Source organism: Clostridioides sp. LIBA-2809 (assembly GCF_056688965.1).
Window position 1 is genome coordinate 2,444,359 of record NZ_CP197004.1, and the last position, 115,343, is coordinate 2,559,701.

Sequence of the window (115,343 nt, forward strand, 5' to 3'; positions counted from 1 at the left end):
CTATAAGCCTTGGTAGCATATATTTTAAACTAGCAACTTCTACTTGAAGTTTAGCTTCTCTAGTTTTTGCTCTCTGTGCAAATATATCAAGTATTAATGCTGTTCTATCTATAATTTCGCAATTAAGCTTTTCTTCAAGGTTTTTGAGTTGTGATGTAGAAAGTTCATTATAAAATACAACTATATCTGTATTTTCTTTCTTTATTAAGTTTAATAATTCATCTACTTTACCTGCCCCAATATAATATGCTCTATTGACTTGCTTTGCATTTTGAGTTACACTTCCCACAACATCAATATCACATGCTGAACATAAGTTTTCAAGTTCAATCATCAGTTCATTAAAATCCTCAGATTTATTATTTATATTTAGTCCTACTATTATTCCTTTTTTTGCCATATCCATATTCTCCTTATCTGCTATTTTTATTTAATATATAGCACGAGATTATGGCTCTATAATTAAATTCATCAAGAATTCTATTTTTATCTTATCCTTAAATGACACTTCTAATTTAACATTATAATAACCATAATCGTGCATTATTTTCTCAATCTTATAGAAAAAATCACTTTCATACACCCCCTCTCAATTATATTATGTAGTTTTTTCAATAAAAAAACTCCTTACAAATCTAAGTAATACAAACAAGCTACTTATATCATAAGAAGGATTAAAATTCTAAATATATATTAAAAATATGTCAATTTAATTGACTCATATGCAATTACCATATTATATTTAATCCAATTCTTAAATTTAAGTAGTTTTTTACATGATTAATAAAAGCAATAGAAATATACACTTTTATACAATCATTAACTATTAAAATTAAATTTCATTTACAATAAAATTTAAAGAATATGATTAAATATACATTTTGATAACCACCTCCAACATTTTCCTTATTACATAGTATAATAAAATACATACTTTGTAAAGACATAAAATAATAGATAAGACTATACTTATAAAATATAATCTTATCTATTTAGTTTATCTTAATGAATTATACATCTATTCTAAATCAATTTTTTGTTACATTGCTTCATCTTCTTCAAATTGAGAATTGTAAAGATTGGCATAGAATCCGCCTTTCTTTAGAAGTTCCTCATGATTTCCTTGTTCAACTATATCGCCTTCATTCATAACAAGAATCATATCAGCATCACGTATAGTTGATAATCTATGAGCTATAACAAAGCTTGTTCTACCTTCCATAAGATTATCCATAGCTTTTTGAATCAATACTTCTGTTCTAGTATCAACAGAACTTGTAGCTTCATCTAGTATTAGGATTTTAGGGTCAGCTAAAATAGCACGAGCTATAGTCAATAATTGTTTTTGACCTTGAGAAACATTACTTGCTTCTTCATTTAGTTTCATCTTATATCCATCTGGCAATGTCTTGATAAATCTATGAACATGTGCAGATTTAGCAGCCTCTATAACTTCTTCATCTGTAGCATTTAACTTACCATATCTTATATTTTCCATAATAGAACCACTAAATAACCATGTATCTTGAAGAACCATACCAAACATTTCTCTAAGTTCACTACGATTGAAATCTTTAATATTATGACCATCAATCAATATTGCACCACTATTAACATCATAAAATCTCATTAAAAGTTTAACTATTGTAGTTTTACCTGCTCCTGTAGGACCAACAATGGCAACTTTTTGACCTGGTTTAACATTTACTGAAAAATCATTTATTATAGTCTTGTTTGGATTATATCCAAAGTTGACATTTTCAAAATCAATTTTTCCTTCTAAACCATCTATTGAAACTGCATTTTCAACAATTTGGTCTTCTTCTTCCTCTTCTAAAAACTCAAATACTCTTTCTGAAGCTGCTGCTGTTGATTGTAGTAAGTTAGCAACCTGTGCAATTTGAGTCATAGGTTGTGTAAAGTTTCTTACATATTGTATAAATGATTGTATGTCTCCAACCTCAATTGTTTTCTTAATTGCAAGCCAACCTCCTAAGATTGATACCATTACATATCCTAAATTTCCAATAAACATCATAAGTGGTTGCATTATACCTGATAAAAATTGAGATTTCCATGCTGAATTATACAAGTTATCATTTAATTTATCAAACTCTTCAATTACTTCTTCTTCACGGTTAAATGCTTTTACTATTGTTTGACCACTGTAAGTTTCCTCAACCTGACCATTTACATTTCCTAAATATTCTTGTTGAGACCTAAAGTATTTTTGTGATTTCTTTACTATTCTTGAAATTACAAACATTGATATTGGTAATATTAAAATTGCTACCAATGTCATAATACCACTTATAGATAACATCATTATCAAAACACCTATCATAGTTGTCACTGATGTTATAAGTTGTGTCATACTTTGATTTAAACTTTGGCTTAAAGTATCTATATCATTCGTAATTCTTGATAATATTTCACCATGTGTCTTAGTATCAAAATATTTCATTGGCAATCTATCCAATTTTACTGAAATCTCTTTTCTTAAATTATAGGATACTTTTTGAGAAATTCCACTCATTATGAATCCTTGTATAAAAGAGAATAATGCACTTATCAAGTAAAGGCAAAGTAAAAATGCTAAGATTTTTCCAATTGCATCAAAATCTATACCTACATTACCTCCAGAAACTTTGCTCACTAATCCTTCAAATATCTTTGTAGTTGCTTTACCTAAGATTTTTGGACCTACTATAGAAAATGATGCACTTCCAATAGCAAATACAATTACCAAAATTATTGATATTTTAAATTTAGATAAATATGCAATTAGTTTTCGCATAGTTCCTTTAAAATCATTTGCTTTTTGCCCTGCTCCCATAGATTTTCCCATAGGACCTTTTCCCATTCTACTCATTACCTAGCTCCTCCTTTGAAAGTTGTGATAAAGCTATTTGCTCATAAACTTCGCAATTTTTTAGAAGCTCTTTATGTGTTCCTATTCCAACTATTTTTCCTTCATTTAAAACAATAATTTGTTCTGCATGTAGGATGGTGCTAATTCTTTGTGCAACTATCAGTACTGTACTTTCAGCAGTTTGTGATTTTAAAGCCTTACGAAGAGCTGCATCCGTTTTTAAGTCAAGAGCGGAAAAACTATCATCAAATATATATACTTCTGGATTTTTTGCTATTGCTCTTGCAATAGAAAGTCTTTGTTTTTGACCTCCAGATACATTTGTTCCACCTTGAGAAATTTCAGTTTTAAAAGCTTCTGGTTTAGAATCAATAAATTCTGTAGCTTGAGCTATTTCAGCTGCAGTTCTCATTTCTTCATCTGTTGCGTCTTTTCTACCATATTTTAAGTTGGATTCTATAGTACCAGAGAATAATACTCCTTTTTGAGGTACATATCCAATTTTTTCTCTTAAGTCATGTTGAGAAACATTTTTTATATTAACTCCATCAAGTAATATTTCTCCCTCTGTAACATCAAAGAAACGAGGAATTAAATTTATAAGAGTTGACTTACCACTACCAGTACTTCCTATAAATGCAGTTGTTTCTCCTGGTTTTGCTGTAAAGGATATGTCTGTCAATATAGGTTCTTCTGCATCTGGATACATAAATGAAACATTTTTAAATTCAACAAGACCTTTTTTATCTTCTTTAAATTCTTGCACTTCTGTTTTTTGAGGGTCTTTAATACTTATATCTGATACTATTACTTCATCTATACGTGTAGCTGAAACAGATGCTCTTGGAAGCATAATAGATACCATTGATATCATCAAGAATGACATTATTATCTGCATTGTATATTGTATAAATGCCATCATATCTCCAACTTGCATTGCCCCAGAATCAACACTATATGCACCTCTCCAAACTATAAGAACTGTGATAAGGTTCATTATAAGCATCATAGCAGGCATCATACACGTCATAACTCTATTTACAAAAAGATTTGTTTTAGTTAAGTTTTTATTTGCTTCATCAAATCTTTCTTCTTCATGTTTTTCAGTACTAAAAGCTCTAATGACTGGTATACCAGTTATTATTTCACGACTGACTAAGTTTAACTTATCAACAAGCTTTTGAACTAGTTTGAACTTAGGCATAACCACTGAGAATAACACTACTATTAATGATAAAATAGCAACTACTGCTACTGCTATAATCCATGCCATTGAAGTATTTGTATTTAAAACTTTTATTACTCCACCTATAGCCATTATAGGTGCATAGAATACTATTCTAAGTAACATAACCATCAACATTTGTATTTGTTGAATATCATTTGTACTACGAGTAATTAATGAGGCTGTAGAAAACTCATTCATCTCAGTATTTGAGAATGACATAACTTTTCTAAAAACTCCACTTCTTAGATTTCTACCTACACTTGCTGCTACTCTTGCTGCTAAGAATCCTACTGTTATTGTAGCTACCATACTAATCATAGCTATACCAAGCATTTTTGCACCAGTAAGTAATATATAGTTATTTTGAGTTTTTTCTGTATCAATTCCTATTTTCTCATACTCTGCCTTTACATATGATACAGAACTTTGTGTTATCATACTTTCTGGCATATCTTCAAAACCTTTACTCATCTCTTTAGTTAATGTATCTAATTGCTCTTTTGGCATTGCTGATAACAACTTAAACACATCAATATCTCCACCTTGAGTAGCTTGTGGTGGAAGTTGACTCATTAGCTGTTCTTTCATCGCTTTTACTTCTTTACTATCACCTTCAAGTCCCACTACTATTAAAATAGCTTTACCAAAGATAGAATTTAAATCATCTATAGTATCTTTATCTTTAGTATTTAACTCATAAAGAGATTCTTCTTTTAGACCTGGATACTCATCTTTATACTTACTATAATCTTCTTTATTCAATAAAGTATAATTATCTAATACTTTATCCTTACTACTTTTATCCATGAATAAAGTAATTTTATCCAATTCTCCCTTTCTAATCACAGATGGAACAGAGTTTTCTACTCCACCTTGTTGTATACCTATATTTACTATATTGGATGTGTATTCTGGTAAAGAAAGGTCACATACTGCTTGAACTACCAATAGACATACTATTACCACTATTGGTAATGCTGACTTCTTTAAATATTTAATTAATTTAAACATACATTTCTTCCCTTCTGTAATATTAATTAGTCTAATGACATTAAATTGAAAAATATTATTTCAAAATTTAAAAATATTTTTCATCCTCATGTTTATGACATCCTGCTTTCAAATTATCTCTTACTTGCATTAAGAGTCTTCTAAGTACTATCTTTTCTTCTTCACTAAATCCTAAAAAGAATTCTCTTTCTAGCTCCTGATTGAATTCCTCGACTTTATTACATGTTTCTAATCCTTTATCTGTCAAAAAAATCCTAGATACTCTTTGGTCCTTTTCATCTTGTTTTCTCTCTACAAGTCCAGCTTTTTCCATTCTTTTTATCATAACTGTAGTAGTGGATGCTTTCACTTTTCTTTTATCTGCTAATTCTTTTTGACTTTGGCCATTCTTCATTTTTAGTGAAAAAAGTATTTGTGGCTGACCATGATATAAGCCTAATTTATCAAAATAAAAATGAGTTCTTATAAAATATATTCGCATTAATTGCAAGAAAACATCATTCAATCTTTCTTCAGAATTACTATTCATACTTCCCCTCCTTATTTTTATATTACTTAGTCGGCTAAGTGTTATTCTACTATATCGTATACTTTTTTTCAATATATTTATAAAAAATTCATATAAATTTCATTTATTAAATATTTTTGTACTATTTAGTTATAATTTTAATAAATAATAGTAAGTTTTTTAATTAGCTAGCTACTTATATTTTCTTTATTGAAAAGCTTAAAATAAACCTTTTCATATATTTTCAAATAAAAAAGTTGTTCCAAAATAAATTTGAAACAACGTTTTATACAACACTATATTGCTTATATACTACTATAATATTCTATTTATTCTCATAACCATTTACAACGATATCTAATTTTCCAGTTTCTGGTGAAATTATTAAGCCATGTACAATAGTTCCTTTTGGAATCAAAGGATGTTCTTTTATTAAATTAATGCTATCTTTTACAGATTCTTCTGCAGAATCAAATCCATGTAGCCATTGTTTTGTATCAATTCCAGCACTACGAAGTGTAAGTATCACATCATTAGATACCCCTCTATCTAAAATTTTACTAAGCAATTTATCTGTATCAACATTACACATACCACATCCATGATGCCCTACAACTATAACCTCATCTACATCAAATTCGTAAATTGCAACTAGAATACTTCTCATAATACTACCAAAAGGATGCATTATAGTAGCTCCTGCATTTTTTATTAGCTTTACATCTCCATTTTTTAAATTCATAGCTTTAGGTAAAAGTTCAGTTAATCTTGTGTCCATACAAGATAAAACTACGATTTTTTTATTTGGATGTTTTGATGTAGCATATTTTTCATATTCTTTGTTCTCTACAAATGATTTATTATACTCTAATATCTCTTCAAGTTTTTTCATATGTAATCTCTCTCTCTTTAAAAATTTTTTTTATTATTATATCACTATTGAACTACAATATATACAAATATAACTTAATTTATATTTATTAAATATTTTTATGAAATTATTACTCTACCATAATATTACATATAACCTATGTTTATAAAGATTTGTATATTTATTTTTTTATTATCGAAACTAATATCACACATTTTATTATTTATTTAATTATATTTTTTTTGAAATATTCTTGTATAAATTATCTTCTATTTTAATCACTTTTCTATTTTACTTCTATTTATTATATTTAAAAATATCAGTTTTACTAGCATAATAATCAGATTCTAGGTACTTATCAAAAAGTTTTCTAGATACTTCAATCTTCTAATATTATCAAATACAAAATTATTTAAATTTTCAAAATATATTCTACATATATAATATGTAATTGCAATAAAAAATGCTATAATTAACATATTATTAATTCGTTTTATTATTGTAGTACGGGTATGAAATTATAAAAAATATTTGTCTAATTAGGAATGTGATTTATCCATATTTGTTTATTGTAGATACAGACTATGCAAAATAAATAGCACATATTTCAGTTTAAAAACATATATAGTCTATATTCAGACTAAAAAAGTATAAATAGTCTATATAAAACAACTTAAACTATGAATATAATCTAAGGTGGAGGGATAATAATTGGCAAATATAGGAAAAATAATAGGAGATAGAATAAAAGTCTATAGAACAAAACTGGGATATAGTCAAGAGTTTCTAGCAGAAAAAGCAGGTTTACATACAACATATATTGGTCAGATTGAAAGAGCTGAAACAAATACATCCATCAATATTATAATGAAAATCGCTACTGCTCTGAATATACCACTTGAATTGTTATTTGCAAATATTATTACAGCAGAAGGCGTTGATAACTCTATACCTTTGGAATGTTATGAAATAATTAATAAATTAACTGAAAAAGAACAAGCAGCAATGTTAGAGTTAATAAAATGCATTATTAAATACAAGGAAATATAAGTGAGGAAAGTAATGACAGTAATGAATTATATAGGTAAAAGACTTAAAGAAGAACGTAAAAAAGCGAATTTAACTTCAAAAGAGTTTGCAAATATGGTTGGAGTATCACCTTGGTATATAAATCAAATAGAAAGTGGTAAGAAGAATCCAAGTCTTAAAACATTCATAAAATTTGTAAGTGTATTGAATATCTCTGCAGATACTCTTATAAAAGACGTTACTCCCATTGGAAAGACATATTTAGAAAATGATATAAATGAAGAATTAAAAGACTTAAATTCGAGAGAGTTAAATCTGATATCACAGATTATAGATATAATAAAAAAGAATAGAATATGATTCTTTATATTCTGTATAAACAAAAAGGTTATTTGAAATAAATAACCTTTTTTTGTCTTTTTGTGTTAACATGGTCTTATAGTGCTAATTAGCACTATTAGACCATGTTCTATGGCCTTATTTTAATATAAAACGATTGGGGATAGGCTATGATTGTGATTGAAGGTAGCGATAAATTTAAGATTGCAAAAGAATATATCGATGTAGAATATACTCTTTTTAGCAAAATAACTTTTAGGTATGAAAAGTTAAAATTTAAAGATAACTCTGAATTAGAAAAAATCAAGATGTTTAAATATAAAAATGACTACATACTTAATAAATTAAACCTTATTTTGGGAAATGAGCTCTGCTCTTATAAGAAACAGATAATTAGAGAAACTGTAGATACTCTAAGATTGACAGAACTTTTTTCAAGTGACAATATAGAAGATATTAAATTTATAAAAGACAATAAAGAAAAACTAGAAATTAGTATAGAAAAGATTGTAAAATTTAAACGTCGAAAAAACAGGAGTTATGTTTGTTGTTATTGTCCTGATATGTACAGGGATGTAAAACTAGATAAAGAATCTATCAATAAAATATATAGTAGAAAAATAAAAATTGAAAGAGAAGTTAATATTTTTGAAGATGAAGACATTATAATAAACAAAAAAGTATTTAAATTCCCAAAATCCTGGACAAAGAATATGCAAAAATATTGGTTAAACGAAAATAAGTATCCTATACATTCTAGTGTAATTGATGATGATAGATACAAGTGTTGTAATGTACAATACTCAAAAAACAGAGTAATACTTTTGTATTACATATATAATTTATAGTGTTTTAATGGCATATTTCAAATATGCCATAGTTGATTTATAAGATATTACTTTTCTTTTTTTAAATCATTTAATACTCTTATGTAATAAACTAAGTACTGAACTTAACTCTTTAAATGATATTTGTCCTGGAGCTGAACTTTTCTTAGAAGCTCCAAAAGTCAATGCAGAACCAAATATTTCTCCACACAATCTACTTATAACTCCCATTCCTGACATGGACATTGTTATTATTGGTCTATCTGCATAAACTCTAGACATTTCATTTGTAGCTTCAAGTAACACTAACACATCATTTTCATTTTGTGGCATAACAGCTATTTTGGGCAAATCTGCTCCTAATTCCTGCATTCTACATAATCGTGATATTATCTCTTCTTTTTTTGGTGTTTTATAAAAGTCATGATTAGAAATGATTACTTTAATTTCTTTTTTATGAGCAAAATCAACTATTTCATTTACAACTTCATCTCCTATAAATAATTCTACATCTATTAAATCTACCAATCCTGTATTAGAAATCTCTTTATTTAATGTAATATAATAATCTTTTGATATTAGTTTTTCTCCCCCTTCCACTACACTTCTAAATGTAAATAATAAAGGCACATCAGATATGTAACTTCTCAATTCATAAAGTATCTCCTTAACTTCTTGAATATTTTCTACATTTTCAAAAAAATCAACACGCCACTCTATAATATCCAAACAAGTTTCTTTTAATATTTTAACCTCTTTCATAATATCTTCTTTATTTTTCCCTATAATTGGAACACAAATCTTAGGTATACCTTCTCCTATATTAATATTTTTTACTTGAACTATCTTATTCATAGTTTCCTCCATACATAAAAATCCTATGGGATTTTAGATTCTTTTTTATCTATAATTCTATTATACAGTAAAAATAAGATACATTATAACAATACTAGATTAAAAATAATATTTATTCTACTTTTTATAACAATCTGTTATAGAAAAATATTCACTACTGAATATTCTCATTTCCTACATATAATAAGTCTCATATATTAAATGTATTTACAATTAAATTTGCTATAGTATCTTATAATTTTCATAATATTCTTTAAATTGAATTTAATATAATGCATATTATTCTCGATGTTAATAGAATTAATCTATAAATTATGGTATAATTATGTAGAAATAGCTCGAATTTCACTACTTATGAAGGGATTGAATATCAATGAACCTAAATCATTTGCATTACTTCAGAGTTTTAGCTAAAGTTGAACACTATACAAAAGCAGCTACTCAATTATCTATAACTCAACCAAGCTTAAGTCATGCTATATCAGCTCTTGAAAAAGAATTGGGTACTTTTTTATTTGAAAAGCAAGGCAGAAATGTTCGTCTTACTAAATACGGTAAATTTTTTCTAACATATGTTGATAAAGCATTAGGTGAATTAGAAAGAGGAGAAAAAAAACTTAGAGAATATACTAGTATATCAAAAGGTGTTGTAGACCTGGGATTTATTTACACATTAGGGGCTCACTTCATTCCAAATATGCTTGGTAGTTTTTTAGAGCAAGAACCAAATAAAAATATCTCTTTTTCCTTTGGTCAAGGTACTACAAAAAAGATTATACAGGGTTTAAAAGACGAGAAATTTGACTTAGCATTTTGTTCTTTTGTTCCAAATGAACCCAATATAGATTTTACAGCTATACTTCAAGAAGAACTGGTTGTAATAGTACCATATAGCCATCCTTTAGCATCAAATGATAGCGTAGATTTAAAAGATACAGAAGATTATCCTTTTATATTCTTCAGCGAGGATAGTGGGATTAGACCAATTATTGATAAGTTATTTGAAAAAGTCAATGTAAAGCCTCAAATTGTATGTGAGACAGAAGAAGATACTGCCGTTGCAGGATTAGTCTCTATTAACTATGGAATAGCTGTTGTTCCAAATATCTTTGCACTTAAATACTTCAATGTAAAAATTTTGTCAATAAAAAACCCAATACACGAAAGATACATATATTTAGCTACAATAAAAAATAAATATTTAACTCCTGCTGTTAGTAGATTTAAGAATTTTGTTATTAATTATAGCAAGACCAATAATTTGATAGATAAAAACTAAAAACGAATTAGAAAAGGGATTGTATCATATAATATGATACAATCCCAGGTAAATTTTAAAATTTATTAAAAATAGTCTGAAAAATATGGATTTTCACGCTCAATAAGATTTTCTAGTAAATCTACTATATCTTTATCACAAATGATTCTCTTTATTTTATGAAGATACGTTGGTCTTTTGTAGCTAAGTAACATGGTTGTAAGTGTCTGTATATCAACCGCCAAATCAGCCTTATCACCACCAACAGTTAAGATACCTTTCCCATCTTTAGAAACATTTAATGTAAATACTCCTGTATTCCAATCTAGTAAAGGGTCTTTCAACTGAAAAACTAATTTTATATCACTTTCTTGTCTTCTAAATGGATACTGACTTATAAATTGTTCTATATCAACAATTCTTCCCATAAAATATGGTTTTATATTTTCTTCAATATCCCCATCTTCAAGTAAAAATGCCAATGGTTCATCTGTATAGGTATTGCCAACTACTTTATTTATCATAGAAAAATGGGCACTTATAAAATTCCATAATCCTGTACGCGCTTCTTCTTCTACAAATACCATCTCTTTAATATAGAATATCTCTTCAGAAATCCAATACAACACATAACCTTGTGCATTACGATTTTTATCATAATAAATAGCACAAGTGAGTTCTTCTAAATCCCAACGCCAATATTCTTCCCAAGCTAATTCACTTCTAATCATACAAGCATGGTTCATTTTAGAAAAACGTTCATATACATTTCGTATATCTTTATGTTCTATGCTTACACGTTCAACTTCTCCTAAAACAGCTTTTGTCTTTGGTAACTGGGTATCTTTAATTTCAAAAGATATTTTATCAGATATTATTTCCCATCCCTTACGGCGATAGTATGGAATTGAGTATGGAAATAAGTAAGATATAGATTGTTTTCTTTCTCTCATATCTGCTAATGCTTGTCTCATTAGTTTATCCATAAGACCTAGATTAGAATATTCTGGATATGTTCCAACACCAGTAAGACCGCCCATATCATATTCTTTACCAAATATATTGATTTTGAATGGATAAACAGCTATTTGAGATACTAGTTTATCTTCATCAAACCAACCAAGTACATCAGCTTGTCTTAATACAGGTAGTTTAGCAAGAGTTATTTCTCTTTCCTCCCAGCCTACTTGTTGTAAATCTTGATTTGTCACTTGAAATACGTAACGTAATAATTGATTGAATTGTTGTAAATGCTTAGTTTCTACATTCTTCATTTCGAGTCTCTCTAGTCGACTCATAATAAAACCTCCTAAAAATAAGTACATATAAATACTGTCCATTTACATAACATGGATAATAAGTTTATACAAATACTAAATAAATATTTATATAAGCATAATTCTACCATATACAAGATATTATAGTCAAATCACTATAAAAATTAGTTCCCTCTCAAATACTCATGCTATTCAAATTAAAAATTATTTTTTATTTAATATATTAAGTAGTTGCAAGTTTTAGTATCTTGATATATAATCAACTAAATGTATAATTGTTATAATATGCTACATAGTCAAAAGTCTGTTTTAAATATAAAATATATGGATTATAAAGTTAAATATAAATACTATTTAAGGAGTGATTCTGTGAAGAGATGTATTGTAATAATGGAATAGTCAAAACATCATATTATAAAGGAGAGATTCAAACATGACTATTCCAAATTCAAATAAAATATACCCAAGAAGTAATGATTATCAAACTGTATACCTTAGAAATGTAATCACAAGAGAAAATATAGAAGTTGGAGATTATACAATATATAATGACTTTTATAATGACCCAAGAGATTTTGAGAAAAACAATGTATTATATCATTACCCTATAAATAACGATAAATTAATAATTGGTAAGTTTTGCTCAATAGCATGTAATTCAAAATTTTTAATGACTAGTGGAAATCATACAATGAAATCACAGTCTACTTATACATTTCCTATCTTTTATGAAGAATGGGGATTAGATGTCAGCCATATAACAGATGCGTGGGATAATAAAGGCGATATTGTAATTGGAAATGATGTATGGATAGGATATGATTCTATAATTATGTCAGGAGTACATATTGGTGATGGTGCAATTATTGGAACAAGAGCCGTAGTTACTAATGATGTTCCACCATATTCTATTGTTGGAGGCATACCTGCAAAAGTTATAAAAAAAAGATTTAGTGATGATACAATTTCAAAGTTATTAGAAATTAAATGGTGGAATTGGCCATACAAAAAAATTCAATCAAACATTCAGTATATTCAATCAGGAAATATTGATAAATTAGTTTAATATTTTATTAATATTTATTCTTAAGCTTCATTTTATTGATTTTTTGTAAGAGATTATTTAGAACTACTGTATTGTTTTTAATATATCAGAAATTAAAATAGTATTAAAGTCAAAACTAAAAAGTAAAGTAACTTTGTAGAGAGTTACTTTACTTTTTACTATCTATAAAAGATTTAATTTTTCTAATGTTGTTATTATATTTCTTCCTTCTCTAACTCCGTCTATTATTCTTCTAGCTATTTTACTATCACCTATATTTAGAATTTCCACATTTCTTGGTTCAAAGTATTCCTTTAAATCATTTAAAATTGGTTTATTAGAACTCATGCCTAGGCATATAAATCCATAATCAAAATCTAGTAAAAATTCTTCTTCACCTTTCTTTACTTTGAAAGTATCTTTTCCAACTTCTAATAATCGTGTATTTGTGTATACATCAACATTATAATCTTTTAACATTTTATTCATTGTCACCTTCGTTATAGGGTCTAAATCTTTTCCTACTACTGGTAGCATCTCAACTATACAAGTTTTAGCTTTGTTTTCTGAAAAGAATTCTACAACATCTAGCCCAACAGCACCGCCTCCAACAACTACTACTTTTTTACCTTTCAAATCTCTCGTTCTAAAAGATTCTATATCATCAAACAGTTTGAATATTGAACTTATATTTTCTCCATCTTTGTCTATCCTATCCAGTAATCCAGTTATTGGAGGAAGTAATGGTCTTGAACCAGTAGCGTTTACAATTATATCTGGTTTTAAATTTTCCACAAATCTAATATCTGCTTTTTTATTTTTAAATATAATTAAATTTTTTAATTCATTAACTCTTTTAATCAAGTAATCTGGAAAATCATATATTCTCCTTTTGTCTGGAAAAGTTGATATTAATTTAGCAAGTCCACCTATCTCGTCCTTTTCTTCTACTAAAAATACATTACACCCTACTTCTGCTGCTGTAGCTGCTGCTTCAAGACCAGCTGTGCCTCCTCCTATAACAACTACATTTGTTTTTTTGTTTACCTTCCTTTGCTTATATTCCTGTCCATTTATCAAATCAGGATTTACTGTACATCTAATAGGTCTATTTGCCCCAATCCTATTACCTGCACATCCTATATTACATGAAATACAATTTCTTATTGAACCTTCTTCACCACTTTGTACTTTTTTAACCCAATTAGAATCAGCTATGAGACCTCTACCAATACCTATAAAATCTGCTTCAGCATTTTCAAGTATTTTTGATGCTATTTCTGGATTTCTTATATTTCCTGTTACTATTGTTGGTCTGCCAAATTTTTCTTTAATTGCTTTAGATATGTATGAACGCCATCCATCTTCCAATGTCATCTTATCTATCTGAAATTGTATAGAGTCATTTAATGCTACTGATACATTGTATATATCTACTTCTTCATCTAAATATTCTAGAAGTTTTAGAGTATCATCCAAAGTATTTCCTCCATCCATAAATTCATCAGCACTTATCCTTAAAGATATTGGAAATAATGGACCTACTTCTTCTCTGACTTTATCAATCACTAGTTTTGCAAATTTGGTTCTATTTTCAATATTTCCACCAAAATCGTCAGTACGTTTATTATAAATTGGAGATAAAAATTGACTTATTAAGTATGAATGCCCTGCATGTATCTCAACTGCATCAAAACCTGCTATTTGAGCTCTTTTAGCTGCCTCTCCATATTTTTTTGCAATATTAAAAATTTCTTCTACATCTAATTCTCTAGGAATTGCTCCTCCCTTTTTTGAAGGTATATTTGAAGAAGATACAGGAACTAAGCCTTCTATTCTCTCTGGTACAGCAGAAGCTCCTGAATGATTAATTTGTATTGCTACACATGTATCATACTTATGTAAGGTCTCTGTTAACTTATATAAAGCAGGTATATATTTATCATGGTCTATTCTTATCTGTGTTGTTCCATTAGAGCCTAAAGGAAAATCTACACAAGCATTTTCTACTATTATAAGTCCTGTCCCTCCTTTTGCTCTTTGTTCATAATACTTTATATGCTCATCTTTAAACTCTCCACTTTCACCACCAAAATTTGTCCCCATTGGTGGCATAACTATTCTATTTTTTACATTCATCCTTTTTATAGTTAATGGTTCAAAGATATTTTGATATTTATTCATTTCTATTCCTCCACACATTTTATATTTATAGTTTTTGTAAATTAAATTTATGTCTTTATTATAATGCGTGGAAACCTATTAAACTAGTGCATATTTTAATCATTATTAATAGATTTTTTCTATGAATAATTTCTCTATATTTTTAAAAAAACATGCTACATTAATAGCAATCAGCTATTAATGTAGCATGTTTTTTTCAGTCTAAACAATTTTAATATTTTACTTACCAATTAATATATATTGATAGGCAAAAACTACAATCTTCTATATTCTTCTCTTTTTAGTTTTTGATTACTTAGATAGTAATCAATCTCATCAATTAAACGTTGCTTATCATCAGGTAATATACCTTTTAAGTTAACATAATTTGAGGCGTGATTACTTCTAAATACAATCTTTTCACTGGCATCTATGTTTTTTATCATCTCTTTAATTTCTTGTAATACAGATTTATCTTCTAATATTGTAAACTCTCCTGCTTGAAGTAAATCGTAAAGTTCAGTATTAGGCTCTACCATTAAGCTAAGTACACCCACATAATCTGGTGAAATTGCACCTAGCATTTTTCCAGTATCAACTGCATGCTGATGTGTTTTTTTAGTTCCTCCAATACCTGCTATTACTGTAGATGATAATTTGATACCACTTTTTTTAACTTTTCTACCAACTTTTATTAATTGTTCACTGTTGAATCCTTTTTTAATATCTTCTAATACATCATCATTTCCACTTTCAAGCCCTAGGTAAATCATCTTAACGCCAAGTTTTCTTAACTCTTTAAGTTCATCATCAGATTTTTTCTCTATAGATTTAGGAGAACCATATAAAGTAATTCTTTCACATTCTGGAAAAACTTCTTTTATATATAATATTATATCTCTTAGTTTCTCCATTGGTATTATCAATGCATCACCATCTGCTAAGAATATTCTTTCTACATGTTTATAATGTCTTCTAAATATATCAATTTCATTTTTTATTACTTCTAATGGCTTTATTTTAAATTTTTTCGATTTGTACATACTACAAAATGTACATTTGTTATGAGAACATCCTAGCGTGACTTGTATTATAAGACTATAAGCCTCACTTGGTGGTCTATAAAGTGGCATATCATATTCCATATTAAAATCCCCCTTGTAATCAAATCTTCATTCTATTATATTATTAATATTTAATTAAAATAATACTTTATATAATTATAGACTTTAAATTTTAGTTTAAGATATATTCTTTAAAAATTTAATAATACTATCAGCAGTGATGTTAAGTTGTTTTTCTTGACTTATAATAGCATCATTATCTCCTTTTTGTTTTCCATAATCTCCAAATTGTGCATGATTTCCACCTTCAATCTCAACATAAGTTGTATCATCAGGAAGTTTTTGTTTTGATTCTACAAGACTTTTAAAATTGACTACACCATCTTTACTTCCCCATATAGATATAACTTTTTTGCCTAGCTGTTTCAAATCATCACCCATTGGATAAGAAGATAAAAATACAACTCCATCAATTAATTTATTATCACGTGCAAAATTTGATGCTGCAACTCCTCCTAATGAATGACCTCCTATTACCCAATGCTCTATATTGTTGTAAGAATCCATAACTTTCTGAGCTTTGTTGGTTCCAAGTAGGGCTATATTAAGTGGCATCTTTACAATTACTACCTCATATCCACTTTCTGCTATTTTTCTAGCAAGTGGTGCATAAGATTCTATCTCTACTTTAGCTCCTGGATAGAAAATAAAACCCTTAGAAACTTTTTTTCCTTTTGGTGTAAATGAAATATTTCCATTTACAGTTACCTCGACTTTGCTATTACTAACCAAAGCTTCTTTTGCTAGTTTTTGAGGTTCATATGTTTTGTTTATCCATATGAAAAAACCAAGCAAAATCAATACAAATAGTATACCTATTCCCTTAAATATCTTTTTCTTTATATTAAATTTTTTATTATTATTATTTTTATCATCTTTGTTTTCAACCTCATCATAAAGTAAAGGTCTCTCAAGTTCCATAGTTATACTAAATGTATCATATTTCTTATTACGTTTTACCTTTACATCTTTACTCATAAATCTAACCCCCATAATATTTGAATACTATTATAGTTTATCCTAAGTAAATTGTTTTTTCAACCAATGAAAAAAATCAATATTTTAACTATTTTCATATAAAATTCATAAATATATGTTTTTTGTTTTTTATATACTATTTTTTTAATCTTCTATAAAAGAAATAGTCATATACTTTTTTTAATATATGACTATTTCTTGGTTTAATTAAATCAAATATCTATGCTGTTTGTTCCATTGAAACTCTAGTGATATCACTTATTCTATACATTTCTTTGACACCATTTAAAGTCTGTAGTAAATTTAGATAAATTATCTTGTCACCTATATTTTTAGAATTTTTAATACTTTCTAAAAGTGTCATTCTACCTTCATCATACTTATTTGCATTGTAATTTGAAATATAATTAGTATCTCTTAATATTTTTTCTACATCCTCATCTTTAATTTTATTTTTATTAATATTTATATACAGATTATACATATTGCTTATTAGTAATTTCTGATTTTCCAAAAAATCTTCTTGATGTTTATCTTTATATATAGCATTTATTAACATAATTCTGTCTTCAATAAGTGATGGTACCAATAATAAATTTTTTATATAATAAGCATTATTAACATTTTCTATAGAATTATTAACTTCATCAATTATATTTTTAACTATTCCTTTATACATGTCTATAACATGCTGATAACCAGTCTTAGCATCATATGGCAATATAAACTTATTTACTATTAATGCAATAATAGCTCCTAATGCCACATATGAAATCCTACTTATAGTTAAAACATTTGGGTCTCCCATAACTACTGCTGAGCCAAGAGCTGAAACAGTTACACACATCATTAATTTTCTATAATCAACTACATATGAGTTTATATATCCTGCTAAAAGAACTATTAATGACCTTAATGTACTATCTTTTATTATTGAAAATAATACAATAAATATTATAGCTCCCACAAGTGTACCTTCTATTCTTTTTCTAGACCTTTGGATACAATTTTCTGCATAAGGTTGTGTTAATGAGAATACAGTTAACATTATCCATCTTCCATCTCTTAAGTGGAAATAATCCATAATAAATCCAGCTATAGCTGTAGCTAAAGCAATCTTTATTGCATAAGAAAATCTTATAGAGTTTAAATTAAAATTTTTCTTGTATACTGATAGTCGTTTAAATTCCTTAGGTATCTTTGATTTTTTTTCAGCCTTTTTTTCATCTCTTGTTTTTACTTTTTTATAATCTACCAAAAATTCATATAAATTTTCTAATACACTATAAATTTCTTTTAAATTTATATTTTTAGTATCTTGGGCAATAACATAATCTCTAAATCCTAAAATCTCTTTATCTGTTATTGTATCCTTATTTTCTAAGCACATCTTAATATAGTTTACTTCTTTAAGCCCTACAGCTAATACATCTGCTTTACTATTTTTATTACTTTCTTCTAAAATATTTTTTATGTCTTCATCCTCAAATTCTTTACTATCTTTTTTATATCTATCCAGTATTAAATTTATTCTTTCTAATGAAAATAAAATATTTATTATGTCTATACCTTTAATACTAATATAAAAGTCATCTTTTCTGTTATCAAAAATAACCATTTTAAGACTTTTGGATATAGAGTTTACTCTATAATTACAACTATCTATTTTTCTAATATTAGATTTATCTATAGAATTATCATCATTAATGATATTTTTTAAAAAACTAATTTTTTCTAACAGTTCATTGCATATAGATATTAGCTCTTTATCACCAACATTTTTCATTCTATTTCTGTTCATAACAAACTGGGCAATCATTATTGTAACTGCTCCAATAGCTAAGGCTAATAATCTCATAGGAAATTCACTTATTCCTACAGGTATACTTACCATAAATATATACATTAGACCAAAAGGCACATACACTGCTCTTTTTAAGTCATAACTAAATACATACCCTATTATGAATAATGCTATAAAATTTAATAAAATTCCTAAATACATATTTTGTACTGCAAAAAATGATAATACTCCTAAAATTATATTTATTGATAAATATTTTAGTAAATTTTTAATTGGAGAAATAGTTAAGTCTCTTTCTAAAAGAGTCAACATAGCTGTTACTATACCTACACCTATTAGTGTATTTTTACTTCCAAATAGATATATAAATATAGAAATAAATGCTATTATAAAAATAAATAATTTTGTTTTTGATATTACCAGTTTCTTTGTCATCATATCCCCCCCTAAAAATTTCAACAAAACCCATTTTATCACATTTATCCCCTTATTCAAAATCGCCTTTTTTCCGGAAGGATTCTAATATTTATAGATTAAATACTATATATAATTCATTTTATTACACACTTTATTATATACATATACTATATATATTCACATGCTCCCATATATTTTCTCTTTCAAATATTTTTTCAAAAAATAAAAATAACTCTCCTAATAATAGTAAAATTATAATTTATTAAGAGAGTTATATTGTTTATACAATAAATTTATTTAAGTTTTTCTTTCCCTAATATATAGGTACCAAGCCCCATAAATAAAGCTCCTCCAACAATATTTCCAAGTGTCACAGCTACTAAATTATAAATAGCTCCTCCAATACTAACAGTGTTTATTGCTGGTGAAAATAATGAAACACTATAAATTGTCATATTTGCTACACTATGCTCAAAACCTGATGTTATAAAAGCAAATAAACATAAGAATATCATAATTATCTTTGCACTATCACTATTAGTTCTAAATGAACATAACACTGACACGCATACTAGAATATTACATAAAATTCCCCTAAAGAAAAGAGCCATAAATGGCATAGAAGCTTTACTAGCTGCTGTATTTGCAAAAAATTCAGCCACAGGTCCTTTATCTACTAAACCAGTTCCTACAAATATAAGACCTAAAATCAAGGCTCCTATTAAATTTCCTATCCAACTGTATATCCATATCTTAGAAGTATCTCTTATACTAACACCTTTATTTAACATACCAGCAGACATGACCATATTATTACCAGTAAATAATTCTGTCCCTGTCATTACAACCAAACTAAGTGCTATTGCAAATGATAATCCCATTACTATCTTAGTCATAGGTGAACCTGCATCAGTCAAAAGTCCTCCAATGGTAAATATTAAAAGTATACCTATACCTACATAAAGGCCTGCAAACGCAGAAGATACTAAATATTTTACTTTACTCGTATTTAATAAATTTATCTTATTTATAGCTGCATTAGTTAATTTATCCAAAGTCTCTTTATGCATAATTCCCTCTTCTTTCTATTTGATTTTTAATTCACTCAAATATATACATTACTTGATTTATAGATATTTAACACCACTCCAATATATATTTTCATGCATCTTAGTTATTTCTGGAAGTTTCACACCTTCAAGTGCCCATTTTTTAAACTCCATAAAACCTGTTCTATCAATTATATATCCTATATGCTCTTTTCCTCCTGGTGCATCTTTATCTATATACTTTTCTACATATTTATAGGTATTAAGTATTATCTTTATTATGCTATCTTCATCTGCCCATAAAAGAAAATCTTCTGCTAATCTAGGATTTTTCTTTCCTGTTCTACCCATTATGGCTAATCGATAGTATTTTTTCTCATCTCTAGTCCATGCATTTGTTGGACAATTCAGCACACATTCTCCACAACCTATGCACTTATCTCCATCTCTTACAACTTTATTATTTTCTGTTTTTAACGCTCCAACAGATATTTTAGAACATTTTTTTACACATGCTCCACAATTTACACATCTATCTTTTTCATATACTGGTAAAGCCATACCAATAATTCCAAAGTCATTCATTCTAGCTTTTATACAATCATTTGGACATCCAGTTAAAGCTACTTTAAAATGTAAATCATTTGGGAATATTGCTTTTTCTATTCTTTTAGCAAATTCAGTTGTATTATACTGAGCTTTTGGACAGACCTTATTTCCTATACATGCTGCTATATTTCTTGTACCTGCTGCTGGATATCCTGCATTTTTCTCATCTTGATTTATATTCATTTTTTCAATGACAGGTTGTATAATTTTATTTATTTCTTCCATATCTTCCATATCTATCCCTAATATTTCAAATCCCTGTCTAGTAGTTATGTGTATCTGGCCATTACCATATTCGCTTGCAATTTTAGAAACTATAGTTAAACTTTCAGGGTCAATAAGACCTCCTGGTACTCTAACTCTTAAAGAAGTTTTATATTTTGTTTTTGTAATTCTATAAGCATTTTTCATTACCTTTTTAGTATTTAAATCTCTTATCACAAATTTCGCCCCCTAATCAATAAGATTTTTAGCATATGAATAATCAAATACTGGTCCATCTAAACATATATAAGTATCATCCATCTTACAGTGTCCACATTTACCTATTCCACAACACATTTTTCTTTCATAAGAAACCCAAATATTCTTTTCATCTAAATCTCTTTTTAGAAATTCTCCTACTGTAAATTTCATCATCATTGGAGGTCCAACTACAATTGCAGAAGTATTATTTATATCTTTTATATCCAATTCTGGTATGTATTTTGTTACTAATCCTACGTTTCCGCTATATCCTTCATCTGCTCCATCTACAGTAACTAAAACATCAAGTTTTTCGCTCCATCTTTTTAAATCATCTGCAAATAAAACATCTTTTGGTGATTTAAATCCTACTATTAACTTAAAATTCTCACATTTTTCTTTATTGTTATAAAAATGTTCAACTATTCCTCTTACAGGTGCTAAGGCACTTCCTCCTGCTACTACTACAACTTCTCTTCCTTCATAAAGAGATACATCAAACCCATTTCCATAAGGTCCTCTTATAAAAAAAGAATCTCCTTCTTTATAATTAAATAACTCACTAGTAACTTTCCCTACGTTTCTTATTGTAAAGTCAATATAGTCTTCTCCATACCCTGATACTGATATTGGACTTTCACCATATTTAGGTATAGATATTTCATAGAATTTTCCAGGCAATACCCCTTTTGTATTGCAATTTACTCTAAAAGTCCATTCTTTATCAGTATGTTTAATTATATTTAGTATTTTTGCACTTACTGGTATATATGAATTCATTTATATTTCCTCCTTACTAGTTACTAAATCATTTATTTTTTCTATACATTTTGAAAATGATATATATTGTGGACAGGCATCGTCACATCTTCCACATCCAACACACATATGATATCCAAATCTTTTTTTGAAATCATTTATTTTATGCATAGCTTTAAATCTCATTCTTTCACCTTGTTTTTTTCTAAAAGAATTTCCACCTGCTATATCTGTATAACCATCTACTTGACATGAAGCCCAAACTCTTCTTCTTTCACCTACATTTTCATTTTCCTTATAAAAAATATCCTGCATTGTAAAACATGAACAAGTTGGACATACAAAATTACATCTTCCACATCCAATACATCTTGTATCATATTCATCCCATATTGAATTTCCTATCATTTCATTTGAATCAATATTCTCTGGTACATCTACAGAAATTAAATTTTCAGTTACATAGTTAATATTAAATTCAGTTGGTTCTCCATTAAATACCTCAAATTCACTATCTTTTATATCTAAATATAGAGCATCTCCTTCTATATTTAGTCCAATTGAATAATTATCAGTTTTATTAGAATCCATACTTACACAAAAACAGTTTCTAAAACTTTCTTTACATCCTACAAGTGCAAATTTTACTTTATCCCTAATATTCTTATAAAAATAATCTTTTTCTTCTCCATTATTTAGATATATTTCATCAAGTCTCTTTATTCCATTTATGTCACAAGCTCTCAAGAAAATTAAAATTTTCTTATCGTCTAAATCGCTTTCCTTAAACTCTTTTTCAGTAAAATAAAATAGGACTTGATTTATAGGAAGCACCACTTCTTTTGGTGAAAAATTTGCCTTCTGAGCAAACTCCATTTCTTCGAAATCGTTTACCTCTTTGTATCTTACAGTGTCAGTATCTGAAAAAGTACCTTTAAATGGTATTAAAACTGGTGCAAATATCTTGTAATCTTTTTTTAGATGCTTCAGACCTTCATTGAATTTAGATGAATCTAATTTTAATTTCATTTTTATCACCTTTCTTATATTTTAGTTTTACTTACTTATTATCTTGTTTAAATCTTAACACTTTATGCTCTATACTTCTGTGATAATTATCACAGTTTCAAAAATAATAAAAAAAAATATTAATAGAGTTTAATAAGCTCTATTAATATTTTTATAATATTTATATTATTCAATTAAAAATCTAATCACTTAAATACAAGTTTTTCAAAAGATTCTATATCCATAGGCTTTGCAAAGTAATATCCTTGTCCAATATCACAACCTGCATTTTTTAATAAATTTAATTGACTTTCAGTTTCTATTCCTTCAGCAACAATTATCATATCTAAATCTTTACCTAATTTAATTATATTCTTTATAACTTTTTCTCCACGTATAGATGTAATAGTCTCATTTAAAAATTCTCTATCAATTTTCAATACATCAATTGATAATTTTTTTAAAAGGCTAAGAGAAGAATATCCACTTCCGAAATCATCCATAGATACAATAAATCCAATATCATGTAAATCATTTAGTATATCTAAAAGAACACTTATATTCGATAAAAATAAACTTTCAGTCAGTTCAAGTTCAATAAGGTATGTGGGTACATTATACTTCTTTATTAAAGAAGTTAAACTGGCTACTATATTTCTATTACTTAGATGAATTCTTGAAACGTTCATAGAAATTGGTGACACTTCTAATCCATTTTCTAACCATCTTGCCATTACATTAAATACCTTATCCCAGACATATAGGTCAAGTTTTTCTATAAAACCATTTTTTTCAAATAAAGGAATAAAATCACTAGGAGGAATAATCCCTTTAGTTGGATGCATCCAACGAACAAGAGCTTCTGAACCTATAATTTCACCTGTTTTTAGATTAAATTTAGGCTGTAAGTAAATTACAAACTCTTCATTCAAAAGTGCATTGTCCATATTATTTTCAATCTCTTTTTCACGCAATATAGAAAGCCTTATTTTATCATCATAAAATGCTATTTTACTTTTATAGTTAGTTTCTATTGTTTGACAAGCTATCTTAGCCCTGTCAATCATTACATCAATATTAACATCATCTTTATTAATTAAATATGCTCCACATTTAAGTATTATATCTATTTTGAATGTACTTTCTTTATCATTATTAACAGTTTCAAAGAAATCTATTGCTCTTCTTCTTAGCTTTTCTATGGTATTTTTCTTTACCATTACAATAAATCTATCATCTGATAGTCTTGCATATATCTCATCTTTAAAAAGGCTCTTTCCTATTTTTGTTGCTATGTACTTTAGAATATTATCTCCAAACTCAAAACCAAACATGTCATTTATATATTTAAATTTATCTATATTAATATAATATATAGCAAAGTTATCTACTCCATATTTTTCAAAAAGCTTATTAGCATCAATTTTAAACTTCAATAAACTTCTTATACCTGTTACTTCATCGACATAAGCTACATTTTCTAATCTTTCTACCTGTATCTTATAATTTAAAATAAATATTACAGAAATGATAAATACAATAAATGCTATCATTAAAATAAATACTATCATATTATGTTGTATAAAATCTAACATTGTAACTTCATGTTCTAAATATTTTGTGCTACCTGTAACTGCAATTGCCACTTCCTCTTCTGTAACTTTACTAATAGATTTATTAAGTATTGACAATAATGTAGAGTTTGTTTTTCCAGAAACACCTATACCAATATCTACAACTTGATTTTTAATAGGCATAAACATAAGACCATCAAATTCTTCAGTATTAATTATATTATTTAATATATAATTACTTCCAATAAATATATCACATTCTCCTTTTTTTATGGCTTCTATACATTTCTTAGCACTTGGATAAAAAATAACTTCTTGATTTGGATAATACTCTTTTACAAATGACTCTATTCCTGTCCATTTTATCATTGCAACCTTAGTTTTTTCATCCATTCTAACATCGCTTTTTGCTATACCTAACATAGTAGTTTCAAGATATCCATCAGTAAATACAATGTTGTGCTCTAACTCAGTGCTCCGCGACATAAACATATTTGCACATATATCTGCCTCGCCATTTTCAACCATTTTTAGTCCTTCTGAAAAATTTTCTACTTTTACATATTCAAATTTTAGACCAGAGTTTTTAGAAATTGATTTTAATATCTCTATTGATATTCCTTTATAAGAATTTGTATTTTTATCATAAAAAGATAATGGCAATGTATCTGTGCCAGATACAACTTTTATTGTAGGATGTTTCTTTATGTACTCTTTCTCTTCTGAAGTGAATCCTTCTGAAGCTATTGAAGTATCTTTGTAATGTTTATTAAATAAATTACCATCATAATATATATCTTCTCTCTTTATCTCACCTAATGCATAATTTAAGCCATCTAGTATCCTCTTATTACCTTTAGTCGTTGCATAGTATATAGGTTCTGATGAAAAGCGTAAAACTACCTTTGTATTTGGCATATCTCTTATACTGCCGGTAAGTAACATATCAATAGTTCCTTTTTCAAGTTCTTTTTCAAGTTCTTCTGAGCCTTCTATGTATTTATATTTTACAGATATTTTATTTTTTTTACAGTATTCATCAAATATACTCTTAAAATGATTATCCGATACGGTGCCCACTATTTTTCCATCAATTTCTTTTAAATTATTATATGATATACTATCGTTTTTATCATTTACATATAATGCTCCATATTCATATCCAAAATTTAAATCCGTATAGTCATAATATTTTTCACGCTCTTCACTTTTTTGCAATGCTCCAAATATATCAATTTTTCCCTCTTTGAGCATTTCTAGTCCTTGTCCCCATCCACAAGGTATATATTCTAATTCCCAGTTATTTATCTTAGCTATTGCATTAAGATAATCATAGGTATATCCATACAAGTTGCCATCTTTTGTAACGGAAATACCATAACTAGGCCAATATCCAACTCTCACTTTTTCTTTATTAGAATCGCCTAAAACCAATGATGTATTTAACAAAAGTAAAAAAACAACCAAAGTAATAACAAATCTATATTTTTTCTTCATAGTACCACTCCTTTTATGACTAAATCATATGAAGACAATTAATTTATTTTTATTTAATTTTATGCAATGTTTAACTAAAGTGTACAAACAATTGTTTTATATTTGAGAATTTAAATAGAATCATTAAATATAATAAATCTGTCCTTTCCTTGATTTTTTGAATAATAAAGAGCCTTATCTGCTTTTTTATACAACTCAATAAAAGTTGTTCCATGATGTGGCATGACAGATATTCCTATACTACAAGAAACTTTATATGACTTATTTTCTCCAGTATAATAATTTCTAAATGCATTACATAGCTCAATTGCCTTATTTTCAATGGATTTTATATCTTTCATGTTTTTCATAAAAACTACAAACTCGTCTCCACCAACACGCCCAATTATATCATCTTCTCTAAAAATGGAATTTAATTTTTTTGAAACTTCAACCAAAACTTTATCACCAAAAACATGACCTAAACTGTCATTGATAGATTTAAAATCATCTAAATCAATAATAAAAAATGCATGGCTATTTTTTTTTGTATTTTCTAGGTTAAGAAGTCGCTTTATTAAAATTTCTGTTGTACCTTTATTATAAATTCCTGTTAGCATATCGCGTTCAGCTTTAAATTTAAGTTCTATCTCATCTTTCTTCTGCTTGTCTATATCTTTAATATATGCAAAGCCTTTAAGTTGATTGCATTGAGAGTCTTTAAATAAATGCATTGTGCAAAGTTCCCAAAAAACCTGCTCACTATTGTCGCACCTACGATATTCTAATTTCAACTCATTTACTCCTTTACTGTATGAATCCAAAACATTTTCAGGATAAAACATATTTTTAAAATTTTCTTTATCTAAAATAAATATTATATCATCAACAATACTCTTTATTACTTCAGAATAATTACCATCAACTCTTAAATTTAGATTCCTCTTAGAATCTATATTACTTGATATAATTTTATCTTGAGAAAAATTAACTTCATATATTGCAATTGCTTCAGATAACATAGCTTTTCTATACTGTTCTTCTTGATTGTATTGCATTTCAACTTTTTTCTGCTCATTTATATCTTCTAATAATCCTATTGCTTTAACTGGCATATCCGTTTCATTAAATATATTAGTTAAAGTCATTCTATTCCATATGTATTCGCCATTAACTTGCTTTATCTTTATTACAGATACTACACTTTCTTCACCTTTTTCTATCTTATTAAAAGATTCCTTAAAAACATCAACAAAATCATTGTGTATTATCTCTGAATTTACAAAATAGTCTATTGAATTCCTAACATTTTTTGTTAATCCATATATTGAAGAAACATCACTAGAATTATGTATAAACTTTGTTTTAACATCATAGTCAAACACTATATTAGAAGTCTTAGATAGCGCAATCCTAAGCCTTTCTTCATTAATCTTCAACTCTTCTTCTGTTCTTTTCAAATCTGTTATATCAACTATCACACAATATAAGTACTCTTTTCCATCAGAATCTTTTATAAGTTCACACTTATTTACAACCCATACAAAATTTCCATTCTTAGTAATCATTCTATATTTTACCTCAACTACCTTTGACTCCAATAATTGAAACTCAAACTCCTTCTTTACTCTATCTATATCACCTTTGTAAATTACATCATAAAAATTATTGTTAAATATAGATTTTATCTCTTCTTTAGTATATTCAAAAAGGTCTATAAATCCATCACTTAAAAATACAAATTCATATTTTGTCCCTACTGTACACTTAAAAACCCCTCCAGGTATATTATTGGTAAGTGAAGATATTTCTAAGTTAGCTTTTACAAGTCTATCTTTTGATTTCTTTTCCTTATAAAATACAATTAAAATCAAAACTAAAAGTGCTATGAAGTTTTTAAGTGTTAGTATAATTGCAAGTTTGTTTATTTCTGAAATATCTTTCAGTACTAAAGATTTTGGAATAAAAGATAAAGTATACCAATCATTTACGCCAACCTGAGTATATGTAGCATATTTATCTTTTCCATTAAATTTATATTCTATGAATCCACTTTTCTTCTTTGATATATCTTCATTAAACTTCTTATAATTATAATCTTCTTCAATAGAAATTGAGTTAAAAAAATCACTAATATTATCTATGTCATCATTAGTTTTTATTTGAGTAGATTTTAAGATAAGCTTTCCTGATTTTTCAAAAACATATGTACTACCTTCTCCATTAAAACTATTTCCATCTATAAATTCACTTAATATACTTGTACTATAAGAACCATACAATACCCCTATTACTTCATCATTTTTATATATAGGAGATGCTACAATAAAACTAGTTTCATTGTTTATAGGTGAGCTTATAATTTCAGAAATATTACTTTCACCTTTCATTGCTTTCTTAAAATAACTTTGTTGTGATATATTATCTATTTTTTTATTATCTTTATAAACTGTGCCATCTGGATATGCAATATAAATTCTTTCAAAATTAGATTCTTTTGATACATCATTTAATACTTTTATTACTTCTTCCTTCTTCATACTTTCTGAATCTGAAATAGTTTTAGAAATACCATTCATAAATCGTATTAATGAATTAAGCTTGACATTTATAGTATTTGAACTTTGAGATGATAACTCTTCTAAGTGCATTTTTTTATTTTTTTCCACCAATAAATTGACATTACAAGTAAAATCCCAAAGTGAAATCATCACAAACATACATATAAAAATAAAACCTAAAGCATAGCTTACGAATTTTTTATTTTTCATTTTGACACATCCTTTTCTGCATATAGACACTGTATTAACATTTGCATATTCACTTTTTATTGTTAAACTAATTATACTATCAGAATTCAGCTGTTTCAATAAAGTTAATACAAATATTGATAAATTACACAATAAAAAAGAACCTATAAATAGATTCTCTTAATAATACCTTTATTTAGTTATAATTAATTGTTTTTAAAGTATTTTGACAGTTCCATTTTCTTAACATAAAAACCTTTATTATCAATTTTTATAAGCTCTTCTTTTTGCAATACTTTTATCATTCTAGAAACAGTCTCTCTTTTACAGCCAAGCATATCAGCTAAATATGTAACTGTAATATTTACATTTATTAAAGTCCATTCACCACAGCAAACTCCAAACTCTTTACTTAATCTATATAATTTTGCTGCAAGCTTTTTGTCTACTTTTATAGATATTGAATTTTTTAATTGTCTGTATAGACGTCTTATTCGTCTTTCCATATATGAAATAATATCTTTTGTAAGTTGAAAATCACTTTGCATAATTTCTAAGAATTCTTCCATGCTGTAATAAGCTACTATTGAATTTTCAAATGCCTCACATCCAACAGTAGAATTTTTAGTATAGTCAAATGTAATATCATTTATAATTTCGCCACTATTCAATATAAAAATTACTTTTCTCTCACCATTTTCACTTATCTTAAAAATAGACACTTTTCCATCTAAAAGTACATAAACACTGTCCAAGCTATCTTTTTCATAAAATAAAATTTCTTTTTTTTGTAATCTTTTTAGTTTAGCTTTTTCCTTAAGTTGATTCTTTGTTTCAGTGCATAAATTATTAAAAATCATTACTTTATCAATATTATAATCTTTTAATTTAGACATGTAATATCTCTCCATTCCTAAATTTTTAAGAAAGCTCTATAAAACATTACAAATTTCTTATTTTATTCATTTTTAAACAATTTTATAGCATTTGTAGTTTTAATCTTCCTTTCAATAGCTTCATTAGAAAGTTCTTTTACTACCTGTGTATATACTAAATCAATAATGAAAAATTGTGCTAATTTGGAAGATATTGAACCAGTTTCAAGTACAGTTTCCCCTGATACGTAAGATAAATGCACATCTGAAATATCCTTTAATTCAGAGTTTTTATTTTCAGTAATTGATATAATTTTAGCATTATTAGCTCTTGCAAGCTTTACAGTTTTTATAATTTCCTCAGTCTCACCAGAATGTGAAATTGCTACTATTAAATCTCCTTCTTCCATTATGGAAGACATCATTATCATTGTATGGCTACTATCAAAGCTCACACAATTAAGCCCTATTCTCATAAATTTATAGTTTGAATCCTGTGCTATTATACCAGAATATCCAATACCTATAAAATAAACTTTCTTAGCATTTATTATAAGTCTTGCACAATTGTGTACATCATTACTATTAATTATCTCTACTGTATTCTCTAAAGTAGTTATATTTGAATTTAAAAGTTTCTTTGCTGTATCCAACGCTGGCTCATCATTTTGTATATTTTTATTTATAATATTCTTTTTGTTAATGGTTGATATCTCTTGTGCTAAAGTAACCTTGAAATCCTGTAATCCATTAAAATTCATCTTTTTTACAAATCTAGTTATAGTTGCTTCACCAATATTACTCTCTTTTGCTATTTGTGATATAGGCTTATAAAATACATCCTCTATATTCTCTTTTATATAAGCTATCAATAATTTATCTGACTTTGTAACTTTAAAAGTTGGTGATTCCAATTGTTCTAAAATACTCATTAAAAACCCTTCTATTCTTTATATTTTATTTAAAAAATTATATAATGCCCCAAGCATTCCTGCGTCATTTTGTCTCTTTGCAAATTCTACATTAGTATTTTTATAAACTCTATCTATAAGAACCTCCTTTAATGCTTTGTCTATTTTAGGTTTTAGAAATTCCTCTTGCGCCATAATTCCACCACCTAAAATTACTACTTCTGGATTTATTACATAACAAATATTTGCGATTCCAACTGCTAATGATTTTATCATACTATTGAGTTCTTTTAAACAATCTTCGTCATTATTCCTTGCTAAATCGAAAATTATTTTTCCATTTAGGTCATTTTCATTCAAATTCTTTATTTTTGCTACTTTTTTAATTAGACTACTAGTAGATGCTAATTCTTGAAAAGAACTTCCATTTATATTCATATATCCTACTTCACCAGCACTATTACTAAATCCATTTATTAGTTTATTGTTTATTATAACACAACCACCAATTCCAGTACCTATTGTCAAGCATATAGAAGATGTTGCACCCTTTCCTGCTCCAATCCACATTTCGCCAAGCCCAGCACAATTAACATCATTTTCAACTTCACATTTTATATTAAATTCTTTTTCTATCTCTTTTTTTAATTCCATACCTTTATAGTTTGGAATTAGCTCTTCTAATGCAAATAATATCTTACCTTCAACTGGGTCAACCATACCTGCAGTTGATATACATATACCACTTATATCATTTTCTTCTATATATTTTTTTACTATCTGTTTTATTTTAGATAGTATTCCTTCTCCACCTTTTTCTTTTGCTTCAGTATCCATACTTGATTTATCAATTATAAATCCATCTTCTCTAATAAACCCATATTTTATTGAAGTACCTCCAACATCTATACAAACGTAATTTTTCATAACATATCTCCATACAAATTATTTTTATAAATTAACATTACTACTTAAACTCTTATATTACACAAATTTTTTATTTATCTTTTCCAATTCACAGATATATTTTCTTGATTCTGATAAATCTATTGTATCACTTAATATATTTTTTTCCTTAGTTGTATGATATTTATAAATATTCTTACATAAGTCTTCTCCTAACATATTAAGACCTTCTTGAGTATAATGAACATCATCAATAGTTAGACCTTTATCATGAAATTGCATAGCAATTTTACTTCCTACACACAGTATATCACATTCATTACAAGCAGATTCTTGTGCTGCTGCAATTCGTCTTGTTCTAATAAAATATTCCTCTTCTCCAAGCCAGTAACCAGTTAAGCTCACAAACATTTTATCAATCATACATTCTTCTTTAAGTCTATATGCAATCTTTTTTAGGCTTTCTTTATAGTATAAAGTATCACTACCATATTTTGCATCACTTTCACCTTGAATCCAAATAACATACTTATTTTCTATATTATAATGTTTGCTTAAACTACTACATCCTGCATTAAATTTTTCTATAGTATCATTTAGAAACCAGTTATTATCATGATTCCAATTTTTTATTCTTGACCCATCTTTTGCATTGTGAATAAAACAAACTTTATTCCCAGTAAGCTTATTCCATTCATTTGAAAATGCAGGTGCTATAGTACCATCACCTTCTGAAGTTTCTAGCTCGCATCTCATATTTATAATTTCATCAGTACTCAAATATTCAAAACAATTTTCATTTGGAATGACACTCTCTTTTTGGTTTCCTAAGCCTCTAGCATTGCTTTGTCCTATTAATAAAAATACATCTATATTATCCATGATTTAACTCCTTTATAAGTTTTAATCTTTTCATTACTTCCAATTTATACTATAAAAAACTAAGGCTGAAAATAGTAATCTAACTAAAATTTACGAAATATCACTAATCGCTGAAAGTTAAATCACTATTTTCAGCCTTAGTGGTTGTATAAATTCTCATTATCTAACCAAAACCTTAAAAATAGCTTTTTTGATATTTTCTTTTTCTAAAACTTTTATAGCTGTCATGTGAGCATCTTCTGGATAACACACTAAAAAATCATTTTTTCTAAGTTCTACATATCCATTGTTTTTTCCATCAAGAGGTAAAAAATCACCCTCTTCTTCGTATTCTTTTTGTTCTAAGTTTTCTATAAAATTTAAATCTATTCTTTCACATCCATCAAGCATCAAATGTACATCTATATACTTCTTATGAGCTTCCCAGAATCTTTCTTCTTTTTCACAAGTTTTATACTCTACAATATTCACAAAAACATCATCACCATCTATTGTATAAGTACCTTTTTCATAATCTATCAATGAATTGTCTTTAGCATATTCGAAACATCTAAGTAAATCTTCATGTAATGTTGAATATGTCTTACTATGATTTATATTTCCAAATATCATAAGCATTGTCTCCCTATATAATTTTAAATACACTTTATTTTTATACTTTTACATATAAATTGTATTATACAGTCTTATAGAGCAACTAAATTATTTATCTAATCACTCTATAAGACAATTTATCATTTAAATATCATATTATTTTTCATAATAAACAGTAGTTTCAGCTCTTGGTAAAGATACTTTTGCTTTAACTTTAGCTTCTATTGCACTAACTATTGTACCAATCACTACAGAAGTAGTTATTGTTATTAAAGAATATGCCCAAGAACTTACTTCTGGCATACGATATTTTAGATAAACAACTAAGATTGCTGATACTATAAATCCAACATAGGCTCCCATTTTAGTTGCTTTTTTACAAAATGCTCCAAGTACAAATACTCCTGCTAGAACTCCTAAAACTAGCCCCATGAAACTATTGAACCATTCGTATGCTGACTTTATTTCTCCATTTGCTAAGATTATTGCAACAACTATAGAAAGTATACCTACGCCTAATGATATATATTGTGCTATCTTAGTTTGTCTTTCCATACTTATATCTTTTGTTATTATAGTTTGTATATCTAAAGTCCAACTTGTAGCAACTGAATTAAGCCCTGTTGATAAAGTTGATTGAGATGCTGCATATATTGCTGCAAGTAGTATTCCTGTTATACCTACTGGTAATTCATAAGCTATATATGATGCAAATACTTGGTCTTGTTGAACTGTTTGAGCTAAATCTGGATTTTGAGTATAGTATATAAATAAACAAGTTCCAATTAGATAAAACACTGTTGCAAGTCCCATTGATAAAACACCATTTCCATATGTCATTTTGTTAAGTTGCTTTATATCAGTTGTTGTAGTAAATCTTTGAACTATATCTTGACTTGATACATATGATGAAAAAGTATTAAGACCAGCTCCCACAAATATTATAAAAGCACTTGTAGATAGTATATTTTTATCAAACATAACTTCATTAGTTGCTAAGAATTTATGTCCACTTGTAAGTGTATCCATTACTGTTCCAAAACCACCATTTATACTTGCTATTAAATAGAACAATGTACCTGTAACACCTACAATTAGTACCATGCCTTGTATAAAATCGGTCCATAAAACAGCTTTTAATCCACCTGTATATGAATAAATTATTGCTATTACACCCATAACTACTATCAATACATTTACAGGTATTCCTGTAAGACCAGCTAGAACCACTGATGGAAGATACATTATGATAGACATACGTCCTATTTGATATATTATAAACATCAAAGCTCCAAGTACTCTAAGACCTTTACTTTCGTATCTCATTTCTAAATATTCATATGCTGTATCTATTTCTAACCTACTGTACAAAGGTAAGAAAAATTTTATTGTTAAAGGTATAGCTATAAACATACCTAACTGTGCAAACCATAAAATCCAAGTTCCACCATAAGAATTACCTGCTAATGATAAAAACGATATTGGACTTAATAATGTGGCAAATATTGATACTGATGTAACCCACCATGGAATAGTTCCATCACCTTTGAAGAACTCTTTTCCCTTCATTTCCTTTTTTGAAAATAACAATCCTGCAAATAAAACTGCCAATAAGTAAACTACCAGTATTGCAAAATCTATCCAAGTAAATCCTACCATTTTATTAATCCTCCCATACTAAAAGTATTTTATTAAAAATACTTTCTGTATATTTCTTTTGCTCTTGATTTCATTTCATCAGTTGCTTCTTTCATAGGTTGTCTACAATATCCAGCTTCGACACCTTGTTCTTCAAGTAGTAATTTAATTGTTTGATATAGACCATTTCCTAATATATCTGTTATTAAATCATTAGTCACATGCTGTACTTCAAGTGCTTCTGATATTTTTTCATTTTTAGTTAATTCAAATATTTGTCTAGCTCTGATACCGTTTACATTAAATGTAGAACCAATTGCTCCATCTACACCTAAAACAGTAGCTGGTAACATCATTTCATCAAATCCTGCAAATATTAATTTATTTGGGAATGTTTTTCTCATTCTTTCTAATAGGTAGAAATCTGCTGCTGTAAACTTAACACCTATTATTTTTTCATTTTCAAATAATTCTCCAAATTGGTCTAGACTCATATCAACACCAGTTAAAAATGGTATAGAATATATTATTAATCTATTATCTACAGAATTTATTATTGTATTGTAATAGTGTTTTATTTCTTCAAAATCAAATTTATAGTAAAAAGGTGTAACAGCACTTATAGCATCATATCCTAAGTCAGTTGTAAATTTAGCAAGTTCCACAGCTTCTTTTAAATTAACTGAACCAACTTGAGCTATTAATTTTATTTCTTCTTTCACTTCATCTTTAGCTATTTCAAATATTTTTTTCTTCTCATCAGTTGAAAGCATGAAATTTTCTCCTGTACTTCCCCCTACATAAAGACCATCTATTTTGCAAACATCTATGTTATGTCTAATTATCTGTCTTAACCCTTTTTCGTTTATATTTCCTTCCTTATCAAATGAAACCAATAATGCTGAATAAATTCCCTTCATATCTGTTGTTCTCATATCTTTACCTCCAATTTTAATTTTCAAATATAGTTAAATATAATAAATTTCTAATTTATAAATTAATTTTTAATTAATTTCAATTGCTTTAACAAACTTTTCTGTTATTAATTGTGGTCTTGTTATTGCTGAACCTACAACTGATGAATAAACACCTAATTCAAATACCTTCTTTAAATCTTGAGGAGTATTTACTTTTCCTTCTGCTATTACAGGTATTTCTAAGTCTTTAACTAATCTTTCCATCAATGCAAAATCTGGTCCTTCTAAAACTTTTGTATATGGAGTATACCCAGATAGTGTAGTTGAAACACAATCCACACCATATTCTTGAGCTTTGACAGCTTCATCATAGTTTGATATATCTGCCATTACTAAGACCCCATTTTCTTTTATATACTTTATAATTTCCTTTAAGTCTTCATTATTTGGTCTAACTCTATTAGTAGCATCCAAAGCTATCATCTCACACCCAGTTGTCAAAAGCTCATCAACTTCCTTTTTAGTTGGTGTTATATATATATCTGAATCTTCATAGTTTCTTTTTATAATACCTATAACAGGAAGTCCAGTAACTTTTTTTATTTCAATAATATCATCAACTCCTTGAGCTCTAATTCCAACAGCTCCACCTTCCATAGCAGCTTTAGCCATTCTACCCATTATAAAAGGGCTATGAAGAGGTTCATTTTCTAAAGCTTGACATGATACTATTAATCTACCCTTCACCTTATCTAGCATTTTTTCAATTACCTCATTTCTGAAATTTATTTTCTTGATTTATGTATTAATAATAACATGAAAACTTTTTCTTTGCAATATTTTTTCATATTTTTTTCTCAACTCTATGTTTTTACTAGTTTATTCCATATATAAGCCTATTTTTTATTCATAAAAGAAATTTTATTTCATTTTTCCGGTATTTATTTTCATTTTCTATAAATGCTCTTATAAATGCTACCTTTAAATGATTTCAATAAAAAAACCCATGCACACTGTACATAGGTTTCCCAATATTATTCTAACTCCATTATAATTTTTCTACCACAGCAAGGACAAAATTCAGACTCTGAATCTATTTCACTTTGACAGTAACCACAAACTATAAAATCACCATATTCATTTTCTAACTCAAATTTTTTACCACATTCCGCACAATATTTATCATTTACATTTCCAACATAACCACATTCGCAAGTTACATTACTCTCTGCGTTTTCCATTTCGTTAATTTCCATATTTTTTTCATAGATTATCTTGTCAAGTTCTAGTAACTCATCACAAAACTTGTCAAAACTCTCATCATCAATAGAATCTTCTCTAATTTTTTGATATGTTAATATTCCCATTTCCAAGAATATCTTTGCTTTCTTTTCTTGAATATCATCAATCTCTCTATTTAGCTTTGATTTCTCTTTATATAATTCAACTTTAAATTTTCCATTACCAAATTTTTTCTTAACTTTAGAAAATTTATCATCTACTGTATTTTTAGTATTTTCTTCCATAGAAATTTCCTCCAATCATATTTAATCAGCTGAATTTAGCTTATACCCTATTAAAGATACCACAAAACTATATATAAATGAAATTATAATAGTTTGGAATACTTTGAATTGCATTATTAAAGTTGCTCCATAACTAGTTGTATTAAAGAAATTAATATTACTGTCAAGTATAAATGTGCTAAATAAGGCCAGCATACCCATTAAAAATGCATAATACACACTAAAGACTATTACAGGCTTGATATTATCTGTACTATACTTAAATCTCAATTTATATCCATTTAATAATAGTATTAATGCAGACAAAGCCCCCATCGCATAAAACATTAATTTAGTATCTCCAAATAGAGATGATGAACCTAAACTGAATATTGATACCGTTGAATTTATTATAGTTACTGAAATTCCATTTGCAAAAGCCCACATATAACTAGCTATTTGTGGTAATATAGCAAATAAATTTGCTCCATTTGAGTAACTACTCATATCTAATTCATTTAAGTAACTACTATCAGATATAGTTAATACAAATAGTATTGCTAATACTAAAACATAGCCTAATATAAATATCTTTATAGAATTTGAAAAAAGAGACATGTACATATTTTCCTTTTCATAGCTCTTCTTGTAAGCAGTTATGTATGTACATATAAATCCTAATACAAATCCATTTAAAAGGACACTAAAAAACTGATAGCTATACTCTAGTGCATAGCCATATTCTAACATACTATGTGAACCAGTTTTTACATTAGTAAAAATAGATAGAATAGCTAAAATTAATCCATAAAGAATTCCAACCCCTAAAGAATTCGCTAATGTAGTTTTTGAATCTTTACATCTTTTTCTCATAAAAATTAAATTTGATATTATTAATCCTAGAATAGGGATTATGAGTAATATTAATAGACCTATATTAGCATTTATAAATCCAGAGCCCATCATAGTAGACATAGCTACACTAATTTGACCTAGGTTAAGGGCTAGAATTATATGTGCTGGATTTATCAAATAACTAATGTCATTAAATTGAATAGTTATTACAGCTTTAAATATCAATGCAATAATAAATAATATAAATACAGTTGTAAAGGTTGTTAAAAGTATTCCTCTTGTATTTGCATGATATGAAAGTTCTTTTATTTTAGATTTTAAGTCCAGTTTTGTTTCAAATGGTCTTAAGGATGCTATTTCATAAAGCTCATTTCCACAAAATTTACAGTAATTATCTTTAGAATTACTTTCTTTCCTACAACTAGGACAAATTTTTTCTTCTTTACTTTTGAGTGTGAAGTTGTTATTTTTTATTTTTCTAGTTGGTTCGCCTGTTGTTTTAGAATAGTTATTATGTGAATAATTCATATTATTTATTTTTTTTTCATCCATTTTTTCCCTCCAAGTTTTACTGTTGTAAATTATCAAATATAACTATATCATATAAAACTTAATTATACCTTAATTGGATATATTTATCTATTTTATTTGTTTATTGTTCTTATTTTTTAACAAGTGTTGGTATTTCAGTAATTTATTAATGTCAGTTTTATTGTTTATGTTTTATTATGCTTAATTTAAATTTATTCTATTCTTTATTTTCGGTGGCAAGATGGTGGCAAGTTAGATTTTTCCACCATTTATTTTTAAAAAATAATTTATAATGAATTGCCATTTTACTAATTTATATATAACTAAAGTCTAAACAATATAACACCTTGAAAGCACTAAACCTCTAATTCTAGTAGGAGAAAAATTTGCAACGATTACAAAATAAAATTAAAATACTTTTAAATTTATATCTATTATCATTTATGTAATATATTAATTACAAATATGTCTACAAAACTTAATTATAATAAAATACTAATCAAAAAATCACTTAATATTAACTAACAAATACAATCTAACACAATTTTAGATTGTTACACATAATATATTTTGATATAATTAAGTTATAAATAAAGTATTCCAAGTATCTAAGAAAAGAAAAGGAATACTTATTTTTATGTTTTATTTTTAATGGAGGCTTATATGAACTTAGAAAAATTAAAAAAATTTTTTGGATTTCCTCTAGACAAAGAACATAAAGAAAATGTTGAAAAAGAACTTTGCAATTATCTTTATCATACTGGAAAAGTTATTTGTATAATAATAATAATATCTCAAATAATTATGATGATATCAATATCAGCTAGAGAAGGTGGGCCTTTTGCCACTCCAAGACGTCAATGGTATTTTTATATGTACATATCATTATTTTCTGTATCTTCAATATTTATGTTTGTATTTTCTTATCTTTGGAATAAAAAAAAGGACTGTTATACTTTTTATATAAACTTATGGGTAATCTATGTAACCTTTTTCTGCCTATGGGGATGTGTAATCACTCTGCTTGACCAATTAGGTGGAAATGACTTAAGTGTATTTAGTTACATTATGTTAGCTGCTGCTGCTTTTTCAGTATTAAAATTTGGAGAATCAATAATAGTTTTTGGAGGTTGTTTTTTGTTTCTTAATTTTTTCTTACCTGGAATTCAGACTATACCAGGTAATGAGTTTAGTAATATTGTTAACACATTTTTTATAACATCACTTGCCGTTTTTGTTTCTACAATGTTATATAGAAGCCGTGTATTTACTTATTATGACAAACTTTTAATTCGTCAACAATATGAAGAAATATATCATATCAATAATTTACTTAACCATAAAGTTATGATAGATGACCTAACTAAAATGAATAATCGTAGATATCTTGAAGATATTCTACAAAAAAAATTAATCAGCCATGCAAATCAAGGACCTATAACTGGAATGATGCTAGACATTGATTACTTTAAACAATTCAATGACACTTATGGTCATCAAAAAGGAGACTATTGCTTGCAAAATATCGCTAAAGTAATTTTAGATTTTACAAATTATGAAAATGCACATGCTATAAGATATGGCGGTGAGGAATTTTTTATATGCATTTTCAACTGTGATGAGGAAGATGCTAAACTTAAATCAGAATGTTTACGAAAAACTATAGAGTATTGCAATTTTGAACGCGATGATATTCCCTCAAAATGTGTAACTGTTAGTATTGGAGTTTACACAAAAAAAGTTGAAGAAAAAATCACATTGAAAGAATTTATAAATCACTGCGATAAGGCTCTATATACTGCAAAAGAACAAGGACGTAATTGCGTGGCATTTTATTAAAGAATATATACATAAAAATATTAATCCTTCATATGTAAATTTTTTAGCAAAAATATTCTATATTTACAATAGTTAAATACTATTAAATAAACCTATAAGTTAGACTTTTAAACTTGAGTTTCACTTATAGGTTTATTATTTTTAGAATATTAGTTGTTCTTGAACTTTAATATTTATAAATTATATTATTAAATCTAAGTTATATTTTCAAATCTATTATTGGTTAATTTTCCATTTCTTTAATCAATGAAATATTTTGTTTTTCTATAGAGTTTAATACATCTGTGTCAGCTCCTATATCATAATCTGGCTGATACCATGATTTATTACTAAAATAACTCTTATATGGCTCTTCTTTAAACACATACCCATATCTTGCAAATATTTCATTTCTTATATAGGCTAACTCTCCTTTACTATAACCCTCTAGTTCTTCTCTAGTCAAAACTCTTGAATCACTATCATATATAATATAATCATCGTCATAACTTACTTCTCTATTTTTTGAGTTAGAGTTAGAACTTGAATTATTTTTACTGTTTTTTGTATCATTTTTTTCTTTATCACTCTCATCATTTGTTCCATTATTTATACTTTTAATAAATTTATCAGCTTCTTCTTTGGAAATTTTATTAAGTGTACCACTTACATTGTCAGCTTCTAATGAAATTTCATTGCTATTATATCTAGTTACAGAAAGTTTTTCATTTGATGAGTTATCCTTACTTTTTAATACCATACTATTGCTATCTGAACTTTCCACTTCATATTTGATTGTATAATTACTTTCTTCTTGATTTTTACTATAAAGTTTTATTTTGTCAGGTTCTTCAAATTCAAATATATTATACTCATCAGCTTTCCAAAAACCAATTAAATCTTTTGGCTCTAAATTTTTAGAATAAATCAATTCATTTTCTAGATAAATCTCTGAATATTTTTGTATATTACTCATTTCAACTTTATCTTTCTTAGTTTTCATATTATAAAAATGTATTTCCTTATTTTGAGTAGAATATACTATGTTCTCTGAATTAAATGAATAACCAATCACATCACTTGCTATCTTATCTTTATCTAAAAATAGCTCACCACTCGATTTAATATAGAGTAATTTATCATCATTAATAATAGATAAATTAGAGTTTTCTTTCATGTCATTTCCTATTTTTTCTTCTTCTTTATTATTTTTTTTGACATATATATCTCCATCAGAATTTCTAAATACAATACCATCCTTAATTAAACTTATATAATCAATGTCTGATTTTATTTTCTTAGATTCATCTTTCCCTACTTCTTTTTCATATAATTCATCATCACTATTTATAAAATAAAATTTATTATCTCTATGTCTATAAGACCTAATATCTGATGCTATTTTTTCACTTGTACCATTTTTGTATAGATACAATTCTCCTTTTAAATCCTTATAATTATACTCACTTATATACATAATATCTTCATCATTAGATTTTACTCCCCATAAATTCGATACATCTGAACTAATCTTAACTTTATCATTTTTATCTAAGTTTTTTAAATATAAGTTATCATCATTATTTATAAATATTACATCACCTTTATTGTTTATAATATCAAAACTTTTTATATCAGTTGATATCTTCTCTTTATCCTCATTTTCTTTATATAGATACAACTCTTCATCTGTATTAACATAATATATATACTTTCCATCTTGAGATACCTTGTATAATACAACATCATTGGCTACTTTTTCTTTATCTTTTCCATCATACTTTACATACAAAGAATTTTCTGATGATATGTATGCCATAGTCTTTGAAGAAGGAATAAATTCATATGAATTAAGTTCACCAGAAATTAAGTCTGATGCTAATTTTTCCTTTTCTTTCTTTAAATTATATTTATACAAATTATTTTCTTTATCCTGAATTAATATTGATTGCTCTCCACTTATATAATCTCTCTTTGTATCTATAGGTATATCTGATGCTATTTTTTCTTCATCCTTACCTTGTGTCTTTATATACACATCTGTCATACCATCAGAATTATCCTCATCACTCTTTAATAGTATAAGAGAATTATCTCCTTTATTCTGACTACTTTTAGAGTTATTTTTTGTACAACCTGTGCATATAAGTACTAAACCTAAAACCATAAACAACCATTTCTTAGACATTATTACTCCCCCTCATGATAATGATAAAGCCTACTGTATGATAGATAATACAATAAATAATTTTTTGTATTTAACATCCTATATATTTTTATACTATCCCCTTATATCTTTTAGTATAAAACCAGTCTGTAAATCGCATTTATTTTTATAATTTTCCAAAATCGCTTTATCATTTATAGTATATCATAACAAACGTTATCCTAGCACATTAACTATAACTACTCCAAAAGCTTTTAATGCTTCTTGAAGCACTTCACTCCCTCCATAAGGATATCCTATGGGATTAAAATAAAGTTTTGAAGTTTTTTCTCCAATCATTTTACAACCTTCTATTGTATAATCACCTATACCAATTTCAGAAAATACAGTTTCAAAATCCCATGGAACAGAGTTCAAATGCTCTTGTCTTTTTTCTTCATCCAACAGTTTATATTTCTCCCAAAATATTTTATTTTCTTCCTCTGTTGGCCACCAAAAATAATCTAATTCTTCTTTATAATAAAATTCATCTACTCTTTCTAAAATATAATATTCTAAATCATTAATTTGTATACAATCACTTTTTATATTTGCTATATAGGAAAATAAATTCTTAATCCTATCAAATACCTCTACATTATCCACATTAAATTCAATAAAGCAAAATTCACACATCTTATCCCCTCCCAACGCTAATATTTTATTATGTTGTATTGCAAAATAGAATTAATTAAATCATATATTTACAAATATAATAAAAATAACTTGCATATATCCAAACTAGATAATATACAAGTTATTTACTATTTTTATGCCTAAAATTATATAGTTATACTATAATTTATAACTATTAGAATTCAGCATTTTTAGGAGTTCTTGGGAAAGGTATAACGTCTCTTATATTAGACATACCTGTCATATACATAATTATTCTTTCAAAACCAAGACCAAATCCAGAGTGAGTAGCAGTACCAAATTTTCTAAGTTCTAGATACCACCAGTAATCTTCTTCTCTTAATCCCATTTCATGAATTCTATCTAGTAAAACATCTTCTCTTTCTTCTCTTTGAGAACCTCCTACTATTTCTCCAACACCAGGAACCAATAAATCCATTGCTCTAACAGTTTTACCATCTTCATTCATTCTCATATAGAATGCTTTTATATCTTTTGGATAATCTGTTACAAATACTGGACAATTGTATATTTGCTCTGTTATATATCTTTCATGCTCAGTTTGAAGGTCACATCCCCACTCAACTGGATACTCAAATTCATGACCTGACTCAATCAATAACTCTACTGCTTTAGTATATGTTATTCTAACAAATTCAGAGTTTACTATCTTATTTAATCTTTCTAACAAGCCTTTATCTATAAAACTATTAAAGAATTCCATTTCTTCAGGAGCATTTTCTAAAACATAACTTATAACATATTTTATCATGTCTTCTGCAAGTTCCATGTTATCTTCAAGGTCCGCAAAAACTATTTCTGGCTCTATCATCCAGAATTCTGAAGCATGTCTTCCTGTGTAAGAGTTCTCAGCTCTAAATGTAGGTCCAAAAGTGTAAACATTTCTAAAAGAAAGTGCCATTATTTCGGCATTTAATTGCCCACTAACTGTTAAATTGGATTCTTTTCCAAAGAAATCTTGAGCATAGTCTATTTTTCCATCTTCAGTTTTTGGAATATCATTTAAATCCATAGTTGTTATTCTAAACATTTCACCTGCACCTTCACAGTCACTACCTGTTATGATTGGAGAATGTGCATATACAAAGTTTCTTTCTTGGAAAAATTTGTGTACAGCATATGCAGCTATTGATCTTACTCTAAATACAGCTGAAAAAGTATTACTTCTTGGTCTTAAATGTGCTATTGTTCTTAGATATTCAAGTGTATGTCTTTTCTTTTGTAGTGGGTATGAACTATCTGATTCGCCTTCTACTACTATACTTTTTGCATGTATCTCTACTGGTTGTTTAGCTCCTTCTGTAGACACTAATTCTCCTTCTACAAGTATAGATGAACTTATTGCTAATTTCCCTATTTCTTTGAAATTTTCTACTTTCTCATCAAATACTATTTGCATATTTTTAAAGAAACTTCCGTCATTTAACTCTATAAATCCAAAGTTCTTAGATACTCTAGATGTTCTTATCCATCCAGCTACTTTTACAGTTTTTCCTATGTACTGCTCTTTGTCTCTGTACAATTCTTTTACTGTTATAAATTCCTTTTGCATTTTAAATCCTCCTAGTATAATTGTTATTAATTTCTTCTAAATATAATTTCAATAAAAAAAGCCCTTCATCCCTATATAAAGGGACGAAAGACTATTACTCTCGCGGTACCACCCTAATTGTCATAAATGACCTCTTAGTTAAGCAATGCTTAAAGCCTATAACGGTGCCTTCCGTCTAAGTCTACTTACTAAACAAGCTTTCGATTAGAAACTCCAAGATGTTCTTCAATATAAACCTCGTATTGAGCTCTCACCATCCTCAACTCGCTAAAACTACATTTTATATCTACTCTTCTCTTCACAGTATTTATCTTATATTATTTCCGCTAATTAACAAAATTATACCAATTTATAAATTTTTAGTCAATAAATTTATATAATTGATACTTATTGATGTTTATAAAAAAAGTAGAGTAGTACCCTGCTCATTAAACTAACTACAAATCTTCAAAGCAATATAAACCTTCAAAGCATACTACTCTACAAAATCACAATAAATACTCATTTTCATTATTTAATCTTATAACTTTTATAACTTACTTCCATTGTCAACCCAATCTTTTGCTTCTTCAACACTATTAAGTGAAGGTATTGAAACTTTACTATGAGGTTTTAATTTTTCAACATCAGCCCATGCTGCTGTTGACTCATTTCCAACTAAAAGTGGACTTCTAAGTCTTTTATTATCTTTTCCTTTTAATGCTCTTGCTTTTTTATTTTCCAAAACTATCACCTCTATTATTTATTTTGTAATAGTTTTAGCAATTTTTCAAATTAAATTCATAAGTCGAAGTTATAATGATTTTAAATTAATAATATATATTTAAAATACAAAATTAATTCCTATTTTTATACAAAATTTTTATTTCCTATACAAAGAATATACAACTATTTTTTTATTTTAATATTGATTTCTGATACCATTTTTTAATATATAAACTATATAACAAAATTCAACTATTCATAAAATATAATTTTTTATTTACAAGGTATTTGCTATCTGTTGAATTGTATTTTTCAAATCTAAAATTCCATATCCTTGTGATACATTAGGATATGTATATATATCAAGTTTTGTAGCTCCCAGTATTAAATACGTTTTTAAAACTTGTGTAAATAATGATAACCTTGGTATATTATCTTGTTTTTCTAAGTATTCCATTAATAAAGCTAAGACACCACTAACTATAGAACTACTAATGCCTGTACCTGTGCCTGTATTATATGTCCCGTTTTTATATGTAGATATTATATCTACACCTGGCGCTACTATATCTGGTTTAATTCCTCTTCCTCTAATTGGCCCTTTTGAAGAACCAATCCACATACTATCAGTTTTATTATTAAATGTGCCAACTGTGATTACATCATCACTAGCAGCGTACATCGTTATTGTAGCAATTGAATCAGGGTCTAAAAATCTTGTATCTGGAGCTATCAGGTTTTTATTTGGTAAATATATATCATATTCTCCTCCTATTACAAGTTCCGAAGTCAATCTTAAAGTCCATACTCCAGGCTTTATATCGCTTAATTTTATCTCCAGGTTTTCTTTTCCAGAAGTAATATATGGATAAATAAATCGCATTGCATAAGTAGTATTTTCTAAGTTAAATTTTCCTCTATATACATAAAAATCTGGAGAATATCTTATATCATGGCTAACTTCACCTGAAGGAGATATTATTTGTGCGCCTATTTTATCTGGGCCATTTGTGTTTAGTGTTATATCAAGTGCATAATCATCTCCATCTTGTATTATTACATCTTGCACTTCACCTACACTGCTAAATCTACCAGAATAATGAATATCTGTATTACCTTGATTCCCTGCACCACTCACTACTACTACACCAGCACTACTCAAGATATTAAAAGTATCTAATATAGAAGTAGTTGCTACAGCACCTGATTTAACTCCAATAGTTAAATTTATTATTATAGGCTTATTTTCTGTCCTTGCTATATTAGTAACATATGTTATAGCTGCTAGAAAATCCGAAACACTGTAATTTATCCTTCCAGCATAATAAGTATCTGTATATGATTTCAATTTAACCACTATTAAGTCCGATTCTGTAGTAATACCTCTATATTGTGAATTTACCCTCCCATTTCCAACCAATATACCAGAAGCTAAAGTTCCAGTACCTATATTATCTTGGCTTAAACTCCCATCATTTCTACTTATGGCTATATTTAACTCACTTCTTGTAAATTCACTTCCAAAAATAAAACCTTCTGGTGGTGGATTTGTATTTGCTTCTTGGTCCCATAAACTTAAAACTTTACTACTTCCATCTGCATTTATAAAATCAGGATGCAAGTAATCTATACCTGAATCTATAACTGCCAACAAAATTCCTCTTCCTGTTATATCATTGTATGGATTTTCATATATATACTCAGTTTCAGCAGCTGTGGTAATAGTTTCTCCATTATTTACATTGTTAGTTATATCAATCAAACTACTCATAGGGGCAGATTCCTCCCACCACGCTACTTGCAATATGTTATTTAAAATAGTTTCATCAAAATCTATAGGCACATATATTACTACAAGCTGACTATTTAAAACCATATACCTATTTATACCATTTTCTTGGAGTGCAGTCTCTATATCACCTTGATAAATTATACAATAAGATTTTTCCATAACTCCCCCCCTACCTTAATACATCAAACATGCCCCTAACATCTAATGCTCCATATCCAGCACTTGTATTTGGATACACTGTATTTGAATTTTTTCTAGCTCCAGCTTGCATAAATGTTTTTACTTTTTGAACATATGCTTGATTTGGATATCTTCCATCAGCAAAAGTATATTGAAAATACATTGCAGCAGCTCCTGCAACATGTGCACTCGCTGCTGCTGTACCAGTTATAGTTGCGTATGTATTGCCAGGATAAGCGGCGATTATACTCACTCCTGGTGCTACTAAATCTGGCTTCAATCTATTTTCAATAGTTGGACCTCTTGATGAACTTTGCCATAAACTATTATTAATAGTGTTATATGCTCCTACAGTTATTAAATCATCTTGAATGGCAGGATAATTTATAGTATAAAAAGGGTCAACCTGTCTAAATCTAGTTCCACTTTTTAAAAGCACTCTGTTTGGCAAGTATAAATTGTATATACCATTTATAATATAAACTCCAACTAGTCTAATTTTCCATACTCCTCTTTTAGCATTTTTCAAAGTAATATTAGTAAACTGCTGACCTGAAAAAGTAGTTGGGTATACATATGTTATGAAATAATCAGTTCCTTCTAAATCAAATAAACCAGTCACTCTATTGTAACTTGATACACCGACACTTTTACTCTCTTCACCTGAAGGCGATACTATTATTACATCTGCCTTATCTGGCTTGTTTAACCAAAGCTCTAATGATAATTCTTCTTCATCTTCACTCAACTCCAACTCAATATCAACAGAACCTCCTGCATGTGGTATACTTCCAGATGTATGTGTTTGTGTATTGCCCTCATTTCCTGCCCCTGCTGTTATACATAAACCTCTAGTAAAGAATGCTTTTTCACTATTACTTCTATTAGTTAAGCCAGCTAGACTGCTACTACCCAAAGATACATTTATAACCAATGGTCTTCCAAGTTCAAAAGCTTTTTTATATGCATACTGAGATGCAGCAAATAGCATTGCACTATTATAAAAACCATCTAGCTTACCAAGTTTTATTATTATCAATTCAGCATCTTCTGCTATTCCTGCATATTCACTATTTACATTTCCCAGTCCTGCACATATACCACTTAACATCGTTCCTTGGCCAACTTCATCCTGAGATAAACTAGGGTCATTGTCTGCTATAGCTCTATTTATATCTTCTCGTGTATATTCTGTTCCAATATAAAAACCTTCAGGAGGACTTCCTTCTTTTGTTTGATCCCATAAATATACTATCTTTGAAGTTCCATCTGGATAAATAAAATCTCTGTGTAGATAGTCTATTCCTGTATCTGCAATTGCTATTAGAGTACCTCTTCCTGTTATCGTAATGTTTGGATTGTTTTTAAAGAAATTTACACCTATCTCTTCTGTTGCAACTATACCACCAAAAGTTCCTTGGTTAATGGTTCCAAGTAATGACATCTTTATAGTTGATTCTGACCTTATAATCGATGGAAGTTCCAATATTCTTTGTATACTGTTATAATCAGAAGCATCTATAGGTAGTATGCCTAATGAATCACTTAATTTAATAAAACCAGAACCCATACCTAAAGCATTTAATTCTCCTTCAAATTCAGGAGTATGAATTATATTTATTCCTGCTAAAATTCCACTTTGCCTATTCATATCCTCATTGCAAAAACTATCTGATTTAATATCATTTTTTATATTGTTATTATAACCATCTACAAGTTTATAATTATTTTCTTCATCTTTAAATGATTTATTAATACTTCTATATCCAATATCATCGGTCTCTAAATCTTGATTTATACTAGATAGAGTGTACAAATCTATATCTGCTAAATTTAAAAACCCAAATCCTGATGAATTATTTGGATAGGATTGATTACTTAGCCTTCTTGCCCCTCTTAAAAGTAGTGCTCTTAATTTCTGAGAATATAAAAATAAATCATTTCCATTTACAATTCCCCACTCCATAAACAATGAACAAACACCTGTAACATGAGGAGTAGCCATACTAGTTCCACTTAATGCGCCACTTGTACCTCCTGGTAAAAATGATATTATATCTTCTCCTGGAGCCAATAAATCTGGCTTAAATACACCTAGTTGTGTATCTCCTTCTCCAGAAAATATGGATACTATATCTGTTCTTGAATTGAAACTGCCTACTGTTATAACTCTACTTGCTGTCCCAGGAACCGTTACAGTAAGTTCTTGAGTTGGAATAAGAAATCTAGTATTTCTATTTAATCCTTCAGAAGTTGGCAAATATATATTTACATTTCCAGTTACAATGTCTATTGGCTCAAATACAATTCTCCACAAACCTGGGTTTATTTGTGTATTTGAACTTAGTTGTAAGGTAACTCTCCTTGTAAGAGAATATGGAGCTATAGGATAAAAATAACCAGTTACCCTAGTTTCACCCAAAGTATTTCTTATTTCACCTGAAGTCAGAGAAATTGATTGTGTTTGACTATTTGATGGGCTTACCAAATGTACACTAAAATCATCAACAAAGTCTGGCCATATATTTATATTTAATATACGTTCCCCTTCTCCAACTACAAACTCTACTTCTTCTGCAGTATTATTCTGTAATCTAATTCTCTTATGACCACCTTTATCTGCATTATTTCCAGCCGCTACAACTATATTATTCTTCCAAAATAAACACATATCATCTATATATTGTTCAAATAAGGATGTTCCTCTATGCGAACCTTCATTACTTCCATAACTTATGTTTAATGTAACAGGCATTCTTAATTCTAATGCTCTATCTAAAATAAATTTAATTGCCCTCATAAATTCTGTACTTCTTGAAAAAACATCTGTCTGTATATTTCCAACCCTCACCACTATTATCCTAGCATCACTTGCAATAGTTGCACAAATACCTCCAACATGTGTCCCATGTAAACTAGTTGTTGAAATAGGTATATACATATTTCCAGCTATTGCATTATTTATATCTTCATTAGTATATAATGTACCCTCTCTAAAACCTTCTGGTGGATTTCCCTGAATAGATTGATCCCAATAATATAATATTTTAGACCTTCCATCACTATCTCTAAATACAGGTAGAGTATAATCTATTCCCGAATCGATTATACCAATTATAGTTCCTTTTCCAGTTAAACCAGTTCTATTCTTAAAACCTGTTATTCCTGTGCTTGAGAAACTTTGCACATCTTGAGTTTGTAATATGAAAGGTTTTTCTATAAATTCAATTTCTGGATAAGTCAAAAGTGTATTTATATCTTCTTCATTACTTGATGTTATTATTGCATATGATGAATTAAGTATCTCTACTGAAACACCTAATTCTTGTTCTAACCTCAATATATCTCCATTGTATTTTACAATTAATTCATAATTTATTATAATCACCTCGATTTCTAAAATTATTATTAATGTATATGTTTTCTGTAGGTCTAAAATGTATCGTAGTATATAATTTTTGAATTTCAATTATACTCCTCAATGCTATTCATAAATACTTCTACTTTTCTAGCGACTAATCTAAAATAAAGAATGATGGTACAATTTTTAATAAATTATACCATCATTCTTTATTTTATCTTGACACCATTAAATTTTTTAATGCTTTCTCCAAACCTTTTACAGTTAATGGAAACATATTGAATTCACTTTGTATTAATCTTTGAGTCTGATACCAATAACTAATTGAATCCCATCCATCTCTCAACTCTGGATTCAACCATACAATTTTACTGTACTTTCTTTTAAATCTTTTTAGCCATTCTATTCCAGGAGTATAATTATATGGTCCACGATAATTACCACCAATATTAAGTAACTCAGAAGGTGACATAGAAGCATCTCCCACAATTATAACTTTATAGTTTTTATCTATATTTTGTAATATCCATTCAGTATCAATAGACTTACTTAACCAACATTCAGGTGTTGTAAATAATCTGTCATAAAGACAGTTGTGAAAATAATATACTTTTACATCTTTAAAATGATTTGATTTACTTACAGACTGGAATAATGTATTACATAAAGTGCTATATCCCCTCATTGAGCCACCTGAGTCCATAAGTAATAAAAGCTTCACTGTATTTTTTCTAGGCTTCTCAAAAAATAACTTCAAATACCCAGCATTATTACAAGTCTCTTCAATAGTCTTATCTAAGTCAAGTTCTGTTTTTGGTGCATCTATTTTAGTAGAGAATTGACGAAGCCTTTTTAGGGCAACTTGAAATTGACGCATATTTAAAACTTCATCATCTCTAAAATCTCTATATTTTCTTTCTCCTGCGACTTCCAAAACAGCTCTTCCATAGGTTGAATTTCCCCCTATACGTATACCAGTTTGTCCCTTTCCTGAATGACCTAATTCAGAAGTACCTCCTGTACCTATCCAATAATTTCCTCCATTATGTGGAGAATCTTGCTCTTTTATACGTTCTTCCAGTTTAGCCCTCAAGTCATCAAGATTTATATTTGGATTTTGCTCCACTCTTTCAAATTCTTCTAGAATTATATCTGCTTTATTAAGCCAATTCATGATTTCTTCTGGAATTTCTTCTTGGTGCTCTATTCCTTTAAAATACTCTAAGAACACTGCATCAAACTTATCAAAATTACTTTCACTTTTTATTAAAATCATTCTACAAAGATAATAAAAATTTGAAAAGCTTGAATAACAAAGACCTTTATCCAGTGCTTCAATTAAAGTCATCCACTCATTTAAAGATACTTCTAATCCTCTTGCCCTCAATAAATAAAAAAATTTAATAAACATAATTATCCAGCTCCTATTAACTACAAACGTCTTTGCATAGATTCAATATCCTCGTTATTTTTAAGCAGTATTCCTGCAAAAGGAACTTCTTGCTCTATTTTTTCAATAGGAATTCCACTCAAAGTTAATGCTTGTATCCAATCTATTAATTCAGATGTACTAGGTTTTTTTTGTATCTCTTTTAAGCTTCTAATCCAATAAAAAGTAGTCATTACTTGTTCTAATAGATGTTCTTCTACTTTATCGAAATGTACTTTGACTATTTCTTCCATCATTTCTCTATCAGGAAATTCTATATAATGGAATATACATCTTCTTAAAAATGCATCTGGAAGTTCTTTTTCTGCATTTGAGGTTATAATAACTATTGGTCTTTGTTTAGCCTTTACAGTTTCTTTTGTTTCATTTATGTAAAACTCCATTTTATCTAATTCCCAAAGTAGGTCGTTTGGAAATTCGAGGTCTGCTTTATCTATTTCATCTATTAAAAGAATTACTTGTTGTTTTGAACTAAATGCCTCCCCTAATTTACCATGTTTTATATACTTACTAATATCATCTACTCCTTCTCCTCCAAATTGACTATCATAGAGTCTTTGAACAGTATCATATACATAAAGACCATCTTGAGCTTTTGTAGTTGACTTTATATTCCAAATTACTAAATCTTTTTTTAGTTCATTCGAAATTGCTTGTGCAAGCATAGTCTTACCTGTCCCAGGCTCGCCTTTAATCAAAAGTGGTTTTTCAAGAGCAATAGCAACGTTAACTGATGCCATTAATTCTGGTGATACCACATAATCACTAGTACCTTTAAAATTACCTATTTCTTTTTTTATCATAAGTTCTACTCCTTCTAAACAATAATTTTCTAAATGTATATAGATACGTTATTACTATTTTTAATATAAAAAATAATAATACAATACATTTGTATAGCATTATTCTAAAATTCTATATCAAAGTAAAATTACCTCTAAAATATTTAATTTTTATCTTTATTTGTCATAATTAAATGAAATATATATTTTAAAAAATAAGAAAAGATAACTTCTTATACAAATTTTAGATTATAACAAATTTATTTTAATTAAAGACATCACTTTTTTTAGAATTAAGTTATATATAGACATAACTTAATTAATTTTCATTATTTTTAATCATAAATATAAAATTTTAATGTATTTATAATTTCATATTAATCATACTATATTAATACTGCTTTTTATTGTATAATAAGCTATAAATGTTAACTTGAACTTAAATTTAGATATATTTAAATTTAACAAATATAAGAAAGGTTGTGTTATTTTGCAAGACAAGAAAATTTATTTAAATATTGTACTTACTGTGGTTGTTTCATACATCTTGATTAAAGTTATTGATAACTATAAATATTTTTTTGGAATGGTAAGTTTATTAATGTCACTGCTTACACCATTTATAATAGCATTTATATTAGCATATATATTCAATCCACTAGTAAAGTTTTTGGAAAGTAAACTAAATTTTAAGAGAATATACTCTTTACTTCTTACTTATGGTGTACTCATAGTTATACTAATTGCCTTTATACTATTTACAGTTCCATCCATAGTGAATAGTTTAACTGATTTGGTATCTCAGGTTCCTACATATATAAATAAAACGGAGCAGTTCCTATTTGATTTAGGTAAAAGTTTACAATCAGTAGACCCTAATACATTAAAAGAATATGGTGACAAAATTATGAGTGTAATGCCTAAGTTTAGTAACTTGCTTATTGGCTCACTTGGAGGAATATTTAGTACTACATTCTCTGTTGGAAAATTTATAGTGCAATTCCTTTTAGGTTTTATAATTTGTTTCTATATATTATTAGAAAAAGAAAAATTCTTATTATTTACAAAGAAAATAGTTTATATTTCTTTAGGTAAAAAATATGGAGATTTTATAATAGAGTTATGTCAGAGCTTAAATTTAAATATTGGTAAATACTTTACAGGCAAGATTCTAGATTCTTTTATAGTTGGGTTACTTTCTGGAATTGGTCTTTACTTTTTAAAATCTGAATATGCGCTGTTATTTGGCACACTTATGGGTGTTATGAATATGGTTCCATATTTTGGTCCAGTAATAGGTATGGCACCAGTTGTAATAATTAATTTATTCTCCAACCCAACAACTGCACTAACTTCTTTGATTTATTTAATAATAATTCAGCAAGTTGAAGTTACATTTATAGAACCAAAAATCGTAGGTGGACAACTAGGTCTTAGTCCATTTTTTACAATACTAGCAGTTACTGTTGGAGGAGGGTTCTTTGGTATACCTGGCATGATTCTATCAGCACCTGTGATGGGTGTTATAAAGATATATTTCTGTGAATTTGTAAATCGTAGGCATGATAAAATACAGATGGAATAAAAATACAATTTAATTACGATTTTGTAATCAAAGGTTACAGCTGTGTAACTGTAATATTATTCTCTTTAATGGTAATATTTAATTATAGGAAACATACAATATTATTAAGTAATGAATCTTATATAATTAAACACGAAAGAGGGTTTTAGTATGAAAAAAGCACTTATATCTTTATTAGTTTTATCTTGTTTGTTATTAACTGCACCAGTAAATGAATCTTCTTATGCCGATTCTCAAAAGGATGTTCCTGTAAGCCAAAATACTAAATTGACTCAAGAACAAGCTAAAGAACTTTTAGTAAAATACAACAATGAAGTTGATTACATATATCAAGGAAATGCTAGCGATTTCGAAGCATTAAAAGCTAAAAATCTTAATGGTTATGTATTTTTACCAGATGCAGATGGTGACATTGGTTACTTTGTAAATGAAAATACTTCTGAGATATATTACTTCCACCCAAGTGGATATCTTGAATTAGTTAATCAACAACAAAATAATAAATAACTAATAAAAAATGGATGCAAATTGGTATAAATTTAGCATCCATTTTATTTTTATTTTAAAGTTGTTTCTTTTTTTGCAATTTAAATATTTATTAATCCTGTGCTTGCTCTTTTATAAGTTTCTTTATATCTACAGCAGGTTCATCTTCCATTTTTACAACTTTGCCTTCCCATGTTCTAAGCATAACATAATCTGTTCCTTTTGATACAAGGTATTGTGGAAGTAATGGAGTCTTTCCTCCTCCTTTTGGAGCGTTAACTATATATGTTGGTATAGCCATTCCTGATGTGTATCCTCTCAGATATTCCATTATTTCAAGACCATCATCTACTGATGTGTTAAAATGTTTTGTTCCCTTTACATGCTTACTTTGGAATATATAATACGGTTTTACTCTTATTTTTAGTAATTCTTGATTTAAACATCTCATTACAAATTTATCATTGTTTATACCATTCAATAATACTGCTTGATTCCCTAATGGAACTCCTGCATTTGCTAGCTTCTCACAAGCTTCTTTAGACTCTTTAGTTATTTCCATTGGATGGTTGAAATGTGTATTTATATATATAGGATGATATTTTTTTAGCATGTTACAAAATTCATCTGTAATTCTTTGTGGCATTGTAACAAGAGTTCTAGTACCTAATCTAACATAATCAACATGTGGTATTTCTTTAAGTTGGCTAAGAATCCATTCTAAATAATCATCTTTTAATGTAAGAGCATCTCCTCCAGTCACCAATACATCCCTTATTTCTTCATTCTCTCTAATGTAGTCTATAGACTCTTGGATAATAGCTTTTGACTTATGAGAATCTTGTTGACCAATATTTCTTCTTCTTTGACAGTGTCTACAATACATAGCACACTCATTTGTTACATTTATTATTAGTCTATCTGGATATCTTCTTGTTATACACCCTGCTGGATTTGTGTACTCTTCTCCCATTGGGTCTAAATCTTCTTGTTCATCTTCTAATTCTATATGTGTTGGTATGGACAGCAATTTTATCGGGTCACATATGTCTTCTGGGTCTATCAGACTCAAATAATATGGAGATATAGCCCATCTAAATTGAGTACCAACCTCTTTTATATATTCTTTTTCTTTTTTAGTCAGAGTGATAATCTTTGATAAAGTATCTACATCTGTTATTCTATTTGATAATTGCCATTTGTAGTTATTCCAATCTTCTTCTGTTCCATTTAATAAATTTAATATTTTCTGTTTTCGTTTATTTATCTCTTCTTCTTTTTCAAGACCTCTGTTAATAGTTTTTCTAGCCTGAATATAATCATCAATTTTTGATTTTAGTTCAGCAGCTCTCTCTAAGGATATTCTAGTTTGTTCATTCATAATTCTTCGCTATCAAAATTAACTTACTCATATTATTTGATAGCATCCTCCTTTCTGATGTGTTTATATCATTCTGATAGGCAGATTTAACTTTGCCATATAGATTTTATAACAAATGAAATTGAACTTATTTTTGCATTTTTTCTGTTATTTTACACATTTGTGAATATTTTTCCACTTTCGTCAATAAATTACAATATATTATGCATTTTTTTTAACAAATGATTAATTTTTTCTATTTTTAAGAATTATTTTATCATAAAATGATTATTTTTTCAAGATTATTAAAGTTAAAATTTTAATAGAAAATAAAGTATTTCATTAAATAATAAAAGCGGAGGTTTATTATAATAAATTTCTCCGCTTTTTTATTTATTTAATTAAATCATAGTAAAGTAACTCTGGCTCTTAAGAAGTGACTTTATTATATTCAGCCCTTTTTCCAATTCTTCTATATCTTTTGGAGCTGTTACACAAATACGAATTGCTTTTGGTACTGTAGAATTACCAACTGAAAAACGTTCAGCACAATATACTTGAACGCCTAGATTTTTTGCACATATTTCAAATGACTTTCCATCTAATTCATCAGGAAGAAGTAACCAACGAAAACTACAATTTTTATCACCAATTAAATTATAATTTGATAAAATTTTATCAGCAATTTTATTTCTTTCTACAATTGCATCTTTTTTCTCTTCTATAATTTTATCTATAATAGGAGAATACAATAAACGGTGTACTATTTCCGCAGTAAATGGAGAAACCATTAGATTCATATTATATAGTGCCTTTTCTAAGTTTTCTATATAGCGTTTTGGAGCAACTACAAATGCTATTCTAAGACCAGCACATAAAAACTTAGATGTACTAAAAATATATACAGTATTGTTACTAGCTAAAGAAAATATAGGAGTTTGTATATTAGGTCTAAGAATACTATTTATTGCATCTTCAATAATTATTATATTATACTTTTTTGCTATCTCTGCAATTTTTTTGCGAGATAAATTAGACATAGAATGTGTTGTTGGATTATGATAGTCTGGTATAAGATATATGCCTTTTATATTTTCATTTTTACAATAAATTTCGAGAGATTCTATTGACATTTCATTATTTTCTTGAGGAATTGGAATCAATTGAATACCTATCATTTTAGCTATTGATTTAATTCCAGAAAAACTCAAAGAATCTGTAGCAATTCTATCTCCAGCTTTAAATAGTCCTAGTAAAGTTGCACATATAGCATTCTGACTACCTGTAGATAGTAGTATATTTTCTTCACTAGTATATACATTGTTTCTTTCTATCCATTTTGCAATTGATTTTTTTTGCATATATGTGCCAGAAGGAGACATGTATTGTAAAAATCTATCCATTTCTGGTTGTTTTAGTACATTTTTAATAAAATCAATGATATATGTATTTTGCTCATAAGGAGGATGCACTGTACCTAGTTCAATTATATCTTTTGATTCTGTTTGATATAATAATGTATTGCTTACATTTACATCAGAAGAAATAAAAGTTCCTTTTCCTACTTTTGCACATATTAACCCCTTCTCTTCACAAAGTTTAAATGCTCGTGTTATTGTACTTAAATTCAAATCTAGAAAATCTGCTAATTCTCGTTGTGGTGGTAACTTATCTCCAGGATTTAAATTTCCTATTTTAATATCTTCTTCTAATAACATTGCCAAAGTTTTATATATTGGTGGTTTTCGATTATTTAATTTTGGTTTCCATGTCATAGGATAGTTTTCAAATGAATTTATTGGCATATAATTACTCCTTTTAATATAATTGTCCTCCATACAATTTTATTATTGTATGCTTATATTTTAGATGCTATACTTGTATTTGTAAATAGCTATTTCAAAATAAACAGAATAAGAGAGGTATAAATATGAAGACTATAGGCTTAATTGGTGGTATGAGTTGGGAAAGTACCATTACATATTACCAAGTTATTAATACAGTAATAAAAGAAAGATTAGGTGGACTACATTCTTCTAAGTGTATACTTTACAGTGTAGATTTTCAAGAAATTGAAGAATGCCAGTCTAGCGGAAATTGGGAAAAAAGTGCTGAAATTCTATCTGATGCTGCAATTAAATTACAAGATGCAGGTGCAGATTTTATTGTTATATGTACTAATACTATGCATAAGGTAGCAGATAAAATACAAGAAAAGATACATATCCCATTAATAAACATAGCAAATGTAACTGCTGAAGTATTGAAGGAAAAAGGAATAAAAAAAGTAGCTTTATTGGGTACTAAATATACAATGGAGCAAGATTTTTATAAAAACATAATTATTAATAATGGGATTGAAGTTTTAATTCCAAACGAAGAAGACCGTATAATAGTAAACAATACAATATTTAATGAACTTTGTGTAGGAATTGTATCTGACTCTTCAAAAAAAGCTTTCTTATCAATTATAGATAAGCTTGGCAAACAAGGTGTAGATGGTATCATATTAGGATGTACAGAAATAGATCTTCTAATTAAACAAAATGATACTTCTATTCCACTATTTGATACAACACTAATACATGCAATAGAAGCTGCATTAAAGTCAATCTAAGATGGTGTTAGTTAGCAAAAAATACTTTTAACACTAAAAATTTGAAACCCCTATATAAAAAAGGATAGTATGATTGTTTAACAATGCTCTATTTAGTAGACACAGTAAACAAGATACTGTGTCTACTAAATGGAGTGATGTTCATATTCTCATACTATCCTCTTTTTTTAATTTAATTTTTCAATAAATCACAAACTTGACACTCTTAATCTGTATACAAATCTATCTTACATTTATAACATCACTATTTTGAGAGTTTTTTCCTTCATAATTTGCAACAACATAAATATCTAGATTTAAGTCTCCCTCAGGAATATTTATAGTATGCTCATTACCTTGTATATCACTTTGATACAGTGTAAAGTCTCCATCTCCATTAGTATTATTTTTTACATATATACTATAGGTACAACCCTTATGAGATACACTACTCCAGTTAACTCTAATAACATTGTTATCTCTATCAACATTAGCTGATATGTTTTCAACCTTCATATCTTGAATATTATTATCATTAGTTGAATTTCCATTTCCATTAGTGATATTTATGACATTACTTGGCTTAGTTGTATCTGAATCTTTCTTACCTACAACATAAATATCAAAATCTAAATTTTGATTATCTTTTATATCTACTTCTATAGTAGCATATACCTTTTGTGATTTTCCTAAATCACTTTCATTTATAGTTATAGATTTGATTTTCTTAAATGATTCTCCTGACAATTTGTCTTTAAGGTATATATCATAATCAAAGACATCTTTCATATAGTCCCACTCAAGCTTAATGATAATTTTATTATTTACTATTTTATGTGACCCTACTAAGTTTTGTATATAGTCATTCGTTATAGTTTCTTTAACTACTGTTACAGTTATTATTTTAGATTTATCTCCACAAGTTATTCTTACTCTTTCCTTACCTTCTCTAAGCCCTACAATATTTCCATCATTACTTAGACTTATTGCTCTTTCTACAGGTAATTTTGAATCTGCTAACTCATAATATATTGTTGGTGCCTTTAAACCAGGTGGAGAAGTTATTATATCCGGTTTTAATTTTTCATTTTGGTCAACTTCTATTTTTACATCATTCATATTTATTTCCGCAACTATAGCTTGAATTCTAAAGGTTCTCTCTACTTCTTTGCTTCCACACTTAGCATATATTGTAGCTTTTCCAACTCCAACTGCACTTACTGTATTTCCTTTAATTTTTAGAACATCTTCATTACTACTCTTATAAATAGGTTTATATGATTTTTTAAATTTATCATAATCAACCTCTATTGTACTTTCTATAGTAGCACTATCACCAACATGTTTTAAATCCCCATTAATCTCCATATCTAGTGATTCTACTTCTGGGTCTACTACTTTTATAGTAGCCTTTTTTAACACTCTTGAATTTTTCATTATACCCACAGAAGAATACCCAACCTTTAATGCTGTCATCTTATTTCCATCTATTTTTAAAGTCCCTGAATTATCCAACACATTAAACCAAATATTTGGGTCTTTAGCATATGAAGGAACTTTAATATATTCACCAGTAGACAAAGTAACTGTTTCATTTAATTTTACTACATATTTATCTAAATCTTTAACATATTCCCCATCTACAATTTCGATTTCTACTCCCTTTACCATTGGTCTAAGTATTCCAAATTTAAAAAGGTAGTACTGCGCAACAAGCAATATAGGAATAGATATAATTATGGCAATTTTTCTGTATTTCTTATTTTCTACAAATCTCATCTATCCACTTCCTTTAGCCTAATATATAATCATTTGTTTTGTAAGCAATCTACCTAAGTTAAACATTGGCATAAACTGGAAAATTATTATATTTCAGAATATCCCTATATTAATTATAAACCATAAATTTAAAATTTAAAACTAAAATTAGTGTTAATTTCTTACTATTACAATAGTCTAATTTTAGTGAAATAACATTTGTCTTGTCAGCTAAAAAGTTATATAATTAATTCAAAAGAAATTTATACTTGTATTATATGAGGAGGACTTTAAATTGGAAATCAATTACAAAAAAAAGATTTCAAATCATTCGCTAAAAGAAAAAATATTGAAATTTCTGTTCAAAGGTATCTTATTGATGCGTTAAGTTACATGGCACTCGGTCTTTTTTCTTCCCTTTTAATTGGAACAATTTTTAACACATTAGGAGACAACTTCAACATTTCTCTTTTTACTGAAATTATAAGTCCTCTTGCTAAACAGGTTACTGGTCCAGCTATAGCAGTGGCTATTGCCTATGGGCTTCAAGCACCTCCACTTGTACTATTTTCTTGTGCACTTGTTGGAGCTTGTGGTAACGAATTGGGAGGTCCTGTTGGAGCATTTGTTGCTACACTTTTTGCAGTAGAGATTGGAAAATTAGTTTCAAAAGAAACAAAGGTAGATATATTGGTTACACCTGCTGTAACAATACTAATTGGAGTACTTGTAGCACAACTTATTGGACCAGCTGTTTCTGCATTTATGACTTCATTTGGAAACATAATAATGCAAGCTACAACTATGCAACCTATAATAATGGGCGCTCTAGTATCTGCACTTGTTGGAATAGCTCTTACATTACCTATAAGTAGTGCAGCTATTTGTATGATGCTTAGTTTAGGAGGTCTTGCTGGTGGAGCGGCAACTGTTGGTTGTTGTTGCCAAATGATAGGTTTTGCTGTTATGAGCTTTAGAGAAAACGGAGTAGGAGGTCTAGTGGCACAAGGACTTGGTACATCTATGCTTCAAGTTCCTAATATAATAAAAAACTGGAAAATTTGGATACCACCTACTGTTGCTTCAATATTACTTGGCCCATTGTCTACAACAATATTTAAAATGGAGAATATTCCTATTGGCTCAGGTATGGGTACTTGTGGATTGGTTGGACAATTTGGAACAGTAACTGCTATGCAAAGTGCTGGAAAAGGAGGTACAACTATGTGGATTGGTATACTTTTACTTAACTTTATACTTCCTGCTATTGTAACCTTACTAATTTCAGAATTTATGAGAAAAAAAGGGTTAATAAAAGCAGGAGATTTAAAACTAGATGTATAAATTAAAAACTACTCCTTTTACTTATATAAAAGTAAGGAGTAGTTTTTTTTATGAAAATTCCAACATCTTTTTTAACAACCAATCTATTGAACCTTTGACTTCATTCCAAAGAACTATATTTTCATCATAATAATATACCGCTTCAGCCTTTTCTTCTTCTGTAACAAATTCTCTACCAAAGGCATTTCGCCAGTCTAACAAATATAATCCGATATACTTATTTTTACTTTTAGCAACCTTAATAGAGTCATTTGCTAAAAACACATTTTTGTTTTTAAAGTAATAAAGAGCTTTACTGTACATCCATGTAGCAGATTTTTCTTCTTTATAAAGCTCAAATAATTTATTTATTGAAGTCCTATCATTTAATCTAATCAATATATTTAACAACTTATATCTTATTCCCTGCTCATCACTAGGATTAATTCCTATTAAATACTCTAATACTTTTTTTGATTCCTTTAAGTTATCAATACTTTCTAACTTCCTAGCAAGAGATTCAAGCGCTATCATATAGGCTCTAGTGGATAGACCTTTCCAAAATCCAAACTCTTTATCTTCTTTAGTAATCATACTTTTTCCAGTATTTACGGCTTCTTCCATATACCTAATTGATTCAATATTACTATTAGCATCTTGTGATAGCTTAATATATCTTTTATACAATATTTTCTTCTTTTCTAAATCTAAATCTATAGACTTTGTCTTAGAATTCGTCTCTTTTACCCAAAATTCTACATTAGAAATAGCTATAGTATCTTGATTTAAGAAGTCAATGTTACAAACTTCCTTTATCAAAGATGATTTATTATTTATAGTGTTTAAAGAAACACCTATTTGTTTTGAAAATTCTTTTTTTGTTATATGTAATGGATGCTTCTTATTATATAAAAGATTTTGCTCCAAAACTATATTTAGTATAGCTGAAGACCATATATCAGCCCTAGAAGAATGAATTATCTCTTTGTTATTATCTAAAAGGTTTTGCAAAATTTTAAAACTTATATCTTTATATTCTTGATTCAAATTGGAGTTGCAAAATCTATTTATCTTGTCCTTAATTTCTTCTATCTTGCTTGTCATGACTCCTCCTCCATATTTTACATATATAAAACTAGCGCTACAAATTCAAGTTCTTCTTCTCCTATATTCTCTATAGAATGTTTTGCACCATCAGCTGTATACACTACATCACCCTCATTAACTTCTATAAACTTCCCATTATCAAATACTTTTCCTTTTCCTTTTAATATATAATATACTTCAAAATCCGTTGTATGGTCATGCACACCAATTGAACTGCCTGCTGGTAAAGCTATTCTTTTAAATAGTCTTCCTTTTCCTTTAAGCTCTTCATTTTGTATTATGTTTTCAAGCCTAACTTTTCCAATACCACCATTCAAATTTTCCTTTACTTCTACTTGTAATTCAGATTTCTTTCTTATCATAGCTCATCCCACCTGCCAAACAATCAATCTAACTACTAAATTGGCATATCCTTTCCATAATATGTTGTATTTTAATATAATAATAACATATATTCTCATAAAAAAATATTACTGAATATATAAAAATGATACTATTTTTACATATCTTGCAACTTAATTAAATTATCTCTTAAGTTGACGTCTCTATTAAAAAAACATATACTCATATAGTATGGTAAATTTTTGTTAAATTCTTTATCTGGAGGTTCTAGACATATGTCAGTTTCAAAAACTCAAGAAAAACTTAAACAACCTAAGGATTTATATTTCTGTTGTTCGATATTTACCTTTGTAGGACTTGCATACTATGGTATGAAGTTGGTATTATTATTGTTTTTAGCTGAACAAGTATCTAAAGGTGGTTTGGGATTAACACCAGCAGAATCTGCATCAATGCTTGCATCTTTTTTGGCATGGACTTATTTTTCTCCAGTTATTGGTGGATGGGTCAGTGATAGATTTTTAGGTCCTAAAAACTGTATTATACTCGGAATGATAATGGTTTCAATTGGTTATTTCCTAGGATATTTAGCAGATAGTAAAACGGATATAAATATCATGATATTCTTATCTGGATTAGGAATAGGCTTTTATAAAGGAAATCTACACACTTTAGTCGGAAATCTTTATACTAATGATGACCCAAGAAAAGATGGAGCCTTCTCTATTACATATATGGCTACTAATTTAGGAACATTATTTGGACCTTTAGTATGTGGTTTAGTTGCTAACGAATGGTTTGCTATGAAAAGTGGTGCTTCTATAAGTATGTATGGCTATAGATATGTATTCTTATTTTCCTCAATTACTGTTCTAATAGGTTTATTATTTTTCATAGTTGGGAACAAAAAGTTTTATAAATCTTTAGATAACGGATTCAGTGATGGGAAAGAATCTATAAAGAAATCGCTAGAATATAAAAAAATTCTCGCTTCAAAACCATTAACTTTAATTGAGAAAAAAAGAATAGTAGTAATATTAGTTTTGGCTTTCTTTACAGTATTTTTTTGGATAGCATATAATCAAGCATCTATGTCTATTGCCTTATACACAAAGGAACACATAAATCTTACTGTTGGTAATTTTCAAATCCCAACTTCATGGATAGATTCATACAATGGTCTTCTTTGTGTCATTCTTGGACCTATATCTGCTCTAGTATGGGTAAAACTATCTCAGACTACTAAAGGTGATTTAAGTGTACCTAAGAAGATGAGTCTAGGATTTATACTCCTGGCTATAGCGTTTTTATTTATGATAGTAGCAGTTATACAAACAGGAACAGACCCTAATTCTATCCATAAAGCAAGTGTGTTTTGGGTAGTTGGATTTTTAACATTCCAAAGTATAGGAGAAATTTGTTTTTCTCCAGTTGGATATGGTATGGTAAATAAACTTTCACCTGAAAAATATATTTCATTTTTAATGGGAGTTTGGTTTTTAGGTAAATTTGCTGCAAATAAATTGTCTGGTTATACACAAGCTATCATAGACCAACTTGGGATGTTGCAAGTATTCATAGTGATACCATCATTCTTATTACTCTTTGGAATTATATTACTTATAATGAACAAAAAATTAGTAGAATTATCAAATTAAGAAATTTTTCTAAATTGAATAAAAATGTAATAAAAAATCGAGATATTATATACCTCGATTTTTTATTATATTTAGTTACAAACTATATAGCTCTAGTATACACTTTTAACCATTCTCTTTCTTCGTCAGTTAAGAAAGAAGATATTTTATCATAAACTAGTTTATGATACCAGTTTAAATAATCTTTTTCATCTTGATTCATTAATTCTGGAACTATACCATCTAAATCAATAGGAGCTAATGTAACAACTTCAAATTCCATAAATTGACCGTAGAAATTCTTTTCAGCTTTTCTAACTACTATTTCATTCTCTGTTCTTATACCATGAGAACCTTCTATATATATACCTGGTTCATTAGTAGTTACCATTCCTTCTTCAAGAACTGCACTATCAAATCTTTCAGGTACTACTCTCCATCTAAATCCATTTGGTGCTTCATGAACATTTAACACAAATCCTATACCATGTCCAGTTCCACATTGATAATCTATTCCCATATTCCACATACAACTTCTAGATAATATATCTAGATTATAACCTCTACAACCATGTAAAAACTTAACTTTAGAAAGATTTATCATACCTCTTGCTACAGAAGTAAAGTGTAATTTTAATTCATCACTTATAGGTCCTAATACTGTAGTTCTAGTTATATCAGTAGTTCCATCATAATATTGTCCACCTGAATCTACTAAGAATAATCCTTCAGCTTCTAACTTATAGTTTGATTCTGGAGTTGCACTATAGTGCATCATAGCAGCATGCTCTTTATATGCAGCAATTGTATTGAAACTTGGCTCAAAGAAACCTTCTTGTTCTCTTCTTAAGTTCTCTAATTTTTCAGTAGCACTTATTTCAGTTATTTCCATTTTACCTACATTTTTCTTTAACCAGTACATGAATTTAGTGAAAGCTACACCATCTTTAATATGTGAGTTTCTTATATTTTCTAATTCTATCTCATTTTTTTGTGCTTTAAAGAACATCACTGGATTAAATTCATCAACCTTCTCAACTTCACAAGGTATATTATTGTAAATAGCATAGTTAAGTTTAGTTCCATCTACTAAAACTTTTTCAGCTTTGTCTATAGATTTTACAAACTCATATACATCATTATATGGTTTTATTTGAACATTTTCTTTAGCTAGTTCATTTAATATTTCTTCATTTAACTTGCTTTCATCAACAAATAAGTAAACTTCTTTTAAAGTTATTACTGCATAAGAAAGTACAACTGGATTGTATTTAACATCTCCACCTCTTATATTGAATAACCATGCTATATCATCAAGAGTAGTTATTACATGAGTAGAAGTACCTTTTTCACTCATTTTTTCTCTTAATCTAGCTAATTTTGAACTGAAGCTTTCTCCACAGTATTTAACATCTAATAAAAATGCCTTACTGTCTGATAAAGCAGGTCTATCTTTCCATACACTATCTATTAAATCATATTGGTATTCTACCTTTATTCCTTTTTTAGATAATTTTTCAGCTAATGTAGCTCCTTCTCTAGCACATATAACTCTACCATCAAACCCTAAAGTTCCACCTTCAGGAATATTTGTATATAAATATTCATCTGTAGTTGGGCAACCTTCTTGTCCCATTTTGAATAATTTTATTGTACTTCCTTCTAATTGAGACTCTGCCTGTATGAAATATCTTCCATCTGTCCATAATCCAGCTTCATCTTTAGTAACAATAACTGTACCAGCTGAACCATTAAATCCTGATATAAATTCTCTTGATTTGAAGTAATCTCCTACATATTCGCTTTGATGATTATCAGAAGATGGAATCATATAGGCATCTATGTTTTTTTCTTCCATAAGTCTTCTTAATTCACTTAATCTGTCTTTTATATTCACAATAAGACCTCCTCAAAATAATAGTTTGAATAACTAAATATATAAGTATGTAAAGTTTATTACATAAATATTTTTCATATAATTTATATAAATCTTATACACTCTAATTATCACAATTATAATTTTAATTATAATATCTATCTGTGTAAAGCTTTTTTTCATAATTAAAGAGGAAATTACATTTTATTTTATATTTAAATGTAATTTCCTTTATTTATACTAATTCAGCATGAATTATTCTTCTTTTGTTAGTAAATCCATAGCCATTAATTTTGTTAATATATTTCTTATTCCCAGCAATATTAAACCAAATATTATTAATACTGATGCTATTCCTCCAAATATCTGTAAAAAACCAAGTGTAGCCGTAAATCCAGCAATCTTTCCTGATAATAAACTCGCAAAGAAACTTGTTAAATACCATGCTCCCATAGATAATGTAGCATACTTAGCTGGAGCTAATTTATTAAACATCGCAAGTCCTATAGGAGATAAAAACAATTCACCTACTGTTGTAAATATATAAGTTACTAATATAAACAACATGCTAGCCTTTACCATTCCATTTGGACCATTAGCTAATGTAGCAAATACCATCACTATAAAACCAACACCCATTATTATCATTCCTAATCCCATTTTAACTGGAATAGAAAAGTCACCTCTTTTGGTATTAGATAGTTTAACCCATAAAGCTGCCAATACTGGGCATAAAGCTACACATAATATAGCGTTTAATGATGTAAGCCATGCTACTGGCATCTCAAATCCAAATATAGTTCTATTTACATTATCCCTTACATAAATCATAAACGAACTTTGTGTTTGATAGTATGCTGTCCAGAATAAGACCACAAATAAAAACAAAACAACCATTGCTATTATTCTATTTTTCTCCAACTTAGTAAGTGGTCCATACTCAATTTTTTCACCTTTATTTCCTTTAGTAACAGGATGTTTTCCAATTTCTTTTAGTAATTTTGGTGCAAGAAGTGTAAATATAATCATACCTAACATCATACCTATACCACAAATTAAAAATGCCATCTTATATCCATAAGATACTATATCTCCACTTGCTCCTCTTACTGCAAAGACATTGTCAGAAAGTAATCCACATATTATTGGGGCTATAAATGCTCCTACATTTACTGCCATATAGAATAAACTGTATGCTGCATCTTTTCTTGACACATCAGTTTTAGGATATATATCCCCAACTATATTTGAACAACTTGATTTAAAAAAACCATTTCCTAAAATGATTATTGATAGGCCTACCCAAACCATTGCAATAGATGTTGATGAAGCGAATAGTACGAAGTCACCTATTGCTATTAAAAGTGCACCTATAGAAATACATTTTTGTTGACCTAAAACTTTATCTGCTAACCAGCCACCAACTAATGGTGTAAGATATATAAGACCTGTAAATAACCCAAACATAGATGTTGCTTCTTGAGTAGAAAGGCCTAAACCACCTTGAGCTATACTTGCTGTAAAAAATAATACCAATAAAGCTGTTAAACCATAATAACTAAATCTCTCCCATAAAATTGTCATGCAAATAAGCCAAAAACTCTTAGGATGACCACCTTTTTTAGATACGCTTTCTGTATTTGACATAAAAAAAACGCCCCCTCATTGTTTTTTATAGTTAAATTTAGTACTAAGATTACTTTAATCATTTTAGTACATACTTATAATATCATCTTTTTTAAGTTTACTCAATAGAATATCATCAGTATTTTCATTTTTTTATTATTATTTTTAAAATTATGAAAAATATTATTTTTACAGTATTTTCAGGCGAAAATATTAATATATATATATTTAAATAATATCTTTAATATTTGATTCTTTTTGTATTTATTTTTTTAATTTTTACTTATTTTCATTTAAATAATTCAAATTCAAAATATTTTCTATTAATGTTTTTTGCAAGTTATTTTTTTATCAATTCATATATGTAAATTGTTTTTATTCTAAAATAACAAAAGCTATTTTAAATTCTCAATATGGAGTATTTAAAATAGCTTTTATCTATATATCAAAATTTTCTTTTTTTAATAAATTGACTTAATTTATTGTTTAGCTTTCATTTGATATTTATCTGTAATTTTAACTTTATCTTTTTCTTTTAAGTTTTTTATAAGTAAATTTTGTTTTTCTGATGTTAGACTACTTACTAAATCTGATTTTATTTCTTCAAAAGGTTGATATTTCTCATCCGTTTTCTTAATTATATGATATCCATAATCACTTTCTACAAGTTTGCTAGATATTTCGTCTTTTTTCAATGCAAACGCAGCTTTTTCAAAAGACTCTACCATCTGACCTTTACCAAAGAAGCCTAAATCTCCACCTGATTCTGCACTACTATCTTCAGAATACTTTTTAGCTAAAGTGGCAAAATCTTCTCCAGCTTGAGCTTTTTTAAGTATTTCCTCAGCCTCTTTTTTAAGTTCAGCTTTTTTACTATCACTAACTTGTTTACCTTTATCATCAACAGTTTTTATTAAAATATGTGAAGCTCTAACTTGTAAATAATTGCTCTTGTTTTTATCGTAATAATTCTCAGCTTCTTTATCAGTCACTTTTGCTTTTTCATTTAAATATTTTGATGCTATTAGTTCTTTTTTCATATCATCTTTTATATATTTTTCAGTCAAATCAAACTGTTTTAAAAACTCTTCTTTAGTCATACCCATTGCAGATTCTATACTAGTCATTAAATTATTATATTGAGCATCTAGTTCATCATCTGTTATACTTATTTTTTCTTTTGTTGCTTCAGTAGATAGTATATCAGATGTAATCATAGTCTCAATCATATTTGATTCATATGAACGTATTTCGTCATCACTCATAGTAGTCTTTGCATTCAAATAAAATAATGGCTCCATTCTTTTTCTTAGCATCTCACCTGTTATTTTTTTGTCTCCAATAGTAGCCACTACTTCATTACTATTGTAGTGTTTTGAAGTAGCTGGTAACTTTCTTCCAGCTTCTTTGCCAGAAATGTAACCTCCACCTAGGCATATAGCTCCTACTGCTATAATTGCTACAACTGCTTTAAGTGTTTTATTATTTAATTTTATTTCTCTTTTTTTGACTTTGTTGTCAGTTCTCTTTTTATCTGACACATCATCTTTTTTAGAACTTACATTATCTGATTTTTTAATTTCATCTAATGTATTTTCTTTTGGATTTTTTTCTTCAGACATTAATATCCTCCTTAATTTTGATTGTACAATACTTCACTTTTATTATTTTACATTAAAATAATATTAAATGTGTGAATCAGAAATGAAACTCTCATGAATTTAAAATGAAATTAAATATTTCTCAAACTATATCTTATAAAATTTCTTCCTACTTTTGTATCTCCATACTTTAACATCTGTATAACTTCATTTTTTTCTTTTTGTAAATAAATAGAACATTCTTCTAAAGACTTAAATATCTCTAATACTTCACCTTTTTTATTTACTAGTTCAATCTTTTTCTTTCCACCTCTTTTGATTATAGACTTATATTTTTTAAAATATTCATCATATTCTTCATCGATACATTCAAATTTATAATTCATTTTTAATGCTTCAATTTTATCATTGGTCAAAATTTCATTTCTCTTTTTATCAGAAAGTCTTGTACTAAATATTTTATCATTGAGAATATTAAATATCTCAGATGGAGATTTATTATTTTCTAAATAGCTCCATTCATTTTTACAGTACTCTTCAACATTTAACACTTTACTTAAATAGTTTATTGCATCTCCAAAGTAATCCATATATCCATATTTTAAATTTTCTCTTATATATCCTAGTGGTATTTTAAGGCTTTTGCTACACTGTATATGGGTATCGAAAATCTTCTCTTCTTTAGTATACAAGTTTATTGCTTTTATACTTTTTCCTCTTTTTATTTTTATTTCTTTTATGTAATCTAAATCTTCTTCTGTCAAGCATTCACTTATTTCTTTTTTTTCAATAATATCTTTTACTATATTATTACTTTCATTTTGGTTAAATTCTTCAAATCTCTTTAAATTTGTTTTTTCACTTTCAATTTGAACTTCTTTTTTACATAAGTTCATGTTTTTATCAGTAATAAACACTTCTTTTTCATCTGATTCTATAGTCTTTTTGCTAACTAACCACTCTTCCTCTACTATTCTTTCTACTATTTTATTATCATCACCCACTACTTCCACTTTAGTTAATATTTCGTTATCAATATTAGCCATTACGTCTTCTGTAAATGATGTTTCATTCAATATTAATCTTTCTTGTTCTAAAACTCCATCTTCTTTATTTATAGTTTTGTCTTTATTGATTAATGTCTTTTCTTCTTCATCTATTGACTTTTCTTCGGACGATATTTTTTTGTTTTTTAATATTATTTCACCTTCTTCTTTTACTGCATCACTTTTTTGTCTTTTTTTCATAATACCAAACCACTTTTTTAACACTCAATGTTCCTCCTAATACTTTATCTACTATTTTATATTATCACATAAAATATTTACTATTCCTATAAATCCTTTAATTTTTTATATTTCTATGACTATAAAGTTTTATTTACACAAATTACTTTTTATACTTGTACACTTATGAAATTTCTATCTAATGCATTTTCATACTTACAATGTAGCATTTATTTCATAGTAATTATATCATGTTTTTATAAAATATCGTATTTTTAAATCTTTTACACTAAAAGTCATAATAAATATATCTAATAATCATCACAAAAAAGGACTTAATTAATCATATAAACCCTGAAACTATATGATTAATCAAATCCATTATAATTAATATAAAAAAATTTAAATCTATATGTTAGATTTTTTTACTATAAAAGGGATAGTTATAATTGTACCTATTAAAGCATCTATCATATCAATCATAGTATCTTCTAATCCACCAGCTTGCGTCGTAGTGCCAATAAAAGTATCCATTAAAAATTCACCTATTTCCCACAAACTAGCTACTCCCATACTAAACATAAATATAAATATAACTAAAAATATTTTGCTCATTTTGCTTATATCTTTTTGTATATAAAAATATCTAATCATAGAAAATGCTACAATACTAGATATTATCCCTGACCATAAATGTAAAAAATCATCGTAATAATTTATATCGTAAAAATTAAAACAAGTTCCCAACAATGATGAAAACATTATAAATAAGGCAAGAACAATATATAGTTCTTTGCTTAAAAGTCTTTCATTATGCTTATTTAAAAGTCTAAGTATAAAAGTACCAATTAAGCTGATTGCTACTAATCCTACACTTCCAAATGCCCTATTTATAGCAAAAAATATAGCACAGACAGCATATACTATATATAATAATATAGTTATTGGTTTTAAAAGTTTATTCATACACACTTTACCTTTCTAAAACAATTCTATAATAGCTTAGGATTGACATCATTATCACCATGCCCATAAAGCTTTAATGGCTTAAGAGCTGGTCCTTCAAGTATATTTCCCTTATAGTCGAATCTAGAACCATGACATGGACAATCCCATGTTTTTTCTTCACTATTAAAATTAAGTTCACATCCTAAATGAGTACATGTAGTATCTACAATATAAAAATCTCCTATATCATCTTTATACACACCATACCTTTTTCCATCAATATTAACAATCTTTCCTTCTCCATTATTTTTAGGCATATCTCCACTACCTATTTTTAACTTTCCACTTACATAATTCATTGCTACATTAGCATTTTCCTTTATAAAGTCTTTTGAAAAATAACTTCCTAATCTTGATGGATTAAAAGTATCCTTATAATTGGAATTACTGTTTATTATCAAATCCTTTATTATTATTCCTGCAACAGTTCCATTAGTAATTCCCCATTTAGAGAATCCTGTAGCCACATAAATATTATTTTCCCTTTTATTAATATAACCTATATAAGGAACATTATCGAAACTCATATTATCTTGAGCTGACCATTTGCATTTAAAATCTTTTACCTTAAATACCTTTTTTCCATAATGTTCTAAGTCATCAAATATGTCTTTTTCAGTTCCTCCCTGACCAACTTTATGGTCTCCTCCTCCAAAAATTAGTAAATTTTCATTTCCATCATTATATTGTCTAAAAGTTATTGATGGGTCATCTATACTTATAAACATACCATCTGGTAATTTATTTTCTAAAACTGCTGCCATTAAGTAAGCACGTTCTGCATATTCTTTTGCAAAATAAAAATTCAACCCATCATACCATGGACTATGAGATGAAATTATAACATTTTCAGCTTCTATTATATTATTTTCTCTTGTCTTAACTCTACATATTTTCCCTTTTTCTAAATCTACTACTGGTGTCTCTTCATATATTTTTACACCTAAATGTACTGCCATTTCTGCTAATCCATCAATATACTTCTTTGGATTAAATTGACCTTGATTAGTGAAACTAATAGCTCCCTTTATGTCTAATGGAATATCTGATATAGTTTCATGATACTCACAATCTACTCCTATTTTCTTGCATGTACGATATTCATCCTTTATGTCTTTTATAGTTTCTTCTTTTTCTGTAAATACAAAAGATGGTTCTCTTTTAAAATCACATTTGATATTATTCTCTTTTATTATTTGCTCAATTAAGTTTAGAGCTTCATTATTTGCATTATAATATGATTTTGCTTTATCTAATCCATATTTTTTCTCTATCTTAGAATAAAATATGTCATGCTGACAAGTTACCTTACCAGTATTTCTTCCTGAAGTTCCATATCCTATTTTATCAGCTTCAACAAGTGCTACTTTTTTCCCCTCTTTTGCTAATAAATATGCAGTTGTCAATCCAGTTATTCCTCCACCTACTATAAGGCACTCTACTTTTATATTTTCGCCTAACTTTTTATATTCCTTTGGACTTGAATTTAAAAACCAATACGATTCGTTCATTTAAAATACTCCTTTACATATTAAATAATAATAGTTTTCCCATCATCAAGTTTATTTATTATAAATAACATAAAAATAAATATATTATTGTAATAAATAAACTGTTACATTACTTAATATATAAATAGAAATAACTATATAATTAAGTCAATACAATTAAGAACACATGGCAAAATTTAGTGTATAAAATCTAAAAATTTTACAAAATAGAAATTCCAGAACCTTTAATTAACTTTTTCTAGTTACAAAAAAATATTACTGGAAATCAAATTTTCCAGTAATATTTAATAACAAAACACATCTACACAATTTTATGAATATCTCTTATAATATTTAATATACTTCACTAAGTCTTTCTTCTAGGTTGGTCTGAACAAAACCTAATATAAGATTTACAATCCAGTATACTACTATTACACAAGTAAAAGCTTCTAAATATTTATAACTTGCTGCTGCTTCCGATTGGGCAACTGCCATAATTTCTGTAACCCCAATAGTAAAAGCAAGAGAAGTTCCTTTTATAATATCTGCAAAAGTATTTGTAAAAGGTGGGATTGCAACCCTTATAGCTTGTGGTAAGACAATTCTTTTCATTGTTTGTACATACGTCATTCCAAATGCTAGACTTGCATCTATTTGACCTTTATCTACAGATGTTATAGCACCTCTTAAACTCTCTGCAAAATAAGCAGAAGAATTTAAACCAATTACTATTACTGCTGCTGAAAATGATTCCAATGCTTTAAGTTCTGGTACTAATTGAATTAGACCAAAGTATATAAAGAAAAGTTGAGCAGCAAGAGGAGTACCTCTAAAAAATGATATATATATTCTTGATACTGTTTTTAAAATAGGAACTTTAGCATCTACAATTAATGCTATGAGTAAAGCTATAACAATTCCCAATCCCAAAGATAACAGAGACATTTTAAATGTTACTGTCAAATATTTTAATATTAATGGAAATATATCTGCTGCAAATCCAAAATCAAATACTTGCATCCTTAACCTCCAATTAATTTTCCTTAGTTGTGTCTAAGCCAAACCACTTTTCAGATAATTTTGTAAATGTTCCATCTTCATGCATTGCTTTTATAGCCTTATTTACGTCCTCTATAATGACTTTACTTTTCTCTTCTTTTCTAAATGGATATTGATTTACTTCATATACACCAGTATCTATATCTGCAACCTTTAATTTAAGTTTACCTTGTTCTATAGTTGTTTTAGCTTTAACTTCTGAAAGCCATGCAACATCAATTCTTCCATTTTCTACATCCTTTTCCATAGGTACTCCATCATATGTAACTATATCAATCCCTAAGTTATGTTTTTCATTTAAATCTCTTATAGTTTTTTCTCCATTACCACCTAGAACACACCCTACCTTTTTACCTTTTACGTCTTCTATCTTACTTATAGTACTATCCTCTGGTACTATAAACTTATACTTACTATATGCGTAAGTATCTGAAAAATCATATTTTTCTACTCTTTCAGGAGTAGTTGACATTTGGTGTGCTACTGTGTCAACTTTACCAGCGTCTAACATGCCCATAAGCCCACTAAATTTAGCAGTTTTAAACTCTACTTTATAACCAGTTCTTTTTGATATTTCCTTCCATACATCAATTTCAAAACCTTTATTTTCATCATTTTCTTTATAACACCATGGTGCATATTCTACTGATACACCTACATTTAAAGTCCCTTTATCTTTTTTAGAAGTATCTTCTTTTGTAGTTTCACCATCTTTACTTGAACAGCCAACTAACATTGTTGTTCCTAAAACTAATGTCAATAATAATGAGAATACTTTTTTACTTTTTAATTTCAAAAATAACACTCCCTCTTCCTATATTTTTACTTACTAAAACATAATATCATAATTTGAAAAGGTTTTTTATTGCTTTTCTCTATGTAATTCGACAGCAATATTCTTTTTTTCTATACTTTCTTTATAATTTATTTATTTTTGAAATTAATACTATTTTGCTAAATTTATCTTTATTTTCTATAAATAATTAATAGTTTAGTTAAAAAATTTAACTTATATGTTAAAAATTATGAAGCTATTAATATACCTTTACACAAAAAGTGAACTTTGAATATCAAAGTTCACTTTTATATAAATTTCCTACTTTAGAATAATTCAGTAATATATTAATTTTTATAAAACATAACATTTTTAATTGTTAAATAATCTTTATTTACTATGCTTCTTGATTTAATGGTTTTTTAAGTAATGCTAAAAGCATCATTCCAACCACAGCACCTATTGCTATAGATAATATATATCCAAGTGGATGAGTAACTACTGGTATAACAAATACTCCTCCATGAGGTGCACGAAGAGCTGCATTAAACAACATACTAAGTGCTCCTGCTACTGCTGAACCGCCAACACAGGCTGGAATAACATGAAGCGGGTCTCCAGCTGCAAAAGGTATCGCTCCTTCAGTTACAAAAGATAATCCCATTACATAGTTAACTTTACCAGAATCTCTTTCTTCTTTTGTAAATCTATTTTTAAAAAATGTAGTTGCAAGAGCTATAGCAAGAGGTGGAACCATTCCACCAGCCATTACTGCTGCCATTATTTCAAATTGTCCTGATTCAAGTGATGCAACCCCAAAAACATATGCTGCTTTATTTACAGGTCCACCCATATCGACAGCCATCATTCCACCTAAAACTAATCCTAAAACTATTTTTGAAGTTCCTCCTAAACCATTTAAAAATCCAACCATTGCGTTATTAATAGCTGTGACTGGAGGTATTACTAAAAATGTCATTATAATACCCATCAAAAGTGTTCCAAATAGAGGGTATAATAACACTGGTTTTATTCCTTCCAATGAAGTTGGTAATACACTAAATATTTTCTTAAGCCCTTCTACTAAATAGCCTGCTATAAAACCTGCAAGTAATGCACCTAAAAAACCTGAACCACCATCACCTGCAAGAGCTCCTCCTACAAAACCTACAACAAATGCTGGTCTATCAGATATAGAATATGCTATATATCCAGCAAGTACAGGTAACATAAATCCAAAAGCTTTATCTCCTATTCCTTTAAAAAAGGCTGCTGTTGGCGTATTTGAGCCAAAATGTGAAGGGTCAATAGAATAATCATCAAGTAAAAATGCTATGGCTATAAGTATTCCTCCACCAATAACAAATGGTAACATGTTAGATACACCATTCATTAAGTGTTTGTACACTTTTCTAAATCCACTTTCACTTTCTTCATTTGATTCGTTGTGATTTATCTCTCCTCCATGATAGATTGGAGCATCTCCATTTACAGCTTTATCTATAAGTTCCTCTGCTTTGTGTATACCATCAGCTACCTTAGTTTTTATGACCTTTTTTCCATTGAATCTAGCCATTTCAACATTTTTATCTGCTGCCACTATTATACATGTTGCATTTTCTATCTCTTCTTTTGTAAGTCTATTTTTAACACCTGCTGAACCATTAGTTTCTACTTTTATTGATATCCCTTTACTTTCAGCCATTTTACTTAAACTTTCAGCTGCCATAAATGTATGTGCTATTCCAGTTGGGCATGCTGTTACTGCCAAAACTTTAGGATATTTATTAATACTTTTATTTTTAACATCTACTATCTTTTCTTCACTAATTATTTCATCTTGATATTCTTCGCTGAACTTCTCTCTCTCTTTTTTATCTATTATTTCCTTAAATTCTTTTTCAGAAGTTGAATTTATAAGTTTGTTTCTAAAATCTTCATCCATAAGTATTGTAGATAATCTTGATAATACTTCTAGATGGGTATTATTAGCTCCATCTGGTGCAGCTATCATAAAAAATAGATTTGATAAGCTTCCATCAAATGATTCATAGTCTATACCTTCTTTTGATATTGCTGCTGCTATACAAGCTTTAGTAACTGATGTATTCTTAGCATGAGGAATAGCTACACCTTCTCCAATTCCTGTTGTACTCATTTCCTCACGAGCTAAAATAGCTTTTTTGTAAGTTTCTTTATCTTTTAAGTTGCCACTGTTTGCAACTAATTCAACTAATTCTTCTATTGTTTCTGACTTGTTTTTTGACTTTAAATTTAACTTAATTGATTTTTCATCTAATAAATCTATAATTTTCATAATTCCTAATTTCCTTTCTATATATTTTTAAATATTTTAAAATCTATTTACAGATATTTCATTTACCAATTCATCAATGTATTCTCTTTTAGCTAAGTCATACGAAAAAGCAGTTGCACTACCTGAAGCAGCTCCCAATTTAAGAGCATAATCATATTTGCCTGTATTTAAATATCCAGATATAAATCCTGCCACCATTGAATCACCTGCTCCTACAGAATTTTTAACTTTTCCTTTAGGTACATTACTTATAAGTACCTCATCTTCTTCTGTAACCAACAATGCCCCATCTTTACCCATTGATACTAAAACATTTATGGCACCCATTTTCTTTAACTTTCTAGCATATTTTACTATGTCTTCATTTGAGTTTAATTTAACATCAAATAAATCTTCTAATTCATCACTATTAGGCTTAATTAGAAAAGGGTTATATTTTAAAACATTAAGAAGGAGCTTTTTAGTTGCATCTACTACAACTTTTATATTTTTTCCTTCTAATCTAGACATTATATTTTCATATAGTTTTTCATCTAAAGTAGATGGAATACTCCCTGCCAATATTAAAATATCATTTTGATTTAATTTATCGAGTTTTTTATACAACAAGTCAATATATTCATCATCTATATTTGGTCCTTGCCCATTAATCTCAGTTTCTTCTGATTCTTTTATTTTTACATTTATCCTTGTAAAACCATTTTTTAACCTTATAAAATCTGTCTTTAAATTTTTTTCTTCTAATGTTTTTATTATATATTCTCCAGTAAAACCACTTATAAAACCTAAAGATGTATTATCATTCCCAAGTTCTTTAAGTATACGAGATACATTTATACCCTTTCCTCCTGGATAAACGTATTCTTCATTTACACGATTTGTACTCCCTGTATTTAATTTATCTAGTTTAACTATATAATCTATTGATGGATTTAATGTCACTGTATAAATCATCTTGCCACCTCTTTTTTATTTATTTACTTTATATTTATATCTTAACTTCATATTAATATCTCTGAAAGTCAAAAAATTTCTCTTAATTAAAAGAGAAATTTATCGTTTTTATTTTATTTAGTTTTATATTATCCAAACTTATAGGTGTATATGCAATGCTATATTATATATCTCTACTTAAATAGGTTTACAAACTTTTCAAAATTACTATTTTCACATATACTTATAACTTTTGCTATAGAATCTACTCTTTTATATATATTTGAAAATATAACTTCATAATCTAATATTTTGTCCTTATCGAGTGCTAACATTATTATTAAACGAACATCCGATATTTCCCAAGCAATAGGAGTCTTTAATATACCAATTGCTATCTTGTTTTCAAAAACTTTTCCAATCGCTCCATGTGGTATGGTTACCATATTTCCTATTTCAGTTGTAGCTATTTTTTCTCTTTCAAAGTAAGAATTTTTCATATCATCATCTATATAACCTTTTTGTACAAGTTTACTCGCCATAAAATCTATAACTTCTTCTTTACTTTTAAAATCTAAATTAGTAAAAAACAACTCATTGTCAAGCAAATTTTTTATATCTAAATCTAAATATATATTTCCTGTTTCTATATATTTTTCAATTAATTTAATTTCTTTTTCACTTAAAATTGGAGATATATTTATTACTGGTATATCTCCTATTTCAACAGGAACAGTAGATATTACAAAATCAACATCTATAACTTTTATATATTCAACTAAGTATGAAGGAATGACCTTTAATATTTCCAGTTTTTCTTTAAATATATTTTCCAATTTAGCCTTTATTAACATTGATGTACCTATCCCTGAGGTACAAACTATTATCGTCTTGAAAACCTTATCTTTATTGTTATAAGATGCCCTTTCAACAGCTCCTCCTATATGTAGAGCTATGTTTGCAACCTCATCCTCATTGATTTCTATATTTAAATCTTTTTCTATTGTTTTTTTAGCTATATTAGCTAGTTCAAAAGCAAATGGATATTTTATTTTGATATCTTGAGCTATTATAGGTGATTGATTTATACCTAGCTTTATTTTTTTACACAGACTACTAATATGCTTATATAAAAATTCTTCAAATATCTCATCACGACTTATATCTATTGATGTAGCCAATTTTAAATTTTTACAAAAGGTTTTTATTGAGTTTATTATAATTTCTTTGTTTTGTTCATTTTCTAGAATTGAACTTCTTTTATTGCTATAATTTTCTACAAAACTCTCTATAAATTCTTTTTCTTCACATTTATGTCTACTTAACATAACCAGTATATTATTCAACACATTTTTAAATTCTACATCAGTTAATACCAACCCATTTTCATTTAATATATCTAGTAACATTTTTTTTATTATTAATCTTTTTTCTTTTATATCATTATTTAAAAAATCATTTAGAGTCAACTGATTGTCTCTCTTGTTACTCAAATCAATTATACAATTTAATATCCTGTCTTCACTTTCAGAAATACAGATACCTTGCTTATGCTTGGACTTAATTGAAATTGAATATTTTTCCAATATTCTTTTTACTTCTTTTAAATCATTTTTTACTGTTGAAACGCTTACATACATAGAATCTGCTAAATCTTCAAGCCTTATAGTATTTTTTTCTTCATTACTCAAGGTTAATATTTTTCGGATTATATATTCTACCCTATCTACATCATCATACAGATTACTATTTAAATTTACTTCATCAAAACTTCCCTCTAGTTTATAACCAACACCTCGTATTGATAGAATTTTACCATTTTTAAGCTGTTTATTAATATCCTTTATTTCATTTTGTATAGTTTTTGAAGAACATCCTATTTCTTGACTTAAGGCAAGTCCACTAATTGTATCTTTAGAATTTAACAGGATTTTTATTATACTTATCTGTCTTGCTGTTATATTTAAACTCATAAAATCACCTTTTACTCTAGATATTGATTTCTTAATTTTTTTATTTCTTCTTTATCTAAATTAAATTCTCCATATAAATATTTTTCCACACTACTGTATTCTTCATCAATTCTTCTAAAAGCAGTTTTCATATATTCTTCATTTACACCAAATATATAATTTAATTTTTCTTTTGGAATTACTTTAAATTTAGGCTTATATTCTATAAATCGTTCTATTTCTTTATCTGCAAATTCATTACTTTTTAGATAATCTTTCATTATATTCTCTCTTGATACACCTAAAATCATAAGAATTATAGCACTACCTACCCCAGTTCTATCTTTGCCTGCTGTACAATGATTTAATATTGGTAAATTAGAATAGTCCTTTATGAGTTCTACTAATTTTTTATAGGATGGATTATTTACAGGTAAATTATAGTAACTATTATTTAACATATTAAACGCACCATCTTTTTCAAACAATCCATCAATCATATCTTCAATAGAGCCAAAACTCCCTCCCGATTCTTCTAGCTCTCTCATAGCTGGAATTCTTATATTTTTTATATTTGATATTATTGTTGATGGATGTTTACGAGCTTCTTCATCACTTCTATAATCAAATATATATTTAATATTTAATTCTTTTAAAATCTTTATATCGTTCTTACTTAGATTTGATAGTTTTGCAGACCTATAAAATAAACCATACTTTACAATCCTACCATCTTCTGTTTTATTACCACCTAAATCTCTAAAGTTTTTCATCTTACCACCTCTTAAAAACTATCTATTGTCCTTCTGTTTAATATTTATAAATTAATTTTATCACAATTTCATATTGTTTATTTAAAATATTTTTTAGTATTTGGTTAGCAATTGTAAAATATAAAAGTATATCTTTATACAAAATTAACCTAAATTTTACATAATTTATTTACTTTGCAGAAGCTTTATAGTTTATAATCAATATACAGTAGTATATTTTATGTAAAAAAGACCATATTTAGAATAATATCAAATACATTGGAGGTTTTATATTATGGACATTCAAAAGCAAAAGAATTTTATAATTAAATTTACATATGTTGTCTTAATAGCAAGTATTGTATATATTGCGTTAAAGTTCTTATTACCATTGTTGATGCCTTTTGTAATTAGTTTTATAATTGCATCCATCTTAAGACCTATTATAAGACTTATTACAGATAGTACAAACCTAAATCGTACATTTATTTCTGTAGTAGTACTTTTAGCTTTTTATGGATTATGCATATTTTTATTAGTTAGTTTTGGTGCAAAAATATTTACAAGTGTAAGTGATATATTTTTTAGGCTTCCTGAAATATATAAATCAAATATACAGCCAACACTAAATACTTTATTTTCTAAAATAGATGCTAGTACACCGAATGTTAACCTAGCATTGATACTTGGTTGGGATAATATAAGCCAATCAATGATGTCTTTAGTAGCCTCTGTTTCAACAAATGCACTTAATGCCATCGCAAGTATTGCAAGCAAAACACCTGCATTTATGCTAAAACTTATTATTACTTTAATTGCTTCTTTTTTCTTTACTTTTGACTATCAAAAAATAGTAAATTTTATCTTAAAACAATTTCCAGAAAAGAGTCAATTAATGATAATAAATATAAAAAATAGTAGCATTAATGCTCTTTTAAAACTATTAAAAGCCTACGCAATACTACTATCAGTGACATTTATAGAACTACTTATTGGACTTAATATCCTGAGAGTTGAAAATTCATTTACTGTAGCTGTCATCATAGCACTTGTTGATATTTTACCAGTCTTAGGGACAGGAAGTATTTTGACACCTTGGATGATTATTTCATTAATTAATGGTAATATCCACTTAGCAGTAGGGCTTCTAATACTATATATCATTATAACTGTTGTTAGACAAATACTAGAACCAAAGGTAGTAGGACACCAAATTGGTCTATATCCTTTAATAACCTTAATGTGTATGTTTGTTGGAGCTCAACTTTTTGGAATAGCTGGATTATTTGGTTTTCCTATTGCAGCTACAATCATAAAAAATCTACACGATAATGGTATTATTACTGCATTTAAATAAATTAATTTTTGTATTTTTATTTAAATATATTTTCATCATTTCAACAATGAAAAAGAGGCTTATATCTCTATTTTGAGACAGCCTCTTTTTTCTAATCTTTACAGATAATATCAATCATTTCTTTATATTCATTTTCATTATTTAAAACATCTACATTTTTAAATTTTTTCTTTATTTTTTCTTTAATATCTAATGAATAAGATATTGTATATGGAATAAATTTCTCTATTTCTTTTATATATTCTTTAGAAAAAAATTCAGCATTATATACTACAGAAAATAAAATCAACATTAAGCAATCGTTCTTTACCATACTTATTACAGATTCATTTTTATCATTAATTTTAAAACTATCTATTAATTCAATAGTAAAATTTATTAATTTATTTGCAATTTTATCTAAAGTTCCATTTTTTGCTGTTTCTGTCATAACAGTTTTATGATTGTATTTTAAATCTTCTTTTATATCCTGTAAGTCATCTGATATCTGTAATAAAAAACCATATCCAATGCAAAACTCTACTTCTTCCTTTGTCATCAGTCCGCTTATTAAGTATCCATCTACTAAAACAGAGGAACCACCTTTTTCAATAGAAATGGATAATAATTCTTCTTTACACAGATAGCTTTCTATATCTTGTTGTCTTAAACTCTTCACTTGACTTTTAAATATTAATAATAGTGACTCATAGACTTCTTTAAATTTTTCTCTAGGATAAACACTTTCAATATAGTCTATCATTTGAGATACTTTACTTTCATGATGATTATTAGTTTTAATTTTTTCTCCCAGTAGCCTTTTTTTTAACCAGCTATTAAATAAAACTTTATCAGTTTCATTTATATTTGTATCATCTAAATAATTATCTGTATATGGATATAACATGCTATATGCAAAGTTGGCTTTAGAATAATAGACTTCTTTACCAAACAATAATTGTAATGCATTTGAAATCCATACATTTCTCATAGCTTGCATAATATCACCTACAGGCAAAGCATCATCAAATTCTCTGGCATCTCTAATAAACTGTTTTGTTATATCTAAAAATTTTTTTCTATCTTCAATATCCATTTTTTCCAACTTAAAGATATTTTCTTTTTCTAAGGTTTTTTGTAAGAAAACCTCACCTTTTTTTACCCACATTCTTCTTAATACAAAATCACTTGGATATTTTTCTAAGTGAAGTGCTAATGTATCTATCAATTTATCCAGTTCTTTTTCACTCTTTTTTTGCGAATTTTTACTATATATTTCTATATTCTCAGATAATTCAACACTTGAATTATTCCATGTATTCTCACATTTTTTACAATAATATTCAAATATTTCATTCAAATCCATTCAACAGCCCTACTTTCATGCCTAAATTATACACTATATTATATCAGTACATATAACTAATATATAGTTAAAGTTCTAATTGTGTATAATAATAACATAAAAATTATTTATTTTTCAATTTAGCTAGTGCTTCTGCAAATGGATTGTTAAATGTTTCTTGATTTTTGTTTTGATTTTTTAAGTATTGATTTACATCTTTTTTTGATGCTTTCTTTTTTTCTTCCTGCTTTCTTTTATTGAAAGATGACATTTTTTCTCTATATCCACAACTACAAGTGAAGACTCTTCCCTCTCCTTCTCCACGAAGTTCTAATTTTTTATGACAATTAGGACATCTTGAATTAGTTACTTGTGATATAGTTTTTCTAGTATTACATTCTCTATCTTCACAAATCAACATTTTACCTTTCTTACCATTTACCTCTAGCATGAATTTACCACATTCTGGACATCTATTTTTAGTTAAGTTGTCATGCTTAAATTTATTAGCACTATTTTTTACTTCTAAGACAATGTCTTTTGAATAATCTTTCATGTCATTTATAAATGTATTTTTATTAAGTTTTCCCTTTGAAATCTCCAGCAATTTTTTTTCCCATGAAGCTGTAAGTTCTGGTGTTTTCAAATCTACTGGAACTAAATCTAATAATTGTCTACCTTTTGATGTTATATATATATCTTTATTTTTCTTTTCCATTAAAAATGAATTGAATAATTTTTCTATTATATCTGCTCTTGTAGCAACTGTGCCAAGCCCATTTTTTTCCATAGCTGTTAATAGTGTCCCCTCATTTAAGTATGGAGGTGGATTTGTTTTACCTGAAGTCATCTTTAGTTCCTTAACTTTAAGTACATCCTTTTCTAAAACATTTGGGATACTTTCATACACATCTTCATCCTCAATATCCTTATAGCTTTCCTTCCAACCTAAATTGATTACTTTGTTTCCCTTCGCTTTAAATACTTCTCCTTCTACATTTGCATTTATAGTTGTCTGTTCATATTCAAAAGGAGGAGACAATACTGCTAAAAATCTTTTTACTACAAGATTATATATTTTTCGCTCTTTATCACTAAAATCACTCATAAATACCTTCTGCTCTGTTGGTATTATTGCATGATGGTCTGTTACCTTTGAATTATCAACAAAAGATTTATTAGCTGTAATATTGCTTTTTAATAATTTATTACATATTTTTGAATAATCACTAACATTTACAGCTTTTATCCTGTCTTTTAATGTTCCAACAATATCTGATGTTAAATATCTAGAATCAGTTCTAGGATAAGTAAGTACTTTATGATGCTCATATAGTTTTTGCATTATAGATAAAGTTTCTTTTGCTGAGAATCCAAACATTTTATTTGCATCTCTTTGCAACTCTGTTAAATCATATAATGCAGGTGAATATTTTTTCTTATACGATTTGCTTACTTCAGATATTTTTATATCTAAATTTTTAACCTTTTTTAATATAGACTCTATCTTTTCTTTACTAAATGTTGAAGAGTTATTATTTTTATCACTCCAAATAAACTTTATATCTGAATTTCCCTTTGTAGCAATTAACTCTATTCCATAATACTCTTTTGATTTAAAATTTCTTATTTCCTCTTCTCTCTTAAGTAACATAGCAAGAGTAGGTGTCTGAACTCTTCCACAAGAAAGTTGTGCATTATACTTTGTTGTCAAAGCTCTAGTTGCATTTATTCCAATAATCCAGTCAGCTTCTGCTCGTGCTATTGCTGAATGATATAGATTTTCATATTCTTTTCCATTTTTTAATTTTGCAAAACCTTCTTTTATCGCTTTATCTGTACTTGATGAAATCCAAAGACGTTTTAGAGGCTTTTTTACTTGTGATTTTTCTATTATCCATCTTGCTACAAGCTCTCCCTCACGACCTGCATCTGTTGCTATAACTATTTCATCTATATCATTTCTATTCATTTGAGCTTTGACTGTATTAAACTGTTTTCCACTCTTTTTTATTACAACAGTCTTTAGGTGCTTAGGAAGTATTGGCAAGTCTTCTAAGCTCCATGATTTATATTTTTCTCCATAACTTTCAGGGTCGGCAAGCGTAACCAAATGGCCTAATGCCCAAGTAACCACATACTTTGGACCCTCTATATACCCATTTTTTTCATTTTTTGAACCCAAAACTTTTGCTATATCTCTTCCAACAGAAGGTTTTTCTGCTAGTACTAATACTTTTCCCATCTAAAAATACTTCCTTTCTCTATATTCAATCTCATATTACACTTAAAATCTAAATAAATAGAACCTTTCTTAATATCGTAACTATAATATTACCATAATTTAATCATATCTAATTAATTATTTAAGATTTTTTTATTTAAAACTTGTTTTATGCCTAATTTGTATGCTTATTACGATATCCATTTTCACGTATATTACTTATATTTTTAAATTTATAATTCGTAATTAGACTTACATTTTTATATTTTTTTACTGTTTTTTAATTTTTCAGTTGACAAAACATAAAAACTTATATTAATATTATTAATACAATAAGCTATGACAAATCAATATCCGGTTAAGATTTTATAGAAGAGTTGCTATATAGCACACCGAAGGAGTAACACTCTCAGGTACTTTTTAAAAGTAGGACTGTAAAATTTACGGAACTCTGGAGAGACCCATTATGGGCGCCGAAGGGGCAAGGCTTTTATGCTCAATCTCTCAGGCAAAAGGACAGGGATTATCTACCAAAATCAGTATTATTAATACTTTTATTTTGGTTGCTAATTAGTGTATATCCAGAGCTGAATCTTTTTTAGATTTAGCTTTTTTTATTACACTAGAAATTATAATAAATTATACTTATTTCCTGTCAATTACTTCATTAAAAATTCTATTGATTGTACAAAGCAAAAAAATGAGGGAGTGTTTTTATGAATCTAATTGATATTTTAAACAAAGTTGATGCTTTTATTTGGGGACCACCCTTGCTAGTACTACTAGTTGGTACTGGTATATTACTTACTGTTAAACTTGGAGTTATACAAATAACTAAACTTCCAAGAGCTCTTAAATTAATCTTCTCTGCTGAAAACAAAGGTAGTGGTGATGTTTCAAGTTTTGCAGCCTTATGTACTGCACTAGCTGCTACAGTTGGTACTGGTAATATTGTTGGTGTTGCTACAGCTATTAAAGCTGGTGGACCTGGTGCTCTTTTTTGGATGTGGATAGCAGCATTCTTTGGAATGGCTACTAAGTATTCAGAAGGTGTTCTTGCAATAAAATATAGAACTAAAGACAAAAATGGTCAAGTATCTGGTGGACCAATGTATTACATAGTAAATGGTATGGGTGAAAAATGGAGACCTCTTGCAATATTTTTCGCTATAAGTGGTATATTGGTTGCACTTTTAGGAATAGGTACTTTTACCCAAGTAAATTCAATAACAGATGCGATAAATAGCAGCTTTGGTGTAGACCCTAGAATCACAGGTGTTATATTAGCAGTATTTGTAGCGTTAGTCGTATTTGGAGGTCTTAAAAGTATATCTAATGTAGCTACTAAGATAGTACCTTTTATGGCTGTTATATACATTGTAATCTGTGGAATCATTTTAATATCTTTTTGGAACAAGATACCAGAAACTTTTATGTTAATAATTAAAAGTGCTTTTACAACTACTGCTGCAACTGGTGGTTTCCTAGGAGCAACTATTTCACTGGCTATTAGAAATGGTATAGCTCGTGGTGTATTTTCAAACGAATCTGGTCTAGGTAGTGCTCCAATAGCTGCAGCTGCGGCTAAAACTGAATGGCCAGCAGAACAAGGTCTTATATCTATGACAGGTACTTTTATAGATACTATTATAATCTGTACACTTACTGGATTCTCTCTTGTTATTTCAGGAGTATGGTGTTCTGACCTTAATGGAGCTGTTATGACACAAGCAGCTTTTAATGGAGCAATTCCTACATTTGGACCAATATTACTTACAGTTAGTTTGACATTATTTGCATTTACTACAATTTTAGGTTGGAGTTATTATGGAGAAAGATGCTTTGAATTCCTATTTGGTGTAAAAGGTATGAATGGATATAGAACTGTATTTGTCGCTATGGTACTTTTAGGTGCATTCTTAAAATTAGAAGTTGTTTGGATAATTGCCGATATTGTAAATGGACTTATGGCAATACCTAACCTAATAGCTTTACTTGCACTATCTCCGATAATAGTGTCTGAAACAAAAAAATACTTTGAATATATAAATTCGCCAGAAAACCAGCTAAAAAATAATGCATAAATAAAAAATATAGAATTCCAAGTCAAATTTATATGACTCTGGAATTCTATATTTGTTTAAAAAGTATACTAAATATATTTACAAAAAATACTAATTCATATAAATAGCATATCTAGACTTTAATTAATCTTTTTAATGTAAATTATCTATATTAAAATTTTACTTCTTCTGGATATTCCCATGATTTAAATTCATCAATATCTAATACTTCAGGCTCCTTAAACTGATTTAACATTAAAGACCTATAATATATTTCTGCTACATCTTCTACATATCTTGATTTTAAAAATGCCTCTTCTAAGTCATTACCTACAGTTGTTAATCCATGTCTTTCTAATAAACATGCATCTGTATCTAGCAATAATTTTGAAACGTTTTTAGCTAGTTTCAAAGTTCCTGGTCTCTCATATGGAGCAATATGCACATAACCACCATAATTAACAGATTCATATACAATTGGTATAATAGGTTTCTTTGCTACCGAAAATGATGTTGCATATAAAGAGTGAGTATGTGATATAGCATTTACATTGTCTCTTACTTTATATATTTCAATATGCATCAATGCTTCACTACTCGGTTTAATACCCTTCTTGACTTCTATTACATTACCATCTAAATCCAACACACAAATATGCTCTATTTTCAATTCTTCTCTCCCTATACCTGAAGGTGTTATAAGAACATATCCACTCTCTCTATCTCTAATACTAAAATTACCAGCCTTTTCTTTACATAAACCATAATGTTCTGCTTTAATTGCTATTTCCACAATTTTGACCTTTAAAGACTCCAGCATAATTTACCTCCAGATAATCATTTTTGACCATAGTATGCATTTTTTCCATGTTTTCTCGAAAAATGTTTATTCATAAGCACTTTATCCATAATATCGTCAGGACTCATTAATTCTGTATAATAGGCCATTTTTGCAACTTCTTCCAAAACTACTGCATTATGTACAGCCTCTTTTGCATTTTTACCCCATGTAAAAGGACCATGGTCATTCACAATTATTCCTGGACAATAAATTGGATTTTTACCTATAAATTCTTCAACAATTACATTTCCAGTTTCCTTTTCATAATCATTGCAAATTTCTTCTCTAATCATTTTTCTGGTACATGGTATACTTCCATAAAAATAATCTGCATGAGTAGTACCACATGCTGGTATAGATTTTCCTATCTGAGCCCAAATCGTTGCCCAACTTGAATGTGTATGTACTATTCCTCCTAATTCTTCAAACTCTTTATATAAAACGAGATGAGTAGGAGTATCTGAGGACGGTTTTAATTTACCATCAATTATATTTCCTTCTAAATCAACAACTACCATATCTTCTACAGTCATACTACTGTACTCTACACCACTTGGTTTTATCACTACCAATCCTTTTTCTCTGTCTATGCCACTTACATTTCCCCAAGTATAAGTAATTAGCCCTTTTGCAGGTAATTCTAAATTTGCTTTTAATACCTCTTCTTTTAAACTTTCTAACATTTTTCTTCCTCCTATAGTTTGTTTAGAAAAATTATTTTTATTTTATCTAATATTCGAATTATAGAGTTTAATTATTTTTTATATTTGTTTAATGTTTATATTTCTACTAGGATTTTATTGAAATTAATCTCTCTCTTGCTCATTTTGCTTAAAAAGTCTCCTACTTCATTAAGACCTATTTTGTGTGAAATCATTGGTGTAAAAACAATATCACCCTTTTCCATAAAATCCAATGTTGCTGTCCACGCCCTTCCAGGATAAGGACTTGTATATGAATTCCAAGAACCTTGCAAAGTAAGTTCTCCACGTAATATACACTCAGTAGCTTCTACACTAAGTGGTAGTTCTGTGTGTGATATTCCCACAAAGACTATTTTTCCTCTTTTTTTTGCTATGAGCAAAGATTGCTCTTGTGTAAACCTACTACCAGCAGTTTCTATAACAACATCAGCACCCTCATTTGTTATTTTTTTTATTTCTTTAATTACATTTACTTCTTTTGAATTCAATGTATAATTTGCCCCTAGAGATTTAGAAAGTTCTAACTTTTCATCAAAAATATCAATAGCTATAATTTTAGATGCACCAAAGACCTTTGCCCATTGTATAGTAAACTGACCTATTGGACCACATCCTAACACAACTACACTATCTCCTACGTTAATATCCGACTTTGAAATTCCATGATAAGCTATAGTTGCTGGTTCAATTCCAGCAGCAGTTTCATAATCCAGTGTATCTGGTAATTTTAAAATGTGTTCTTCAGGTACTCTCACATACTCTGCCAATGCTCCATTCACTCTCGTACCAATTATATTGTAATCATCACACAAACCAAAATTACCATTTTTACAGTAATCACATTTTTTACAAGGTACTAATGGGGCAACAGTTACTCTATCTCCTACCCTAACATTTTTTACTCTGTGTCCAACTTTAGCAACTTCTCCAGAAAATTCATGACCTAAAATTAGTGGGTAAGCCGTATTTCCACTCAGACCACTTACCATAGACCTAGGTAAATCCGAACCACATATTCCAACATACTTTACATTTACAAGTACTTCTTTCTCTGCTATTTCTGGTATATCAACCATTTCATATCTAACATCACCTACATTGTATAATACTGATGCTCTCATTTTATCTGCCATATAAATATCTCCTTTCATGCTATATACTTATATATAGCAATATCTATGCCATACAAAAAACAAATAGTTTATTCAAGCAAATACCTTATATACAAAGTGTTTTGTTAATATGAATTACATTTTATAAAATCAAATTACATTATTGTATAAACATAAAAGAGTATGTTTTAAATAGTAAAACAAATTTTAAAAAGTCGACTATAAGAATACAGTAAATTATAAATATATACAAAATAAAAAGGAATCTATATTTCATTTAAATACTTATCAAATATTCTCTGATACTTATATAAAATCAGCTATAAACTCCTTTAGTTATTATTCTCTTATTACTTATAAATTTAAACTGCGACAGAATCTTCTGCAACATTTTTAAGTGCTTGTTTTTCTAAATAATCAAGTATACTTGTTTTATTTTTTCTAAATAATGCCCATAAAATAAAGTAACTTACAACTGCAAGACCTATATAAATTGGGTTTGAACTTAAAAATGCAAAGAAAACTAATCCCATTAAAGGTTTCCCTAATATATTGAAACTTGTTATTAACATTGCCCCTGCTGGTATAGCAACCCCTATACCTGTAGCCATGTCTGTAAATAATGGTGCTGTAGATGTGCAAATATATAATCCTAGACCAAACCAAATTATACCTGAAACTAACACTTTTGGGATATTACCATTATGTATAGCAACTAGCCCTTGTACCATATATGGAATTGCCAATAAATCTACAACTGGTAATACCTTATTACCAGGAAGTATCATAGCTACTACAAGCATTATTGGTATTAAGATAAGACCTGATATTAGAGTTGCTGGTTCCCCATATCCAACAGCATCATTTACTGCTATATACCACTCACGATTTCCAGCTTTTTGCATAATTTTTCTAGCAGCTTCTGTTATAGGTGCAAATGCCTGAGCAAACATACTTGCTACTTTAGGGAAAATTGCCATAACAGCACTTGTAGATATCCCCACTTTCATTATTTCTCCCCAAGCTTCCATAGTAGTTATTCTTGTCATATTACCTAATATACCAATAAACATACCTAAAAAAAGGCCTAAAGTAATTGGTTCACCTAAAAATCCTAGTTTTTTCTCTAATTCTTTAGGATTTAACTTAATTTTGTTTAATCCCAATTTATTGTATATAGGGTCTGCAAACACTGCAAATACGGAAGCTTCAACATTATGCATGGCTATTATTGTACAATTAGGATATCTATAGTAACTAGACCATCTCTTTGCAACTAATTCTGATATTAATAAACTATATAAATTTAATAAAACCATACAACCTATACCCAAAGGAAAATTTCCTGTTACTCCTATAACCATTGCTCCCCATACCATATATGAGTAATTATTCCACAAATCTGAGGGCTGAAATACGTCTGTCCATTTTATTAAAAATAAAATTGTTTGTAATAATATTCCAAGCCCTAAATATATCATTCCTGCACTTGTTGAAAATGCAACCAATGATGTAGCTTGCCAGCCTACATCGAAAACTGGTAGATTTACTCCTGAACCTTCAACCATTCTATTAATAACTGGTGTTATTATTGGTGTAAAAGAATTTAATATCAGTGTAAAACCTTGTAAAGCAACTCCTGCATATACCGCAGAAAGAAACGATTTCTTAGTAGTCACTTTAAATATCTTTGCTATTATGAATATTATAATTGGAACTATAATTGCAGAACCAAATGTATCGATTATAGATTTCATAAATTCTAACATCTTTTATCCTCCTATTTATAAATACTTATCAGATTCATTAAATAACTTTTAAATGCCTATCTTTTTTTCTGTTGTTTTTCATTTACAACAATATATAAAAAACAGTTTATTTATAGGTATTTAATTAAGTTTTAGACTAATTATAGTATCTAAATCATAGATTTAAATACTATAATTCACTCCCAAGTATTACTTGTTTATTCCTTCAATAACACTTAAAACCTCTTCAAAAAATGCATCTTCACCTATACCAGTTAAGCAAGCAAATGCATTTATAGTTGGTATTCCATAATCACCTGTTTGAAGTGGGCTGGTAAATGTTATAAAATCAAATCTTCCTGATTGTGCCAAATTTAGTGCTTCTGTTGGTCTAGCTTCTGTTGTTGTAATAGAAATTCCCTTACTCCCTAATACTTCTTTTAATTTTCCTGCCACCATTGATGATGTAACTGTTCCTGAACCACAAACTGATAATACGTTGAATTGTTTCATAATAATTTCCTCCTAATTTTATAATTTAAGTTTCTATTTTATATAGATTAAATTGATTTAAAAAATGATACTTACTTTTGATTATTTAAATTTTCATTTTCATTTCTAGAATAGACTTCCACTATAATTCTATAAAATCCAATAATTGAGCTACTTCTTCTTTTGTTGATGCATTTTTTATGCTTTTTAATAGTTTTATATTTTGAAAAACTGACATTAAATCTTTTAACAGTTTTACTTGTGAATCTGGATTCTTTACTGCTAATAAGAATACAAGTTCTACATCTAGTCTATCTGTTGGGTCTATCATTGAATTAAACTTTACTGGTTTTTTCAATATACCTACAGCTACATTGGATTCATTTATATGTTTTGAATCTGTGTGTGGAATAGCAACACACATTTCGCCAATATCAAGACCTGTTGGTAATGTCTTTTCCCTTTCTAATACAGCACTTATGTATGTGTTTTTTACGTATTTTTTTTGGTACATTTTATTTCCTAATTCTTTAATAACACTTTCATAATCATTAGATTCTAGGCCTAATGATATTAAATCTACATTCATTACCCTAACTCCTCTCAATTTTTTGCTGTAGCTACAGATGTTTAAATTTATCCAATATAATATTTCTGAAATCATCTTTATTAAAACACTGCTTAGCATTATTCATAAATTCTTCATCTTTTAATATCTCAAGGACATTTTTAACAATGTCTTTATCATTAGTCTTAAAAACTGGCATAAATATAAAATTTATATTCCCTACACTCCAATCAATAGGATTTTTTAGTTTAACAAAAACAAACCTTGTGCTATTTACAGTAGAGGAATCTCCATGAGGTACTCCTATAGCTCCTTTAGAATATGTTGGAAGCATTTCTTCTCTATGTAAAACAGAATCCAAATAATCTTTTTCTACATATCCTTTATTTATAAGAATTGAGCATATATACTCTAATAAATCCTTTTTAAAATATATATCTGGTTCAAAAATTACTAAATCCTCATCAAGCATTCTTTCATACGCTTTAATTGGTTTCTCTTCTTGTTTTTTTGAGTTTGATAAGTATATATCTAAATTTTTGAAAAGTTCCTTATTATATGGGATAAAATTTATACCTGGTATCTTAGGATTTATTGTCCCAACAATAGCTAATATATTGTTTGTCTCCTTTAAATTTTCAATTTTACAAAATAAATTTTCATCCAATGCACTCATTTGATAACATTTAGTATTATCATACTTTTCTTCTAATGTTTTACTTATATACTTGGCAGTTCCTTCTCCAGTAAGACACAAGGTTACAATTGCATTTGTTTTATCTATGTGTTTTTCCAACTCATAGTTATATCCCATCCTATCTTTTAACAGAGAAAAAAACATTTCATCTAATTCTTCATCTCCCATAGAAACCTTTCTAGCTGCTTCTAATGCCATTAATAAGTCTACTCTATCAATAGTTTTAGTATTTATATTAGTTCTCTTATTTACTATTTGCCCTATGTTTGTAAGTGAACCAATATCTACCAAAAATAATATTCCTTTTCCTTGGTCTATTATTTTTGATAATTCTACGGCCTTATTGTATATATTTATTGGTTTTTCATTTAAAGGCATATCTATAGCTACAGGAAACTTTACTCCTAAAAGTTCTTTAACCACATTTACAGTCTCTGTAGCTATACGTCCATGAGAAATTATTATTAATCCTACTTTATCTTTTTTTACTTCATTTTTTAGAGCTGACTTTATATAGAGTGTTATAAATCCAACTTCATCATCTGGAATCTTAATACCAACTGATTCTTCAATTCTTATTGCAAAACTTTTACCAATTTCATATTCTTTTGAAAAATCACTTCTTATTTTTTCTAAATTTACATTTATTATTTTTTGATTTAGCTTAATTCTTTTTATAGCTTCTTCTAAGTGTATTGCTAGATATTTGAACATATTTTTATTTACTTCTAAGCTAATATTTTTTTCAACTATATCATTCATAAGCTCTTTAACTAATTTGACTAAATTATCACTTACAAAACTATTTAAATCACTCATTGAAAAAAGCTCTTCATCACTATTAAGATTGAACTTTAAATCAGCAAATCTATTTAAAATAAAAGTCCATAAAATATTTTCTATATCTATATCTTCAATATCTAGAGATTTTAAATCATAATATTTTTTTTCAATTGTTTTGTATATATCTTCTGGTAATATATACTCCTCACTCAAAAGATTTCCCTTTGATGAGGATTCATCTAAATTAAATGGTATAAATATGGCATTTTTTAAATATTTTCTTATTTCTGTATATTCAATCTCTTGAAATGCTGCATCTTTAAAAGAATCCTTAAGTTTTAGAACCTCATTTATATCTACTACTACTATTGATTCTTTATCTTCATCTTTGGAATTTATAAACTTCATAAAAGCCCTTGCACAAAGAACCTGAATCATATTTTGTAATTGCCCTATGTTTCCACTAAACTTTTTTAGTGCAAGTATTTCAATCACATTTTTATCTACAAATATTTTCGCATTTATTCTATTACACTCTTGTTGAAAGATATTATATATAAGGTCTATTTTCTCTTTTAGCAGTCTATCATGTAATGGTGGCAAAGTTATTAGCATTGGTATTCTTCTTCTGAATGTCAATAATAAATTAGTCTCTACATTTTCAGTAGTAGCTCCAATCAACATAATACTTACTTTCCTTTCAGCATTGGATTCACCTAATCTTCTAAATTTACCTCTGTCCAATATAGAAAATAGTATTTCTTGACCCTTTGGAGGCAATCTGTGTATTTCATCTAAGAATAAAACTCCTTCATCAGCTTCTTCTACAAGACCTGGTGTATCATACTCTGCTCCTGTAAATGCACCTTTTTTATATCCAAATAATAAAGATAACAATAATTGTGGATTGTCACTATAATCAGCACAATTAAATACAACAAAATTTGAACTTTCTTTTATTACCTTTTTCTTCTTTGCAAACTCATACATATGTTTAGAAAATAAACTTTTACCAACTCCACTTTCTCCTACAATCAATGTAGGTAAGCCCTTAGGAGGATACAATATAGCAGATTTAGCCTGTTCTACAGCATTTTTAAGACTCCCATTACTTCCTATTAGAGTTTCAAAGGAATCGCTTGATTCTTCTTTAGGTACTTCTACCACATCCATTTCCAAACTTTCTTTAGGTAAAAGTTCCTCTACAACTCTTCTTGATATATTAAAACCTTCTGCCATCAATTCTCTTGTAATTTCTGATATAGAAATATTTTTATTTTTTTGTAATATAGCTGAAATTGCTGACTTTAGATAAGGATATCTTCTTTGCCTTGAATTACTTATATTAAGCTCTTTTCTTAAATTAGTTATATTCTCTCTAGTTGTACTTAAAAACTTTGCTATTTGAACATCTGTTAATGGGTCTTTTTTATTTTCTGTATTTATGATGTTTACAAGTTTATCTCTCAACTCCATGCTTAATAACTCCTTTCTTAATAAATTATATAAGCAACTATCATGCCATACTTAATTTAATATTTTTAGACATTTAAACCCTGTAAATAACTAGGCATTATTAGCATTTATACAATTTGATAATCATTTACATTTTGTATAATTAGTAATTCGCTAAATGTATTGACTATTTATAACTTTAAATAATTTAATCCCTTATTTAAATTATAATGTAAAAATATTTATAAATTTATAATTGAAAAACTTATTCAATCAGATATAATAATACATATCTACTCAACAATAAAAATTATTATAAATTATGCTTTTAGCACTTTCTGTTTTAAAATTTTACTTTTATATAATAGTATAAATGCTTATCTTATACACATATGATTTTAGCTATATACATGAATTTTACATGCTTTTATCTGGCATACTATACTATTTTAACTTAAAAATTAATTTACAAGTATTAAATTTATATACAAAGAGGAAAACGATATGAATACATTTAAAACTGAAATCTTATTGAAATATTCTGCAAAAGATATATTTAACATATTTACAAAATCTGCAAGATTAAATTTTCCCAATTTTAGCGAAAAAAAGGCAGTAGGCTCATTTGTACAACAGAAAAATAACAAAAGATTTAAAGTTGAAATAACTAGTTTTGAAAAAAATAGAATCTATGAGATAAAAACAAGTAATAACAGAGAAAGTATTATAACTAGATATGAACTTATACATATTGATTTAGAAAATACAAAACTTATTTTCACTGAAAGTGAAAGTGAAAGAAATTTATTTGGAAAAATTAATTCAGCTCTTGTAAGAGTATTGTTTGGAAAAAGACATCCAGAAGAATTCAATAAATTTATCAAGAACTTAGAAATAGAGTTAGAAAATAAGAACATTAATTTATAGATATAAATTTAGTACTCTTTTCTTGGATAATACTTAATACATCAAATCTAATGTTTAGCTTAAGACTGCTCCATCTATCATTTTTAATATAAAACTCTTACTAACTTTTTATGATACAATATTTTATAAATGATTTATATTACACTAACTTAATCTAAAACTTAATAATAAAACTAAAAATGAATATTGTAAAACTATTTGATAATTAATCTGTGACTTTTAATTATCAAATAGTAACTAAAACTAAAAACATAACTTCATTGTTTTAGATAAAGATAGTAATTAAATTAATAATAAGAGGTGAAAATTTATGCCAATTAATTCTTTTGAAAATTATCCTATGAATTGGAAACCAAAACGACCTTCAAAAGGACAAATATTATATAAAGCTATTGCAGAGCAATTAGAACAAGACATCAACAGTGGAATTTTGTTGCCAGGTACTAAATTACCACCACAGCGTGAATTAGCAGATTTCTTAGATGTTAATGTCAGTACTATCTCTAGAGCTTTTAAAATTTGTGAAAAAAAAGGATTAGTAAGTGGAGTTACAGGAAGTGGAACCTTTGTATCTTATGATACTCGTTCAAATTTATTCTTAATGTCGAGCAATAATAAAATTACATTTATTGAAATGGGCACAATGAATCCAGATTTCACACTAGAAGAAATGAATACTTTATTTAAACATATAGTTAAGGAAATAGATTTTAAAACTATATTTCAATATGGCCAAAGAGATGGTGCCAAGTGGCAAAAAGAAGCTATTGTCAAATTAATGTATAGAGCTGGTCTTGAAACTACAGCAGATAGCTTACTTCCTGCAAGTGGTGGGCAAAATGCAATTGTAGGTATTTTAGCAGGTCTATTTCAACATGGAGATAAAATAGGTGTAGACCCATTAACTTATCCTGGAATAAAGACAGCAGCTAAAATGCTTGGAATACAACTAGTGCCAATTAAACAAAAAAATAGAGAGATTAGTGAAGAAGGCTTGTTATATGCTTGCAAAAATGAGAATATCAAAGGTTTATACATAATACCAGATTATCAAAATCCAACTACACATATAATGTCACAAAGTGGACGAAAAATGATTGCAAATATTGCATCTAAATACAATCTAATTGTGATTGAAGATGCTATTCATAGTTTGCTTAATGAAGCACATTTAAATCCAGTAGCTTCTTACATACCAAATCAAACAATCTATATTACGAGTTTATCAAAAATTATTGCACCTAGTCTACGCCTTGCATATATCTCTACACCTAAACAGTATAGAGAGGCATTATCAAGCGCATTATATAATATTAATTTATCTCAGTCTTATTTTTTAACAGAAATTGCTTATCGTATGATTAGTTCAGGAGAAGCTGATAAACTAATCAATGCTCGTCGCAAATCTGCAAGGAGAAGAAACAAGATTATTAATCAGTATTTATCTGAGTATAATATTTTGGGAAGTGAAGAGTGTATATTTAGATGGTTGATTCTACCTGATAATATAATGGCAGAAAAACTTGAAATACAAGCCCTTAAAGAAGGTGTACAAGTTTATGCATCTGAGCGTTTTGCTGTTGGAAAGGAAAAACCTATTTCTGCAATAAGAATAGCTGTATGCGCTACAGAAAGTACAGAAGAACTTAAAGCAGGTCTTACTGTATTAAAAAGATTATTGGAGAAGAAAAGATAATTGTATTGCACACAATATTTTAATTGTGTGTATTTTTTTTTGTTGTTACAATAAAATTACACCAGATAATAATTAAATTATAGAGATTAATATAGATTATTACATTGTAATAACTAGTGTATAGAATTTGATAGTATTTTATAACTAACTCAATTTTATATAGTAAGCCACATATTAATCCAAATTTATTTTTAAGGTATGATTGCAATTATACAACCAATCTATTTTACTGTTTTACTAATATTTAATACATTAAAACAAAAGGAGTGATTTATCATGGAAAAATCTCAGCAATTAAGAGAAAGTTTTGTTGCTTCAATCCCAATATTTTTAGGTTATATACCTATAGGCATAGTAGGAGGAATACTATTACAGAAATCTGGGCTTTCACCTTTTCAGATAGCACTAATGGTAACGCTAGTATTTGGAGGTAGCTCTCAATTTATTGCAGCTTCAATGATTTCTACTGGTGCAAGTGTAACATCTATTGTTTTGACTACATTTATTGTTAATTTAAGACATTTTTTAATGAGTTCTAATTTGAATATGTATATAAAAAATAAAAGCCCAAAATTTATATTGCCATTTTGCCATACTATAACAGATGAAACTTTTGCAGTGAATTATGAAAAATTTACTACTGGAAATTGGTCTGATAAAAATGCAATTTATCTCAATTTCTTCTGTTTAGTTTCATCAGTTTTAGCTAATTTTATTGGAGCATTTTTAGGAGAAAGTATATCTATAGATAGTTCTATTTCTGGTTTCATATTGACTTCTATGTTTATAGCATTAATAGTTTCTCAAATAAAAAATAAAATTTATATTGTGGTATTTATATCATCAATTATTATTTCGGTTATCTTATACACATTATTTAAAAATAATTTAGTAGTAATAGTTGCTTCAATTTTAGCATCTTTAATTGGTTTCTTCATAGAAGAATCTCACTCTAAAAAGGAGGAATCTTATGAATAATAATTATTACATACTTTGTATTATAATTGGAATGTATATTGTTACATATCTTCCAAGAGTTCTTCCTATGTTAATTTTCTCAAAAAAAGAAATGCCTGAGTTTTTGAAAAAAATCATGAAATTTATACCTGTAGCAATACTTACTTCTTTGACTGCTAAAGATGTATTCTTTAATGGAGATAATTTATATTTATCTATATCAAACCCTAAAATTATATCTTTTTTGGTTGTACTTCTTGTTGCTTACAAGTTTAAATCTATTGGAATTTCTATTGTTACAGGTGTGATATCTATATATTTATTTGGAATTATCCTATAATCTTTAAGTAACTATTTTAAAATTATTTTATAGATTATGCTTACAATTTTTAAGTTATTATTATCTCGATTTTAAGTAAAAAACAGAATAGTTTAAAACTATTCTGTTTTTTACATTTCAACCTTTATTATCAATATTTTAATGTCTTATAATAAAATTTTTATACTCTTTATAAAAAACATGCTTATATTCAAATATTATCTCAATCCAAACTTGTTAGTTCTTCTTCATATTTTTGAAACTCTAAATTTGCTTTAAACAAATCTCCATCTATTTCTATATAGAATTTTCCACCTTGTAAATTTACTAAATCTCTTGCAATGGCAAGTCCTAATCCACTACCTTCAGTATTTCTTGATTCATCTGCCCTTTTAAATCTTTCCATAATCTCACTTGGGTCAAAATTTAATTCATAAGAGGATATATTTTTCATAGTTACTTTTACCTTTTCATCACAATCGTATACATCAATATAAACTCTAGTTCCTTCTAAAGAATATTTAGCTATATTAGATAAAAGATTTTCAAATACTCTATACATTCTTCTTCCATCTGCCCATATATATACCTTGTCATTTGGAACATTTAGTTTTATATCTAAATTACTTTTAGATAATTTTTCTTCAAGCTCACCTATACTTTGTCTTAATAGTTGCACTAAATCAATCTTACTAATTTGTAATTCTATATTACCACTACTTACTTTACTAGCTTCAAATAAATCTTCTATTAATAGCTTTAATCTTTTTGACTTTGATTCAAGTACATTTATATAGTCATTTATATATTCTGGTTGTATAGATTCCTCTTTTTTAATCAAGTCTACATAATTTATTATAGAAGTAAGTGGAGTTTTCAAATCATGAGATACATTTGTTATAAGGTCAGACTTCATTCTTTCACTTTTTACTTGCTCTTCTATTGCTTTATCAAGGCCTTCTCCAATATTATTTATATTTTCAGCTAAAGACGTAAAATTATCATTTCCTGTAATTTTTATCTTATAATCTAATTTGCCCTGTTTTATCTTTTCGGTACCTTCTATTACATAACTAAGGTAGGAAAGTCTTTTAGTTATATATATTGCAAATCCTAAAAAAATCCATATAGAAACCACTAATCCCAAACTTGTACTTTGAGTGCTAATTGCCATGATTAAAATTAAAGATGCTATCACTATCATAATAACTTTTCGTGCTAAAGATACTTTCTTTATAGCGTTAATGACCTCCTTTACAGTCTTTATTAACCATAAAATCACTCTTACTATAATACTCGACTTAAATATGCATATTTTATTTTCCAAATAACTCAATTGAACATGTATAAAAAATATATTGTTTGATACTACTAATAAGGATACAAAAGCTAACATCATGATATAAATATCATAAGATATATTAAAAACATACATAATCAAAAGTGCTATTGAAATAGATACTAGTATTACATTAAATTCCATAGGTATCTTACTGTATATTAATAAAAATATGTTATTTCTTTTTAAAGCTTCACATTTTATTCTACTATATAAAATTATAGATAATAAACATATAATTGCTAAACTTAAACTAGCTACAAAAAATAATCTTACTTTTTCTGTAGCTTGTTTAAAGATTTGAAAGTTGGTATATACTATTCCATCATCTATAGTGGGTTCTTCGGGAAAAGATGCATAGACCTCAAAAGCATCCTCTTCTCCATTTAGTTCCATACTAACATTATTTAGTTCAAATTTTTCTCCATTTATTTTTTTAGTATATGAGCTTCTTTCTCCATCATTTACTATCTCTATATCACAATAACCTTTAATATTTTGCTTAAAATCCTCTAACGAACTATATTCTGTATTTGTATAAAATTGGCCTGAATTTATATTTACAATATACATTTTTATATTTTTTAGAGAACTTAAATATTTAGAAGAAGCTTGTACCTTCTTCATGACTTTATTATAACCAGAAATGCTACTACTTAAATCTAGACTCTTACCTCTTTTGTAAAAGTATTCATAATTTATTTTTTCTTCACTACTTAACCCAATACCCATAGATAGCTTAAAATTGTATAATAAATTCAACATTGTCTCATCATCAAACATATTACTGTCATAAAAATCATCAGATATATTAAAAATTCCATTCTTTGTAGAAGTTTTTTGTATATTGTATTTAGGTTCAGCAAGTCCTATTGTTACCAACAATATAGTTAATGGAAATGAGATAGATATTATGATTAATGAGACTAACTTTAATGCTCTATATTTTTCCAACTTGTCCACCTCATCTACATTGTCAGTATTTTATATAATATAAAATTTAATACAAGCATAATTCCCATAGAATAAACTAAACTATTGGAGAAAAAGTTAAAACATATAAGAATTCCTAACATTTGTGTAAATGTAAAAATGACCAAAATCAAAATGCAATTAAATATTAAACTTTTTTCTTTTATAAGTTTTCCACTAAAATTTTTCAATCTTATAACCAACTCCCCACACCACCTTTAAAAATCTTGGTTCTTTTGGATTTATTTCAATCTTTTCTCTTATTCGCCTAATATGTACTGCGACTGTATTTTCTGAATTAAAGCTTTCTTCATTCCATACTTTTTCGTATATCTCATCTATTGAAAAAACTCGTCCTTTATTTTCTAAAAGAAGTTCAATGATTTTGTACTCAATTGGAGTCATTTTTATATTTTCACCATCAATTTTCACTTCTTTTGTTAGTGTATTTAATTCTAAAGCTCCACTTTTTAAAATTTCTTTACATGTATCTTCGTAATTGCCTAAAGTTACATATCGTCTTAAGTTTGATTTAACTCTAGCTATAAGCTCTAATAAGTTAAATGGCTTTGTTATATAATCATCAGCTCCAATATTTAATCCCATTATTTTATCTGTATCTTCACTTTTTGCTGAAATTAAAATTATTGGTATGTTTCTTTCTTCTCGTATTTTTACAGTTGCTTTGATTCCATCTAATTTAGGCATCATTATATCCATTAATATTAGATGAATGTCATTCTCTGTTATTATTTCCAAAGCTTTCATTCCATCATATGCTTTATATATTTTAAATCCTTCCGATTTAAGATATATTTCTATTGAATCAACAATTTCTTTATCATCATCTACTACTAATATATTGTACATATTTTCACTTCCTCTATTGTATAATAATACTTATCTCTATTATACAATATCTTTCACTCCCTTTCTCAACAATGACTAAATTGTTATATTACATTAGCTTACATTTTTGTAACTTTCCCTTATAATTATATAATAAAACATAAATCTTAAGAAAATATTATCCTAAATCTTAAATATTTCTTAAGATTTATACTAAAACCATGTTTATTTGAATTAATTGATTTGAATTATGTTGTTTTCAGATTACTTTCATTTAAGTGTTTTGATTGGATTCAGCTGAATTAATGTATATTAATTCTTATTGAGCAGTTTTTATTTTCTGGGTGAAAGAATGGTGGAAGAATCATTTTCTACTAATTTTCTTCCACCATTCTTCCATCCGAATAGACTTAGAAGTATTTATTTCACTGCAATAATAGCTACTTACTTAAATTCTATTTTTATACATCCTATCTATTATGTACTATACATATCCTATTAAAATTTATATAAATAGAATACAAATTTATTTCATTTTTTTAACATGTTCAGAATAATAAACAAAATGAAGGTAGAAAAAGTTATAATTTCATACCTTCATTTTATTTATTATGTATCTATTTGTAATTTTTTCTTTCAAACTCTTAAAATGTTATTCGAGTTCAATTAATTTATCTTCATACACTCATCCCTTTTCATATGAAGATGATTGTACATCAAATATCTATCCTATATCTTAATTATACAGTTTTTGATATATATGATATAATTATCACAAACATCAAACTAAGGAGGAATAAATAAATGAATTTTAATCGTGAATTTAATTACTACCTTGAAACACTAGGACTGCTTTCTTATTGTAATAATTTTTCGACAACAAAAATAGAATTAATAGAAGAGTTAAATGGGTTGGGCTTTGCTGGCGAGAAAGTATACGATGCTCATTTGATTGATTGGGAGAAACTAATTACCTCTTTTGACAAAATGAAGACCACAAATGGAGATTACAATTTCTATTTTAAGAATGTCATTAATGAGGAAAAGAATTTCTATACATTCATGGTTGCTCTAGTGGCAGAATATTTCGAGCTATTTGATAGTGAAGAAAAATCTGATGAATATTTTAGGAAAATTTTTATTGAATTAATTTGTGCTATCGCAGAAAAAAGTAGTATAAATAAACAACTTTCATCTTTAGAGTTCTATGAATTTCTATCTGTATCAGATTTTAATGAAAGTGAAAAATGGAAATTCTTTTCATTCTATCAGTCACCTAAAGAGCTGATTAATAAACTTTTTATACTAATAAATTCAAATTTATCTGTATGTAAAAAATTATATCTCGAAATTGATATTGAAACGCTAATTTCAAAATGTTCCATTTTACTTGAGAGCACAAGAGAAAAAAATATGATATCAAAACAAGGGGAAGGACTTCCGATTTATCCAACTTTCATAAATCCTCTGTCTCAAATTGTTTTAAAGACAAAACGTTATTTTGGGTTGTTAAATTTAGATATATTTAGTGACAATGATTTCTCTAAAGAAATTGATGATAACATATTAATTAAACTAAAAGCACTTTCAGATAAAAGTAAGTTTCAAATATTAATTTCTTTAAAAAATAAACCAATGTATAGCCTAGAATTAGCTAATAAGCTTGGATTATCTGCTGGGACAATTTCACATCATATGGCGGTTCTGCTACAAGTAAATTTAGTCAATATCGATAAGAAATCTGGACGAGTTTATTATCATCTAAATAGTGACGAAATTGAAAAAACAATAAAAGGACTTGAAAATCTATTAATTTGATATATATCAAATTAATTTGACCTACTTCAAATTTAATGTTATAATCCTCTTACATACAATTAGAGGAGGTCTTTTCATGAAAAAAGTAAAAAAATCAATTTTGTTATTTCTTATCATTTGTTTTGCTCTAAGCTCAATTTTCTACTACCTGATTATTGTCCACGGAATGTTGCAACTTAATTACTTTCTTATGTGGTGTCCTGGTGTTGCTGCCATTATTGTAAGTATGATATACCACCGTGGCGATAATGGAGTAAACTTTAGAAGATGCCATGCGAAATATATTTTGGGTGGTATATTAATTCCATTAGCATATTGGGGAATCTCATATAGTATCTACTTGCTGATTTATGGTAAGGGCGTAATCGTAGGTAATATGGCTCTGACTCTTATAAAAGCGCCAAGTATGTTGCTGACATATCTGGCAATCTATTTTGTCACTGCAATGGGTGAAGAAATAGGCTGGGGTGGCTACTTAGTGCCAAAGCTTAATGAACTCTTTGGGTTTAACAAAGGTGCTTTTGTTTCTGGTGTGATTTGGTTTTTGTGGCATTTCCCGTTGTTTGTGGTTGGATATATGTCTGATATCCCACTTTGGTATCAGCTTCCAGTTCTAGCACTAATGTGTATCTCAGTATCCTATTCCAGATTTTATTTAAGTATGAAATCAAAGAGCACATGGCCTGCTGTTTGGCTTCATTTCGTACATAACTTTGTCGCACAATTGCTTTTAGACCAATCCATAGGCGGTGAAATGCGTCCCTATCTTGTTGGCGAAATTGGGATTATTTCACTTATTGTAGTGGTGATTATTGACCTTATCTGTGTATTAAAATATCGTAACGCAGGGAGTGAAATCGTTGCATCACAGAAATAAATATTTTTCGAAAAAATGAAAAAAGCACTCTCCATAACGGAAAATGCTCTCTTTAATATCGGTTGACTTAGTAAAGATGTATTGGAAGTGCATCTTTACTTTTTTTATTATACCATATAATTTATGTTGTTAAAAAGACCTATTTAAATCGTTTTTAATTAATAGAATATATTGTAAAGGAGATATGTGTATGAATTTTTGGAATGGACTATTTTTACTTTTTGGGATAATATTCATAATAGGGAATGTAATAAAAGGTTTAGCTAAACATAAATTCAACTATTTTAGGAAAAAATATTTTAACAAATTAGAATTAAAATATGGAAAAATAGATAGAGAAAAAACTATTAAACTAGAGATGTTTTATCAATATTTAATAGGCTTGGAATACATAATAATGGGCTTATTAATAAAAAGATTAAATACTGCAATAATATCATTAATATTAGTATCCATTATCACAATAGTATCCCATTGTTTAATTAGAAAGAAATATATAACTATATAAACTATTTATAATAAAACACTGATATAATCAATAAAGAAGGTAACAACTATCTCCAGTCGTTACCTTCTAATCATCAATTCTTAAGTTTTGATATACTAAAATTTTTAACTTGAGACTTGAATAACTGCTCAATCTCATCAACTATACTCTGTATCTTATCTTCATATTCTAAATCATAATATATATTTATCTCACCTATACTATTTATACTTACAGAATATTCTTTTCTTTCTATTATACATATACTTCCACAATCTGATAAATCATTTTTGTATATTGATTTTAATTGTCTTTTTATCTTGGGAAAGTCTATTGTTGGATAAATATTATTTGGATAAAAACTCTTATCATTTATTAACATCTTATCCACCCCTTATCATTCTATTTATTTAAATTTATACCTTAATCAAAACGATATTAAACATATTTTCCCATATTTTCATAATTATTTTATATAGTATCTAATCTATCTATTAATAAAATCTAGTGCTTTGTAAAGTGTATCAAATCTATCATTACCTTTTATCATGGTGTATCTCTCTTTAGTTATAGAACTTATCTTATTGCATGCTCCTCCACCTATAACATATAAATTTTCTGTCTGACCTGGTACATAATCTTTTATATCACATATTAATATTTTTCCGTCATTATACCCCAACCAAATACAGTTACAGAGATTTTGCCAACCTCTCCATTATAAACGATTGTATATTTATACATTATTTTTCCCTCACCATTCTCTTTAGGGAAGTTTTACCATACATTCTACATATTTAGTCTATTTTTTTAAAGTAAAATAACGTTCATATATATAAATTTATTCAATTTTCAAACAAGTCTATTGAATAATAATTAATTCTATTGTATTATTGTAATTGTAGAATAAAACTAAATCGGCAAAACTAGAGAAATTTAGTGACGCAAAGCTATAGGGACTAAGACTTATAAAATAAGTTATAAGTTATGTCAGCCAGTTGCCAAAAAGATATTTTCTTTTTGTTTTTATGAAAGTTTTTTAGGGGGATAATAATATATATGTTTAGAGATAAAATGGATAGATGTACACATATGTTAACTGCTTATATTGCTAGTTCATATGATTATTGTGATTTTATAGATACACAGCTAGATGATTTTATCCTAGAGTACGGAGAAAATGTGGTAGAATCATGTTTGCATCAAGTGATGGTATTGGTAAGTAAATATAATTAGATAGACATTATTTTCTAGAATATCCTTTTTAGTTTTTTCTACTTTTAAAAATTAATTCTTGCTAAAGATTTTATTAAAATATATTTATTAAAAAGAAACATAATATTAATGATTTTAAAACTTATATATTAAAAGAATTATAGTTATAAAGTAACTATAAGTTACAAGAAATTTCGATTTAGACAATCTTGTTGATATTACAAAATAAACATTAAGAGAGAATGAGATTGATTTAATAATTATTGATGAAAAAATAATATTGTTTGGAAAATAAAGAAGCAATACAAATGAGAATGCTTAATTATAATGATAGAAGTGTACTCAAATACACTTCCATTTTTTATTACATAATATAGTTTTATTTTTCAGAATAAATTTCATTCGTCTTATTGCTATTCAATATATTGTGTTTGATTGAAAAAATATAATTCTTTACAAATAGTATTATATTAAATGTTTTATTTGATTTTTATCTATAACATTTTAATTTATATATTTATAATTAAAATGTTATAATTGAGTTCCATTTATGACTATATCACAAATTCTTGCTCCTCCATTAGACTTGCCTTTTTTTAATCTTTCTACATAGGTGGGAGAATTTGAAGTCTTACCAGTAATACTTTTTACATTTAATCTATTATCATTATTAAATTCCAAGTATCCATTGTAACCGCCAATATATATCAAGATTATTGACATTTGAATCTAACAAAACATTTTTTCTATTTGATATATCCGTTTCTAAAAAATTATTTGCAAAGATATTAATAGAAAAACTCCTCCCTAATATTACTGTTGATAATAATAAAAATATTACTTTCTTAAAATTCATAATTTACTTTCCCCCTAGTTAAAATTAAAGCTATCTATAAAAAATTTTGTAATTTTACAATGTTTATATTTAGCTCCCCTTCTAGTAACATTATAACTTCCATATGATGATATCTAAATATATTTATTTATCAAAAAGAAGGTAACAACATTCTCCAGTTGTTACCTTATAATAATCAATGCTTAAATTTTGATACACTAAAATTTTTAACTTGAGATTTAAACAACTGTTCAATTTCATCAATTGTAGCGTTTATAAAACTTTATACCTTATTAAAATAATATCCTGCTTTTCTTATTGTTATAATCTTTTGAGGGTTTTTATAATTTTTTTCTATTTTCTTTCTTAATCCATTTACTGCAACTACCACACTATAGTTATCCTCTAAATATTCATTCATCCATACATGTTCATATATCTCTTTAGTAGTTAATGTCTTTTCAGGATTTTCCATAAAGAAGTTTAATAACTTATTCTCTATTGGAGTTAATTTTATTATTTTATTTTCTAATTTTATAACTCCACTATTTCTATTATAATTCTCCAACTCAGTATTATGTTTATTATTATTTACATATAAATTCTCTCTTCTTAAAAGTGCTTTTACTTTTGCATATAATATTTCTAAATTTAAAGGCTTTGTTAAATAATCATCTCCACCAGAATCCAAAGCATTTAAAATACTTTGTACTTTATTTATACAAGTCATATGAATAATTGGGCAAGTCGTTATATTTCTGATTTTTTTACAAAAAGTCCAGCCATCACCATCAGTTAAAATTATCTCTAAAAATATTAAATCAAATTTATTACTAAATAGTTTTGTAATAGCTTCTTCACAGTTATATGCTAGATCAACATTTATCCCTTTTCCTTCTAAAAAATTTTTCAATTCCTGACAATTATCCTTATCTCCATCTATTATCAATATATTAGCTTGCATTATAATCACTCCTAAATATAATTATTTCTTTCTATAAAGAATCAGACAAATATCTTTAGTCTATTTTCTGATAGTTTGTCTTTACTGTTATAAGAAACTTTAACAATTATAAGTCTATTTTCTTTATTATTTGTATATATATTTTTAAATTTGAACACTTCAAAATTAACACAATGTCCTTGTATGTCTAGTAATTTATTTTAGTATACATAGTAAAATAAATTACTAGACATACTTTTTAACTAAAATCAATATTTTTATATTTTAATGTAAATTATTGTAGACTATAGATTTTATTTTGTCTTCATTTGGTTTTTGATTTATTGTATAAGAATAAGTTTATTTTTAGAAAAAGTATAACCACCTATAGTTAAAAGTCCATTATTTGCTCTAAAAAGTTATATTGGTACTTATTATCATACTTATACATAAAATTTAATTTTCATTACATCGACCACACCTCTACTAAGTAAAAACTATTTATTAATTATAGTTTCTCACTTATAGAACAAACTTATATCCTTTTCCCCATACAGTCTGAATATATTAATGCTCTTTTCTTAAAGAATTAATTTTACTCTTAATCTATGTAATATGAACCTGTGCCATATGTTATCTTCTAATATCAAGCATTTCCTAGATTTGATTATATATTTCTAATTTTAAGAACATTCGTTCTTTGTTTCCAGCTATAAACAATAATATTTCAAACTACATAATGGTCAAATAAATGATTTTCCATCAAAAGCACTTTTCTTAAGCTCACATTTATTACTAAAAATGAAAGCTTTAATACATTAGAAACTAATGTAATCTTTTTATATTACCTCATATGGAAATATATTCTAAGCTTAAGTTCTTTTAAGCTATATGGTTTTGTCATATACTCATCTCCTCCAGCTAGGAATTCTCAAACTCTTTCTTCTTTATATACATAATTAGATAAAATATTATATGTATTTTAAACTTTTCTTTTATAGCATTACACATCTTATATTCATCTGAATCTAGTAATGTAACATCTAGAATTATACAATTCAAAACTATATTTTTACTATCACAATTTCAACCTTAGCAATTTCATATGTATATACATTAAAACCTTTATTAGAAAAATAAATTTGATTTATATTTAAAATATCAGCACCATATACAATCAATAGGTTATACATTTCACTACTCTATTCAAAACTATTTTCAAAGTATCAAGTTTTAATTATTACAGATTATAGTGCTTCATTTTTACAATACCTTTATAAACTAGGCTTTAAAACTTAAGTATTTTTAAATAATACTTAAATATTATCTTAAATAATATTATTAAATACTAATCAAAGTCTCCTATTTTGGGGAAAAGGAGCTTAAGATAGTTTTGTATTATAAATATATTGTTTTTTTTAAAACACCTATATCACTCTGTTTAAGTATTGATTTCTATGATTTATATAGTTATAATATAAGATATATTGTATTATTTTGGTAAATATATTATTATGAATGTTTTAGATTCTAATCTTAATCTTTATAAAAACATTACTTTTCCGTTATAATTATATTATATTTCAAAAAAAGTTTCCCTTTCCCCAAAAATGGCTACTTTAGAAAATTAATGTTCCATTGTCTAACTATTAATATAATAATTTTTAAATATTAACTGGAAATTATATAATTAAGTAGACATCTTTATTAATTTATGATACAATAGTATTTGTGTTAGTACACAATTAAATCAAGTATATCTTGATATAGGTTAATAGGAGTATTTTTAATGAATAATGGAATAGTGAAATGGTTCAACAACGAAAAAGGATTTGGATTTATATCAGTAGAAAATGGAGATGACGTATTTGCTCATTTCTCAGCTATACAAACTTCAGGATTTAAATCATTAGAAGAAGGTCAAAAAGTAAGCTTTGATATAGTTAAAGGCGCTAGAGGTCCTCAAGCAGAAAATATAACTATATTATAATATATAGATTTTTCGGAAAAGACTCTTTTTAGAGTCTTTTTTTATTTAGTTATTTATATTTTTGCACATAATCCTAAAACTTTATGAACAACTCCAAATAAAAATAACTATTCTAATATTAAACTTGTTAAAATATCTTCCATAGTTTGGTGATGTTGTCATACTATAATATCAATTCAATTTAGCTATAAACATTCTTCTATCCACTTAGATATCTTTTAATATTAATACTAAGTTGAAATTAATTGGTCGTTAATCTTTCTCAAAAAAATAATTTTTTCATATCCATAAATTTTTCAATTTTCAAACAAGTCTATTGAATAATGCTTCATTCTGTTGTATTATATAATTGTAGAGTAAAACTAAATCGGCAAAACTAGAGAAATTTAGTGACGCAAAACTATAGGGACTAAGGCTTATAAAATTTTTATAAGTTATGTTAGCCAGTTGCCAAAAAGATATTTTCTTTTTGTTTTTATGAAATTTTTTTAGGGGGATATGATAGTACATTTACAAATAATATAGATAGACACACTCATATATTATCTACCTATATTGGTAGTGCATATGATTATTACGATTTTATACATACACAATTAGGTAATTTTATACTACAGAGCGGATAAAAATAGTAGAAAATTATTTACATCAAGTTATGTTATTAGTAAACATAATTAGATAGATTTTATTTTCTAGAAAACCCTTTTTAGTTTTATCTACTTTTAAGAAATGTTTGATGAAAATTAATTGATATATTCTTATCATTTCAGAGTTTTATTTTTTAATGAAATATAACAAATCTAAAATAACTTGAAGTACCCACTTATTTATTAAAATCGTCTTGATTTAACTTAAGGCGATTTTTTAAGTTATGTAAAAATGAATTCTTCTAATTTAATGGGATATTTTTCAAATATAATCCCCTTGCCTTTTATCAATGTAGCTGTTGGAATTTGTAATGACTCATAAAGAAAGTCTTTTATGATAATATCAAATATAAAGAAATGAAAATACTTTCTTATATCAATTTATTTACAATACTACAAATTAAATTGATATAGTTGCCTCCTCATAGTATTCTAGACTCATACTGATTCTATGAGGAGATTAAATTAAGGACTATTATCCTATTTGTGTGATAAACTAAGGAAAATGGTTGCTTTATATGCATCTAAAAAAATTTAATTTATTTCTTCATATACTTTATAGTGTTTTTTAACATTTTTATTTTATGTAATTTTTTTGATACTTTCTGTTAATATACTTAAAACTTTTTTATAAAATATCTTTTTTCTTCCACTACTAATGAGATAAAAACTAAAAATCATACTAAAAAATACATGCTTTTATTTAAAATATATTTCACTTAATTATTCTTAGAATTTCAAAGAATTTCTTACTTGGAATTATTCTTTTTTTTGATTTTTAATTTGATTTTTATTTATATACATTTTTTTATCAACCATATGTAGTATTTCCTCAAGGTCATCTTCTTTATTATATTCACTTACTCCATATGCAAAACTAAGGTTATATTTTTCTAACTCTATCTTAGATTTATTAAGAGCATTTAAGAGTACTTCTTCATTTACTTTAGTTGATATCAACATGAATTCATCTCCACCCGTACGATAAAGAGATGCAATATCTTTAACATTCTTATTAATAATATCAACAAATAAAATTAATACTTTATCGCCCTCATCATGCCCATAATTATCATTGATATACTTGAAATTGTTAATATCTAAAAGAGCAATCACACAATTTAAAGAATTATTAATTTTATCTAGCATATAATTATACATTTGGCGATTGTATGCTCCTGTCAGTGAATCTTTTGAAAAGAAATTAATATTTTGTAGTATGTAATAAATAATAAGTCCTAATGCTGAAAACCCATAACTTAGAAAATGATAGTAATAAAAAATTTCTAAAAGTAATCCTACAATTATTGTAACAGCAATAGATGTAACAATAATACGTTCCATTCTCTTTTCTTGCACATGAGAAGTAACTGGATTGATTATAAATATTAAAATATATAATAATACTGTAAAAGAAGGTATAAAAAATAGACACCCTCTTTCATAATAATTATTTATATCTATAAAAAATATAATTTTAATAAACATACTAAAAAAACAAATAATAAAATTTATCAAAAATGGCAAATAAAATATAATTGTATCCTTTTTTTGTTTAAATATCTTTATAAGTAAAATAGGAATCAATGGACTTATTGCAAAATTTAAAAAAGATGTAATCCTACGAACCATCCATAGTGATGAATTTGTCTGTTTTGATATTATGTAATCAGTAGATGTAACTATAATAAGTATTAAATTAATCACTATTGATATTATAAACAATTTACTCTGCTCCTTATTAAATAAATGATTCATTTTAATAAGAAATATCAAAAAAATCAATCCTATAAATGGTATCAAATAGGCATAAATAATGGTACTCAAATTTTGTCCTCCTCCTATATACATTATCAATTAAAATATACTTCTATACTTA

The 115,343-nt window shown here is 27.3% G+C and carries 91 protein-coding genes, 1 pseudogene, 3 riboswitches and 1 other annotated feature (1 of these 96 running past the window's edge); of the genes and pseudogenes, 22 read left to right on the top strand and 70 right to left on the bottom strand.

Annotated elements, in window-relative coordinates:
* The 6 genes from hflX to ACTG44_RS11695 form a co-directional block, all read right to left on the bottom strand.
* Positions 1-400 carry the 5' portion of a GTPase HflX gene (hflX, locus tag ACTG44_RS11670; RefSeq protein ID WP_021385067.1) on the bottom strand. 866 nt of this gene lie to the left of the window's left edge, so only the first 400 of its 1,266 coding nucleotides appear in the window; the start codon lies at positions 398-400; the stop codon falls past the left edge of the window.
* A gap of 48 nt (positions 401-448) precedes the next feature.
* Positions 449-583, bottom strand: coding sequence for a hypothetical protein (locus ACTG44_RS11675; protein WP_021385048.1), 135 nt, complete (start codon positions 581-583; stop codon positions 449-451).
* A 456-nt stretch (positions 584-1,039) separates the two neighbouring features.
* Positions 1,040-2,872, bottom strand: coding sequence for an ABC transporter ATP-binding protein (locus ACTG44_RS11680; protein ID WP_021385076.1), 1,833 nt, complete (start codon positions 2,870-2,872; stop codon positions 1,040-1,042).
* The gene (locus tag ACTG44_RS11685; protein ID WP_479919066.1) at positions 2,865-5,111 is read right to left on the bottom strand and encodes an ABC transporter ATP-binding protein; all 2,247 of its coding nucleotides are present in this window, start codon (positions 5,109-5,111) and stop codon (positions 2,865-2,867) included. The genes ACTG44_RS11680 and ACTG44_RS11685 overlap by 8 nt, the downstream gene beginning before the upstream one ends.
* A 67-nt stretch (positions 5,112-5,178) precedes the next feature.
* On the bottom strand, positions 5,179-5,640 hold the full coding sequence (locus ACTG44_RS11690; protein ID WP_021385058.1) for a MarR family winged helix-turn-helix transcriptional regulator: 462 nt from the start codon (positions 5,638-5,640) through the stop codon (positions 5,179-5,181).
* Positions 5,641-5,944: 304 nt separating this feature from the next.
* On the bottom strand, positions 5,945-6,511 hold the full coding sequence (locus ACTG44_RS11695) for a beta-class carbonic anhydrase (protein WP_479920488.1): 567 nt from the start codon (positions 6,509-6,511) through the stop codon (positions 5,945-5,947).
* Between the two features lie 690 nt (positions 6,512-7,201).
* On the opposite strand from ACTG44_RS11695, the gene ACTG44_RS11700 reads away from it, so the two are divergent.
* The 3 genes from ACTG44_RS11700 (at position 7,202) to ACTG44_RS11710 (ending at position 8,706) form a co-directional block, all read left to right on the top strand.
* Positions 7,202-7,540 carry a helix-turn-helix domain-containing protein gene (locus tag ACTG44_RS11700; protein WP_021385206.1) on the top strand — a complete coding sequence of 113 codons (339 nt, stop codon included), beginning with the start codon at positions 7,202-7,204 and terminating at the stop codon, positions 7,538-7,540.
* Positions 7,541-7,552: 12 nt separating this feature from the next.
* A complete protein-coding gene (locus ACTG44_RS11705) occupies positions 7,553-7,879 on the top strand; it encodes a helix-turn-helix domain-containing protein (protein WP_234781119.1) in 327 nt (108 codons plus the stop codon).
* Between the two features lie 149 nt (positions 7,880-8,028).
* Positions 8,029-8,706: a hypothetical protein gene (locus ACTG44_RS11710; protein WP_021385141.1), complete on the top strand. Its 678-nt coding sequence runs from the start codon at positions 8,029-8,031 to the stop codon at positions 8,704-8,706.
* 66 nt (positions 8,707-8,772) lie between these two features.
* Here ACTG44_RS11710 and aroD read toward each other — a convergent pair whose 3' ends face one another.
* On the bottom strand, positions 8,773-9,540 hold the full coding sequence (gene aroD, locus ACTG44_RS11715; protein WP_021385195.1) for a type I 3-dehydroquinate dehydratase: 768 nt from the start codon (positions 9,538-9,540) through the stop codon (positions 8,773-8,775).
* A gap of 388 nt (positions 9,541-9,928) precedes the next feature.
* On the opposite strand from aroD, the gene ACTG44_RS11720 reads away from it, so the two are divergent.
* Positions 9,929-10,819: a LysR family transcriptional regulator gene (locus ACTG44_RS11720; protein ID WP_479916955.1), complete on the top strand. Its 891-nt coding sequence runs from the start codon at positions 9,929-9,931 to the stop codon at positions 10,817-10,819.
* A 65-nt stretch (positions 10,820-10,884) separates the two neighbouring features.
* Here the strand turns inward: ACTG44_RS11720 and ACTG44_RS11725 are convergent, their stop codons facing one another.
* The gene (locus ACTG44_RS11725; protein WP_021385258.1) at positions 10,885-12,096 is read right to left on the bottom strand and encodes a GNAT family N-acetyltransferase; all 1,212 of its coding nucleotides are present in this window, start codon (positions 12,094-12,096) and stop codon (positions 10,885-10,887) included.
* A gap of 412 nt (positions 12,097-12,508) precedes the next feature.
* Between ACTG44_RS11725 and ACTG44_RS11730 the strand changes: the two genes are divergently transcribed.
* The gene (locus ACTG44_RS11730; RefSeq protein ID WP_021385176.1) at positions 12,509-13,141 is read left to right on the top strand and encodes a CatB-related O-acetyltransferase; all 633 of its coding nucleotides are present in this window, start codon (positions 12,509-12,511) and stop codon (positions 13,139-13,141) included.
* Positions 13,142-13,303: 162 nt separating this feature from the next.
* Here the strand turns inward: ACTG44_RS11730 and ACTG44_RS11735 are convergent, their stop codons facing one another.
* From ACTG44_RS11735 to ACTG44_RS11830, 20 genes are all read right to left on the bottom strand, one after another.
* The gene (locus tag ACTG44_RS11735; protein WP_479920489.1) at positions 13,304-15,304 is read right to left on the bottom strand and encodes an oxidoreductase; all 2,001 of its coding nucleotides are present in this window, start codon (positions 15,302-15,304) and stop codon (positions 13,304-13,306) included.
* A gap of 254 nt (positions 15,305-15,558) precedes the next feature.
* Positions 15,559-16,428: a radical SAM protein gene (locus tag ACTG44_RS11740; protein WP_021385163.1), complete on the bottom strand. Its 870-nt coding sequence runs from the start codon at positions 16,426-16,428 to the stop codon at positions 15,559-15,561.
* 96 nt (positions 16,429-16,524) lie between these two features.
* On the bottom strand, positions 16,525-17,385 hold the full coding sequence (locus ACTG44_RS11745) for an alpha/beta hydrolase (protein WP_021385147.1): 861 nt from the start codon (positions 17,383-17,385) through the stop codon (positions 16,525-16,527).
* Positions 17,386-17,605: 220 nt separating this feature from the next.
* The gene (locus ACTG44_RS11750) at positions 17,606-19,624 is read right to left on the bottom strand and encodes an FUSC family protein (RefSeq protein WP_479920490.1); all 2,019 of its coding nucleotides are present in this window, start codon (positions 19,622-19,624) and stop codon (positions 17,606-17,608) included.
* A 275-nt stretch (positions 19,625-19,899) separates the two neighbouring features.
* Positions 19,900-20,676: a formate/nitrite transporter family protein gene (locus tag ACTG44_RS11755; RefSeq protein ID WP_479916959.1), complete on the bottom strand. Its 777-nt coding sequence runs from the start codon at positions 20,674-20,676 to the stop codon at positions 19,900-19,902.
* A gap of 57 nt (positions 20,677-20,733) precedes the next feature.
* On the bottom strand, positions 20,734-21,705 hold the full coding sequence (gene asrC, locus ACTG44_RS11760) for a sulfite reductase subunit C (protein ID WP_021385099.1): 972 nt from the start codon (positions 21,703-21,705) through the stop codon (positions 20,734-20,736).
* Positions 21,706-21,717: 12 nt separating this feature from the next.
* On the bottom strand, positions 21,718-22,509 hold the full coding sequence (gene asrB, locus ACTG44_RS11765; RefSeq protein WP_021385237.1) for an anaerobic sulfite reductase subunit AsrB: 792 nt from the start codon (positions 22,507-22,509) through the stop codon (positions 21,718-21,720).
* On the bottom strand, positions 22,510-23,517 hold the full coding sequence (gene asrA, locus ACTG44_RS11770; protein WP_479919069.1) for an anaerobic sulfite reductase subunit AsrA: 1,008 nt from the start codon (positions 23,515-23,517) through the stop codon (positions 22,510-22,512).
* Between the two features lie 185 nt (positions 23,518-23,702).
* A complete protein-coding gene (locus tag ACTG44_RS11775; RefSeq protein WP_479919070.1) occupies positions 23,703-26,567 on the bottom strand; it encodes an EAL domain-containing protein in 2,865 nt (954 codons plus the stop codon).
* Between the two features lie 110 nt (positions 26,568-26,677).
* Complete coding sequence (locus tag ACTG44_RS11780; protein ID WP_479920491.1) at positions 26,678-29,317, bottom strand: sensor domain-containing diguanylate cyclase; 2,640 nt, start codon at positions 29,315-29,317, stop codon at positions 26,678-26,680.
* Between the two features lie 185 nt (positions 29,318-29,502).
* Complete coding sequence (locus tag ACTG44_RS11785; protein ID WP_021385107.1) at positions 29,503-30,192, bottom strand: Crp/Fnr family transcriptional regulator; 690 nt, start codon at positions 30,190-30,192, stop codon at positions 29,503-29,505.
* A gap of 62 nt (positions 30,193-30,254) precedes the next feature.
* Positions 30,255-31,103 carry a MurR/RpiR family transcriptional regulator gene (locus tag ACTG44_RS11790; RefSeq protein WP_021385148.1) on the bottom strand — a complete coding sequence of 283 codons (849 nt, stop codon included), beginning with the start codon at positions 31,101-31,103 and terminating at the stop codon, positions 30,255-30,257.
* Between the two features lie 18 nt (positions 31,104-31,121).
* A complete protein-coding gene (locus ACTG44_RS11795) occupies positions 31,122-32,009 on the bottom strand; it encodes an ROK family protein (RefSeq protein ID WP_021385200.1) in 888 nt (295 codons plus the stop codon).
* Positions 32,010-32,066: 57 nt separating this feature from the next.
* Positions 32,067-32,870 (bottom strand): sialate O-acetylesterase, encoded by an 804-nt coding sequence (locus ACTG44_RS11800; RefSeq protein WP_021385089.1) that lies wholly within the window; start codon positions 32,868-32,870, stop codon positions 32,067-32,069.
* 159 nt (positions 32,871-33,029) lie between these two features.
* Complete coding sequence (locus tag ACTG44_RS11805; protein ID WP_479916964.1) at positions 33,030-33,482, bottom strand: NanQ anomerase/TabA/YiaL family protein; 453 nt, start codon at positions 33,480-33,482, stop codon at positions 33,030-33,032.
* Between the two features lie 138 nt (positions 33,483-33,620).
* On the bottom strand, positions 33,621-35,123 hold the full coding sequence (locus tag ACTG44_RS11810; RefSeq protein ID WP_021385095.1) for a sodium:solute symporter family protein: 1,503 nt from the start codon (positions 35,121-35,123) through the stop codon (positions 33,621-33,623).
* Between the two features lie 32 nt (positions 35,124-35,155).
* Positions 35,156-36,037, bottom strand: coding sequence for an N-acetylneuraminate lyase (locus tag ACTG44_RS11815; RefSeq protein ID WP_479916965.1), 882 nt, complete (start codon positions 36,035-36,037; stop codon positions 35,156-35,158).
* Positions 36,038-36,106: 69 nt separating this feature from the next.
* Positions 36,107-36,778 carry an N-acetylmannosamine-6-phosphate 2-epimerase gene (locus ACTG44_RS11820; protein WP_021385109.1) on the bottom strand — a complete coding sequence of 224 codons (672 nt, stop codon included), beginning with the start codon at positions 36,776-36,778 and terminating at the stop codon, positions 36,107-36,109.
* Positions 36,779-37,053: 275 nt separating this feature from the next.
* The gene (locus ACTG44_RS11825) at positions 37,054-37,545 is read right to left on the bottom strand and encodes a zinc ribbon domain-containing protein (RefSeq protein ID WP_021385114.1); all 492 of its coding nucleotides are present in this window, start codon (positions 37,543-37,545) and stop codon (positions 37,054-37,056) included.
* Positions 37,546-37,566: 21 nt separating this feature from the next.
* Entirely contained in the window at positions 37,567-38,931 is a 1,365-nt protein-coding gene (locus ACTG44_RS11830) for a membrane protein (RefSeq protein ID WP_021385183.1), read from the bottom strand.
* Positions 38,932-39,573: 642 nt separating this feature from the next.
* On the opposite strand from ACTG44_RS11830, the gene ACTG44_RS11835 reads away from it, so the two are divergent.
* Positions 39,574-40,749 carry a GGDEF domain-containing protein gene (locus ACTG44_RS11835; protein WP_479920492.1) on the top strand — a complete coding sequence of 392 codons (1,176 nt, stop codon included), beginning with the start codon at positions 39,574-39,576 and terminating at the stop codon, positions 40,747-40,749.
* Between the two features lie 223 nt (positions 40,750-40,972).
* Here the strand turns inward: ACTG44_RS11835 and ACTG44_RS11840 are convergent, their stop codons facing one another.
* The 8 genes from ACTG44_RS11840 to ACTG44_RS11875 form a co-directional block, all read right to left on the bottom strand.
* Positions 40,973-42,916 (bottom strand): YARHG domain-containing protein, encoded by a 1,944-nt coding sequence (locus tag ACTG44_RS11840; RefSeq protein ID WP_479920493.1) that lies wholly within the window; start codon positions 42,914-42,916, stop codon positions 40,973-40,975.
* A 195-nt stretch (positions 42,917-43,111) separates the two neighbouring features.
* Entirely contained in the window at positions 43,112-43,570 is a 459-nt protein-coding gene (locus ACTG44_RS11845; RefSeq protein WP_479920494.1) for a hypothetical protein, read from the bottom strand.
* Positions 43,571-43,745: 175 nt separating this feature from the next.
* Positions 43,746-45,143, bottom strand: coding sequence for an asparagine--tRNA ligase (asnS, locus tag ACTG44_RS11850; protein WP_021385136.1), 1,398 nt, complete (start codon positions 45,141-45,143; stop codon positions 43,746-43,748).
* 76 nt (positions 45,144-45,219) lie between these two features.
* Positions 45,220-45,454 (bottom strand) — a binding site (T-box leader).
* Between the two features lie 218 nt (positions 45,455-45,672).
* Positions 45,673-45,867 carry a CDIF630_02480 family spore surface protein gene (locus tag ACTG44_RS11855; protein WP_021385202.1) on the bottom strand — a complete coding sequence of 65 codons (195 nt, stop codon included), beginning with the start codon at positions 45,865-45,867 and terminating at the stop codon, positions 45,673-45,675.
* Positions 45,868-46,125: 258 nt separating this feature from the next.
* Complete coding sequence (cspC, locus tag ACTG44_RS11860) at positions 46,126-47,799, bottom strand: bile acid germinant receptor pseudoprotease CspC (protein ID WP_479916968.1); 1,674 nt, start codon at positions 47,797-47,799, stop codon at positions 46,126-46,128.
* A gap of 10 nt (positions 47,800-47,809) precedes the next feature.
* Positions 47,810-51,208, bottom strand: a complete 3,399-nt coding sequence (gene cspBA / locus ACTG44_RS11865; protein ID WP_479918794.1) for a bifunctional germination protease/germinant receptor pseudoprotease CspBA — start codon at positions 51,206-51,208, stop codon at positions 47,810-47,812.
* 187 nt (positions 51,209-51,395) lie between these two features.
* On the bottom strand, positions 51,396-52,592 hold the full coding sequence (locus tag ACTG44_RS11870; RefSeq protein ID WP_479916969.1) for a vWA domain-containing protein: 1,197 nt from the start codon (positions 52,590-52,592) through the stop codon (positions 51,396-51,398).
* 20 nt (positions 52,593-52,612) lie between these two features.
* Positions 52,613-53,434 (bottom strand): AAA family ATPase, encoded by an 822-nt coding sequence (locus tag ACTG44_RS11875; RefSeq protein ID WP_021385230.1) that lies wholly within the window; start codon positions 53,432-53,434, stop codon positions 52,613-52,615.
* Between the two features lie 469 nt (positions 53,435-53,903).
* On the opposite strand from ACTG44_RS11875, the gene ACTG44_RS11880 reads away from it, so the two are divergent.
* Positions 53,904-54,998 (top strand): AI-2E family transporter, encoded by a 1,095-nt coding sequence (locus ACTG44_RS11880; protein WP_479916970.1) that lies wholly within the window; start codon positions 53,904-53,906, stop codon positions 54,996-54,998.
* 150 nt (positions 54,999-55,148) lie between these two features.
* Positions 55,149-55,505, top strand: coding sequence for a hypothetical protein (locus ACTG44_RS11885; protein ID WP_021385105.1), 357 nt, complete (start codon positions 55,149-55,151; stop codon positions 55,503-55,505).
* Between the two features lie 91 nt (positions 55,506-55,596).
* On the opposite strand, the gene eam is transcribed toward ACTG44_RS11885, so the two are convergent.
* Positions 55,597-56,865, bottom strand: coding sequence for a glutamate 2,3-aminomutase (gene eam, locus ACTG44_RS11890; RefSeq protein ID WP_021385198.1), 1,269 nt, complete (start codon positions 56,863-56,865; stop codon positions 55,597-55,599).
* A 380-nt stretch (positions 56,866-57,245) separates the two neighbouring features.
* Complete coding sequence (locus ACTG44_RS11895; protein WP_021385256.1) at positions 57,246-58,649, bottom strand: aminotransferase-like domain-containing protein; 1,404 nt, start codon at positions 58,647-58,649, stop codon at positions 57,246-57,248.
* 125 nt (positions 58,650-58,774) lie between these two features.
* Between ACTG44_RS11895 and ACTG44_RS11900 the strand changes: the two genes are divergently transcribed.
* Entirely contained in the window at positions 58,775-59,461 is a 687-nt protein-coding gene (locus ACTG44_RS11900; RefSeq protein WP_479916971.1) for an aspartate/glutamate racemase family protein, read from the top strand.
* A 222-nt stretch (positions 59,462-59,683) separates the two neighbouring features.
* Here ACTG44_RS11900 and ACTG44_RS11905 read toward each other — a convergent pair whose 3' ends face one another.
* Complete coding sequence (locus ACTG44_RS11905) at positions 59,684-61,219, bottom strand: hypothetical protein (protein ID WP_479920495.1); 1,536 nt, start codon at positions 61,217-61,219, stop codon at positions 59,684-59,686.
* Between the two features lie 372 nt (positions 61,220-61,591).
* On the opposite strand from ACTG44_RS11905, the gene ACTG44_RS11910 reads away from it, so the two are divergent.
* The gene (locus ACTG44_RS11910) at positions 61,592-62,542 is read left to right on the top strand and encodes a PTS sugar transporter subunit IIC (protein WP_479920496.1); all 951 of its coding nucleotides are present in this window, start codon (positions 61,592-61,594) and stop codon (positions 62,540-62,542) included.
* A gap of 48 nt (positions 62,543-62,590) precedes the next feature.
* Here ACTG44_RS11910 and ACTG44_RS11915 read toward each other — a convergent pair whose 3' ends face one another.
* Together ACTG44_RS11915 and ACTG44_RS11920 are read right to left on the bottom strand one after the other, a co-directional pair.
* Entirely contained in the window at positions 62,591-63,625 is a 1,035-nt protein-coding gene (locus tag ACTG44_RS11915) for a DUF6398 domain-containing protein (RefSeq protein ID WP_479920497.1), read from the bottom strand.
* A 17-nt stretch (positions 63,626-63,642) separates the two neighbouring features.
* Positions 63,643-63,990, bottom strand: a complete 348-nt coding sequence (locus ACTG44_RS11920) for a cupin domain-containing protein (protein ID WP_479920498.1) — start codon at positions 63,988-63,990, stop codon at positions 63,643-63,645.
* Positions 63,991-64,245: 255 nt separating this feature from the next.
* Between ACTG44_RS11920 and ACTG44_RS11925 the strand changes: the two genes are divergently transcribed.
* The gene (locus ACTG44_RS11925; RefSeq protein WP_479920499.1) at positions 64,246-65,628 is read left to right on the top strand and encodes a peptide MFS transporter; all 1,383 of its coding nucleotides are present in this window, start codon (positions 64,246-64,248) and stop codon (positions 65,626-65,628) included.
* Between the two features lie 82 nt (positions 65,629-65,710).
* Here ACTG44_RS11925 and ACTG44_RS11930 read toward each other — a convergent pair whose 3' ends face one another.
* The 12 genes from ACTG44_RS11930 to ACTG44_RS11985 all read right to left on the bottom strand — a co-directional run bounded on the left by ACTG44_RS11930 (position 65,711) and on the right by ACTG44_RS11985 (position 82,246).
* Complete coding sequence (locus ACTG44_RS11930) at positions 65,711-67,504, bottom strand: aminopeptidase P family protein (RefSeq protein WP_021385127.1); 1,794 nt, start codon at positions 67,502-67,504, stop codon at positions 65,711-65,713.
* A 234-nt stretch (positions 67,505-67,738) separates the two neighbouring features.
* Positions 67,739-69,130, bottom strand: coding sequence for a peptide MFS transporter (locus tag ACTG44_RS11935; RefSeq protein ID WP_021385177.1), 1,392 nt, complete (start codon positions 69,128-69,130; stop codon positions 67,739-67,741).
* Between the two features lie 458 nt (positions 69,131-69,588).
* Entirely contained in the window at positions 69,589-70,731 is a 1,143-nt protein-coding gene (locus tag ACTG44_RS11940) for a peptidylprolyl isomerase (RefSeq protein ID WP_479920500.1), read from the bottom strand.
* A gap of 110 nt (positions 70,732-70,841) precedes the next feature.
* Positions 70,842-71,981, bottom strand: a complete 1,140-nt coding sequence (locus ACTG44_RS11945; protein ID WP_479919077.1) for a hypothetical protein — start codon at positions 71,979-71,981, stop codon at positions 70,842-70,844.
* Positions 71,982-72,344: 363 nt separating this feature from the next.
* Positions 72,345-72,902, bottom strand: a complete 558-nt coding sequence (locus ACTG44_RS11950; protein WP_479920501.1) for a DUF2238 domain-containing protein — start codon at positions 72,900-72,902, stop codon at positions 72,345-72,347.
* Positions 72,903-72,928: 26 nt separating this feature from the next.
* Complete coding sequence (locus tag ACTG44_RS11955) at positions 72,929-74,455, bottom strand: FAD-dependent oxidoreductase (RefSeq protein ID WP_479920502.1); 1,527 nt, start codon at positions 74,453-74,455, stop codon at positions 72,929-72,931.
* Positions 74,456-74,788: 333 nt separating this feature from the next.
* Complete coding sequence (locus ACTG44_RS11960; RefSeq protein ID WP_479919079.1) at positions 74,789-75,457, bottom strand: amino acid ABC transporter permease; 669 nt, start codon at positions 75,455-75,457, stop codon at positions 74,789-74,791.
* A 13-nt stretch (positions 75,458-75,470) separates the two neighbouring features.
* A complete protein-coding gene (locus tag ACTG44_RS11965) occupies positions 75,471-76,292 on the bottom strand; it encodes a transporter substrate-binding domain-containing protein (protein ID WP_021385223.1) in 822 nt (273 codons plus the stop codon).
* Positions 76,293-76,668: 376 nt separating this feature from the next.
* Positions 76,669-78,588: a PTS fructose transporter subunit IIABC gene (locus ACTG44_RS11970; protein WP_479920503.1), complete on the bottom strand. Its 1,920-nt coding sequence runs from the start codon at positions 78,586-78,588 to the stop codon at positions 76,669-76,671.
* 36 nt (positions 78,589-78,624) lie between these two features.
* Positions 78,625-79,542 carry a 1-phosphofructokinase gene (gene pfkB, locus ACTG44_RS11975; RefSeq protein ID WP_479916977.1) on the bottom strand — a complete coding sequence of 306 codons (918 nt, stop codon included), beginning with the start codon at positions 79,540-79,542 and terminating at the stop codon, positions 78,625-78,627.
* 173 nt (positions 79,543-79,715) lie between these two features.
* The gene (locus ACTG44_RS11980; protein WP_479920504.1) at positions 79,716-81,494 is read right to left on the bottom strand and encodes a BglG family transcription antiterminator; all 1,779 of its coding nucleotides are present in this window, start codon (positions 81,492-81,494) and stop codon (positions 79,716-79,718) included.
* A gap of 11 nt (positions 81,495-81,505) precedes the next feature.
* A complete protein-coding gene (locus ACTG44_RS11985; RefSeq protein WP_479920505.1) occupies positions 81,506-82,246 on the bottom strand; it encodes a tyrosine-protein phosphatase in 741 nt (246 codons plus the stop codon).
* Positions 82,247-82,520: 274 nt separating this feature from the next.
* Here ACTG44_RS11985 and ytvI point away from each other — a divergent pair, with 274 nt between their 5' ends.
* A complete protein-coding gene (ytvI, locus tag ACTG44_RS11990) occupies positions 82,521-83,582 on the top strand; it encodes a sporulation integral membrane protein YtvI (protein ID WP_021385169.1) in 1,062 nt (353 codons plus the stop codon).
* 91 nt (positions 83,583-83,673) lie between these two features.
* Here the strand turns inward: ytvI and ACTG44_RS11995 are convergent, their stop codons facing one another.
* Both ACTG44_RS11995 and ACTG44_RS12000 read right to left on the bottom strand, forming a co-directional pair.
* The gene (locus tag ACTG44_RS11995; RefSeq protein WP_479920506.1) at positions 83,674-84,927 is read right to left on the bottom strand and encodes a flagellar protein FliS; all 1,254 of its coding nucleotides are present in this window, start codon (positions 84,925-84,927) and stop codon (positions 83,674-83,676) included.
* Between the two features lie 103 nt (positions 84,928-85,030).
* Positions 85,031-87,151 carry a DNA topoisomerase III gene (locus ACTG44_RS12000; RefSeq protein ID WP_021385145.1) on the bottom strand — a complete coding sequence of 707 codons (2,121 nt, stop codon included), beginning with the start codon at positions 87,149-87,151 and terminating at the stop codon, positions 85,031-85,033.
* A gap of 420 nt (positions 87,152-87,571) precedes the next feature.
* Positions 87,572-87,660: riboswitch (glycine riboswitch) on the top strand.
* Positions 87,661-87,846: 186 nt separating this feature from the next.
* Between ACTG44_RS12000 and ACTG44_RS12005 the strand changes: the two genes are divergently transcribed.
* Positions 87,847-89,214: an alanine/glycine:cation symporter family protein gene (locus tag ACTG44_RS12005; protein WP_021385186.1), complete on the top strand. Its 1,368-nt coding sequence runs from the start codon at positions 87,847-87,849 to the stop codon at positions 89,212-89,214.
* A gap of 151 nt (positions 89,215-89,365) precedes the next feature.
* Here the strand turns inward: ACTG44_RS12005 and ACTG44_RS12010 are convergent, their stop codons facing one another.
* The 7 genes from ACTG44_RS12010 to ACTG44_RS12040 all read right to left on the bottom strand — a co-directional run bounded on the left by ACTG44_RS12010 (position 89,366) and on the right by ACTG44_RS12040 (position 97,614).
* Complete coding sequence (locus ACTG44_RS12010) at positions 89,366-90,013, bottom strand: class II aldolase/adducin family protein (RefSeq protein ID WP_479920507.1); 648 nt, start codon at positions 90,011-90,013, stop codon at positions 89,366-89,368.
* Between the two features lie 17 nt (positions 90,014-90,030).
* On the bottom strand, positions 90,031-90,717 hold the full coding sequence (gene araD, locus ACTG44_RS12015) for an L-ribulose-5-phosphate 4-epimerase (protein WP_479920508.1): 687 nt from the start codon (positions 90,715-90,717) through the stop codon (positions 90,031-90,033).
* 95 nt (positions 90,718-90,812) lie between these two features.
* Complete coding sequence (locus ACTG44_RS12020) at positions 90,813-91,871, bottom strand: galactitol-1-phosphate 5-dehydrogenase (RefSeq protein WP_021385239.1); 1,059 nt, start codon at positions 91,869-91,871, stop codon at positions 90,813-90,815.
* 341 nt (positions 91,872-92,212) lie between these two features.
* Positions 92,213-93,619 carry a PTS galactitol transporter subunit IIC gene (locus ACTG44_RS12025; RefSeq protein WP_479916985.1) on the bottom strand — a complete coding sequence of 469 codons (1,407 nt, stop codon included), beginning with the start codon at positions 93,617-93,619 and terminating at the stop codon, positions 92,213-92,215.
* Positions 93,620-93,808: 189 nt separating this feature from the next.
* Entirely contained in the window at positions 93,809-94,111 is a 303-nt protein-coding gene (locus tag ACTG44_RS12030) for a PTS sugar transporter subunit IIB (protein ID WP_021385097.1), read from the bottom strand.
* 121 nt (positions 94,112-94,232) lie between these two features.
* Positions 94,233-94,679: a PTS sugar transporter subunit IIA gene (locus tag ACTG44_RS12035; RefSeq protein ID WP_021385167.1), complete on the bottom strand. Its 447-nt coding sequence runs from the start codon at positions 94,677-94,679 to the stop codon at positions 94,233-94,235.
* Positions 94,680-94,710: 31 nt separating this feature from the next.
* Complete coding sequence (locus ACTG44_RS12040; RefSeq protein WP_479920509.1) at positions 94,711-97,614, bottom strand: sigma 54-interacting transcriptional regulator; 2,904 nt, start codon at positions 97,612-97,614, stop codon at positions 94,711-94,713.
* 483 nt (positions 97,615-98,097) lie between these two features.
* Between ACTG44_RS12040 and ACTG44_RS12045 the strand changes: the two genes are divergently transcribed.
* The 4 genes from ACTG44_RS12045 (at position 98,098) to ACTG44_RS12060 (ending at position 101,513) form a co-directional block, all read left to right on the top strand.
* Positions 98,098-98,520 carry a DUF3284 domain-containing protein gene (locus ACTG44_RS12045; RefSeq protein ID WP_479920510.1) on the top strand — a complete coding sequence of 141 codons (423 nt, stop codon included), beginning with the start codon at positions 98,098-98,100 and terminating at the stop codon, positions 98,518-98,520.
* Between the two features lie 310 nt (positions 98,521-98,830).
* Positions 98,831-100,216, top strand: a complete 1,386-nt coding sequence (locus ACTG44_RS12050; RefSeq protein WP_479916988.1) for an aminotransferase-like domain-containing protein — start codon at positions 98,831-98,833, stop codon at positions 100,214-100,216.
* Between the two features lie 276 nt (positions 100,217-100,492).
* Complete coding sequence (locus ACTG44_RS12055) at positions 100,493-101,194, top strand: AzlC family ABC transporter permease (RefSeq protein WP_021385123.1); 702 nt, start codon at positions 100,493-100,495, stop codon at positions 101,192-101,194.
* Positions 101,187-101,513 carry an AzlD domain-containing protein gene (locus ACTG44_RS12060; protein ID WP_021385118.1) on the top strand — a complete coding sequence of 109 codons (327 nt, stop codon included), beginning with the start codon at positions 101,187-101,189 and terminating at the stop codon, positions 101,511-101,513. The genes ACTG44_RS12055 and ACTG44_RS12060 overlap by 8 nt, the downstream gene beginning before the upstream one ends.
* Before the next feature lie 202 nt (positions 101,514-101,715).
* Here the strand turns inward: ACTG44_RS12060 and ACTG44_RS12065 are convergent, their stop codons facing one another.
* Both ACTG44_RS12065 and ACTG44_RS12070 read right to left on the bottom strand, forming a co-directional pair.
* Positions 101,716-103,785 (bottom strand): HAMP domain-containing sensor histidine kinase, encoded by a 2,070-nt coding sequence (locus tag ACTG44_RS12065; RefSeq protein ID WP_479920511.1) that lies wholly within the window; start codon positions 103,783-103,785, stop codon positions 101,716-101,718.
* Between the two features lie 195 nt (positions 103,786-103,980).
* Complete coding sequence (locus ACTG44_RS12070; protein WP_003423181.1) at positions 103,981-104,673, bottom strand: response regulator transcription factor; 693 nt, start codon at positions 104,671-104,673, stop codon at positions 103,981-103,983.
* 783 nt (positions 104,674-105,456) lie between these two features.
* Between ACTG44_RS12070 and ACTG44_RS12075 the strand changes: the two genes are divergently transcribed.
* The 3 genes from ACTG44_RS12075 (at position 105,457) to ACTG44_RS12085 (ending at position 107,855) form a co-directional block, all read left to right on the top strand.
* Positions 105,457-106,470, top strand: a complete 1,014-nt coding sequence (locus ACTG44_RS12075; protein WP_021385159.1) for an ArsR/SmtB family transcription factor — start codon at positions 105,457-105,459, stop codon at positions 106,468-106,470.
* Between the two features lie 76 nt (positions 106,471-106,546).
* Positions 106,547-107,347 carry a CPBP family intramembrane glutamic endopeptidase gene (locus ACTG44_RS12080; protein WP_479917056.1) on the top strand — a complete coding sequence of 267 codons (801 nt, stop codon included), beginning with the start codon at positions 106,547-106,549 and terminating at the stop codon, positions 107,345-107,347.
* A gap of 190 nt (positions 107,348-107,537) precedes the next feature.
* Positions 107,538-107,855: a hypothetical protein gene (locus tag ACTG44_RS12085; protein ID WP_479917057.1), complete on the top strand. Its 318-nt coding sequence runs from the start codon at positions 107,538-107,540 to the stop codon at positions 107,853-107,855.
* A gap of 73 nt (positions 107,856-107,928) precedes the next feature.
* Here the strand turns inward: ACTG44_RS12085 and ACTG44_RS12090 are convergent, their stop codons facing one another.
* Positions 107,929-108,216 carry a hypothetical protein gene (locus tag ACTG44_RS12090; protein WP_021385224.1) on the bottom strand — a complete coding sequence of 96 codons (288 nt, stop codon included), beginning with the start codon at positions 108,214-108,216 and terminating at the stop codon, positions 107,929-107,931.
* 105 nt (positions 108,217-108,321) lie between these two features.
* Positions 108,322-108,596, bottom strand: a pseudogene (locus tag ACTG44_RS12095) (N-acetylmuramoyl-L-alanine amidase); the annotation flags it as partial.
* A 147-nt stretch (positions 108,597-108,743) separates the two neighbouring features.
* Positions 108,744-108,840, top strand: a riboswitch (cyclic di-GMP riboswitch).
* 53 nt (positions 108,841-108,893) lie between these two features.
* Between ACTG44_RS12095 and ACTG44_RS12100 the strand changes: the two are divergent.
* The gene (locus tag ACTG44_RS12100; RefSeq protein ID WP_021385172.1) at positions 108,894-109,070 is read left to right on the top strand and encodes a hypothetical protein; all 177 of its coding nucleotides are present in this window, start codon (positions 108,894-108,896) and stop codon (positions 109,068-109,070) included.
* A gap of 510 nt (positions 109,071-109,580) precedes the next feature.
* Here the strand turns inward: ACTG44_RS12100 and ACTG44_RS12105 are convergent.
* The 3 genes from ACTG44_RS12105 to ACTG44_RS12115 all read right to left on the bottom strand — a co-directional run bounded on the left by ACTG44_RS12105 (position 109,581) and on the right by ACTG44_RS12115 (position 111,889).
* Positions 109,581-109,772 carry a hypothetical protein gene (locus tag ACTG44_RS12105; RefSeq protein WP_479917058.1) on the bottom strand — a complete coding sequence of 64 codons (192 nt, stop codon included), beginning with the start codon at positions 109,770-109,772 and terminating at the stop codon, positions 109,581-109,583.
* A 395-nt stretch (positions 109,773-110,167) separates the two neighbouring features.
* The gene (locus ACTG44_RS12110) at positions 110,168-110,848 is read right to left on the bottom strand and encodes a response regulator transcription factor (RefSeq protein WP_479919093.1); all 681 of its coding nucleotides are present in this window, start codon (positions 110,846-110,848) and stop codon (positions 110,168-110,170) included.
* 900 nt (positions 110,849-111,748) lie between these two features.
* Positions 111,749-111,889, bottom strand: coding sequence for a hypothetical protein (locus tag ACTG44_RS12115; RefSeq protein ID WP_479920512.1), 141 nt, complete (start codon positions 111,887-111,889; stop codon positions 111,749-111,751).
* A gap of 727 nt (positions 111,890-112,616) precedes the next feature.
* Between ACTG44_RS12115 and ACTG44_RS12120 the strand changes: the two genes are divergently transcribed.
* Positions 112,617-112,817 (top strand): cold-shock protein, encoded by a 201-nt coding sequence (locus tag ACTG44_RS12120; protein ID WP_021385087.1) that lies wholly within the window; start codon positions 112,617-112,619, stop codon positions 112,815-112,817.
* Between the two features lie 359 nt (positions 112,818-113,176).
* Positions 113,177-113,272, top strand: a riboswitch (cyclic di-GMP riboswitch).
* A gap of 951 nt (positions 113,273-114,223) precedes the next feature.
* Here ACTG44_RS12120 and ACTG44_RS12125 read toward each other — a convergent pair.
* Positions 114,224-115,291, bottom strand: a complete 1,068-nt coding sequence (locus ACTG44_RS12125; protein ID WP_479920513.1) for a GGDEF domain-containing protein — start codon at positions 115,289-115,291, stop codon at positions 114,224-114,226.
* Between the last annotated feature and the right edge of the window lie 52 nt (positions 115,292-115,343).

What these genes read in the sequence shown, in the direction of transcription:
- asrA (WP_479919069.1), bottom strand. Translation starts at nt 23,517, where the DNA reads ATGAAATTAAAATTAGATTCATCTAAATTCAATGAAGGTCTGAAGCAT.
- asrB (WP_021385237.1), bottom strand. Translation starts at nt 22,509, where the DNA reads ATGAATTCATATATACCAGTAAGTGCAAAAATACTAAATATAATTAAA.
- ACTG44_RS12055 (WP_021385123.1), top strand. Translation starts at nt 100,493, where the DNA reads ATGGAAAAATCTCAGCAATTAAGAGAAAGTTTTGTTGCTTCAATCCCA.
- asnS (WP_021385136.1), bottom strand. Translation starts at nt 45,143, where the DNA reads ATGCAAAAGGAATTTATAACAGTAAAAGAATTGTACAGAGACAAAGAG.
- ACTG44_RS11795 (WP_021385200.1), bottom strand. Translation starts at nt 32,009, where the DNA reads ATGAAAAATTACGTTTGTATAGATGTTGGAGGTACTTCAATAAAATAT.
- ACTG44_RS12005 (WP_021385186.1), top strand. Translation starts at nt 87,847, where the DNA reads ATGAATCTAATTGATATTTTAAACAAAGTTGATGCTTTTATTTGGGGA.
- ACTG44_RS11815 (WP_479916965.1), bottom strand. Translation starts at nt 36,037, where the DNA reads ATGAGAACAACAGATATGAAGGGAATTTATTCAGCATTATTGGTTTCA.
- ACTG44_RS12000 (WP_021385145.1), bottom strand. Translation starts at nt 87,151, where the DNA reads ATGGGAAAAGTATTAGTACTAGCAGAAAAACCTTCTGTTGGAAGAGAT.
- ACTG44_RS11905 (WP_479920495.1), bottom strand. Translation starts at nt 61,219, where the DNA reads ATGAGATTTGTAGAAAATAAGAAATACAGAAAAATTGCCATAATTATA.
- ACTG44_RS12050 (WP_479916988.1), top strand. Translation starts at nt 98,831, where the DNA reads ATGCCAATTAATTCTTTTGAAAATTATCCTATGAATTGGAAACCAAAA.
- ACTG44_RS11755 (WP_479916959.1), bottom strand. Translation starts at nt 20,676, where the DNA reads ATGCATAAAGAGACTTTGGATAAATTAACTAATGCAGCTATAAATAAG.
- eam (WP_021385198.1), bottom strand. Translation starts at nt 56,865, where the DNA reads ATGAATGAACAAACTAGAATATCCTTAGAGAGAGCTGCTGAACTAAAA.
- ACTG44_RS12020 (WP_021385239.1), bottom strand. Translation starts at nt 91,871, where the DNA reads ATGGCAGATAAAATGAGAGCATCAGTATTATACAATGTAGGTGATGTT.
- ACTG44_RS11955 (WP_479920502.1), bottom strand. Translation starts at nt 74,455, where the DNA reads ATGAACGAATCGTATTGGTTTTTAAATTCAAGTCCAAAGGAATATAAA.
- ACTG44_RS11835 (WP_479920492.1), top strand. Translation starts at nt 39,574, where the DNA reads ATGAACTTAGAAAAATTAAAAAAATTTTTTGGATTTCCTCTAGACAAA.
- ACTG44_RS12105 (WP_479917058.1), bottom strand. Translation starts at nt 109,772, where the DNA reads ATGTCAATAATCTTGATATATATTGGCGGTTACAATGGATACTTGGAA.
- ACTG44_RS11740 (WP_021385163.1), bottom strand. Translation starts at nt 16,428, where the DNA reads ATGGAATATGATATGCCACTTTATAGACCACCAAGTGAGGCTTATAGT.
- ACTG44_RS11845 (WP_479920494.1), bottom strand. Translation starts at nt 43,570, where the DNA reads ATGTGTGAATTTTGCTTTATTGAATTTAATGTGGATAATGTAGAGGTA.
- ACTG44_RS11825 (WP_021385114.1), bottom strand. Translation starts at nt 37,545, where the DNA reads ATGGAAGAAAATACTAAAAATACAGTAGATGATAAATTTTCTAAAGTT.
- ACTG44_RS11870 (WP_479916969.1), bottom strand. Translation starts at nt 52,592, where the DNA reads ATGTTTATTAAATTTTTTTATTTATTGAGGGCAAGAGGATTAGAAGTA.
- pfkB (WP_479916977.1), bottom strand. Translation starts at nt 79,542, where the DNA reads ATGATTTATACAGTGACATTAAATCCATCAATAGATTATATAGTTAAA.
- ACTG44_RS11980 (WP_479920504.1), bottom strand. Translation starts at nt 81,494, where the DNA reads ATGAGTTTAAATATAACAGCAAGACAGATAAGTATAATAAAAATCCTG.
- ACTG44_RS11915 (WP_479920497.1), bottom strand. Translation starts at nt 63,625, where the DNA reads ATGACAAGCAAGATAGAAGAAATTAAGGACAAGATAAATAGATTTTGC.
- ACTG44_RS12080 (WP_479917056.1), top strand. Translation starts at nt 106,547, where the DNA reads ATGAAAAAAGTAAAAAAATCAATTTTGTTATTTCTTATCATTTGTTTT.
- ACTG44_RS11920 (WP_479920498.1), bottom strand. Translation starts at nt 63,990, where the DNA reads ATGATAAGAAAGAAATCTGAATTACAAGTAGAAGTAAAGGAAAATTTG.
- ACTG44_RS11800 (WP_021385089.1), bottom strand. Translation starts at nt 32,870, where the DNA reads ATGGATAATATAGATGTATTTTTATTAATAGGACAAAGCAATGCTAGA.
- ACTG44_RS11705 (WP_234781119.1), top strand. Translation starts at nt 7,553, where the DNA reads ATGACAGTAATGAATTATATAGGTAAAAGACTTAAAGAAGAACGTAAA.
- ACTG44_RS11830 (WP_021385183.1), bottom strand. Translation starts at nt 38,931, where the DNA reads ATGGATGAAAAAAAAATAAATAATATGAATTATTCACATAATAACTAT.
- ACTG44_RS12100 (WP_021385172.1), top strand. Translation starts at nt 108,894, where the DNA reads ATGTTTAGAGATAAAATGGATAGATGTACACATATGTTAACTGCTTAT.
- ACTG44_RS12110 (WP_479919093.1), bottom strand. Translation starts at nt 110,848, where the DNA reads ATGCAAGCTAATATATTGATAATAGATGGAGATAAGGATAATTGTCAG.
- ACTG44_RS11790 (WP_021385148.1), bottom strand. Translation starts at nt 31,103, where the DNA reads ATGAGTATTTTAGAACAATTGGAATCACCAACTTTTAAAGTTACAAAG.
- ACTG44_RS11935 (WP_021385177.1), bottom strand. Translation starts at nt 69,130, where the DNA reads ATGTCAAATACAGAAAGCGTATCTAAAAAAGGTGGTCATCCTAAGAGT.
- ACTG44_RS12070 (WP_003423181.1), bottom strand. Translation starts at nt 104,673, where the DNA reads ATGTACAATATATTAGTAGTAGATGATGATAAAGAAATTGTTGATTCA.
- ACTG44_RS11960 (WP_479919079.1), bottom strand. Translation starts at nt 75,457, where the DNA reads ATGCAAGTATTTGATTTTGGATTTGCAGCAGATATATTTCCATTAATA.
- ACTG44_RS12030 (WP_021385097.1), bottom strand. Translation starts at nt 94,111, where the DNA reads ATGAAACAATTCAACGTATTATCAGTTTGTGGTTCAGGAACAGTTACA.
- ACTG44_RS11940 (WP_479920500.1), bottom strand. Translation starts at nt 70,731, where the DNA reads ATGTCTGAAGAAAAAAATCCAAAAGAAAATACATTAGATGAAATTAAA.
- ACTG44_RS11910 (WP_479920496.1), top strand. Translation starts at nt 61,592, where the DNA reads ATGGCACTCGGTCTTTTTTCTTCCCTTTTAATTGGAACAATTTTTAAC.
- ACTG44_RS11735 (WP_479920489.1), bottom strand. Translation starts at nt 15,304, where the DNA reads ATGAATAAATATCAAAATATCTTTGAACCATTAACTATAAAAAGGATG.
- ACTG44_RS11780 (WP_479920491.1), bottom strand. Translation starts at nt 29,317, where the DNA reads ATGAAAAATAAAAAATTCGTAAGCTATGCTTTAGGTTTTATTTTTATA.
- ACTG44_RS11685 (WP_479919066.1), bottom strand. Translation starts at nt 5,111, where the DNA reads ATGTTTAAATTAATTAAATATTTAAAGAAGTCAGCATTACCAATAGTG.
- ACTG44_RS12025 (WP_479916985.1), bottom strand. Translation starts at nt 93,619, where the DNA reads ATGTTAGAATTTATGAAATCTATAATCGATACATTTGGTTCTGCAATT.
- ACTG44_RS11745 (WP_021385147.1), bottom strand. Translation starts at nt 17,385, where the DNA reads ATGAGTAAAGATGTAAAGGTAAAACGTAATAAGAAATATGATACATTT.
- ACTG44_RS11785 (WP_021385107.1), bottom strand. Translation starts at nt 30,192, where the DNA reads ATGTCTAAATTAAAAGATTATAATATTGATAAAGTAATGATTTTTAAT.
- aroD (WP_021385195.1), bottom strand. Translation starts at nt 9,540, where the DNA reads ATGAATAAGATAGTTCAAGTAAAAAATATTAATATAGGAGAAGGTATA.
- ACTG44_RS11970 (WP_479920503.1), bottom strand. Translation starts at nt 78,588, where the DNA reads ATGAAAATTATAGATTTATTAGATGAAAAATCAATTAAGTTAAATTTA.
- ACTG44_RS12085 (WP_479917057.1), top strand. Translation starts at nt 107,538, where the DNA reads ATGAATTTTTGGAATGGACTATTTTTACTTTTTGGGATAATATTCATA.
- ACTG44_RS11995 (WP_479920506.1), bottom strand. Translation starts at nt 84,927, where the DNA reads ATGGATTTGAATGAAATATTTGAATATTATTGTAAAAAATGTGAGAAT.
- ACTG44_RS11985 (WP_479920505.1), bottom strand. Translation starts at nt 82,246, where the DNA reads ATGAAAAACTTTAGAGATTTAGGTGGTAATAAAACAGAAGATGGTAGG.
- ACTG44_RS11680 (WP_021385076.1), bottom strand. Translation starts at nt 2,872, where the DNA reads ATGAGTAGAATGGGAAAAGGTCCTATGGGAAAATCTATGGGAGCAGGG.
- ACTG44_RS12090 (WP_021385224.1), bottom strand. Translation starts at nt 108,216, where the DNA reads ATGTTAATAAATGATAAGAGTTTTTATCCAAATAATATTTATCCAACA.
- ACTG44_RS12045 (WP_479920510.1), top strand. Translation starts at nt 98,098, where the DNA reads ATGAATACATTTAAAACTGAAATCTTATTGAAATATTCTGCAAAAGAT.
- ACTG44_RS12040 (WP_479920509.1), bottom strand. Translation starts at nt 97,614, where the DNA reads ATGGAGTTGAGAGATAAACTTGTAAACATCATAAATACAGAAAATAAA.
- ACTG44_RS11805 (WP_479916964.1), bottom strand. Translation starts at nt 33,482, where the DNA reads ATGATATTTGGAAATATAAATCATAGTAAGACATATTCAACATTACAT.
- ACTG44_RS11875 (WP_021385230.1), bottom strand. Translation starts at nt 53,434, where the DNA reads ATGATAAAAAAAGAAATAGGTAATTTTAAAGGTACTAGTGATTATGTG.
- ACTG44_RS11775 (WP_479919070.1), bottom strand. Translation starts at nt 26,567, where the DNA reads ATGAAGAAAAAATATAGATTTGTTATTACTTTGGTTGTTTTTTTACTT.
- ACTG44_RS11950 (WP_479920501.1), bottom strand. Translation starts at nt 72,902, where the DNA reads ATGAATAAACTTTTAAAACCAATAACTATATTATTATATATAGTATAT.
- ACTG44_RS11710 (WP_021385141.1), top strand. Translation starts at nt 8,029, where the DNA reads ATGATTGTGATTGAAGGTAGCGATAAATTTAAGATTGCAAAAGAATAT.
- ACTG44_RS11695 (WP_479920488.1), bottom strand. Translation starts at nt 6,511, where the DNA reads ATGAAAAAACTTGAAGAGATATTAGAGTATAATAAATCATTTGTAGAG.
- ACTG44_RS12060 (WP_021385118.1), top strand. Translation starts at nt 101,187, where the DNA reads ATGAATAATAATTATTACATACTTTGTATTATAATTGGAATGTATATT.
- ACTG44_RS12035 (WP_021385167.1), bottom strand. Translation starts at nt 94,679, where the DNA reads ATGAATGTAGATTTAATATCATTAGGCCTAGAATCTAATGATTATGAA.
- ACTG44_RS11900 (WP_479916971.1), top strand. Translation starts at nt 58,775, where the DNA reads ATGAAGACTATAGGCTTAATTGGTGGTATGAGTTGGGAAAGTACCATT.
- cspC (WP_479916968.1), bottom strand. Translation starts at nt 47,799, where the DNA reads ATGGAAAAATCTTATTGTATAATTTATCAAGGTGATATAGAGACTGCA.
- ACTG44_RS11925 (WP_479920499.1), top strand. Translation starts at nt 64,246, where the DNA reads ATGTCAGTTTCAAAAACTCAAGAAAAACTTAAACAACCTAAGGATTTA.
- ACTG44_RS11885 (WP_021385105.1), top strand. Translation starts at nt 55,149, where the DNA reads ATGAAAAAAGCACTTATATCTTTATTAGTTTTATCTTGTTTGTTATTA.
- araD (WP_479920508.1), bottom strand. Translation starts at nt 90,717, where the DNA reads ATGTTAGAAAGTTTAAAAGAAGAGGTATTAAAAGCAAATTTAGAATTA.
- ACTG44_RS12010 (WP_479920507.1), bottom strand. Translation starts at nt 90,013, where the DNA reads ATGCTGGAGTCTTTAAAGGTCAAAATTGTGGAAATAGCAATTAAAGCA.
- ACTG44_RS11895 (WP_021385256.1), bottom strand. Translation starts at nt 58,649, where the DNA reads ATGCCAATAAATTCATTTGAAAACTATCCTATGACATGGAAACCAAAA.
- ACTG44_RS12075 (WP_021385159.1), top strand. Translation starts at nt 105,457, where the DNA reads ATGAATTTTAATCGTGAATTTAATTACTACCTTGAAACACTAGGACTG.
- ACTG44_RS11730 (WP_021385176.1), top strand. Translation starts at nt 12,509, where the DNA reads ATGACTATTCCAAATTCAAATAAAATATACCCAAGAAGTAATGATTAT.
- ACTG44_RS11750 (WP_479920490.1), bottom strand. Translation starts at nt 19,624, where the DNA reads ATGACAAAGAAACTGGTAATATCAAAAACAAAATTATTTATTTTTATA.
- ACTG44_RS12120 (WP_021385087.1), top strand. Translation starts at nt 112,617, where the DNA reads ATGAATAATGGAATAGTGAAATGGTTCAACAACGAAAAAGGATTTGGA.
- ACTG44_RS11725 (WP_021385258.1), bottom strand. Translation starts at nt 12,096, where the DNA reads ATGAGTCGACTAGAGAGACTCGAAATGAAGAATGTAGAAACTAAGCAT.
- ACTG44_RS11690 (WP_021385058.1), bottom strand. Translation starts at nt 5,640, where the DNA reads ATGAATAGTAATTCTGAAGAAAGATTGAATGATGTTTTCTTGCAATTA.
- ACTG44_RS11840 (WP_479920493.1), bottom strand. Translation starts at nt 42,916, where the DNA reads ATGTCTAAGAAATGGTTGTTTATGGTTTTAGGTTTAGTACTTATATGC.
- ytvI (WP_021385169.1), top strand. Translation starts at nt 82,521, where the DNA reads ATGGACATTCAAAAGCAAAAGAATTTTATAATTAAATTTACATATGTT.
- ACTG44_RS11820 (WP_021385109.1), bottom strand. Translation starts at nt 36,778, where the DNA reads ATGCTAGATAAGGTGAAGGGTAGATTAATAGTATCATGTCAAGCTTTA.
- ACTG44_RS11810 (WP_021385095.1), bottom strand. Translation starts at nt 35,123, where the DNA reads ATGGTAGGATTTACTTGGATAGATTTTGCAATACTGGTAGTTTACTTA.